Below are 115,343 nucleotides of genomic sequence, written 5' to 3'. Positions count from 1 at the left end.
ATGTAGTGAAGGTCGAGCGGCCCGGTGCGGGGGATGATACCCGTGGTTGGGGCCCACCCTTCATCGAAGGCGCGGATGGCGGCGATCTCTCGGCGGCTTATTTCCATTCCTGCAACCGGGGCAAACGCTCCATCGCGGTCGATTTCGAAACGCCGGAAGGGCAGGAGCTTGTCCGCAAGCTTGCGGCCCACGCGGACGTGGTGATCGAGAACTTCAAGGTCGGCGGCTTGAAGAAATACGGGCTCGATTACGAGAGCCTGAAAGCGGTCAATCCGCGCCTCGTCTATTGCTCGATCACGGGTTTTGGCCAGAACGGGCCTTATGCGACCCGCGCGGGCTACGACTTCATGATCCAGGGCATGGGCGGGATCATGGATCTGACCGGCGACCCGGAAGGCGAGCCGCAGAAGATCGGCGTCGCCTATGTGGACATCTTTACCGGAGTCTATTCCGTGGTCGGCGTGCTGGCGGCTCTCCGCCGCCGCGACGAGACGGGCGAGGGCGCGCATCTCGACATGGCGCTGCTCGACGTACAGACGAGCGTGCTCGCCAATCAGGCCATGAACTATCTGGCCTCCGGCAAATCACCACGCCGCATGGGCAACGCCCATCCCAACATCGTGCCGTATCAGGTCTTCCCCGTTGCCGACGGACACGTGATTGTCGCCGTGGGCAATGACGGGCAATTTGCCCGCTTCGTCTCCGTGCTCGAGCGGCCCGAACTGGCGCAGGACGAGCGCTTCAAGACCAATGCCAGCCGCGTTCGCCACCGTCCCGAGCTGGTGCCCATTCTCACCGAACTGACCCTCAAGACGACGCGCGATGCGTTGCTCTCCGCGCTTGAGGCACAGGGCGTTCCGGCCGGACCGATCAACACGGTGGCGGATGTGTTCGCCGATCAGCACGTCATCGCGCGCGGCATGAAGATCGATCTTCCCACACCGACTGCGAAGGGGGGAGCAATCCCCTCCGTGCGGTCGCCCATCGTGCTCGATGGTCAACCCATGGCGGCGAGCCGCCCTTCGCCCCGTTTGGGCGAGCATACGGATGAGGTTTTGAGCGATCCGTCCTGGATCGCGTGAGGCCAAGAACGCCTATTCGGCGATGCCCTTGTTCAGCAAGCGGCCGATGGATGCAACGATCCGTTCCCGGTCCTGTTCCGAGAACGGGCTGAGATCGTGGATTTCAAAGTTGCTGAGGCCTTCGACCGCGAGCCATGCCAACAGGGAGGCGTCGAGATCGTCTGAAGTCTCCTTCAGCCTCTCCAGCGTTTCCTTGATGATCTGACGAACAGGCTCTAGAAGTCGCGGGTTTTCCGACGAGGCCGCCAACAGCCCATTGGCGATCTCTCTCATGTTTCCGCAGCGCATATTGAGCATCGTCGCCGTGCACAGGCGGGCCTCAAGATTCGGGCCGGGTGCCGTCTGCCCTCGAAGAGCCTCCTTCTCGGCAGATACTTCGTCGATCATGCGCTGAATCATGCCCTGCAGCAGCGCGTCCTTGGAGGGGAAGTTGTAGAGAAGGCCGCCCTTGCTGAGGCCGGCACGTTCGGCGACCGCGTCGAGAGTCAGGCGTCCCGACCCGATCTCGCTGACAAGCTCGGCAGCTGCATCGAGAATCTTTTCTCGGGAATTTTTTCGACCCCGAACGCATCCGAACATGAGCTACTCTTGCACTTTACCGTCCAGACGGTATATAAACGCCGCCGCTGGCTTGGCGTCAAGGACCCATTGAGCTAAGGCCAAGCCTCCACGAACATGTAGCGGTCCGGCCGATCCGGACTGCGGAATATCGGAAAAAGCCCATGAAACGGCGCATCGTAGTCTCTATTGTCTTCTTGCTGGCACTCCTGCTTTGCGCCGGGTTGATTGGGTTTAACTTTTTCCGCGACCAAAAGATCAAGGAATTCTTCGCGGGCATGCAACCGCCGCCGCAGGTGGTTTCCGCTGCCAAGGTTGAGGCGAAGACCTGGAGCCCCGGCATTCGCGCTCTCGGAACGGCCAAGGCCGCCAATGGCGTGGAGCTCGCGGTCGAGGCGGCGGGCATCGTCAAGCAGGTCAACTTCAAGCCGAACCAGCGCATCGAGCAGGATGCGCTTCTGGTGCAGATCGACGACTCCATCGATCGCGCCGACTTGCAGGACGTGGGCGCAGCGGTGAAGCTTGGCGAAGCCAGCTTCGATCGCGCCAAGACCCTGACGGCCCGTGGCTACGGCACGGAAGCCTCCTACGACGAAGTCGTCGCGAGGCTGGCGACGGCTCGCTCGCGGCAATCGCGTATTCAGGCGGTCATCAATCAGAAGGCCTTGAAAGCCCCGTTCTCGGGCGTGATCGGTATTCCGCGCGTCGATGTCGGACAATATGTGCAGCCGGGCACGGTGGTTGCGACCTTCCAGGATCTCCAGTCGATGAAAGTCGACTTCACGATCCCTGAGCAGGTTGCAAGCAACATCAAGCTCGGTCAGCAAGTTCGGCTGGGCGTGACCGAGGGCAACTTCATCTTCTCAGGTCACGTCGTCGGCAAGGATCCGCGCGTCGATCCCAAGACACGGCTGGTGTCGGTTCAGGCCATCGTCGAAGAGAACAAGGATGGCGCGATCCTTCCGGGTCAGTTCCTCCACGTCGAAGCGATTCTGCCGCCCGAGCCCAATGTCATCACCGTGCCGCAGACGGCCGTGATCACCAGCCTCTATGGCGATTACGTCTACACGATCGAGCAGGAAGAGAAGGCCGGCAAGCAGGTTGACGTCGTCAAGCAGGTCTTCGTGAAGACGGGTCGCCGTCGCGGCGGCGTGGTTGAAATTCTGTCCGGCATCACACCCGGCCAGCAGGTCGTCGCCTCTGGTCAGAACAAGCTGCAGGCCGGTGCGACCGTGAAGATCAACAACACTATCGATGTGACGAAGTTCGACGCGACGAAGTTCGCGAACGGCCAATAGGCATAGAGCCATGAGTTTCACAGAGCTGTTCATTCGCCGCCCCGTCCTGTCGATGGTGGTGAGCCTCCTGATCCTGCTGCTTGGTGCGCAGGGTCTGATGAGCCTTCAGGTACGTCAGTACCCGGAGGTCGAGGAAACCACGATCACCATCACGACGGCCTATACCGGCGCCAGCGCCGACCTGATGCAGGGCTTCATCAGCACGCCGATCGCCAAGTCGGTGTCGAGCGCCGAAGGCGTCGACTACGTGACCTCGCAAAGCCGTCTCGGCCTCAGCACGGTTTCCGTGCGCATGCGGCTGAACACCGATCCGAACGCCGCGCTGACCGAAGTCACGGCCAAGGTGCAGCAGGTGCGAGCACAGTTGCCGAAGGACGCCGATGATCCGGTCATCGTCAAGGGCACCGGCCAGACCTTCGCCTTGATGTATCTGACCTTCGCCAGTTCGGAGATGAACCCCGAGCAGGTGTCGGAGTTCCTGACCCGCGTGGTGCAGCCCCGCTTCGCCACTCTCGAGGGCGTGGGCGCCGCCGACATTCTCGGCGGTCGCGATTTCTCCATGCGCGTCTGGATCGACCCCGTTCGCCTCGCGGCTCGCGCGGTCACGGCGGGCGATGTTGTGGCGGCGATCCGCAGCAGCAACTTCCTCGCTGCGCCCGGCAAGACGCAGAACGAGTACGTGGCCTACGCGCTCGAAATGCAGACCACGTTCCAGACGCCGGAAACGTTCGGCACGCTGCCGATCCGCTCCAACGGCGATCAGGTCGTGCGCCTGCGCGACGTCGCGGATGTGGCGCTGGGGCCTAAGAGCACGGACGTCAAGGTCAGCTTCAACGGCAAGGAAGGCACCTTCATCGGCATCACGCCGACGCCGGCTGCCAACCCGTTGACGGTGGCGGCTGCCGTGACGAAAGCCATCGATCAGATCCGGCCGACCCTGCCGAAAGGCATGACGGTGCAGATCGTCTACGACGCGTCGAACTTCATCTCGGCCTCGATTGAAGAAGTGTTCAAGACCATCGGCGAGGCGGCGCTCATCGTCGTCGTCGTGATCCTGCTCTTCCTGGGGTCCTTCCGTTCGGTGCTGATCCCCATCGTGACGATTCCCCTCTCGCTCGTCGGCGTGTGCTTCGTGCTGTTCGCGTTGGGTTATTCGATCAACCTTTTGACGCTTCTCGCGATGGTGCTCGCCATCGGCCTCGTGGTCGATGACGCCATCGTGGTGCTGGAGAATATCCACCGCCACATCGAAGAGGGTCTGAAACCGGTCGATGCGGCCGTTGTCGGCATGAAGGAGATCTTCGTGCCAATCGTCTCGATGACGATCACGCTGGCGGCGGTGTATGCGCCGATCGGATTCACGCAGGGCCTGACCGGCACGCTGTTCCGTGAGTTCGCTTTCACGCTCGCAGGTTCCGTCATCATCTCCGGCATCATCGCCGTGACGCTCTCGCCCATGATGTCGTCGAAGCTTCTGAAGCCCCATGCACATGGTGGCCAGAAAGGTTTCGCGGGCTTCGTGGACCGCGCGTTCACGCGCCTGGAAAACTGGTACTCTCGGAGACTTTCCGGTTCGCTCGACTATCGGCCGGTGACGCTTATCATCGTCATCGCGCTGCTGGGGACGACCGCGTTCATGTTCACCAAGACCTCGTCCGAGTTGGCGCCGGAAGAAGATCAAGGCGCGTATCTTGGTCTCGTCAACGCTCCGCAATACGCCACGGCCGACTATACCCAGACCTTCTCGTCCCAGTTCACGGGCGCTGCCGAGAAGATCCCCGAGATCGACGATTCCTTCCTGATCGTCGGTATTGACGGCGGCGGCGGCGGCTTTGTCGGCTTCAAGCTCAAGGAATGGAGCGAGCGTCAGAAAAAGGGTCCTGTCACCAAGCAGGAAATTCAGAAGCTTTTGAACGAGAATGCCGGTGTGCAGGCTTTCGTCTTCGCGCCGCCATCCCTGCCGGGCGCGGGCGGCGGTCTGCCGATCCAATATGTGCTGCGTACGATCGGCGACCCCGCTCAGGCCTACGAAGTGGCTGAACAGGTCAAGCAGAAGGCTATGAAATCCGGCAAGTTCATCGTCGTCCAGAACTCGGTCTCCTATCAGACGCCGCGCGCGCGCATCGTCGTCGACCGCGACAGGGCGGCAGCCCTCGGGGTTCCGGTCAGCGAGATCGGCAACACGCTCGGTGCTCTCGTGGGTGGCGCTCCGATCTCGAAGTTCGATCGCGATAACCGGAGCTATGACGTCGTCAGCCAGGTGCGCCAGGCGGACCGTCTGAACCCCGAGCGTCTGGGCGAGTACTATGTGCGCGCCGCCGACGGTTCGATGGTGCCGATTTCCGCTCTCGTGAGCATCGCGACCGATGCGGCGCCGGCGGCCATCGAGCAGTTCAACCAGCTGAACGCGGCTACGCTCTCCGCGCTGCCGATGCCGGGTGTCACGACGGCGGATGGCCTGCAGACCCTGCGCGCCATCGCGAAGGACATCATGCCTCAGGGCTTCTATGAGGATTACGCCGGTCAGTCGCGACTGGAGGTTCAGGAGGGGAGCTCGATCGCGCTCGCCTTCGGTCTCGCCATCATCGTGATCTACCTCGTCCTTGCCGCCCAGTTCGAGAGCTTCCGCGACCCGTTCATCATCATGATGTCGGTGCCGCTCTCGATGTTCGGCGCCATGATCTTCCTGAATCTCGGTCTTGCGACACTCAACATCTACACGGAAGTCGGGCTGATCACTCTTGTCGGGTTGATCACCAAGCACGGCATTCTGATGGTGGAATTCGCCAACGAGTTGAAGGAAAAGCGTGGCGTTAAGAAGCGTGAGGCGATTCAGGAAGCGGCTCGCGTCCGTCTTCGTCCCATCCTCATGACCACCGCGGCTATGGTGCTCGGCGTCGCGCCGCTGCTCTATGCCAGCGGCGCAGGTGCCGCGGCCCGGTTCTCCATGGGCATCGTGATTGCCTCCGGCATGTCGATCGGAACGATCTTCACCCTCTTCGTGGTGCCGATGTTCTACACCTACATCTCGCGGGAAACCGAACGGGCCAAGCACGCGGCGGAAGCGCCCACGCCGCACCGGGCTCTCGCAGCCGAGTAAAGAAAAAGGCCGGGCAAAATGCCCGGCCTTTTTAATTCTGATACCGGGAGCGCCGCCTGCCGCCGCTCCCGAAACTCTCGCCAGCTTAGCGGGCGATCTCGCCTTCGACTTCGATGAACGGCGACAGGGCCCTGAAGCCTGCCTGTTCGGCAGCCTTCCTGACGGCTTCCGCGACCTCGGCCGAGTGCACTTCCACGGTCTGGCCGGTCTTGGTGCAAACGAACATGACCTTCATCGCGTTCACTTCCGGCTGGCCGTGAGACACGATGTAGGAGTTCTGCGTAGCAAGCCGGTGAACCAGGCCCGCATCACGCAGGAAGTCCAGCGCGCGGTAGATCGTGACCGGGGCCAGCCGCTTCTTGTCGCTGCTCAGCCGGTCGACGAGATCATAGGCACCCACCGGGCCGCCGCTCTGAACGAGTTCGCGATAAACGCGCTCGCGGATCGGCGTGAGGCGTAAGTTGTTCTCGCGGCACAAATCATCCGCACGGCGGAGGAGGATATCCTCCTCGTCTTTTTTGAGGGCTCGGGCGCTCATGAACCTCGCTCCTGTAATTCCGAAACCTACCCGTTTATATAGGTAAAGCTTGACTTGCACAATGTGGTATCGTTGCAATTTGTGCTTGCACTTGTGCAGATGAATGAGATGGAACGCGCTCACCTATTTGTGAGGCTTCAGCTAGGGTCGGAACCCTTTAGGACCATAGGAAAAAAGGATGAGACGGCGTCCGAGCCGGGAAGACTTTACCTTGCGCAAGCCTCGCAAAGCCCCCTGACCTCGACGGTCACCTTCTTCGGGCTGAAAGCGTGCGTATCGCTCCAGTGGGTCAGGCGTTCGCTGATTTGTGAGTCGGAGAATTCCCTGACCGTCCCGCACTCCTCACAGATCGCGAAGGCGGCCATGTCATGGTCGTGGGAATGTTTGCAGGTCACATAGGCGTTGAGGCTTTCCAGCCTGTGGGCCAGACCTTTCTCAATCAGCTTGTCGAGTGAACGATAGACCGTTGGCGGCGTGACCGCGCCCTTGGCCCGCATCCGGTCCAGCACCTCATAGGCCGAGAGCGGATTCTGGGCTGTCGCCAAAATCCGGTGAACGCGTTTCTGGGTCTCGTTCAACTCGTCCAGGGCATGATTGTGATGCGTCGGGGCCATCGGAAAATTCACCAGCTGTCGCTCGTATATAGTACTTTATACGCGAATTGCGATGAGCGCGTTCAAGGCCTTTGGTGACTGAACATTGCGAGACAGGCAAGCGCTGTACCCATATCGATTGTGAAAAGCGCAAGCGTGGACCGCGCTGCTGCGGGCGTACAATGCCAAAGCTGTTTGAATTGCCGGATTCCGATTATACGATTCAGGCACCTCCCTTACGCGTGAGTCCATGACAACCATTTCCGTTGCCGTCGCAGGCCAAGCCCTCCTCCACGGCGCAATCGATCTTGCTGCGTCGGAAGCGGCGGCCGTTCGCGGAATCCTGCAACAGGCGGATGCGGCCTTCGTCAATCTTGAAGCTACGCTCGAGACCGCAGGGGCCTGGCCGACCAAGACCAAGACGCTGCATCTGACGAATGCCGATGGCATCGCGTCGCTCAAGGCGCTCGGGTTCGACGCGCTGGCCCATGCCAACAACCACGCTTTCGACCTCGGCCCTCCGGGCATCGCGCGAACGCGATCCGTGGTCGAGAGTTCAGGTCTTCTTTTCACCGGTAGCGGGATGAGCAGACAACAGGCCGCAAAGCCTGCGTTCATTCGAACGGCCGCCGGCGTGGTCGCCGTTCTCGCGGTCGATCTCGGACCACAACCAGACATCGTCTATGCGTCAGTGGATCGCGCTGGAATCAATCCGCTTCGCATGCGCCGAAAAGTCTCGGTCCCAAGCGCGGAACATGAGGTTTTGCGCCGGCTCGTCTCGAGGCTCGGAGACGACAAGCGCGAGGCGGCGCGGGCCGCGGTCGGGTATCGTATTGATCGACCCGACCAGGCCCAGCGCCTCGAGGTCTTCGGAACCGAGGTGATCGAGGGTCTCGAGGTGGGGAGCCGCTTCGAGGCTGATCCCGACGATCTCACCGCCTTTGACGCGGCTCTCGCAGACGCCCGTTCCGAGGCCACTATCGTCGCCGTCGCGATCCACAATCACCATTGGGACCCGAACTGGAAGCAGATGCCTGCCTGGGTCATGGACATGTCGCGGCTGTTGATCGACCGCGGGGCCGATCTGATTGTCGGAACGGGTGCCCCCGTGCTCCAGGGGATCGGCTTCCACCGGGGCAAGCCCATTCTGGCGGGCCTTGGCAATCTCATTTTCCACACGCGCCGAAGCGAAACCTATGATCGCCAGGGCGTCGATGTGTGGACCGGCGCGGTCTGCCGTTGCGTGTTCGGTGCGACCGGCGACGGCACCGCGAGGGTGGAAGTCCTGCCGGTCGCGGTCGGTCGGCCGCCACGAAATGCGATGGACGCCGCGCCCGCGCCGATCCCTCTCGAAAAGCCGGCCGCGCAGCGCGTCTTTGACGCCATGACGGCAGATTTGTCCGAGGAGGATCGTGCGCGGGTCGTGCTGATCGAAAAGACGTCCTTTTAGTCCGCGCTTGCGAGGGGTCGTAGGGATTTGATGAGCGACGGCTCGGCCACCGGCAGGATCATCCGTGACGGGCGCGCCGCGTCGACGAACACACTGTTCCGGGCGACTTTACGTGTCCGCCCCATGCCTTCGGGATCGCCCGTATTCGGGTTCACGTCGAATTTCGGGAAGTTGGACGAGGAAATATCCACCCGGATGCGATGCCCCTTGGCGAAAAGGTTCGCGGTCGCAAAAGGCTCGATCGTGATCTTGAAAGCCTCTCCAGGCGCGAGCGGCTCCGGATGCTCCCAGGATTTGCGGTAGCGGCAACGGAAAATGCCGTCGGTCACGATCATCGAATAGCCGGTCGGATAGTCCTCCGACGGCGGATAGACATCGATCAGTTTCGCGGTGAAGTCGGTGTCGAGCGCGTCCGACGAGACCCAGAGCTCAACATTGATCGGGCCGACGACAGCGACGTCACGCTCAAGCGGCGCTGTCTCGAAGGACAACACATCGCGCCGTGCGGACAGCGGCAGACCGGGCTGACGGCAGCCGAAGAATTGCGGAGCTTCGCGCTGATCGAACGCGCCGCCTTCAAAGACCGGCTGACCGCTGGTGAGCGCGCCGCCGATGGTCGGCACCGGATCTGACGGGTCGAAGTCGTAGCTGAGCGGCACCGCGTCCGCCTTGGGCAATTCCTCCGAGAGGCGACCGTCGCGGTGCAGATAGAAGGCTTGATCCCTGGCTTCCGGCAGCGGCCAGCGCGAGGTTTCGATCCAACGACCGCCGTGATCGAGGCGGCCGGCCTCGGTCTTTCGGCCCGTGCCGCCACCCATGAGGAACAGGCGCACCGGCGGCTCGGCCTCGACCTTGTTGTCGATGTCTTTCAGCCAGCGGTCGAACCAGCGGCGGCGGAATTCGAGCCATGTGGGCGTGACATTTCCGGCGATGGTGGCCTGGGGACCGAACTCCGCGTCGCCCGAGCGCGTGGTGTTGCGGTTGCCATGCAGCCACGGACCCATGATGAGGGAAAGCGGACGCTTTCCGCCGCGGGAAAAGCCTTCGTAATTGTCGAAGGTCGTCCGCACATAGGCGTCGTACCAGCTCGACATCAGCGCGATCGGAACCTCGGGGAAGGTATCGTAGGACCCTTCCGCATAGATGCCGACCTTTTTCCAGAAATCGCCGAACGCGCCCTGACGCCATTGCTCGAGGACATAGCTCTCGTATTCCGGCACCCACCGCACGGGCGAGCGCCCTTCCGACCAGGGCATGACCGAAAACCAGGCCTTGATGTCCTCCCCTTCGAGCGCCTCGCGCACGAGCGGATCGGCCATGGCTTCCGGGCTTTCCTTGGCGTTGTTGTAGGCCCAGGTGAGCTGCTTCAACTCGAAAGCGCCGCCTTGGCGAATGCCGGTTCGGTACGCGCTCGAGAAGCCACCGGAATCCATCACCATGCAGGCAAGGCCGGGCGGGTTGAGGCAGGCAAGCGCCGCTTGCGTATGCGCCGCATAGGACAAGCCGGTTGTCCCGATGCGCCCATTGCACCACGGTTGTTCGACGATCCAGGCGCAGGTGTCGTAGCCGTCCGGTCCTTCCGAGAGGTACTTCGTGAACTCTCCCTCCGAATTGTAGCGGCCGCGACAATCCTGATAGATCATCACATAGCCTGCGCGCACGAAATGCGAGGCGACTTCCGTGCGCGTCATGGGCTGGCTCATGCCCGGTTCGATTTCCGAGCGTGAGCGCTGCGTTTTGCCGTACGGCGTCCGTTCCATGATCACCGGCAATGGCCCCTCGACGGGACGCCCGCCGACCGCTGGTCGGTAGACGTCCGTGGCGAGACAAATGCCGTCACGCATCCGAACCATCACGTTGCGATGAACGATGATGTCGTCCGCGATAATCTCGATCTCCGGAGAGGCGGAATGGTCCATGGAGCGAAGCGCCTGGGAGGTCATTGAGCAATTCCTGCGAGCGTTGCCATCAGGTCTTCGCCGCGATTGGCGGTGTAGGTGATGTTCTCCTTGGAAGCCCAGTAGACCTTGGGCCAGAAGAGCGGCACGAAGCCCACATCATCCACGCCGATCTTGGTCGCCTGCTTGAGCAACGCAATGCGCTTCTCCAGGTCGAACTCCGCCAACGCTTCCTTCATCTTGGCGTCGAACGCGGGGTTGGAGTAGCGCGTGCGGTTGAACGAACCCGTGCCGGCATCCTTGTCCGGCGTCATCAGCAGGTTCTTCAGGCTCGTCGCCGAAGTCGGCGTCGTGTTGCCGAGCGAGAAGATGAAGGCGCTGAACGACTGCTTGCCGGCCGCCGAGGCGTAGACGTTGTAAGGCTGCGCCACGACGCCGTTCACCTTCAGGCCGCCTTGCGCGAACATCTGCCCGATGGCCTGCGCGCTCGCCGCGTCACCGGCGAAACGGTCATTCGAGGTGTGGATGGTGATGCCAAACCCTTGAGGGTATCCGGCCTCCGCGAGGAGCTTCTTCGCGCCCGCCACATCCTGCGCCAGGGGCTTCAGTTCCGGATCGGACCCGCCGACGCCAACGGGGACCAGCTGGCCGGCCGCATCGCCCGCGCCGTCAAGCAGACGATCCACGATCAGCCGGCGGTTGATCAGCTTGGAGAGAGCAACGCGAACGCGCTGGTCTTTCAGCGGGTTCGGATTGAGCGCCTTTCCATCCGCGCCCACAATGAAGGGGGTTTCATCGCGGCTGGCATCGAGGGCGAGATAAATGACGCGTGCGGAGGCGATGGAGGCAAGCTTGATGCCCTTGGTCTTTTCCAGCGTCCTCACGTCGTTCGGCGGCACTGCGTCGATGAGATCGACGGAGCCGGACCGCAGGGCTGCCACGCGCGCCGCGTCGTTGGCGATGAACTTGATCGTGACGTTCTCGAAAGCCGGCTTCTTGCCCCAGAACTTGTCGTTGCGAACGAGCGTGACGTGATCGCCCGGCACCCATTCCTTCACCTTGTAAGCGCCCGTTCCGACGGCGGCGGAGCCGTTGTTGAAGGCCTCGATGGTCTTGCCTTCGGCGAGCTTCTTCTGGACGACGTAGACGAGGCCGACCTGCTCGATGAAGTCCGGCGTCGGACCCTTGGTCTTGAATTCGATGGTCAGCGGATCGACCACGGTCATGCTGGCGATGGTGCCGACATTGCCGGTGAAAGGAGCCGGGCTGTTGGGAATGTCCTTCACGCGGGTGAGCGAGTAGATCACGTCTTCCGGCGTCAGCGGGCTGCCGTCCTGGAAGGTAACGCCCGCGCGCAGCTTGATGCGCCAGGTGGTCGGATCGACATTCGTCCACGACTCGGCAAGCGCGGGCTTCACTTGAAGGTTCGGATCCGGCTCGATCAGGCGGTCGAAGATCTGCGCCGCGATGTTCTGGTTGTTGCCGGTGCGCGAGAAATGCGGATCGAGCGCGGAAGGCTCGGTGGAGCTGCCGATGATGAGGTCGGCGGCGTTTGCCGGGGCGAAGCCCAGCAGGGCCGCGACCGATACTGTGAGCGCAAGCCCCTTGAGAGCGGCGGTCGATGTCATGGTATTCTCCTTCTGGATCAGAGCGCGGCTAATTTTGCTTTGGGGCTTGCCGCTTGGGTGTCGTTGAGGTGGCAGGCGCTGATATGGCCCGGTGCGATTTCACGCAGTTTCGGAGCTTGCTGCCGGCACCGCTCGAAGGCGTGCGGACAGCGCGGATGGAAATGGCAGCCGCTCGGCGGATGGAGCGGCGAAGGGATCTCACCCTTGATGGGTGAGAAGTTGCGCCGCCGATGGGCGATGGTCGGCACCTCTTCCAGGAGCGCAATCGTATAGGGATGGTTCGGCTGCGCGAAGAAAGCGTCTGCCGGCGCGCTCTCGACGATGCGCCCGAGATACATGATTGCGACCCGGTCGCTGATATGCTTCACCACACCGAGATCGTGGCTGATGAAGAGATAGGTCAGCCCAAGATCGCGTTTCAGTTCCATGAACAGATTGATGATCTGGGCCTGGATCGACACGTCGAGCGCCGCGACGGATTCATCGCAGACAATGAATTGCGGCTTGACGGCAAGCGCCCGTGCAATGCCGATCCGCTGCCGCTGACCGCCCGAGAACTGATGCGGGTAACGGTTGCGATAGGAAGGATCGAGCCCGACGCGCTCCATCAGGGCCGCCACATAGGCATCCTTCCCCGCACGCGGTACGAGGCCATGCGCGACGGGCGCCTCACCGATGATGTCGATGATCCGCTTGCGCGGATTGAGCGATGACATCGGATCCTGAAAAATCATCTGCGCCGACAGGCGCGCCTTATGGGCCGCGGCCGGATCGAGCTTTCGCCGATCCTGCCCCTGCCACAAAACCTCGCCGTCGCTCTGCGGATTAATGCCCGCGAGCACGCGCCCAAGGGTGGACTTGCCGCATCCGGATTCGCCGACAAGGCCGACGACCTCGCCCGGCATGATCTTGAGATCCACATGATCGACGGCGTGAACTGTCTGCGCCTGGAGATCCACGCCGAACAGACGGGCCAGACGTTCGGCGTAATCAAGCTCGCGCGTGAATCGCTTGGAGACCTGAACGGCTTCGACGAGCGGGGTCATGCGGCCCTCCGCGCTTGGGGATGGAAACAGCGCCAGGCGACGTTGCCGGCGGCATCGAGCGGCGGCTCGATCTCGCAGGCGGCGGTCGCGAAGGTGCAACGTTGGCGGAATGCGCAGCCGGTCGGGCGATGAAGAGGCGAGGGCGCCATGCCGGGGATCGCCTTCAACTCGGAACCACGCGGCATGTTGGCGGGTACTGATTGCATCAACCCGATGGTGTAGGGATGCGTCGGGTTGTCGAGAATGTCGTCGGTCGGCCCGATTTCGACGATGCGGCCCGCGTACATCACGGCAATGCGGTGCGCCAATCCGGCGACGACGCCCAGGTCGTGGCTGATCCACACGAGCGCCATGCCCAGTTCCTTCGTCAGAGTCTGGATCTGGGCCAGGATCTGCGACTGGATCGTCACATCGAGGGCGGTTGTCGGCTCGTCGGCGATGATGAGGTCTGGTCGGTGCAGCAACGCAATGGCAATCGCCACGCGTTGGCGCATGCCGCCGGAGAATTGATGCGGATAGGATGCCAGCCGTTCCTCGGGAAAAGGGATGCCGACCATTCCGAGCGTGTCGCGCGCCCGCGCCCGCGCTTCCTTCCGGCTGACCTTTTCGTGCGCCTGCACCGTCTCGACCATCTGCGTCTCGATGCTGAGCACCGGATTGAGGGTCATCATCGGGTCCTGGAAGATCATGGCGATCTTCCGTCCACGCAAGGAGCGCATTTCGTGCGGAGGCAGGCCCACGATGTCCTGCCCCTGGAACAGGATGCGCCCGCCCGCAATGCGTCCGGGCGGATCGACGAGGCCGAGGATCGAGAAGCCGGTGATGGACTTGCCCGAGCCGGATTCGCCGACGAGGCCCAGAACCTCGCCGCGGCCCACCTCGAAGCTCACGCCGTCGACGGCTTTGACCACGCCCTTCCCGGTGAAGAAATGCGTCTGGAGATTTTCGATCTTGAGGGTCGGTTGTGTCATGGCACGGCCCTTTAGCGCTGCAGCCGCGGGTTCAACACCTCGCGCAGGCGGTCGCCGACGATGTTGATGCTGAAGACGACGGCGACGAGCAGGAGGCCCGGATAAACGCTGATCCAGTATTGTCCGGACATGAGCACGCTGTAACCGTTGGAGATCAAAAGCCCGAGCGAGGGTTCGGTGATCGGCAGGCCGATGCCGAGGAAGCTCAAAGTCGCTTCCGCCGAAATCGCATTCGCCACCTGCAGGGTCGCGATGACGATGAGCGGCGGCAGGCAGTTCGGCAGAAGGTGGCCGAAGAGAATGCGCGTCTTGCTCAAGTCGAGGCAGGTGGCAGCCTCGACATATTCCTTGCTCTTCTCGACAAGCGCCGCGCCACGCACCGCGCGGGCGAAAAGCGCCCATTGCACGAGAACGAGCGCCACCATCACTTTGCCCAGGCCTTGCCCGATCAGCGCGAGCAACATCAGGGCGACGAGGATGGTCGGGAACCCGAGCATCAGATCGACGAGCCGCATGATCAACGTGTCGATCCGGCCGCCGAAATAGGCAGCGATCAAGCCAAGAGTCGTGCCGACCCCGAGTGCAACGATGCCGCTGACGAGACCGACCGCGAGGCTCGTGCGCAGGCCGTAGATCATGGCCGAGAGCATGTCGCGGCCCTGCCCGTCGGTTCCGAGCCAGTAGGTGCCCCCGCTCATGCTCTCCGATCCCGGCGGCAGCTTGGCGTCCATGATGCTGATCTGCATCAGGTCGTAGGGGTTCTGGGGCGCGAACCACGGGCCGAAGGCGGCAATGAGAAACAGCAGGATGCAGGCGATTCCTGCGACCGTCGCTTTCGGGCTCTTGAGGATGCCGTCGAGAGCGCGGGCGACAAGACTATCCTCGCCGAGCTTGCGAAACGTCAGAGCGGTCATGATGCGCTCCCGATGCGAATGCGAGGATCGAGGAGGGAGTAGAGAATATCGACGACGAAATTGATGACGATGAACAAGGTCACGACGACGAGAAGATAAGCCACTACCACTGGGCGATCGAGGCGCATGATCGAGTCGATCAGGAGCTTGCCCATGCCAGGCCACGCGAAGATCGTCTCGGTCACGATCGCGAAGGCGATGATGCCTCCGAATTCCACGCCGACCACCGTGACGATGGGGATCATGATGTTCTTGAGCACATGCACGGAGACGATGCGGCGCTCGGAAAGGCCCTTCGCGCGGGCGAATTTCACGAAGTCGAGCGGCATTGTTTCGCGCACGCCGCTGCGGGTGAGGCGGATGACGAGAGAAATCTTGAACAGGGCGAGATTGAACGCCGGCAGGATGAGATGCGAGAGCCCAGACCATGTGGTGAGGCTGGTGCGGATGCCGAGGAAGGTGCCGAGTTCTCCGCGCCCGGTGGAAGGCAGCCAGCCGAGCCAGACCGAAAAGATCATGATGAGCATCATGCCTTGCCAGAAATTCGGCAGGCTGAAGCCGAGGATCGAACCCGTCATGACGGTCTCATCGAGGGCGGTGTTCGGCCGCAGGCCGGACCAGAGGCCGAGGGGAATGCCGATGACGAGAGACAAAAAGAGCGCGACGAAGGCCAACTCCAGCGTTGCCGGCATCCGGTTCAGGATCAGGTCGATGGAAGGCTGGTTGAACACGAAGGATCGGCCGAGATCGCCATGCAGGGCGTTCCAGAGAAACGTGCCATATTGTTCCGGAAGCGAACGATCGAGGCCGAGAGAGCGGATCGCTTGCTCCCGCTCGGCGAAGGTCGCATCAGGCGCGATCAGAATATCGATGGGATTGCCGATGGCGTAGACGCCGGCAAAGACGATCACGGAGGTGATCAGGAGGATCAGAAGGCTTTGGGACAATCGGCGGATGACGAAGACGGTCATAGGCCAAATTCCTGGTCATGGCGCATCATCGGCGGCGGCTCTCCCCTCGTGTGAAGCTCTAGGTTACGCATCGCTTGCAAAACCGCGCAATAATATGATGAGAGCGGGTAGGGTGATGACATTTTGGAAATCGGCTAAAGAGAGGCGGGGAGACGGATCGCCGCATGAACCTGAAGCAACTTGAAGTCCTGAAGGCCGTCATGGCTGTCGGCTCGACCGTCGGCGCTTCGGCGGTCCTGAAAATATCCCAATCGGCGATCAGCCGGCATCTGGCCGCGCTCGAGGCCGATATCGGTTTCGAGCTTTTCATCCGTGACAAGGGCCGCCTCATCCCGCGTCCAGAGGCGCGCGCGCTCATTCCCGAAATCGAGGAGTTGACGGAGGTTCTGGCGCGGGTCAAGCGCAAGACCGCCGATCTCAAGGCAGGGGCGGGCAGCGACACGTTGTTGCGTGTCGCCTTTCCCCACAGCATGACGACGACGGTGCTGCCCGGCGTGCTCGTGCGGTTTTTCGAGGAACGTCCTCGCGTCGTCGTGGAGGTCCTGCCGGGGCCCTACGGCGCGATCGAGCAGATGGTGCAGGCACGCACGGCCGATCTCGGCTTCGTTCGCCTGCCGACCGAGGACCAGGGTTTCGACATCCGGCCGCTCCTGCGCGGCGGCACGACCTGCGTCATGGCGAAGGATCATCCGCTCGCGGCCAAGGAGGTGATCGATCTGAAGGATCTTGCCTCGATCGATCTGATCTTGCTCGGGCGGCAGCGGACGGCGAGAAACGAACTGGAGGATGAGCTTCGCACATCGCGCGTACCGCATCGATGCCGGGTCGAGGTTCACTCCGTCGAGGCAGCCTGCGCCTGCGCGGCGAGTGGATTGGGCGTGGCCATCGTTCCGGGTTTGATCGGGAGCCTCTTCCGTTCGCTTCCGATTGCGTTTCGCCCCTTTCGCCCGGCGCGCGATTCCGATTTCGGGATCATCACGCTGCCGGGAATGCCGCTATCACGCACGGCCGAGGCTTTCATCGATATTTTCGTAAGCAAGATCCTGGTTGAGGCTGTTGAGACATCGCGTCTCGACGGCGCTTGATGGGAGCGCCGAACCTCAATCAAAGCTTGGTCCGAGCGCGTTGATCGCGCCCGGCCTCGTCAGAGAAGTGTCCCGCTCAAGATCGCGAGCGCGACGGTGAAGTAAATCACCAACCCTGTCACATCGACCAGCGTCGCGACGAATGGCGCCGAGGCGCTCGCCGGGTCGAAGCCGATCCGCTGGAGAATGAAGGGAAGCATCGAACCGGCGAGCGACCCGAACGTGACGATGCCGACGAGGGTGGCAGCCACCGTGAGCGCGATCAGCGCCCAATGTTCGCCATAGTCGAAGAAGCCGAGCCATTGCCACAGGGCAATGCGAACGGCGCCGATGATTCCAAGAACCACGCCAAGCGTGATGCCGGTCGGCAACTCGCGCAATGCGACCCGCCACCATTCGCGCAACCGCACTTCTCTCAGAGCGAGAGCGCGGATGATGAGCGAGGTGGCCTGCGATCCTGAGTTTCCGCCAGAACTCATGATGAGCGGGATGAAGAGCGTGAGAACGATCGCCTTTTCCAACTCGCTCTCGAAATGCTGCATCGCGCTTGCCGTGAGCATCTCACTCAGAAACAGCGCACAGAGCCATCCTGCCCGCTTCCTGACCATCTCGACGAAGCCGATTTGCATGTAGGGTTCAGTGAGCGCCTCCATGCCGCCGAATTTCTGCACGTCCTCCGTGCTTTCGCGGACGATGGCATCAATGACGTCGTCTACGGTCACGATGCCGATCACGCGGCCTCGTTCCACGACAGGGACGGCGAGCAGATCGTATTTGGAGATGAGACGTGCGACGTCCTCCTGGTCCGTCTGCGGCGAAACCGTCACGGGGCGGCGAGGTGAGGCTACGGAAAGCACGGGAGCGCCGGGCTCTCCCGCGATCAACCGGCGCAAAGAGACGGTCTGAACGAGTTTATGCGTGCGCGGATCGAGAACGTAGATCGCGTATACCGTCTCGCGCGTGCGCTCGACCCGGCGGATATGGTCGAGAGTCTGTCCCACCGTCCACGTCTTCGGGGCGCTGACGAATTCTGTCGTCATGATGCTCCCGGCCGTGCCGGGCGGATAGGCCAGCAGACGCTTGACCGCGTGTTTCGTTTCCGGGTCAAGGCGTTCGATAAGCGTCGAGCGGCGGGGCTCTTCCATCCGGCGGAACACACCCGCCACGCGGTCTGCGGACATGCCTGTCAGAAGCGCGGTCGCATGGTCATCCGGCAGCGTTGCGATCAACTCGTCGGCCGATTCGAGTTCGGGCTGGTCCAGAACCTCGACGGCCTGCTCGATCGGAAAGTGCTGAAGGATTTCGGCTGCCGCCTCGGTCGGCATCGCGTTGAGAGCCTCGGCGATGTCGGCGACGTGCTCGTGCGCCAGATCGGCCGCACTCATGACAGGGTCGAGAAGGACCTCTGATGGGGTATTGTCTTGCATAGCTCACCTATTGCGATCCGCCGTGAACGGCAGATCGTGGTGAGCCGATCAAACGATCAGGCGCCCACGATGAGCCGTGACGGCACGGGCAATCGACTGTGACTGTCGCTTGGCATTGCGTTGTGGGTTCCTGTTGGCCGTGCGGATCTGCGAAAGGCAAAGCTGCGCGGTTTACGGGGCAAATGCGCCTCGGACGCCCTTGCGTCAAGAGGCTTTCGCCTCAAGGGCCGTTTTTGCCGCAATTAAAAGGACGTGGCCAGCATTCCGACCACGGCGAGCGCCATCACGACCGTGGAAATCCAGCCAAGGTTGAGGAGCCAGCCGCGGATGGCGAACGGTCCCATGATCTCCGCGCGCGCTGCCATCAACATCATCGTGATCATGACCGGAACGGCGACCACGCCGTTGAGAACCGCGCTCCAGTAAAGGGCCTTGATAGGGTTGATGGCGGTGAAGTTGAGGATCATGCCGACGATGGTCGCAACCGCCACGGTCCCATAAAAGGCCTTGGCCTTCTGCCATCGGCGCGAAAAGCCAATCGGCCAACGGCGCGCCTCGCCGATGGCATAGGCCGCTGATCCCGCAAGGACCGGAACCGCGAGAAGGCCGGTCCCGACGATGCCGATGGTGAAAACCCAGAACGCGAAGCGACCCGCAATCGGTCGCAACGCCTCGGCGGCCTGCGCCGAGGTCTGGATGTCGGTGATCCCCTGGGCGTTCAGATTGGCCGCCGTGGTAATCAGGATCGCGAGTGCGACAAGATTCGAGAATGCCATCCCGACCATCGTGTCGATCCCGATCCGGTGGAGGGCGACTTTCCCCTGTTCCGGCGCATCGATGAGATCGATGCGCCGTGGGTATGATTCAATATCCTCAACCTCCTCAGCGGACTGCCAGAAGAACAGGTAAGGGCTGATCGTGGTGCCAAGGACGGCGACGATGGTGGTGAGATAGTCTGTCGACCACTGGATTCGCGGAACGAACAGGTGCGCGGTGAGGCTGCGCCAATCGACCTCGGTCGCAATCAGAGCTGCGAAATAAAAAAACAGCGCCAGGGTCAACCATTTCAGCACCGCGACATAGCTCGTATATTTCAGGAAAACCTGCATGTAGATGCAAATTCCGGCGAAAAGAACGATGTAGAGCGGCCGCGAACCGGGCAGCAGCAGATTCAGCGCATCCGCCATTGCGCCGAGGTCAGCGCCCAGATTGATCGTGTTCGCCACAAGCAGGAGCACGACGATCATCTGCAGCAACCAATTCGGATAATGCAATCGCAGCACCCCGGCGATGCCGTGGCCTGTCGTGCGACCGATGCGGGCACTGATCATCTGAGCCGCAGTCATCAAGGGATAGCTGAACAGCATCGTCCAGCTCAGTGCATATCCGAACTGGGCTCCGGCCTGACTGTAGGTCGCGATGCCGCTCGGGTCGTCATCGGACGCTCCGGTGATCAATCCGGGTCCAAGGATATTGAGAAGGCGCGGTTTGGTACGCGACACGACGGGTCCCAACTCCTCGGGGTCGCGATCCTCCGGAGAAGTCATGTGCGGATCTCGCCTGCCGTGGAGCGACCGCCCCAGCTGTCATGTCCCTCACCGGGATGCGGCGGCTTGCTCGTCACGGCGTGCCACATCGAAATCCGTTGCGCTATCGGGCCGACACAGGTCGAGTGAGAAGGGCGGAGAATGATCCTCATGTCCTCCGCCGCTGCATGAGCCTTATGAGGCGGCGGGAGATCATTCCTCCTCGTCATCCTCATGCATGTCCGGCATCATGCCGTGGCCATCATGCATCATCGCGCCGGACCGCATGCCCATGCCCATGCCCATCCCGCGCACCAAGAACCGTAGCCGCCGTTTCTGGGCGTCGTCGAACGTTGCGTAGAGCGGTGCGGCCGCATCGGAGAGCTTGCGCAATGCATCCGCGCCTTGGGACATCCGGTCGGCCAGGGCTCGTATCCTGCGTGGCGTATCTTCATCGGCGACGTTGCCTTCCTGCATCATCTTCATGTGGTCGCGATGCAGCTTCGCCAGATTGCGGATCGCTTCCTCGACAGGAGGCCAGAGCTTTTCCTGATCGGGCGATAGCTTCAGGCCGGCATGGAGTGCTGCGATATGAGCGTCGCGGAACGCATCCATGTCCTCCGGCGAGAGGCGGCCCATTGGCCCCATGCCGTCGGGATGCATCGCCCCCCGTTGCGCCATTGCCACTCCGCCTGTCGCGAGAAGAGTGCCGACCAGTAGCGTTCCAGCAATCCAGCGTTTCATGGAAAGTCTCCTTTGAATGTGGAGGTGCGACTTGACGGGCGCTTCGGAAGGCAGGACGCGCTTCCGCGGGAAGTCTAGCGGGCCTTGGTTCGCCGCAAATTGCGGAAGATCAACGCCGCACTATCTCCTGCTTCCTATGCTCTGGTTTCATCCGCGAGACGAACCATGGCCAAGAATGTTTCGAGTGGCGACGCCGTGGAACGACCAAGCGAGCAGGATCACGCCCAACTTCCGACCCGGTTCAGTACATTGGCTGTCGGCTCGATCGGTGTCGTATACGGCGATATCGGTACAAGTCCGCTTTACGCCCTCAGAGAAGCGCTCGCGGCGGCGGCGGCCGGCGGCGCGCTCACTCGCGAAATGGTCTTCGGCGTCGTATCGCTGATCCTCTGGGCGCTGATCGTGATCGTAACGGCAAAGTATGTGCTGCTGATCATGCGCGCCGACAACCACGGCGAGGGCGGCATTCTTTCCCTGATGGCGCTTGCTCAGAGCGCGCTGGGACATAGCGTATTGCTCATTCCGATTTTGGGGGTCGCGGGGGCAGCCCTCTTCTATGGCGATGCGATCATTACGCCGGCGATTTCCGTCCTCTCCGCTGTCGAGGGGCTGGATCTTGTTACGCCTTCCCTGAAGCCGTACATCCTGCCACTGAGCGTCACGATCCTGATCGCGCTTTTCCTCGTCCAAAGCAAAGGGACGGCGCGGGTTGCTTCGTGGTTCGGGCCGATCATGGTCGGCTGGTTCATTGTTCTCGGGCTGGGCGGTCTGTTGCGCATCGCCCAGGACACAACCATCCTGACCGCCGTCAACCCGATCCACGGAATCCGATTTCTGGAAAGTCATGGATCGGCGGGGCTGATCGCGCTTGGGGCGGTGTTCCTGGCTGTGACCGGAGCCGAAGCGCTCTATGCCGATATGGGCCATTTCGGGCGCAAGCCCATTCAAGTGGCATGGGTTGCGCTGGTGCTGCCCTCTCTTGCGCTGAACTACCTTGGGCAGGGAGGCTTGCTCCTGGCGGAACCCGAAAAGCTCGAAAACCCATTCTTCCTGCTCTACCCGGATTGGGCGCTCCTGCCGATGGTCATCCTCGGAACGATTGCGACCGTCATCGCGAGCCAGGCCGTGATTACCGGAGCGTATTCGCTGACGCAGCAGGCGATCCAACTTGGCCTTTTGCCGCGCATGTCCGTTCTTCGGACATCGGAAACCGAAAAAGGGCAGATCTACATTCCGCGGATCAACGTTCTCTTGCTTATTGCCGTTCTCATGCTGGTGGTGGTGTTCAAGAATTCGAGCGGACTGGCATCGGCCTACGGCATCGCCGTGACAGGGACCATGGTCATTACCACCGTTCTCGCCTTCTTCGTGATCTGGCGAGCCTGGGGCTGGTCACCGGTTGTGGCTGTGATCCTGGTCGCGCCCTTTCTGCTTGTCGACAGCATTTTCTTGTTCGCGAACGGCCTCAAGATCATCCAGGGCGGTTGGATACCGCTCGCCGTGGGGGGCGTGCTCATGACGGTCATGCTCACATGGCGGCGCGGCGTACGGTTGCTCGCAGAGAGGGCCAAGCGCGAGGAAGTTCCCACCGCCGAGTTCATCAAGATGATTGAAGGGCGGTCCGCAGAGCGCGTTCAGGGGACCGCCATTTTCCTGACGTCTGACCCGAGCCGGATTCCGAGCGCGCTCCTCCATAATTTGAAGCATAACAAAGTCCTGCACCAGCAAAACGTGCTTCTGAGCGTCGTGATCGAGGACACGCCCCGGGTCGACAAGAGTCGACGCGCCGAAGTCGAGCGGCTGTCCGAGCATTTTTTGCGGGTCACATTGCGTTTCGGCTTCATGGAGGTGCCCAATATTCCACGGGCACTTCCGGCCTGCCGCAAGCAAGGGTTTCAGTTCGATGTGATGAAGACGTCGTTTTTCTTGTCTCGCCGCGCGCTCAAACCCTCTCTGAAATCGGAAATGCCGCGATGGCAGGACCGGCTGTTCATCTGGCTGTCACGCCGGGCGAGCGATGCGTCGGAGCATTTCGGCATACCGACGGGCCGGGCCGTGGAAGTCGGAACGCAGATCACGATCTAGAAACCGCTGTTCGGGCAAGGGCGGAACGCCTCCTCTCACGAGGCTCCAGGAGGCACGAAGAAGCAGAGGATGGTCTTGCTCTCCGTTTCGCAAAGATGAAATTTCTTGTCCGGCGACAGCTTGGCAATTCCCCGCTCGATGACGCGTCCATCCCAGAGTTGCCAGCCGTCCGGGGTTTCGTCGACCGTCTCCCCCTTGTCTTCAGCCAGCTCGCGACAATCCCGGTCGCTGCAACACTCGGCTGGATACCAACTATGCGCCATGGCGAGGGATGCACTCAGAAAGAATGTCACAGTCGAGACGATGGCGAGAATTTTCTGCCGTGCCATAGGGGGCTCCCGCATCGATTGAATAACCATGGCCATAGTAACTTGTTCCGACGGCTCTCATGGCAACTCTTCAGATGCGAACCGTAACCGTTCTCAAGGGCTATCGGTTCCCGATGTCGTCCAATCTATTCTGCGAGACGAGCTTGACCTTGCCACCGTTGTAAGCCCCATCCGAGGTCCAAACGGCTTTTGAAAGGGCCGAGTTGACCCAGACAGAGATCCGCGTGCGGCGGATCGCGACCCCGGGAAGTGAAGAGGTTGATCCGTGCGGCTGATGGGCACAATGATCGCGATGTTACTTGCGCTCTCCATGGCGATCTTTCCGATCCGTGGCGTGAGCGCGGCCGTCGCGATGCCCCCTCAGCATCCGGCGATAACGTCTGTTGGTCATGGCGCTCATCACCAGACCGCTGCCTCTCACGATTGTGAGGGCGGGGCCGACGTCGTCGTCTCCACCGATGCCGGGTCGCCCTCCCGATCCACCTCACATCATGCTCTGCCTGCAAGCTGCTGCGACATGATCTGCCACGCCATTACGGCAGCCGTCGCAATGATCGTCAGCGCATCGACGCCGTTTGTGCGCTTGCCGGCCATTTTTAGCGACGAACAGGTCGCGAGTAATCCTTCGACGCGTCTCGAACGTCCTCCGCGAACCGTCTGATTCAGGCGCGGGCCCTTGAGCCCGCACAAACCGGCGCGTCCGCTGGTCTGACTTCGGCCGCGTCAAAACATCCGCTCAACTGGCGCATGCCGCCTCGCACATCGTGCTCGAAGCAGGTCCGATCCGGCAACGGAAAGACGTGAGCTGCTTACTGCCCTTTTGCGATTCTGGCGCCTCTGAGGCGAAATCGATGAAGAGATCAATGACTTTAGCCGCCTTGGCGCTGGGCCTCGGCGCTTGTGGACCCACTGCCCCGCAATACATCGCGGCTCCGGCAGATCCGACGATAGGCACGCGTGATCCCGCCCCATCGCAGGTGACAGCAGGCCTGGTGACCTTCCAGGTCACGGGGCCGAAGGATTGGCGGGAGATCAACCGGCAGGTCGCGCCGACAACCACCGAACAAAAGAAAGAACAACGGTGATCGACAATTTCAATGAACGAGGGGGCTTCGCTCTCATGTATCGCCTCCGCGCTCTCCGTCGTTTCCGGCCAATCCTGTTTGCGGGCGTATCCTCCTTGCCCCTGGTCCTGGCCGGATGCGCGTCCTTCTCTCCGGATGCGGGATTGTCGATTGCGCAGACCGTCACGCGGGAAGAGATCGGCAAGGATGTCGTGAAAACCACGAGCGATGCCGATGCGGCTTTGGCGCAGATGCGTGTCGAATCGCAGCTGAAGAAGCCGCTCACCCCGGACAGTGCCGTCCAGATCGCGCTCCTGAAAAACAGGGGCCTGCAAGCAGCATTTAACGATCTCGGCGTATCAGAGGCGGCCTATGTCGAGGCGACGTTGCCACCCAGGCCCATCTTCGTTCTGTCGCGTCTCAGCGGCGGCCTTGAATTGGAGATCGAAAGGCAGATCCTGATCGGGCTGTTCGAGCTTGCAACGCTCCCCGCCCGCGCGGCGATCGCCGAGCAACGTTTTCGCGCCGCCCAGTTTCGGACGGCAGAGGCCGTCTTGCGCCTCGCGGCAGAGACGCGACGTCAATATTACCAGGCGATTGCGGTGAACCAGCAGGTCGCGTTCCTTGAGCAGGCTCTCGCGACGGCGGAGGCGACTTCTCAACTCGCCCAGCAGCTCGGTGAATCCGGCGCCCTCAACAAGCTCGAGCAAGCGCGCGAACATGCGTTCTATGTGGAGCTGGGGGCGCAGCTCGCCCGCGCCCGCATTGACCAGAAAGTCGCGCGGGAGCGCCTGACACGCCAGCTCGGGCTGTGGGGCCGGGATATCGATTTCCGCTTGCCGAATGCGCTGCCCCCGCTGCCGGCGAGCCTCGCCAGCGCGAAGGATATCGAACGGCAAGCGCTGGAGCGCCGGGTCGATCTTCAGGCGCTGCGGACCGACCTGAATGCAGTCGCCGGACAATATGGACTAACGAACGCAACGCGATTCATCTCCGACATCGAACTCGCCGGCCTGTCGAAATATGACCGTAAGACATTCATCAACGTCGATGACGGCAAGACAGAGGTCACACGCGACAAGCTCAACCGACGCGGCCTGGAGATCGCCTTTCAGATCCCGATCTACGATTTTGGGGCGACCGGTGTCCGCAATGCGGAGGAAACCTACATGGCGGCCGCGAACCGCGTTGCCGAGCGCGCGGTGAACATCCGCTCGGAGGCGCGTGAAGCTTATTCACGTTATCGCGGCCACTACGACCTGGCGCGCCTTTACCAGAGCCGCGTCGTGCCGCTGCGCCAGACGATTCAGGATGAATCCCTGCTTCAGTACAGCGGCATGCTGGTCGATGTCAGCCAGCTCATCATCGACGCGCGGGCCCGCATCTTAAGCAATGTCGACGCCATCAATGCGCGTCGCGATTTCTGGATCGCGTCGACTGATCTCAAGGCGGCACTCGTGGGCGGGGGCAGCGGGGGTAGTGAAATTGGCGGTGGAACATCCCTGGCGGCAGCCGGTGGCGACTCCAGCGGTGGTCATTAAAGGCGAGGAGAGAAACCATGACCGATCATCTTTCGCGCAGAGGTTTTCTCGGTGCCGGCGGCCTGGCGTTCGCCGGGGCCTCCATGATCAGCGGGCGCACCCAAGCGGCGAGTTTGCCGGAGGCCGCCACAATGACCGAGGCGACCATGCAGCCGCCGCTCTTTCCGAAAAGCGGGCCTGACTATCAGCCCGTCGTCACCTTGAACGGCTGGACGCTGCCGTGGCGCATGAACGGGGACTGGAAGGAATTCCACCTCATCGCCGAGCCCGTCGTGCGCGAGCTCGCGCCCGGCATGAAGGCGCATCTCTGGGGCTATAACGGGCAATCCCCCGGGCCGACCATCGAGGCAGTCGAAGGCGACAAAGTCCGCATCTTCGTCACCAACAAGCTGCCGGAGAACACGGCAGTGCACTGGCACGGGCAAATCCTGCCGAACGGCATGGACGGTGTCGGCGGGTTGACGCAGCCGCATATCCCGCCGGGCAGAACGTTTGTCTACGAGTTCGTTCTGAAGAAGAGCGGCACCTTCATGTACCATCCGCACTCGGACGAGATGGTGCAGATGGCGATGGGCATGATGGGCTTCTTCGTCGTCCACCCACGCAACCCGGCGGAGCGCCGCGTGGACCGCGACTTCGTGTTCCTCCTCAACGCCTTCGATATCGAGGCGGGCTCGTATGTGCCGAAGGTCAATACGATGCTCGACTTCAATCTCTGGTGCTGGAATTCGCGCGTGTTTCCGGGCATCGATCCGTTGGTGGTAGGCCAGAACGACAAGGTCCGCATCCGGTTCGGCAATCTGACCATGACGAACCATCCTGTTCACATGCACGGCTATGACTTCAAGGTGACGGGCACGGATGGCGGCTGGGTGCCTGAGGGCGCGGCTTGGCCCGAGGTTTCGGTCGATGTCGCGGTCGGCCAGATGCGCGCCTTCGAGTTCGTCGCCGATGCGCCGGGCGATTGGGCGATCCATTGCCACAAGTCGCACCACACCATGAACGCCATGGGTCATAGCGTGAAGACCTATATCGGCGTGAACATGAAGCGAACCGCGCCTGCCATCAAGAAAGCGGCCCCGGGCTACATGCCGATGGGCTCGACCGGCATGGGCGAAATGGGCGAAATGGAAATGCCGCTTCCGGACAACACGCTGCCCATGATGACCGGTTACGGTCAGTTCGGTCCCATCGAAATGGGTGGCATGTTCTCGGTCGTGAAGGTGCGGCCGGGCCTTTCGGCCAACGATTACAAGGACCCGGGTTGGTACGGGCATCCGGAAGGAACGGTTGCATACGAGTGGACGGGCGAACCGCTCGCCGATCCTGCCCGTGCAACGTCGCCCGATAGCGGTGTGAAGGCGACAGAATTCCATGCGGTCGATCCCCGTAAACGCCCTCCCGCCAAGAGCAGCGGTCACGGAAATCATTGAGCCATCATCATCAAGCAAGGAGAACAGCGATCATGAAGCGCACTTCGTCCCTTTTCGGGAGCCTGTCCGTGCTCCTTCTCACGACCGGTCTTGCGATTGCCGCCCCGGGGATGGCCGGTCATGGCCACGGCGACGAAGCACCCACCGGCAAGCCCGGGGACCCGAAGAAGACGGCCCGGATTGTCCCGATCACCATGAAGGAAACCGAGGACGGCAAGATGGTGTACTTCCCCGACAAGGTGGAAGTTCGCGCAGGCGAGCAGATCAAGTTCGTCCTGAAAAATGCGGGTAAGACCGACCACGAGTTTGTTCTCGATACCGTCGAGAACAACGCCAAACACAAGATCGCCATGCAGAAGAACCCAGACATGGAGCATGACGATCCGAATTCGCGACGCCTCGCCGTCAGCAAAAACGGAGAGATCGTCTGGCAGTTCACCAAGACCGGCGCGTTCGAATACGCCTGCCTCATTCCCGGCCACTACGAGGCCGGCATGAAGGGCTCGGTGATCGTCAAGTAACGTTGAAATTGGAAAAATCAGGAGATTGAAACATGAAACGACTCGTCCTCACCATTGCCGCTCTCGGCCTGTCGACCGCCGTGCTCGCGCAGGGCGCGCCGCTGGTTTCCGGCGTCGTTCAGAAGATCGACGAAGCACAGGGCAAGATCACGCTCCAGCACGGCCCGATCAAGAACCTCGACATGGACGGCATGACGATGGTGTTCCGGGCGCAGGATACGGCGATGCTCAAGGAGGTGAAGGCCGGCGACAAGATCCAGTTCACCGCGGAGCGCGTGAACGGGCAGATCACCGTCACGTCGATCAAGAAGAACATGTAATCCCCCCAAGGCCGTCCCCCGACTGAGGTATCGATCGCGGGACGGCTTTCCGAACGAAAGGACTCCGCCTTACCGAGGGAAGCCCCCTGTGGACGTGGGACCAAGGGCCTGGGAGCGACAGAAAGGTCCTTATCTTCCGAGGCCAGTCGGTATAGGAACGCGGTAACCGAATATGGATAAGGTAACCGTGGACGAAGTGAAACGTGAGGGTGTTTACGGCACCCCGCCAGCCGAGCTGGTCAGCCCCGCAGAAGATGCGATTCAATTCTCGCCCCTGATTCCCGGCGCGGAAACGCTGGACCTTTGGGGGGAGGCGACGCTGGGCGGGATGGTCGTGCTGGCGCCGCCCGGAACGATTGAGCGGCGTTACACTCTCGCGCTTGCCCTGAAGGCTCTCGCGCCGGGCGCGCGATTGACGGTCCTTGCCCCGAAAGACAAGGGCGGGTCGAGGCTCGGCAAGGAATTGGCGCGTTTCGGCTGCGTCGTGACCGAGACGGCCCGGCGGCACTATCGCATTTGCGTCTGTGAGCGGCCGGCGACGCTGGCGGGACTGGAGGAAGCCTTGGCCGAAGGGCGGATGCGGCTCGTCGAGACGCTCGGCCTCTGGTCGCAGCCGGGTGTGTTCAGTTGGAATCGGATCGATCCCGGCAGCGCTCTTCTCGCGCGCGAACTGCCTGTCCTGTCCGGGCGGGGCGCCGACATCGGGTGTGGCATCGGCTATCTCGCGCTTGGCATCCTGAAGTCGCCGAAGGTCGAACGGCTGACCTTGATCGATATCGATCGTCGGGCGGTCGAGGCAGCGAGGCGCAACCTTGACGATCCGCGCGTGACTGTGCGCTGGGACGATGTGCGCAAGAGCGGCACTCAACTCACCGGACTCGATTTCGTGGTGATGAATCCTCCCTTCCACGACGGGGGCGCTGAAGACCAGGCGCTCGGTCAAAGCTTCATCCGCCGCGCGGCGGAGGCTTTGCGTCCCTCCGGCGTCTGCTGGCTGATCGCCAATCGCCATCTGCCCTATGAGGCCGTGCTGAAATCGCATTTCAAACGCGCTGCGCTCAAGGTCGAAGCGGAAGGATACAAACTCTACGAGGCGCACCGATGAGCAAAGCCCCGACAACCCTTCGCCTGGACCGCCTGCTGGCCAATCTCGGCTATGGCTCGCGGCGTGAGATTCAACAGATGGTGCGCGCCGGTTTCGTGACGCTCGACGGAGCCGAGCTCGAGGATGCGGACCAGCGCATCGCGATCACGCCCGACCTGTCCGCGCGGATGCAGATCGATGGCGCGCCGCTCGATCCACCGCCCGGATTGGTGCTCATGCTGCATAAGCCCCTTGGGGTGACCTGCTCGCACAAGGAGGCGGGTCCCCTGGTTTATGGGCTTTTCCCGTCGCGGTGGCGAAGCCGTGACCCGGCGCTGTCAACCATCGGGCGGCTCGACAAGGAGACATCGGGACTGCTGTTGTTGACCGATGACGGCGCTTTGCTGCATCGGATCATCTCGCCCCGCAACCATGTGACCAAGCGCTATCATGTGATCCTCGATCGCCCGATGCGTGGCGACGAGGCGGAGATTTTTGCTGCCGGAACCTTGATGCTCGATGGCGAAGACAAGCCGCTTCTGCCGGTGCCGATGGAAGTGATCTCGCCGACCGAGGCCTATGTGACCTTGACCGAGGGGCGCTATCATCAGGTCAGGCGCATGTTCGCCGCCGTCGGCAATCACGTCACCGCTCTGCATCGTGACCGGGTCGGGGATCTCGCGCTGCCAAACGATCTTGAACCGGGACAATATCGGGTGCTCAGCGAGGCGGATGTATCGTTGGTCTTGAAGCCCCCACCCGCGCGCTAGCCACGCGACGGCTGAAGCACAGATATAGGACCGCGACATCATCGCGATGCCCGCGTCGCTTGTCCCGCCGCCCGTCACCTCGTGCGGGCGGCGATGCGTGGCCGCATTAGTGGTTGCCGCTGATCACGAGTGCATCTGAATTTCCGTGGATCCGGCAGGGCGCATCGAGGGCATCTTTATGCGCTCTTTATGTCGGGGCTGGACTTTCCCAATCGAGCCTTGATGCCGATCGGACGTAATATTTAAGCGTAACTTCAAGGTGTTGTTATGCTTGACCTCGTCTATCTCCTCCTCGGCCTCGGCTTTTTCGCATTGATGGCGCTCTATGTCGTCGCGGCCGAGCGGCTCTGATCGGAGCCTCCCATGTCACTCGATCTTCTTCTCGGCGGCTTCGTCGCGGCGGGCCTCGCCGTTTACCTCGTCATGGCGCTGCTCAAGCCCGAGCGCTTTTAAGGGGCCTCTCAAATGACCATCAATGGTTGGCTCCAGATAGCTGTTCTTTTCACGGCGGTCGTTCTGGCCGCCGTTCCGCTCGGCGCGTTCATGGCCAAGGTTTACGCCGGAAAGCGCAATGTCCTCACGCCCTTTCTCGCGCCTGTCGAGAAAGGGTTCTACGCGCTTGCGGGTGTCGACCCCGCACGGGAGCAGAGTTGGCGCTCCTATGCGTTGGCGATGCTGATGTTCAACGCGGCCGGTTTCGCCCTGCTTTACGCGATCCTGCGTCTTCAGGGAGTGCTCCCGCTCAACCCGCAAGGATTTTCCGGAGTCGCGCCGGATCTTGCCTTCAACACCGCCGTCTCGTTCGTGACGAACACGAATTGGCAAGCCTATGGCGGCGAGACGACCATGAGCCATTTCTCGCAAATGGCCGGTCTGACCGTGCATAATTTTCTGTCCGCTGCGACGGGTCTCGCCCTCGCGATGGCGCTGGTTCGCGGATTCGCGCGGTCCAAGGCTCCGACGGTCGGCAATTTCTGGGTCGATATGACCCGCTCGACTCTCTACATTCTGCTTCCTCTCGCCCTCGTCACGGCCGTGGTGCTCGTGGCGCTGGGAGTGCCGCAAACGCTCGTGGCCTCTGTCGGTGCGACGACGCTCGAAGGGGCAAAACAAACGATCGCGATCGGCCCTGTCGCGAGCCAGGTCGCCATCAAGCAGCTCGGCACGAATGGCGGCGGCTTCTTCAACGTGAACGCTGCTCATCCATTTGAGAACCCGACGGCGCTGACGAACTTCGTCGAGATCTGGCAGATGCTGGTCATCTCCGTCGCGACCGTTTTCGCGTTCGGTCGGCTCGTCGGCGACAATCGCCAGGGGCGTGCCTTGATCGCCGTCATGGGCATTCTACTTCTGGCCGGCGTCGCAATCACTTACGCAGCTGAAGCTGCGGGCACGCCAATGCTCCATGACGCTGGCCTCAACCTGGCGGACGGGAACATGGAAGGCAAGGAAGTCCGCTTCGGCCTTGCACTTTCCGCTCTTTTTGCCGCCGTCACGACAGGCTTGTCCTGCGGGGCGGTGAACGCGATGCATGCGAGCTTCACGCCGATCGGCGGCCTCGTACCGATGTTTCTGATTCAACTGGGTGAGATCCTGCCGGGTGGCGTCGGATCGGGGCTCTATGGCATCCTCATCATGGCGATCATCGCGGTCTTCGTCGCCGGTCTCATGGTCGGTCGCACGCCGGAATATCTCGGCAAGAAGATTGAGGCCAAAGAGGTCAAGATGGCCATGCTCGCCGTGTTGATCCTGCCGACCGTCATTCTCGGCTTCTCGGCGGTCGCAGCCGTTCTTCCGCAAGCCCTTGCCGGTCTATCCAGCGCCGGTCCGCATGGTCTTTCTGAAATCCTCTATGCCTATTCCTCGGCGACGGGGAACAACGGCTCCGCCTTCGCGGGGCTGAGCGCGAACTCGGTCTGGTACAACACGACACTCGGCTTCGCCATGCTGTTGGGTCGCTTCGCCTATATCGTGCCGATGCTCGCCATCGCAGGCTCGCTCGCCGCCAAGACACGGCTGGAATCCTCGACCGGCACATTCCCGACGCACGGGCCGCTCTTCATCGGCCTTTTGGTCGGGGTGATCCTGATCCTCGGTGGGCTCCAATTCTTCCCGGCTCTCGCTCTCGGCCCCATCGCCGAGCAGGTGCTGATGCTGGCCGGAAAAACATTCTGACAGGTGCTCCGTGAGCAAACACGTCCAACCAGCTATTTCCATGTTCGATGCATCGATTCTGCGGCAGGCCGTCGTCGATGCGTTCAAGAAACTCAATCCCGCGGCGCTGGCCCGCAACCCGGTGATCTTCGTCACGGAGGTCGTGGCGCTTCTCGTCACGGTCCTGTTCGTGCGGGATCTATGGACGGGAGCCTCCGCTTTTTTCACCGGGCAGATCGCGGTGTGGCTCTGGTTCACCGTCCTGTTCGCAAACTTCGCTGAGGCCGTGGCCGAGGGCAGAGGGCGGGCGCAGGCAAACACCTTGCGCCAAGCGCGCACGGATACGATCGCAAAAAAGCTCTACGATCAAGACCGCAAGGAGTTGTTTCAGAAAGTCTCAGCCGTTGAGTTGCAGGTCGGCGACCTTGTGTTGGTCGAAGCCGGTGATCTGATTCCCGGTGACGGCCGGATTGTCGAGGGCATCGCCTCCGTGAATGAAGCTGCGATTACCGGGGAATCCGCTCCCGTCATCCGCGAATCCGGCGGTGACCGGTCGGCGGTGACTGGCGGCACGACAGTCATCTCCGACTGGCTCGTTGTCGAAATCACGGCGGCGGCGGGTTCCTCTTTCCTCGATCGCATGATCTCGCTCGTGGAGGGAGCCGAGCGGCAGAAGACGCCGAACGAGATCGCGCTCAATGTTCTGCTCGCGGGAATGACGATCATCTTCCTGATTACCGTCGTCACCTTGGCGGGTTTGGGGCGCTATTCCGCGGCCGACGTCCCAGTCCCGGTTCTGGTGGCGCTCCTGGTCACTCTGATCCCGACGACCATCGGCGGCCTGCTGTCGGCCATCGGCATCGCCGGGATGGATCGTCTCATCCGCTTCAACGTGCTGGCCATGTCCGGCCGTGCGGTGGAGGCGGCGGGTGATGTGGACACGTTGCTTCTCGACAAGACCGGCACGATCACTTTCGGAAACCGGATGGCGTCCGAAATTCTCCCCGTGCCGGGCGTTTCCGAGCGTCAGGCCGCCGAAGGAGCCCTTCTTGCAAGTCTAGCCGATGAAACGTCGGAGGGTCGTTCCATCGTGACGCTCGTGCAGGAAAAATACGGTCTGCGTGCTCCCGCTGAAGCACCGGTCGGTGCGAGGTTCATCGAGTTTTCCGCCACGACCCGGCTTTCCGGCGTGGATATCGGCGACCGCCGCTTGCGAAAGGGCGCAGTCGATGCGGTGCTGCGTTTCGCCCGGGATGTCAGCGGTGGAACAGTCGCTCACTCCGCTTTCGCCGCGAATGTGGATCGCATCGCCCGCTCGGGAGGAACCCCTCTCGGCCTCGTCGAAAGCGGACAGCTTCTCGGTGTCATTCACCTGAAGGACGTGGTGAAGCCCGATATCAAGGAACGCTTCGCGGAGCTGCGCCGCATGGGCATTCGTACGGTCATGGTGACGGGCGACAATCCGGTGACGGCGGCGGCCATCGCCTCTGAGGCGGGGGTCGATGATTTCATCGCCGAGGCGACGCCGCAGGACAAGCTCGACTATATCCGCGGCGCGCAAACCGAAGGGCGTCTCGTCGCCATGTGTGGCGACGGCACCAACGATGCGCCTGCGCTGGCCCAGGCCGATGTGGGCGTGGCGATGCAGTCGGGCACGCAGGCCGCGCGCGAGGCGGGCAATATGGTCGATCTCGATTCCAATCCGACCAAGCTCATCGAGGTGGTCGGTATCGGCAAGCAGCTTCTCATGACGCGCGGCTCGTTGACCACGTTCTCGATCGCCAACGACGTGGCGAAGTATTTCGCGATCATCCCGGCGCTGTTCATCGCGGCCATTCCGCAACTCGGCATCTTGAATGTGATGGGCTTGTCGACGCCGCAAAGCGCGATCCTTTCGGCGGTGATCTTCAATGCGCTCATCATTGTCGCGTTGATCCCGCTGGCGTTGCGCGGGATTCCCTATCGCCCACGAAGCGCCGCCATGCTGCTGCGCCGCAATCTGTTCATCTATGGCCTCGGCGGTCTCATCGTGCCGTTCATCGGCATCAAGGTCATCGACCTCGCGGTGACCGCGATCGGTTGGGCCTGAAGGAGGCCGATATGTCACATCTTCGACCCGCACTCGTCCTGCTCGTGCTCTTCACCGCCCTGACCGGGCTGGCTTACCCGTATGCCGTCGCGGGAATCGGCCAATATGCCTTTCCGGCCCAAGCCAATGGCAGCCTGATCGTTGTGGATGACAAGATCCTCGGCTCGGACCTGATCGGGCAGAATTTTACCTCGGACGGCCACCTTTGGCCCCGGCCTTCGGCGACGACCGCAGCCGATCCCGCGGACGCATCGAAGACCGTCGATGCGCCCTACAATGCGGCGGCTTCGACCGGATCCAACCTCGGGCCGACCTCGCAAAAGCTTGCCGAGCGCCTGACGGCCTCTGCCGAGGCATGGCGCTCGGCGGGCTTGCCGGGGCCGATTCCGGGCGATGCGATCACCACATCCGGCAGCGGCCTCGATCCTCACATTTCGCCGGCTTATGCCAGGGCGCAGGTTCCGCGTATCGCGGCGGCCCATAATATCCCCGAGGCGTGGGTGAACCGGATCATCGGCAATTTCGTTGAGGGACCGCTTTTCGGGCTCTTCGGCGAGCCGCGTGTGAATGTTCTGCGGGTTAACCATGCGCTCGATCAGATGAGCCCTTAACGGGGACCGCTTGAGCGCCTACCTTGGAGGCATGAAGAGGCCGATCTCATGGGTCTGACCGACAAGCCCCGCGCTTCGCCAGAGGCGCTCCTCGCGCGCGCGAACCGGGAAGGCCGCGGCCGCCTCAAGATCTTTCTTGGGGCGGCTCCCGGCGTTGGTAAGACCTATGGCATGCTGGAGGCCGCGCGGTTGGCCCGGCAGGGCGGCACGGACGTGGTCATCGGGTTGGTCGAAACCCATGGCCGCAAGGAGACCGAGCAACTTCTCGAGGGGTTCGACATCCTGCCTCGGATTTCCGTCCCCTATAGGGGACGAATGGTGCAGGAATTCGACATCGACGCGGCGCTCGAGCGACGCCCGGATTTGATCCTGGTCGACGAGTATGCGCACACGAATGCGCCGGGAAGCCGCCATCCCAAGCGGTGGCAGGATATCGAGGAACTGCTGGCCGCGGGCATCGATGTCTGGACAACGCTGAACATCCAGCACCTGGAGAGCCTCAACGACATCGTGCAACGCATCACGCGGGTTCGTGTGCGTGAGACGATCCCTGATACGAATTTCGACAAAGCCGATGAGATCGTTCTGGTCGATCTGCCCCCCGATGAGCTTTTGAAGCGGCTTGCGGAGGGAAAGGTCTATGTCCAGGACACGGCCGCCAGGGCCGTCGATAATTTTTTCCGCACCAATAACCTTGTCGCGCTCCGCGAACTGGCCCTGCGGCGCGCAGCTGAGCGGATCGACAGCGATCTGCTCGAGCGAATGCAGGGTGAGGGCGTGGAAGGGCCTTGGGCCGCGGGCGAGCGGATCCTGGTTTGTATCGGCCCCGACGAGACTTCGTCGATGGTCGTGCGGCATGCCAAGCGCCTGGCCGATCTGATCGGCGCGCCTCTCCTGGCGGTCACGGTGGAGCGGCCCTTCGCACGGCTCAGCGCCACTGCCCGCAGGCGTGTTGCCGACGCCATGCGGCTCGCGGAGAGCCTTGGCGCGGATGAAGTGAAGACGCTTGTCGGCGCCGATCTGGTCCATGAGCTCCTGCGGTATGCGAAGTTTGAGAACGTGACTCAAATCGTTGTCGGCCGGTCGCGCGGCGGTTGGATCACCGAACTCCTGGGGCGGTCCCTTCCCCATCAACTTCTTCGCGCAGCCGAAGACATCGCAATCAATGTGGTCACGCCCGTCACGCCCCGACGACCTCGGACCGCTCGCTTCGTGCCACGGCTGACACTCTCCCGAGAAAGAGGGCTGGCCTTTCTCTGGTCCGCACTTTCAGTCACGGTCGCGATTCTCGTCGGCCGATTGATGACGGCTGCCGTATCGTTGCCGAATGTCTCGATGATCTTCCTTCTGGCTGTGTTTTTTTCCGCCATTCGTTTCGGCATCTGGCCAGCCGTCTTTGCTTCGCTCCTGTCGTTTCTCAGCTATAATTTTTTTTTCATCGCACCCTTTTACAACTTCACCGTTGCGCAGCCGCACGAACTCCTCGCCCTCTTCATTTTTCTCGGGGTTGCCGTGCTTTCGTCCGCTGTTGCCGGGCAGGCGCGAGAGCAGGCGGCGGCCGCGGTGGATCGTGCACGCGCGACACGACGATTGTTCGAATTCGCCCGCCGCCTTTCGAGCCTCGCCGAACCCCAGATGGTGGCGGAGGGCACGGTGGCGGAGGTTCATCGCGATCTCGGATTGCCCGCCGTCATTCTCTTTCCCCGCGACGACGATCTGGCTGTGATTGCGGCCTGGCCCCCGGAAGACGAGCTCGATACGGCGTCCATGACCGCTGCCCGCTGGGCCTACGAGCGAGACGAGCCGGCGGGATCGGGCACCGGGACGCTTCCCAACGTCTCGTGGTACTTCTTCCCGCTCCGGGCGTCGCATGGCCGGGTCGGTGTGATCGGTCTGGGAAACGAATCCAGAGATGAGGCGCCGCTCGACTCGGAAGCCCGGGCCCTCTTCGAGACCCTCGCGGAGTTGACCGCCACGGCCCTTGAGCGATCGAAGCTCTCACGCGAAATCGCCGTGGCGAAGAGCGCTGCCGAAACGGAAAAAGTCCGCAACACCTTCCTGGCGTCGATCAGTCATGATTTCCGCACCCCGTTGGCCTCGATCCTGGGCGCAGCAACGAGCCTCATCGAGTATCGTTCCAAACTGCCGGAGGCGGCGAGGCTCGATCTCCTGGAGCAAGTCAAGGATGAGGCCGAGCAGCTCGACGGCATGGTGCGCAACCTGCTCGCCATGACGCGCGTGGAAGCGGGCGCATTGGAGCTTCGGCGTGACTGGCTCGATGTGCGAGAAGCGTTGGACAGAGTCGTCGCCGTTGCCAAGAGGCGCGGCGCGACGCAGCGGTTCAGCGTGCAGACTCAAGACCAGATGCCCTACATTTCCGCCGATCAAACGCTTCTTGATCAGGCTCTGACCAATGTGGTGGGCAACGCCATGCGCTATGCCGGACCGGATGCTGTGATCGCTCTCGAGGCCCGCTTCAAGGAGGGCGAAGCCTCCATCGCCATCACCGACGACGGGCCCGGCATAGCCCCTGACGTCCTGCCCCACATGTTCGAAAAGTTCATGCGAGGAAAAAACCCGACGAGTGTGGCTGGCGTTGCCGATGGCGGCGAGGGTGCAGGCCTTGGCCTTGCCATCGCCAAAGGAATCGTCGACGCGCATGGAGGGACTATCGCCGCGACGAGCCCGGTCTCGGGCGGCCATGGCGCCCGTGTGACGATCCGACTGCCGATCGAGGAGTGACAAGCGATATGACTCACGCGACGCGGGTGCTCGTGGTCGATGACGAAGCGGCGATACACCGCTTTTTGACGCCGGCGCTGATAGCCAATGACTACGACGTCATCAAGGCCGCGACCGCGGCGGAGGCTTTGAAGCGCATCGCGGCGGACGCGCCCGACATCGTGGTGCTCGACCTCGGCCTTCCCGACATGAATGGCAAGGATGTCATCAGCCGCGTCCGCGAATGGTCTGATGTCCCGATCATCGTCTTGTCTGCGCGCGACCGTGAAACGGAGAAGATCGAGGCGCTCGATCGCGGGGCGGATGATTTCGTCAATAAGCCCTTCGGCATTGGTGAACTGATGGCTCGATTGAGGGCCGCTTCCCGGCATCGCATGCAAAGGAAGGGCGAAACCCCGAATGTCCATGTGCGTGGGCTCGATGTCGATGTCGCGCGCCGCCGCGTGTCGCGTCATGGCGCTGAGCTTAAGCTGACGCCGAAGGAATTCGACCTGCTCGCCCTCCTTGCCCGCCACGCTGGAAAAGTCGTCACCCACAGGCAGATTCTCTCGGCGGTGTGGGGTGCCGCGCACGAGCACGATACGCAGTATCTCAGGGTCTATGTGGGTCAGGTGCGGCAGAAGGTCGAAGAAGATCCAAGCAATCCGTCGATCGTCCTCACGGAGCCGGGGATCGGCTATCGCTTGGCGGAACCTGAGCAGGGTTGAGGTATTGGCCCGGCCTTAGCGGGCGTTCGTGTTCCGTCGAAAAGCACATCGATGGAGAAAGATGCGAGCCGCGAAGCGCGGCAGTGTCGCGGTGGAGAAGAAGTGATCGGTTCGCGGCGCCGATTTTGTTATGATGAGAATGAGTCAGAGAAGGATCCTAAGCGATGACGGGCCCTGATCATTCCTCGCCTCAACCGAAAAGTGAGCTTGTCCATAGACATTCGGGTGTGGTGCGCGTCACTCATTGGATCAACGTGCTGTGCTTGACTGTTCTGCTGATGAGCGGGTTACAGATCTTCAATGCGCATCCGCGCCTCTATTGGGGGCAGTACGGCGCCGATGCCGATCATGCGGTGCTGTCGATCGAGGCCGAGGAAACCGGCGACAGTGTTGGCGGCATCACGCGCATCGGTTCACTCTCAATCCCGACCACCGGCATCTTGGGCGCATCGAAGGTGGAAGGGGAGCTTTCACCGCGCGCCTTTCCCGCATGGCTCACCCTGCCACGCTATCAGGATCTCGCGGCCGGCCGGCGGTGGCATTTCTTTTTCGCATGGCTCTTCGTGATCAATGGGTTCCTGTATCTGATCTATGGCATCGTTGCGGGGCACTTCCGCCGCGATCTCAAGCCCAATGCCGATCAGCTCACAGCGCGCCATCTGGCTCGGGAAATTGCGGATCACGCGCGTCTGAAATTTGCCAGGGGCGATGAGGCAAGGCGCTACAACGCCTTGCAGAAAATCGCCTATCTGATCGTTATCTTCGCTTTACTGCCGCTCATGCTGGCAACCGGCCTCACCATGTCGCCGGGCGTCAATGCTGCCTTCCCTTGGATGCTTGACCTCTTCGGCGGACGTCAGTCAGCGCGGACCATTCACTTCATCACGGCGTCGCTGATCGTCACGTTTGTCGCCATTCATATCGCCATGGTGCTCGTGTCCGGTGCCTGGAACAACATGCGCTCGATGATCACCGGCTACTATGCCATCAAGCCGGAAAGGCCGCCCGCATGAGCATCCTTCTGTCCCGGCGTCGTTTCCTCGGTCTCTCGGCCGTTGGCACGAGCGCGCTGTTCCTCAATGGGTGTGATCGACTCACGCAGAACGAAGACGTGCAGCGTGTGCTCGAGAAGGCGGAAACCTTGACCGAGACAGCCCAGCGAACCCTCCTGCCGCGGGGGGCTTTGGCGCGTGAGTATACCGAGGCCGATCTCTCTCCTGTGTTCAAGGTCAACGGAACGAGCGCGCCGGACGGCGAGGAATATGCCCGCCTGATGGCTGGGAACTTCGCGGACTGGCGCCTCGTCGTCGATGGCCTGGTGCGGCAGCCGTTGAGTCTGTCCCTGACCGACCTCAAGCGCCTGCCGTCAAGAACGCAGATTACGCGGCACGATTGCGTGGAAGGCTGGAGCGCCATCGGCAAATGGACGGGTGTTCCGCTCGGACTTTTGCTTCAGAGCGCAGGTCTGCTGCCCAATGCCCGTTACATCGTCTTTTATTGCGCCGATGATTTGGGAGCGACGCTCGACGGAACTGGTCGGTACTACGAGAGCCTCGACCTCGTCGACGCCTTTCACCCGCAGACCATCCTTGCTTATGGCATGAACGGCGTCGATCTACCCGTGGGCCACGGAGCGCCTCTGCGACTGCGTGTGGAACGGCAGCTCGGATACAAGCATGCGAAATATCTCATGCGGATCCAGGTGACCGACAGCTTCGCGGCGATCGCAGGCGGAAAAGGCGGATTCTGGGAAGATCTCGGCTACGAGTGGTACGCCGGGATCTAGCTCGGCTTACCCTCGGGGCTTGCCCGTTCAACTCCGTAAAGCGTCCGAAACCGGCAGGCGGTAAGTCAGCACGGCCGGAATGAGGGCGAGCAGGCTGCCGAGCCCGATCAGGCCGACGACGAAGAGCACATCAGTGAGGCCTGCCGAGAAGGCCAGACGCAGCCCCGTCTCTGCCTCGATGGCGCGGGAGACGAGTGCGGCAGCGCCCCAGCCGAAGATGAGGCCGAGGCCGCACCCAGTGGCCAGCAGGATCGCCGCTTCCAGCCAAACCACGGTGAGAATGTACACGGCCGGAGCACCGAGCGCGCGCAGCACCGCGTAGCGCCGCCGCCGCAGTCCGGTGAGGGTCAACAGCAGCAGCAGCACTGCCACGAAAATCAGGCCGTTGCTGATCCACGATGAGGCGACGAGCACATCCCGCACGTCCCCAACGGTCTTGTAGAGGCTGACCAGAACTTCCGCCGGGAAGACCGCCATGGTGCCGCCTTGGCGGTAGGAACTCCGCAGCGCGTAGGCATCAGCGACACGCTTCGGCTTGACCACGATCGCGGGCACGCCGGGAACGGTCTTGGCGTCGAAGGGCGGCCCGAGCTCGGCGTCGTCCTGCGCGTGGCCGTTACCGAGCCCATGTGTCTCCCACACGCTTTCCACCGGTACCAGGATTGCGCGATCCCACGGGGTGCCGAGTCGGGGCAAGCGGCCGACCACCGTATAAGTGACGCCCTCGTGCCGGTGGCGTGTCTCCTCCTCCGCATCCGCTTGGAAGGCATGCGTGGCGCCGCCGGTGGCGTGGGATGGTGCGAAGGTCTCGCCGATCTTGAGAGAGACGTCGGCACCGATGAGTGCCTCGCCCTCCTTTTCGAACAGCCGCCCCTCCGTCGCCGCCACCCGGCCCCAGCGGCCCGCGAAGGCAGGTGTCGTGCCGACCACCGGAAAGCCGCGCACCACGTCGCCGAAAGCGATAGGCGCGACCGCGGCGACGCGCGGGTCCTTTGAGAGCGTATTGAGAAGTGCGCCGTCTGTCAGCGGCAATGCCTCGAGATCGAGATAGACCGTGGTGAGCACGAGCTGCGTCTGGCTTCCGGCGGCGCCGATCACGAGATCGAAATCGTCTGCGGCCCGCGCGGAACTCTGACGCAGCATCCGTTCCTGTGCGCCGATCCCCACGCCCATGGCGACGGCGACAGCAATCAGAAGAGGGATCGCGAAGGCGAGCCAGCGGAGCGCCTTCAAATCCGCGCGCACCATCGGGAACGGATTCATGGGCGCGTCTCCAAGAGATGGCCGGATTCGATGCGATGCACCGTATCGAGACGGCTGATGAGATGCGGGTCGTGGGTCACGACAACCAGGGTCGCCCCGCGTTCACGGGCTGCATCCAGGAGGAGGGTGCCCAGCGTTTCGCCGGTGGCGGCGTCGAGGCTCGCGGTCGGCTCGTCGGCGAGAAGGATGGCTGGATCCTGCAACAGGGCGCGCGCCATGGCGACCCGCTGCTGCTCGCCGCGGGAAAGCACGGCGGCGCGGCGATGCGGATTGGGCAGGCCCATGCGCTCCGACAGTGCAATGGCCCGCTGCGCGAATTCGCGGGTTCGGCCGGCGGCTCCGAAGGTGAGGGGCAACAGGATGTTGTCGAGAATACTGAGTTCCGGAATCAGGTGAAAATCCTGGAACACCAAGCCGATTTCCTGGCGACGCCAGCGGTCGCGGGCGCTTTCCGTCAGGCCGGCGAGATCGAGATTGCCCCAGCGGATCATTCCGTGACTCGGTCTGCCGATCCCGGCCAGGAGGTGGAGCAGTGTCGTCTTGCCGGCGCCGGACGGGCCCGTAAGCGCGATGCGCGCGCCGGAGGGGATATGGAGAGCTGGAACATCGAGCACGCGCAAGGGTGCGCCGCCGTCCTGGCGCACCTCAACGCGAACGTCGCGTAGAACCAGCGGTGCTGCCGCCTTGCGGCATTCAGACCCGGCGATAGGACGCATCCACGATCCTGATCTGGCTGACGAAGCCGCTGTCGGGGTCTGTTGAAGATCCGACCTCGAGCCGTCCGCTGACGGCGATCTTGGCGCCGGCCGAGACGAGCGGCGTCTCAGCCTTGAGATGAATGACCACGATGTCCACGGGCCAATCCGCGTCGGACTGGCAGAAGGGGCAGATGGCGAGCGGTTCGCGGGTTAACACGAAGAATGTGCTCTCCGCCCGCAGAGGCGGGGCCATGTAGCCGGTCAGGGTAACCTCCTGACCTTTCAGCGCGACGATCCTGTCGGAGAATTCGAAGCCCCGTACGCCGAAGCTCTTGTAGAGCGTATCGAACGCGATCCACTCTGCGGCTTTCGCCGGCCTGGAGAGGAGCGCCAACACGGCGCCGATGGAAAATCGGCGCCGCGTCAGCATTGATGGTGCAAGGTTGGCCATAAGCCCGGGCGGTCTTACTGACCAGCGCCGAGGCCGAGGGCCGTCGCCATCACCCGGAACACCCGAGTGTTCTCCATGCGAGCCTTGAACTGCTCGGAGCCCGGTCCCATGGCGGTGAGCACGAGGTCGTCAGCCGTGTGCACGCCCGAGTTGGACTCGAGGGGCAGGTTGCCGGTCCGGCGCGCCGCCAGCGGCTCCTTGCAGTATTCCTCGTTCGCGACGTAGGTCTTACCGTCAGCGGCCTTCACGGTCGGCACATTCTCGCCGTTCATGTAGGGGCGACCCGTCTCGCAGTAATCCGGGTAGGCGGTGAACAGCATGGCGAGGCGGCGGGAGACGTCGACCTTCTCCGGGTATCCTTCCGCGTTCGGCGCAGGATAGTTCGGGAACTTCGAGTCGGCGTAGATGCCGAGCTTGTCGCGCAGCTGATTGCCAGGAGTCTCGTCGTCATAAGTACCGACGATCGATACGCCATGCGCATGGTCGCCGACCACGATGATCAGGGTATCCTCTTTCTTCGCGGCGAAGTCCTTGGCGACCTTGATGGCATTATCGAGCATGATCGTGTCGTAGATCGCGCGCTCGGAGTCCAGCGAGTGGCTGTACTTGTCGATGCGGGCGGATTCGACCATGAGCACGAAGCCGTTCTGGTTCTTCGACAGAACGTCGAGCGCAACCTTCGTCTGCTCGACGAGATCCGGCTGATCGGGGAACTTCGAGACGGTTCCCTTCTTGAGGATCTTGAGGTCGAGCGCGCCGTCGATGTTGCTGGTGTTGAACAGGCCGAGAACCTTGGAGGAACCGGCCTGGGCCGCCGCCTGCATCTCCTGCTTGGTGGAGACGAACTTGTAGCCGTCAGCCTCGAACTTCTTGATATAGTCCTCGTCGTCCGTGCGCTTGGAGCCCGGCGTCGACTTTGCGAGGAAGTTCGGCGAACCGCCGCCCATGATCACGTCCGGCTTCACGTCGTGGAACATCTTGACGATGTCGTTGTAGTCGGCGCGGCGACGGGTGTGAGCCACCATGCCGGCAGGAGTGGCGTCCTCGATTTCGGAATTCGTGACCACACCGACCGCCATGCCGCCGTTGCGGCGCTTGGCCAACTCGCCGATGGTCTCGACCTTCGGATGATCGAGGGTGCTCTTGTTCTTCGCGCAATAGACGCCGAGTGCGTTCACGCAAGACTTGTGACCGGTGGTGTAGGCGCTCATGGCGTTGGCGCTGTCGGTCACGATGGCGTCGGTGCCGGAGGTGGAGACGAGCGCCATGTGCGGCATGTCATCCATGGCGAGTTCGCCGTTATACCGACCTTCCGTGATACCCTTGGAGAGCATGCGGGCGGCGGTGCGGTGCGCGACCGAGAGGCCATCGCCGATGAACAGGACCACGTTCTTGGCCTTGCGCTCGGGCGTGCCGAACACTTCCCACTGAACAGTGGCCTTCTTGTCGCCGAGGCTGGCCTCGACCGTATAAGCGCCGGGCTTCGCGATCTGCGCGCCGCGGATCCAGTAGGCCGAGTGATCGCCCCCATCCTCCTTCTCGACGAACTTCGCGGATTGGCCCAGCACGGACGCCGGATCCTGTCCGTTGATCGTGATCTTCACGGCGCCTTGCGCCGGTGCGCCGGGGAACTCGACCTTGAAGTCGAATTTCGATCCGGCGAGAATCTCGGCCCGGGTGAGAGGGTAAATCGTCTGCGCCTGCGCGCCCGTCGCCACGAGGCCAAGAAGGCACACGCCCAACGCTGTCCACGTCTTCATCAAGTCGGCTCCTGCATTGCTGACGGGCGTGTTCTAGCGCTCATATTCGACGGTTGGATGACAACGAGCTTCGGTTGGGAACCCTTTATGGGGCTAAGCGGTGTTTGGGAGGCGCGGGGTTGGACTGGATTGGGGTGGCTTCGCTCCGACGCTCGCCTCAGCCGACATCCAATCCGAGGTCGAGAATCGGCGCGCTATGGGTAATCCATCCGGTCGAGATGAGATCGACTCCCGTCGCTGCAATCGCAGGGGCTGTCGCGACCGTAATCCGCCCAGAGGCTTCCGTGATGGCCCGATTGCCGACACGCTTGACCGCCTCCGAGAGAGTGTCGAGGCTCATATTGTCGAGGAGGATCGCGTCCGCGCCGATTGCGAGCACCTCGTCGAGTTGCTCAAGCGTATCGACCTCAACCTCGACCTTGACGAGGTGGCCGACCACCGCGCGGGCCCGTTCGATGGCTGCCCGGATACTCCCCGCGATCGCGATGTGGTTGTCCTTGATCAGGACGGCATCGTCCAGGCCGAAGCGGTGGTTCGACCCACCCCCGGCCCGAACGGCGTTCTTCTCTAGCGCGCGCAGACCAGGGGTGGTCTTTCGCGTGCACACGATTCGGGCGTGTCCACGGGGCTGAATGGCATTGACGAGCGTCGCGGTTGCCGTCGCGATGCCGGAAAGCCGGCAAAGCAGATTGAGCGCCACGCGCTCAGCCGACAGGATGCCCCGTGCCGAGCCCTCCAGCCGAATGACCGGCTCGCCTCGCTCGACCCGAGCACCGTCTGGACGCTCGACCACAACGGTGATCGTCGGATCAACCAACATGAATGCCAGGGTGGCGACGTCGGTGCCGGCAATGACGCCGGGCTCACGAGCCACAATGCCCCCCTTTAAGCTTGCTGTTGCCGGGATGACGGCATCGGTCGTGATGTCACCCGCGCGGCCGAAATCCTCGATCAAGGCCGCCCGCACAATCGGCTCGATCAGCAAACGCGGAAGCGGAGCGAGGTTATCTAGTCTGCTGCTCATCGGCTTCATGCCACTCTCCTCGTTGGCGTCACTGTCTCGTCACCGATCTGAGCCGCGATGCGCAACGCGTGATCGAGTGTCATATGTTGTTCTGATGCCGGCAGCATCGCCGGGTAGTCCTGCCGCTGATGGGCACCGCGACTCTCTTGCCGGACGTAGGCCGCTGTCGCGATGAGCAAGCAGACGAGAGCAGCATCGCGCGACCCTGCCGGTTCATTCCCAAGTCCGGCGAGTGTCATTGCCCGCAGCTGATGAACAGCACTCTTCAGGCCGACCGCGTCGCGAAGCACGCCAACCTGCCTGTCCATGAGATTCCGGATCTGCCGGCGGCATAAGGGCTCATCGCCGGAGCGGGGCCCGCGCTGCGAAATCGGAGGAGGCGGCGCGGCCCGCGCCGCTCGCGGTTGAGAAGCGGCATCCTTGACGTCGTCAGCAATCCAGCGCGCAAAGGCAAGCGCCTCGAGCAGCGAGTTGCTGGCGAGCCGGTTGGCGCCATGAAGGCTCGTCGAGGCCACTTCTCCGCAAGCCCAGAGACCCTCGACCGAACTACGCCCGTTGCCGTCTACTTTGATTCCACCCATGTGGTAGTGCGCCGCGGGGCGCACCGGAATCGGATCGCGAACCGGATCGATGTCGGCGGCCCGGCACAGCGCAGCCACTCCCGGAAATTTTTCGTGGATTTTGTCCCCAAGGACGGGCCGCGTATCGAGGAATACACGCTCGCCCGCGGCGAGTTGCGCAAAGATCGTGCATGCCACGACATCCCGCGAGGCCAACTCCGCACCGGGGATATCTCTCATGAAGCGCTCGCCCCGGCCGTTGACGAGCACTGCGCCCTCTCCACGGAGCGCTTCGGTCGCGAGCGGCATCGGATCCAGGCCGGCAGCAATCGCTGTGGGATGGAACTGAACGAACTCCAGATCGCGCAAGACCGCGCCGGCACGGGCCGCAAGCGCCAGGCCTGCGCCCGTGGAGGAGAGGGGATTGGTGGTATGCGCGAATAGGCCTCCGATCCCGCCCGTGGCGAGGATCACGGCCCGGCTTGCCAGCAATAACGGCTCCTCTTTCGACCCCGATTCCGACGGCACGCAGAGCACACCCGCGATGGAACCATTGCTGTCCAGTGCGAGATCAGTGACGCGTTTGTTCTCCAGGATCTCGATGGTGGCTGTGGCTCTCGCAATGCGAATGAGAGTGTCCAAAACGCATCGTCCGGTCCGGTCACCTCCCGCGTGAACGATCCGCCTGCGTGCGTGCGCGGCCTCAAGTCCCAATATGAGGCTGTCCCCCGGCGTTGTTCGATCGAAGGGAACGCCTTGGGCGATCAGCCACTCAATGCAGGCTGGAGCAGCATCTGTCACGCGTGCCACCACATCGGGGTCGCTGAGACCGGCGCCGGCCCGAAGCGTGTCGTCCGCATGAAGCGCAGGCCGGTCATCCAATCCGAGCGCGGCCGCAATGCCGCCCTGTGCCAGCGGCGTCGAGGCTTGCAGACCAAGAGGCGATGCAACAATCAGGGTCACAGGCAGGGGGGCGAGGTGCAGCGCGGTCGCCAGTCCCGCGATCCCACCGCCGACGACTACAATGCGATCGTGCGGGTTGGAGGCTTTCATGCCGGCCTCTTACCGAACGGCGAGCATGCGCTCGACAGCAACCCGCGCTCGTTCGGCGAGGGCCGGGTCAATCGTGACCTCATATTGTCGCTGTTCGAGAGCCCGCCGGATCTTGGGCAGGGTGATCTGTTTCATGTGCGGGCACAAATTACAGGGCCGCACAAACTCGACCTCCGGGTACTGGACCGCAACGTTGTCGCTCATCGAGCACTCGGTTACGAGAGCCACGCGGGCGGGGCGCTTTTCTCCAACGAAGTCGACCATGCCTGCTGTCGAACCGGCGAAGTCCGCTTCAGCCACCACCTCAGGCGGCGCCTCCGGATGGGCCAGCACGACGACTCCCGGATAACTCTCACGCACGGAGCGGATATCGTCGGCCGTAAAGAGCTCATGGACCTCGCAATGGCCTGCCCAGGTGATGATCTCGATGCCCGGCACCTGGGCCGCAGTGTTTTGCGCCAGGAACTCGTCCGGCAACATGATAACCCGCGGAACACCGAGGGATTCGATAACCTTCTTGGCATTTCCAGAGGTGCAGCAGACGTCCGACTCCGCCTTCACTGCAGCCGAGGTGTTGACATAGGTGACCACCGGGACGCCGGGATGGCGGGCGCGCAGTTGGCGCACATCCTCGGCCGTGATCGATTCCGCCAGCGAGCAACCTGCTGCACTATCCGGAATGAGTACGGTTTTGTTCGGATTCAGGAGCTTGGCTGTCTCCGCCATGAAGTGCACGCCGGCTACCACGATAATGTCGGCGTCGGTGGCAGCGGCCTCGCGCGCCAGCGCCAGGCTGTCTCCGACGATGTCCGCGACCGTGTGGAAAATCTCGGGCGTCTGATAGTTGTGGGCGAGGATGACCGCATTGTGGTCGCGCTTGAGGGCGAGGATAGCCTCAATGTCGCCGGCAAGGATCGGCCACTCCATCGGCGGAATATGGTGACTGACGCGAGCATAGAGGTCGGGCAACGGAAGATTGGCGGGCACAAACGGGGCAGCACTGACCATCACGGTCTCCTATGCTCAGATTGAGCATTAGTTGGTCACACGGAAGCAAATTATCAAGCCGGCTGCTTATGCTAAAATTGAGTATAAGCCAACGTCAACCCGTAAATTCATCACAGGTCGGTTCGCCGCGCTCCGGGCAGGCGCAATCCTGGCGCCGGACGTTCGACCAGGACCTCTCGCCGGAACTGCACAAGCCGGGCCGGCCGCCCGCCCGTTTCGGTCGTGGTATCCCCGGTTTCCTCAACGAGCCCCTGCGTTTCCACCAGGCGGCGGAAGTTCTGCTTGTGCAGCCGCACCCCCGACAAGGCTTCCACGGTCCGCTGCAACTCCAACAGGGTGAAGGCGCTTGGCATCAACTCAAAGATGACGGGTCGATATTTGATCTTACCACGCAGGCGGCCGATGGCGGTGGCCAGCATACGCCGGTGATCGAGCGCCATCGGTTGACCGGGGGCAAGCCGCGCCTTGGCGGTGGTCCGCGGCTCGGCGTCGCGCAGCGCCTCGGGAACGAGGCCAGCCTCGAACAGAAGCTCATACCGCTCCAGCACCCGCTCGTCGGTCCAGGTGCCCGATTCTAAACCGAACGTAAGCTCAATCCGCTCCTCTCGGAATTGCCGGAGGGGTCTGCCACCGGCGCGAACCCATGCTTTCAAGGCCGGCGCGATCACATCGAGCGCCTTGGGCCGCCCTTCACGCCAATCCTCCCATGGAAGATAGTCGTACCAACTCCGCCATGCCGCTTGGGCTAGCCCCGCCAGCCTGGCCTCGCGGACGAGCGCGAGGTACGCGATCGACAAGGCATGTCCGGCGCCACGATAATCCGTATCGGCGCGATCGCGGTCGCCGAAGGTGTAGAGCTGTTCGACATAACCCAGCTTCAGTTCCGTTTGCTGGTCGACCCAGGCCCTCAGCCCCATTTCGAGTGTTCGATGCTGCGATTGCAAGGGTCCGGAAGGCAGGCCGTCAAGTTGTTGTGGCACTGCGCGGACGGTCAGCACCCGTGGCTCGTCCGGGGTGGCGGCCATGATGACGGCGCTGAGGTCAACCGACAGAGCAGCTTTATCGCGCATAAGGGATTGAATGGACGGCATGGATACTCGAAGAGGGCACGGATCGAAGCGATCCACAAAGGATGGATCCTATTGCCCCCTCCGTCGAGAGGAACTTTCGAGGGGATGCCGATTCCAGTATCTTAGTTGTTCTTCATCCTGTCCCACCGCCTGACAGACAGGCCCCAAGGAGGCCGGCCACAGCTACAGCGGTGGCTTCCCTGTCGCCAAATCCCAGATCGTATCAACGAGCACGCGCGCGCCCGCTGTGATGTGCTCGGGCTCAGCCCATTCCTCGGGACTGTGCGAGATACCCTCGTGACACGGAATGAAGATCATTCCAGTCGGACACCAATAGTGGAGTTGGCGAGCATCGTGCCCCGCTGCCGAGTAAATATCCATACTTGGAACGTCGATGCGTTGGGCCGCTCTTGTGATTGCAGCGCGAATCTCGGTCGCGAAGGTGAGCGAACGCGCATGAGCAATCTGTGTCAGTGCGACCTCGCATGGACCCTTCTCAGCTTCCGTGATTCTGCGGATCTCGCTATCCACCTGATCGACGATTTCGTCTTGCGGATGACGCAGGTCGATAGAGAAGAACGCCTCGGCGGGCACGACCGAGGGAGCATTGGGCGACACATTGAGGAGGCCGACCGTCAGCATCGTATCCGCAGGCTCCAAGGCCGCGCGATCGATTGCGGATATCATTCGGATCGCCGCCATCAGCGCGTCCTTCCGCTCGGCCCGCAGGGCAGTGCCGGCATGAGCGGCTTCGCCGGTCACGCGCACGCGATAGCGCCGGGTCCCCTGAATTCCTGAGACCACGCCAATTGGAATACCGGCTTTCTCCAGGACAGGCCCTTGCTCGATATGCGCCTCCAGGAACGCCGCGACAGGAAATCCGAGGGCGCGATGTGGGATGTCGATATCCCGCGAAAGAACGGCCTCGGCCGCCTCTTGAATGGTAACGCCCTTGGCGTCCTGGATCTTGAACAGTTCCTTTGCCGAACGCGTGCCGGTGAATGCCTCGGAGCCGGTCATGCCGGGGGCGAAACGGGAGCCCTCTTCGTTGGTCCAGGCCACAACTTCGATCGAGCGAAGTGGTCTTTCACCTTGGGTGATGATCGCTTGGACTGCCTCCAGCGCCGCGACGACGCCAAACACCCCGTCGAACTTCCCTCCGGTTGGTTGTGAGTCGATGTGGGACCCGACCAGGATCGGCGCCAAACTCGGATCGCGCCCTTCATATCTCAAGAAAAGATTGGCCACCGCGTCGGTGAACGGTCGAAGCCCCAGTTCTCGTCCCCACGCGACGATTTGCGCGCGCGCGTCAGCTTCAACACCGGACAGGGCAGGGCGATCCACGCCGCCGTCTTCGCGCGCGCCAAAACGCGCGAGGGCCATATGGCGGTCCCAGAGTCTAGAACCATCGACAAAGTCTGAAGGTCTCCTGTTCGTCTGGGGCATCGTTTGTCTCAGTTCGTACGCATGATCTGCGATGGGTTGGCCCGCGGGTCGCGCGGGCTCCAGCGGCCTGCTTCAACCTGCGCGATGAATTCAGCAACCGCGCGATTAAACAGCTCGGGCTCTTCCAGATTCAGGGTGTGACCGGCTTTCGGAAAGACCGCCAGACCACAACGTGAAATCGTTTGCTTCAGGAACACTCCCGGCTGGATGCAATGGTCGTCCTCGTCCCCGACCACGACCAGAACCGGGGCCGCAAGCGCTTCCAACTCCGACCTGAGATCGTAGAGAGACGGCCTGCGCATCTGGACGCCTCGCATCGTGTTGGCCGCACCTATGCTGGAATGCTTGCCAAGCCGGTCCGCGAAAAGCTGCCACCCACGCGGGTCCTTGTTCTGAAACTGGACGCGTGAAGCGCCCTCCGCGTAGATCGGTGCAAAGTTTCCCGCGCCGCGCGCCTCGAAGTTGTTCGCGACCTGCTCGGACACGCCCCGGAAGTATTCTTCGTGGACCTTCTCCGCTCCATAGCCCGTGCCGGCGACGACAGCGGAAAGAATACGGTGGGGGTGGCGCATAGCGGCGTGCAAGCAGGCAAAGCCGCCCATCGAAAGGCCCACGATATGGGCTTTTTCGATACCTTCGGCGTTCATCACGTCGACGATGTCGTCGGCCGCACGGGCCTGAGAGTATTGTTCGATGTTCTCAGGGATATCGGACGGTGGATATCCACGGGCGGCATACGTCACACATTGGTGCCGTCGGGAGAAGTAGCTGATCTGGGGTTCCCAGCTCCAATGGCTCCCACCGAATTCGTGCACGAAGATGATTGCCGATCCGGTTCCCGCCGACTCGTAGAAGAGCCTTACGCCGTCGTTGGTAGTGGCGAACGCCATTTTTCGCTCCTCATATTACTGAACAACCCCAGACGAGGCGTCGTTGAGCGACGGCCATGCCAAGATGCGGGGTGCCAAGACGCAGGGTGCCCCACGTCAAGCTGTTTTCGCCGAACACCTTTGAACCTCCGGCCTTCGCCATGACGGGCTCACGGATGTTGTCCCGGAAACCTCCCGGCCGACCGGATGTCGTCGAAATTCGATCGATGGTAGATATACAATACATATGTTTCTGTATGCATCAAGTCGACATCTGCATATGTGAACCGCGAGTTCTTCCGGCTGAATTGCGCCCTGGTCTCGATTCAATCGGACCCTGCGCGTTATGGCCCTCGCCCTCGATGTCAGGCAGAAACGCTCAGGGCATCAGCGACTTTCGCTAATGCGTCGGTCTCGGCTCGTTCCATATCTGGATGCGTCCGTCGTGGAGGTCGCGCAGTCCGCCCGTTCCAGTTTCTGGCCTCGCTTTGAACATCTCCTGGAACACCAATAAGCACAAGAATTAGATTTTTGCGCACCAAAACATTTTTCCTGTATACAGCACAGGGAATCGCAGCTAGCCTCCGTCAAACAAACGTAAAGTCAGCGACAAAGGTAAACTGATGATGGGAGCCGCGCACCAGTTTGTTGCCGCAACAGGGGTAAAGCTTTTGCCCGAACGCGAGCTTGCGATCGACATACGCGGCCTGTCCAAGACCTTCTCCCTCCCTGCCGGGGGCAACTGGACCGCCCTTCAAGGAATTGACCTGCAGGTTGAGCGCGGCAAATTCCTGTCGCTCGTCGGGCCCAGTGGCTGCGGCAAGTCGACAATGCTGCGTCTGATCAGCGGGCTCCTGTCGCCGACCTCCGGAACGGTCAACGTCTTCGGTCAAAGCCCTGAGCAATTCCGCAGCAAAAATCGCATGGGCTTCGTGTTTCAGGATGCGACGCTGCTGCCTTGGCGCACAGTCTTGGGGAACGTGTTGTTCCCCATGGAAATCTTGGGTGTTTACACGCGCAAGGAGCGGCTCGAACGAGCGGAAGCCTATCTGGAGCTCGTGCGTCTGCATGAGTTTCGCAAGTCCTATCCGGCTCAACTGTCAGGCGGCATGCGGCAGCGGGTTTCGATCGCGCGCGCATTGGCCGATTCTCCGGCGATCCTGCTGATGGACGAGCCCTTTGGCGCTCTCGACGAGATCACGCGTCAGGATATGCAGGAAGAGCTTCTGCGAATCTGGGCTGAGACGGGCATAACGACGATTTTCGTCACGCACTCCCTCTCGGAAGCTTTGTTTCTCTCCGACGAGGTGGCGGTGATGCAGGCGCGCCCTGGGCGTATCACCGGTTCTGTCGTGGCGGATCTGCCGCGGCCCCGCGAACCTTCATTGCGGCTCAAGCCGAACTTCGTCGAACAGCTCATGCGTCTTGAGGCAATGCTTCGGGATCCAGATCAGCAAAAGTCTTGAGGCAGCCGTGAACACTCCTTCGCATCTTCACAACCGATTCCTCACGCGGGCAGCCTTATCCCTCCAGGAAAACTGGCCATCAATCGCGCTGTTCGCACTCGGGTTGCTCATATGGCAATATGCGGTCGCCTTTCTGCAGATCCCGCAATATCTGTTGCCGACGCCGTCCGAGATTTTTCTGCGCATCTGGAAAGAGAGATGGCTGCTCTGGAGCAATCTCTCGATCACGATGATCGCAGCGATCGCAGGGTTCTTCCTCGGCTTCCTGATCGCGGTCGGGCTTGGCACCCTCTTCGTCTTCTCCAGAACGGCAGCACGCGCGTTGATGCCGTGGACGATCATCATCAGAACGATCCCGATATTGGCCATCGCACCCTTGATGACCATATGGCTCGGCTTCGGCATTGCGCCTAAGATCGCGGTCGCCGCGCTGGCATGCTTCTTCCCCATCCTCATCAACTTCTATCGTGGCCTCGGGTCGATCAGCCGCGAGATTGGCGAGCTTCTCTCGCTCGTGAATGCGAGCCGGGTGCAAGGGTTGATTCACGTCCGCATCTTCGCGGCCATGCCCTTCACCTTCGCGGCGCTCAAGATCAGTTCCGGCCTTGCCGTCGTGGGCGCGATTGTCGCCGAATTCACCGGCGCCAATCTCGGGATCGGCACGCTCATCGTGACGGCAGGGTATCAGCAGGACGCCGTCATGTTGTTCGCCGGGATCATCGTGTCCTGCATCGCCTCAGTGTTGTTCTACTACGTCGTCGTCGCCGCGGAGAAGCTCTGTTTGTACTGGCCCGAAGCACGCATGGGCTGAACATCGGGAACCAAAAGAGGGGAAAAGAAATGCGTAACATCGCTACTGTCAAATACACGAAGAAAATCGGAAGCACTGTCGCCTCGGCATTGGCTCTGGCTCTCGCGTTCGCGACGCCGGCGCTTGCCAACGACAAAGTCGTCATGCGCCTTCCATGGATCGCGAACGTGCAGGCGGCGGCCTACATCATCGCTTTCGAGAAGGGCTTCTATCGCGATGCGGGGCTTGATGTCGAAATCCGCCCAGGCAGCGTGCAGGTCAACCCGAACCAGCTGGTGGCGTCCGGAGACGAGCATTTCGGCGCGAACGACTCGCCGAACATCATCACGGGCGTCAGCCGCGGGATGCCGCTCGTCGCAGTGGCCGCTTGTTGGCAGAAGCATCCGGGCGGCCTTTACATGCTTGAATCCAGCGGCATCAAGGCACCGAAAGATCTGATCGGGAAGCGCCTTGCTTACGACGAGGGTGGCCCGTGGACGCTGATCAAGGCGATGCTGTCCAAGTCTGGCGTGAAGCTCGACCAGATCAACACCGTCAATGCAAGCGGCAACGAAGTGCTGATGAAAGGCACCGTCGACGCACGCTCAGGGTTCGTGATCAACGGTCCGGTTGCGATCGAGCTGGCCGGTATGAAAACCACCGCCATGCCTGCTTCCGACTACGGCATTTCGGCAGCGGCCGAGGTCATCTTCACGAACAAGAAGATGATTGCGGAGAAACCGGATGTGGTTCGGCGTTTCGTGGAAGCCACGGTCAAGGGCTACAAATATGCCTATAGCAACCGTGAGGAAACGCTGAAGATTGTTCTTGCAAACAATCCTCAGCTCGCGGCCGAGCAGCAGCGCCGCCAGCTCGATCTGCAGGCCGGTCTCATCTTCACGGAACGGGCGGCCAAGCAGGGTCTGTGCAGCTTCGATCGACAGGATGTCGCCAGCACGGTCGACGTTCTGCGTGAGTTCGGTGGGCTCACCGGCCAGGTCGATGTCGACGCCATGATCAACACGAGCTTCGTGCCGGCGCCCTAAAGCCTTTTCTGCATAAGAGCTTCAACAGCGCTTTCCGGTTCAACCGGATCGGAAAGCGCCCGCCAGATCCGGCCACTCATGCCCCGGGGCGAGACCTTGAGGCATCCCTTTCGGCTGCCCTCCAACAATCCGGAAACAGGACCTACACCGTGAAGTCCTTCGAGCTTCGAAACGCCCACTTCGATCGGCTGGTGAACACGCCTGATCTGCGCTGGTTGGGTCAGAACACCAATCACGCCCGCCCGCACCCCGCCGTTATCGAAGCAATGCTGCACAGCATTCGCGATGAGGAGTTTCATATCTATGCCCCGCCCGCCGGGTTCGAGGAACTCCGGGCTGGGATTATCGCAGATCTGGGCCTTGAGGGATTCTCGGCGCTGGTTTCCGACGGGGCCGTGGCTTCGCTTTACCACGCTTGCCACACCCTGCTCGGTCCAGGCGACGAGTTCATCACCACCGATCCGACCTGGAACTGGCCGATGGCCTTCGCTCGCTCTGTCGGCGCTTCTGTGAAGCAGATTCCGATCTACGGGGAAGAGCATTCCTACCGGCTCGCTCCTGAGCGGCTTGCGGCTGCGATTACCCCTAAGACGAAGGTCGTCTATCTTGTCGATCCCAACAATCCTTTGGGGACAGCCTGCACCGCCTCGGAAATCGACGCTATTGTCGAAGTTGTCCGCGCAGCCGGCGCTTATCTCATTCACGACTGCACCTATCGCCACTTCGCCTATGATCATACGCTCGCCGCGACCCGATACCCTGAGCGGACGCTGACCATCTACAGCTTCTCGAAGTGGTTGGGTCTTGCCGGTCTGCGGGTCGGTGCAATCGTGGCCAATCCCGACATCATCGAGCAGTTGACAGCCGCTCCACCAAACAATTTGGGATCGAGCATTCTCTCCCAGCGAGCCGCAATCGCGGGTCTCGGCATCAAGAATGAATGGTTCCCAGGCGTTCTTGCGCAGCAGCGCCTGAATCAACGGCTCATCAAGGAAGCGATCAGCGGAATTCCTGGCCTCGCGTTACCGGTATACCCGTCGAACGGAAATTTCGTCGTCCTTGAGACCCATGGGGCCGGTATCACACCGGAGGCTCTCGTGGCCGGGTATCAGAAGCGAAAAATCATGATCCGACAGGGCGCCTATCACACGCCCACCTTCGGGGATCGCTTCGTGAAGGTCAGCACGAGTGTCCCGACCGAATGGATCGAGGAATTTACGGCGCTCCTCCCGGAGATGGTGGAGAGCGCACGCGGTCTTAACGAAACCACAAAGCTTTTTTGAACGACGCCACAGCGTTGCGTTCACACAGGAGAATGTCCAATGGATCTCGGTCTTGCCGGAAAGAAGGTTTTGATCACGGGAGCATCGCAGGGAATCGGGGAGGGGCTTGTGAATGCCTTCGCCGACGAAGGTTGCGACGTGCATATCGTCGCGCGCTCGTCCGACAAGCTCGAAGCCATCAAGGCGGAGCTGGCAGCCTCTTGCCCCGTCAAGATCACCGTGCAGGCGCTGGATCTTTGCGAGCCCGACGCCATCGAGCGTGTGGTGGCCGAGGCAGGACCGGTGGATGTGCTGGTGAACAATGCCGGCGTTATTCCCAGCGGCGATCTGTGGGATGTCGATGAGGACAAGTGGCGCCAGGGTTGGGAACTCAAGGTGTTCGGCTACATCAACCTGACACGCGCCATCTATCCAAACATGAAAGCCCGCGGCGGCGGTGTCATCATCAACAATATCGGCAATGGCGGCGAAGTCTTTGATCCCAACTACATCGCCGGGACGACAGGCAATGCGAGTCTGATGGCCTTCACGCGAGCGCTCGGCGGACACAGCCTCGACGACAACATCAGGGTCGTCGGCGTCAATCCCGGTCCGGTCGACACCGACCGTATCTACAATATGTTGAAGAAGCGCGCGAAGACCTGGTACGGCGACGAAGGAAAATACACGGACCTTCTCGAGCGTTACCCACTTAAACGGCCTGCCCATATCCATGAGATAACGGACCTGATCGTTTTTCTGGCGTCCTATCGGTCCGGGTATACCTCCGGCGCCATTTTCACCGTCGATGGTGGGATCGCGTCGCGCCGCTCGGTCATCTGAGATCAAGTTGGAAGTGGCGTGATCCCGACCTACAATCGAGCGAAAAGGAAACACCATGTCTGACGCCACAACGCCCCAGCGGAAGATGCATGTGAAAGTCGCGCCCGGCGACGTTCCGCGCTATGCGATCATTCCCGGAGATCCCGGCCGCGTTCCACTGATCGGCGAAGACTGGGCAAGCTACGAAGAGATCTCGTTCAACCGCGAGTTCCGCGTCGCTCGCGGTACGGTCGGCACCACGCAGCTTGCCGCCTGTTCGACCGGCATCGGTGGTCCCTCCACCGATATTGCGGTTCAGGAGCTATCGGCGTGCGGCGTCGACACGTTCATTCGTGTCGGCACCTGCGCGGCCTTGCAGGAGGACATTGCCTGCGGGACGCTCGTCATATCGAGTGCTGCCGTTCGCCTGTCCGGCGCGGCTGACGCCTATGTCGGACGAGAGTATCCGGCCGCTGCCGACATTGCCGTCACCTACGCGCTGATCGAAGCGGCGGAAGAACTTGGAGCGACCTACACATTGGGTGTGACGGCCAGCGTCGATTCCTTCTTCGCAGGTCAGGACAATCCCACGCCCCAAGCCTATCGCCCATCGCATATCACGCACATCGTTGATGACCTCCGTCAGCAACGCGTCGCCAATATCGAGATGGAAGCGGCCACTCTCTTCGTGCTCGGCTCGCTGTTCGCCCTGCGGACCGGCTGCATCTGCGCGGTTGGATCGAACCGGATCACGCGCAAGCGCGAGCCCTCGGAAGAGGCGATCAGGCTTGCCTGCCGCGTGGCGTCCCGAGCGATCGAGCTCCTTGCTGCCCGCGACGCGCGCGCTGTAGCGCTAGGGAAAGCGCGTTGGTATCCGGGTCTGTAACGATCCCACTATCTCAGCGAGTCCAGGATGATGGCGATATCGCGCCGCAGGAAATCGAGATGCGCCCGCGACGCTGCCGCCGCTGCTTCCGGCTCCATCGCAAGGATGGCATCGACAATGAGCTGGTGTTCCTTGATCGAGACCGCGATGCGACCGGGATGATAGGTGACGATCCGTCGGTATGGCTCCAGACGACGTCGGAAAAGCGAGGCCTGCTCACCGATGAAACGGTTCCTGGCCGCCTTGTAGAGAGCCTCGTGGAAGTCACCGTTGGCGGCATAGAAGCGATCGGGATCGTTGGAGGAGGCCGCTTCGATGCAGGCCGCGTGCGCGGCGGTCAGATTCTGGCCGTCGGTAGCCGTCAGACGCGTGGCGGCAAGATAAGCGCAGGAAGCTTCGAGTTCGGCCATCGCTTCAAAGAACTCGATGAGTTCGGAGGTCGTGAGTTGCGCCACCGTCGCAACGCGGCGCGCGCGTATCGAGACCAGCCCGGCGCTCGCCAGTTCGCGCAGCGCTTCGCGAACGGGTGTCCGCGACACGCCATAAAGGGTCGCGAGGGCGTTCTCGTCCAAACGCGCGCCGGCTTTAAGGTCTCCTGTCAGAATCTTATCCTCAAGGTCCTTCTTGATACGGCTGCTGGCCGGACCAGGAGGGCTTGCTTCAGTCGTGGATTCCGGCTTTTGCTTCATTCTTGACATGAATTGATTTCCGCCGAAACATGCGATGCTGCATACAGGACTCTCTCTTCAGTATGCGAAATTGCCTCTGGCGGTCAACTGGAGGCAAAGATATGTTATTATTCCTTGAAACGCCCGGTGAGTGTCTTCAATGCGGAGTTTGCCGATGACGTCGTCTGTCAATCATAGCGGTCACCCCAGAAATCCTGGAATTGACCTTGATCTGAGCTGGCTCGACGACATGCGTTACGTCAATCGGAGCGCCCTCGAAAGGCGCGCGCAAACGCTCGCGCGTCGGCGCAGCATCAAGGGCGAATATCAGGCTGCCTGGCTGTTGCGCTCCATCGCGTGCATGGACCTGACGACGCTGTCGAGCCATGACACGGATGAACGCGTGCGACGCCTCTGCGCCAAGGCAAAGCAGCCGCTACGGCCCGATATGGTCGCTCAGCTCGGGCTTGGCGATACCGTCATCCGTCCCGCGGCCGTATGCGTTTATCATCCTTTTGTCGCGACGGCGGTCGAGGCCCTTCAAGGCACCGGCATTCAAGTCGCCGCTGTTTCGACGGCATTCCCGCATGGACTCGCGCCCTTCGCGACGCGTTTGCAGGAGATCAAGGAATCTGTTGCCGATGGGGCAACCGAGATCGACGTCGTCATCACCCGAGGCCATGTCCTGAGCGGGCAATGGTCGGCTCTGTACGATGAGGTCAAAGCGTTTCGGGCCGCCTGCGGCGAGGCTCACCTCAAGGTCATCCTCGGGACCGGTGAATTGTCCACCTTGCGTAACGTGATGCGCGCCTCCCTCGTCTCCATGATGGCAGGTGCCGACTTCGTGAAAACCTCGACCGGCAAAGAGACCGTCAACGCGACGCTTCCCGTCGGCCTCGCGATGACTCGGGCCATTCGCACGTATCACGAGCGCACAGGCTGGCTCGTCGGGTTCAAGCCCGCGGGCGGAATTTCCTCCGCCAAGCAGTCCCTCGACTGGCTTTCTCTCATGCGCGAGGAACTCGGATTGACCTGGCTCGATCCGACGCTGTTCCGGTTCGGCGCAAGCAGTCTTCTCACCGATATTGAGCGGCAGCTCGATCATTATCTGACTGGCCGATATTCGGCCAACCACCGCCACGCAATCGCATAATAACGACGGGGAATACCGTGAATATTCTGGAGAAGTACGCCACCATGGAATATGGACCGTCCCCAGAGGCCCGCAACGAGGCCGATGCTTGGCTGGCGCAACGAAACTTTGACGAAGCGCTTTTCATCGACGGTTCCTGGCGGGCGCCCGCATCGGGCGAGAAATTTGAGATCATCGAGCCTGCCACGGGCCGCATGATCGCCAGCATCGCCTGCGCCGGTGCAGATGACGTCGCCGCTGCCGTCGCGGCCGCGCAACGAGCGCAGGCGGCCTGGGGTGCCACATCGGGCTTCGAGCGGGCCCGCGTGTTGTATGCACTGGGGCGCATGCTTCAGCGCAACGCGCGCCTCTTCTCCGTTTTGGAATCGATCAACAACGGCAAGCCGATCCGCGAAAGCCGCGACATCGATGTTCCCCTCGCGGTGCGGCATTTCCTGTACCACGCGGGCTGGGCCCAGACGATGGATCGGGAGTTTCCCGGCTACAAGCCCGTAGGCGTCGTCGGGCAGATCATTCCCTGGAACTTCCCTCTGCTGATGCTGGCCTGGAAGATCGCGCCAGCTCTGGCTGCCGGTTGCACGGTCGTTCTGAAGCCGGCAGAATTTACGCCGCTGACGGCCATTCTGTTTGCTGAAATGTGCGAGCGCTGCGGCGTGCCGAAGGGCGTCGTGAACATTCTGCCCGGGGGCCCGGAGGCGGGCGCTGCGATTGTCCGGCATCCGGATGTCGCAAAGATTGCCTTCACGGGATCGTCCGAGGTCGGCAAGCTGATCCGGAAAGAGACCGCAGGGTCCGGCAAAAAGTTGTCATTGGAGCTCGGCGGAAAATCGCCATTCATCGTTCTTGAAGATGCGGATCTCGACAGTGCCGTCGAGGGCCTTGTCGATGGCATATGGTTCAACCAGGGACAGGTGTGCTGCGCCGGATCCCGGCTTCTGATGCATGAGAGCATCGCGGCGAAGTTCATCGCGAAGACGAAGGCGCGCATGGCGCAGATGCGCGTCGGCAGTCCGCTCGACAAAAACACCGACATCGGTGCGATCGTCGCGCCTGTGCAGATTGAGCGCATCCGTGAGCTGGTCGCGGAAGGGGAGAAGCAAGGAGCGGTGTGCTGGCAGCCGGATTGCGCGCTCCCGTCCTCCGGTCTCTTCTACCCGCCGACGCTCGTCACCAACGTTTCGCCGGCCAACATCCTCGTGCAAGAGGAAATCTTTGGCCCTGTACTCGTCGCGATGACTTTCCGCAGCATCGACGAGGCAATCGAGCTTGCCAACAACAGCCGCTATGGTCTCGCTGCGTCCGTGTGGAGCGAGAACATGAACGCGGCGCTCCACGTCGCGCCGCAGTTGAAAGCGGGCGTGGTCTGGCTCAACGGCACCAACATGTTCGACGCAAGCTGCGGCTTCGGCGGATATCGCGAGAGCGGATTTGGCCGCGAAGGTGGCCGCGAGGGATTGCAGGAATATCTCGTCCCTCAATCGTCCCCCACACCGCTGTATCGTCCGCTGCCGGAGCTTGAGGCCGTGGAGGGCGACGAGGGCGAAAACCTTGGCATCATCGACCGCACCCATAAGCTGTACATTGGCGGAAAGCAGGTTCGGCCGGACGGCAATTATTCGATGCGCGTTGCCGACAGCGGGGGACGGCTCGCGGGGGAGGCCGGCCTCGGAAACCGCAAGGACATCCGCGATGCGGTTTCAGCCGCGCGGGCCTGCCACAGCTGGGCCGAGACGACCGCCTATAACCGTTCGCAGGTGCTCTACTTCCTGGCGGAGAACCTGTCGGCGCGCGCGTCGGAATTCGCCAATCGCCTGCAACAGCTGACGGGAATGGGGGCCGAGGCCGCGAAGAATGAAGTCGAGCTCTCGATCCGATGCATCTTCGCTTATGCGGGATGGGCGGACAAGTTCGAAGGCCGCGTCCACTCTCCGCCCATGCGCGGCGTGGCGATTGCCATGAACGAGCCGGTCGGCACGATCGGGATCGTCGCACCGGACGACACCCCGCTGTTGGGCCTCGTTTCGATGATCGCGCCCGCGCTTGCCATGGGCAATCGCGTGATAGCGGTTCCTTCTGCCCGGTATCCGCTGGTCGCCACCGATCTGTTCCAGGTCCTCGACATATCGGATCTCCCGGCCGGATCGATCAACATCGTTACCGGACGGAGTGCCGAGCTCGCCCTGGTCCTGGCCCGTCACGACGACGTCGACGGCCTCTGGTGCGTCGCCGACAGCGAGGTCTGCCGAGCCGTCGAGGCGGAATCGGCCGGCAACGTCAAGCGCGTGTGGACCAATGCCGGGCTTGCCGTCGACTGGCAGGTGGAGGGAGCTCGTGAGGACGTCTGGTTGCGTCGCTCGACCGAGGTGAAAAACGTCTGGATTCCCTATGGCGAGTGACCGGCGCGTCTTATGACTGACCGCTCCGGATTGAGCTGATGAAGCCGTTCAGGTGAAGAGCGAACGACCCACGATGAATCGTCGCGTGGTCGAAGCCGATACCTGTTCGGCCATCATCTCTTCGACATTGCGAAGGTTTGTGACGACCCAACTTTCCGGCCAGCGGTGTTCCAATTCAGGACGGCTCGGGGCTTAGAGGAAAAACCTTGGCGGCGTACTTGAACCTGCCAGACGAGCCGCGCTTGCGATACTCGCCATAGTCGTTGTTCGTCGTGGTGGCACCAGTGTGGTGGACTGATTTGTATGGCTGTTCAGGACGCTAAGGCGGTCCTCAGCCTAAACCTCAGCGATCCTTGTGGATCAAAGGGTTAATTGGCGGAGAGGGGGAGACCCTCCCCCAATTGCTTGGAAAGCCCTTTATTCCCCGGAGGTCCAGCAAAACCAACCGGTTGGTCGCGATACATTTACGATACTTTTCAATGTACCCGAGGCTCTACATGGCCGGCAAGAGGATGTCGGCAGGAAGACAACCGTCGCCGTTCGGGCGCCGGGTTCGACTTCAGCCGAAGCTCGTCCAACCTTTTCTTTGCGATGGGTTTCCCGCGTTCGGCTATTCCTCAACCAATTGCGCAAGCGAAACGCCGAGCGCCTGAGCAATATGCCATAGGACATTCAGGGTCGGGTTCTTCCTGCCATTCTCAAGGTGGCTGATATACGCTTGGTCGACCCCGAGGTCGTCCGTCATCGCCTCCAGTCGGGCCACCAAGTCCCACTGCGATAGCTTTGCAGCTTGCCGGTATTTTCTGACGTTTGCGCCAACGATCTGCTGGATTTCCATCCGCAGACCGAAGCCGAGGTTGTCAAATTGACATATGGAGTTTAATCCATAAATCACATGTTGTTGGGACCGTGACTGTTCTCCTGGCCCGCTTTCCAACCCAACGGGCTAATCGTGGCAAGCAGTCAAAAGGCACACCTTACTCACCGAACTAGTCATTCGTCCCAGTAGTTCATTTAGGAGACCACGGCTCGCTACAGGGCTAGCCGCGAATCCGCCAGGAGATTTCAGAATGCCCTCTGGTCCAACAGATCTTGAGTGCCTCGCTTTATGTCTGGGGGAGCCGATTGAAACGCTGCGCTCCAGGATGCAGGCGATAGCTGGCCGGATCGCATCCGAGCTTTATCCCCCAGGTCGGGTTGTTGACGGTCAGGATCTCGAAAAGATGCGGGAGACCATCGCGAATGATGTGCTCGCTTCATGCGGACGAACGAAACACGGTTCACGCCGATCGGCCACCGCTCTTGCAAATGTCTTCTATTCCCAGGCGCGAGACGTGATCTGGCCTCCGACCCGGGCCAGGCAAATCCCCCGGGGGTTCATAGCCATTGCAAAGCAGAAATACGCGGAGGCGTCAGCCGCCGATGAGCGCGAGGTGGCTGAATTGGCCGCGGCCCTTCAGAGGCGTTTAGATCGGGTATGCAGATGATGATGCGAAGGATGATCCGAGAGCGCTTCCTGTCGCTCCATCAGGATTTGGATTTTTACGCCACAGGGGGGCAGCCTACCCAGGATGAACTGCGACTGGCTCCGATAGCCGAAATGTGGCGCCCTGGAACCTATCCCGGAACCGGTCAGCCTTGCATCCGGGCTCGGTATATCTTTGGGCACCCAAGGCTTGGCACTGCCCCAGACTACTGCAGTTCGCCCCTCTACTACGTCGATGTCAATTGTGGCTGGGGCAGAACTCAGGGGCTGTTAATCAGACTCGGTCGGCGGGACCCAGTGTATGCTGCACTCCCTGTGCCTGTCATGGAATATAGCGATGTTGATCGTGCGGCCGATCTGTCTTGTTATCGAGGGCCGCCGGCTGAGATTGAGCCCAAGGGGCCTATGGGACAGGACCCTGCTTGGCACGCTCTCTGGGACTGGTTCGAAAAGTCCACCGAAGATCCGCATGGATCCATGTTGGTTTATATCGCCAGGCGATGGAACGAAGATATTTCTACCGTTTACATGAACACGGATTCTTGGATGAAAACGAAGCTGCGTCAGGTTGAGCGCGAGTCTGCTGATGCTGACGCTGACGACCACAATGCAGGATCAAACTTCAATTGACCGATATGTCGATGGCCAACCGAACGCTTGTCAGGACACACGCCAACCTAAGCCCCTCAGGACGTTGCAAACGGTAACGTAGTCAGACACTGGCAGGGAATAACGCATCCACGTCAGCGGAAAGGCGAGGAATTGCAAGATACGGAGCGGGATATGTCCGATAACTAAAACTTATCGGACATTGAAATTCCGCAACATCCGTCGGTCTCGCTCAAGACGCCAATTTGACTATCCGCGGGTGATCCATCGTCTCAGACGCTCAGGGGCTGTGGGGTGCCTTCTGGCGCGTTTCCGAGGCATTTCTGTTAAGCAGGATCAGTAAAGACCGTTTGCAACGGTCTGAAACAGATGCTTCTGGATCAGTCGGCCGATAGATCCTGCCGTTTCATTCAGGATTCTCGGCGCCCCTGTATGACGTTTTCCCGCCACCTGGATTGGTGTGACTCCGGAAAGACTATTCTGTCGGGTGAGGCATCCACCCCTAGTCCGTGGGAGGTTTTCGCCTCACGTACGACTGGTGAAGATTTCACCGCCAATAGGGCTCAACCGGTCCGCCTCGGTGAAGTTTCGAGCTAGAAACTTTGGGGGCGTTCTGACCTTTCCACCTCGCTTCCATCAATCAAGAATTGGCCGCTATCCGGCTCCGGCGATATTTCGCGAATGAACCTGGAGTGTCGCTATCTCCGCGCTTTGTGCTTGCCTTTTTTTTTGGGGCCATACATTTTCTCCCACTTCCTCTCGATTTCGGGAGTGATCACACCAGTACCGTGGAGCGCCTCTTCTAAAGCCTGTGTCTGCTTCTGATACAATTGGTAAGCGATCTCTACGCTCTCCTTCAGTTCGGCTATCTCAACGTCCTGCTTGTCGAGCTCGGCGAGTAGTGCGTCTCTGTGGGCGCGAAGGCTAACGTTCTGGCTCGTCAAAGTTGCGACCTTGATGGTCAACAATTCAGCTTGATCTGCCAATGCCGCAATACGCGCCTTCTGCCCCTCCCGGAAGCGGCGGCCGCGCTCCGTGCTGGTGCTGTCCTTGCCTTTCCCCATGAGACGAATCCTCTTGCCGTTGCAAACGGTAAAGTACCCTTTAAGCTAGCAAGGTAGAACGTGCTTCAACTGGGAATGAACCAAGGAATGCCAAGACATAGGGCGGCGAATATGTCCGATAACGATAACTTATCAGACATTGAAATTCCGCAACATGCGTCCGTCTCGCTCAAGACGCCAATTTGACCATCCGTGGATGATCCTTCGTCTCAGACGCTCAGGGGCTGTAGGGTGCCTTCTGGTGCGTTTGCGACGCATATCTATTAATCAGGATAAGCAAAGACCGTTTGAAACGGCCCGAACCAGTCGGTTGCTAGATCCGCCGTTTCATTCAGGGTTTTTGGCGCCTCTGCATGCCGTTTTCCCGCCACGTGGTTGAAGTGACTCCGGAAAGGCTTGAGAGCGCGATTCCATGCGGGTCGGTGACGCGCCGGGCGCTCGTACCCTCACTTCCAGTGTGTGTACCCGTAGCATAGTCGTGAGCGACAATTGTCTCGTTGCCGGCGAAAATCTCGAGCAATGTGATCGAAGTACGGCTCATTCTCCAACTCGGCCGGTGGAATCCGATGGGCCGCATAGCAGAATGGATTCATGGCTGTGCGATCCTCCGCACGAAGGACGGAGAGGAAATTATGCCGCCACTCAGCTCAACCGCGGCGATTCCAGCAAAGTTGATCAATATTTACCTAGTTGCCGATTTCATAGCGTAATAACGTGAGGGCGCGATCGGCCGATTAGAGGCAGGGAATGTATTAACTGCCCGTATCGTCCAAAGTCGCGCAAATCCTAGGTGCGGCTAAGCTCATGACCTTGGCTACGGTCAGCCTCGCAGAAATTCTGTGAATGGTTTCGGGTTTGACTGCAGTTATTCCGATTTTCGGTAGTCTTTTTTCTGCAGTTTCCCTAGGTTTGACAGCGGTAAGCGGCACAATTTTGGGTCCATATGAACCACGTCGTTCTGATAACCACCTGCACAGGCCGTAAGCGTTTTCGGCCAAGTGGGGAGGCGCACTTTCGGCATGTGCCCCGGAGTAACGTCGATGCGGCGGCCCGGCACTGGCTTAACCGGCTTGCAGGCATAATGTGCACGGCCCGAGCAGATAAGCTATACAGCGGTCGCGGGTTTGCCGAAGCGCGGCGGGCCGCGGAGGTGTTGAACGCGCCGCTGAAGATTATCTCCGCTGGACTCGGATTGGTCGATAGCGAGGCGCATGTGCCGGCCTACGAGGCTACGGTTGCGCCCGGATCTCTAGATACAATTTCCTCCCATCTCAACGTGACGTCGGAGCGTTGGTGGGCGGCGCTGAAAAGCTGCCAGCAGTTCAAGTGGCCGACAGGCGCTCAGCTGTTATTGATCGCAGCCTCGGGGCCGTATTTGAAGATGATTGAGCAGGATCTGCGCGGGCTTTCAGTCGATCGTCTGCGTTTGTTCACCCGCGCAGATATCCGGGCGCTTCCCGCCTCGCTGAGGTCGGCTGTGATGCCCTATGACGATCGCTTGGATGCCAGCGATGGGCGGCCTGGGACTATTGCTGACTTTGCGCAGCGAGCCATGGCGCACTTCGCAGAGCATGTTTTGCCCTGCGCACCTGCGGGAGATCTCAAGGAGCACACCGGATTGGTTCTGTCGCGCCTCAGTCCACTCACGGCCCCTCCGAAGCGGATTGGTCGCAAGGCAACTGATGAGGAAATTATGGCTGCCATTGCTGCTCACTTTGAAGCTGTTGGTGGCCAAAGCTCGCAGATGCTGCGGAAATTGCGGAATGAGCTTGGGCTCGCCTGTGAGCAGTCTCGCTTTCGTGATCTGTTCAAGGGTGTTGTGCAGAGGCAGAGAGGGGAGGGTATGGGATGCCTCCCTCTATAAGCCCTGTCGTCGTTCGGGCGCTCCGTGCCGTCCAAGGGGATGGGGTGCCGGTTTACTCGTTCTTTCTGCACGGATCTGACATCACAAAGGTGGCGGACATCAGTCGCATTGCTAGGGATGATGCGGAGGGGCTGCGTGGGTTTCAGCGTAAGGAAATCCGGGAGCATGTGAACTCGATTCTCGAGTTCCTCAACAGCGGTCCTGTGTTGTTCCCCAATGCGATCATTCTGGCCCTTTCGCAGGAAATTGAGTTCCGGCAATCGCGGGGGCCTGCCCCTGGAGGGCTGATTGAGGCAGCGCAGAGCGGCACCCTGACGATCCCCGTTCACCCGGAGGGCCAGCGCGCCGCATGGATTGTTGACGGGCAGCAGCGCTCATTAGCTCTGGCTAAAGCCAAAAATTCGAGATTTCCGGTTCCGGTCGTCGGATTCGTCTCCCCCGATATTGGCACGCAGCGCGAGCAGTTCATCCTGGTCAACAAGGCTAAGCCGTTGCCGACCCGGTTGATTAACGAACTCCTCCCCGAGATTGGTAGTGTCCTGCCGCGGGACTTGGCTCCTCGGCGACAGCCGTCCGAGTTGTGTAATCTGCTCAACCGGGACCCGTCATCGCCGTTCTATCATCTGATCCGCCGGGAGTCGGACAGCGAGCGCGATAAGGCCGTTGTCATCGATACGGCGCTCGTGGAGGCGATCAAACGGAATCTGCGCCCCCCGCTTGGGGCTCTGAGCCAGTTTAGTGGTTCGCGTAGCGCTGACACGGATGGCATGTACCGCAGCCTGGTCATGTATTGGGCAGCCGTCCGAGACACATTCCCACATGCCTGGGGACGGAAACCAACCGAGAGTCGCCTGATGCATTCGGCCGGTATTCGCGCCATGGGGGCACTTATGGATCCCATCATGCTACGAGCTGAAACCTCGACGACCGTTGAGGAGGAGGTGCGTCGTTCGCTGAGTCGGATTGCCCCATACTGTCATTGGACCGAAGGAAGCTGGGAGGAGCTTGGTTGGCGCTGGAACGAGATTCAGAGCACCACACCACATATTTCGAGGCTGTCTGATTACCTCGTTCGCCTCGACCGTGATCTCGCAAGGCCCCACCGATGAAGTTTATCTTTGCCGACTCTCTCGACATGGTCGATCCACACTACGACATGCTGGCCGATCGCCACGCGCCTACCCGAAAACCGTACTGGGATGACCTCTACCCGCACGAGATCCTCGGGTATGCTCCCTATGACGGCATCCTCGTGTCGCGCGGGATCGTTGGCGACCACAGGGTTGCCGGAAAATACAGCGCCTCGCAGGCGATGCGGTTCCAAATCGAAGGGGCTCGCAAATTTCTCCGTCTTGACAGTGAACGGTATCGACATCTTGCCATTTACGGCGACTGCGGGGCTTTCACCTATGTGAACGAGGAAGTTCCTCCGTACAGCCCTGAGGAAATGATCGACTTCTACGACCACGGTGGCTTCACGCACGGGTGTTCGGTCGATCACATTATCTTCGACTATGTGGACGGCCTGCAGGGCCTGGATGGTCAGACCCCCGAGAGACAACGGCGGTTCGAGATTACGCTCGACAATGCGAGCAAGTTCTTTTCCTTGGCGCATCGCATCAACAACCGGTTCACGCCTCTTGGTGTGGTGCAAGGCTGGTCTCCCGGCAGCATGGCCGTCGCTGCAGAGCGGTTGGTCCGCTTGGGCTATACCTATCTCGCCATTGGCGGCATGGTGCCCCTGAAATCCAACCAAATCCAAAACTGCCTGCGGGCGATCCGCGCTGCTATTCCGTCGGATACGAGAATTCATGTCCTCGGCTTTGCAAAGGCCGACGATATTGAGTCATTCCTTGAGTTCAACATCACGAGCTTCGATACGACATCTCCCCTGATCAGGGCGTTCAAGGACGACCGGCAGAACTACTACCTGCCTGCAGACAAGGGGCGGCTCAAGTATTACACTGCCATTCGGGTGCCGCAGTCGATTGAGAACACGCGCCTCCAGCGTCTCGTCAAACGAGGAGCTTTTCGTGCGGAGGACTTGACGCAGTTGGAGAAGACATCCCTGTCGGCGTTACGGGCTTTTGACCGCCATGAATGCGACGTCGAGGAGACCACGCAAGCCGTCATGGCCTACAACGCGATCTTGCTGACTGAACGCCCCTACGCGGACGTGGCTGACTTGCCGAAGGTAAAGGCCCTCGCGGACAGGTACCGTATGACGCTTTCCGACCGCGCTTGGCGCCACTGTTCCTGTGCCATTTGTCAGAGCGCCTCCATCGAGGTGATGCTCTTTCGCGCCAGCAATCGGAACAAACGCCGTGGGATCCACAACCTGGGCGTCTACAAACATCTTATCGACAATCTCGATATCAAAGAGGCCGTCTGAATGCGCCATCTTACTTTTAATGCGATCCGGGCGGATCAGAGCAAAACGCATACTGTGGTATCGATTGCCGCGACCGCAAAGGATATTCTCACTTTTGCAGCAATCGAGCGTATCGGCCGAGATGAAGAAGGTAACCTTAGTGGCTTTCAGCGTCCGCAGATTGCCACTCATATTCGCGAGATACGGGATTATTTAGAAAAGCCCGACGCCATCTTGCCAAACCCTATCGTTGTCGCCTTCACGAAAGGAGTGAAGGTGACTGATGTCAACGGGGCAACATGTCGAATTAAGATCGATCTGTCAGAGGGGCCGCTTGGCCTCGTCGTCGACGGACAGCAGCGCCTGACTGCCTTGTCTCAACTTGAGAATAAAGATTTCAAGGTGTTTGTTTCAATTGTGATCTGCCGGGATGAAGCGGAGCTTCGTCGGCAGTTCGTCTTGATCAACAACACCCGCCCGCTGCCCAAATCCCTGATCTATGAACTTCTCCCAGGGGTGGAGAATTTGCCTACCCGCCTCGAGGGACGTTCCATTGCGGCGGAGCTCACCGACCGGCTCAATCATGGATCCTACTCTCTAAAAGGCAAAATTCATCAGCACACCAATCCATCAGGTTTCATCAGCGATACGGCTATTCAAAAAGTAATCATGAACTCTTTGAACGACGGCATCCTGCGTGACCTCTTGAGAGTGGAAGGGGGGCGTGATGCAGGTTTGAAGATCATCAGCGAGTTCTATGAAGCCGTGAAAGCTACCTTCCCTGAGGACTGGTGGGATCACACTCCAAGAACATCCCGCCTGGTTCATGGAGCCGGAATCGGATCTCTCGGGTATGTTATGGAAGTCCTTGCGGCATTAGACGGCGCACGGACATGGCGGCAATTTGCCAAGGGCATGGAGTGTCTGCAAGGGCGTACGGCTTGGACCCGCGGTCACTGGGACTTCGGTGGAGGTGACGTGCGCCACTGGAAAGCCATTCAGAATGTCAGCCGCGATGTCACCACCCTTGCACAGTATCTATTGAGAATCGTCCGTGCAGATATAAGGGCGCGCCGATCGAAAGGTTCTGATCCAGCTCCCTTGCTTGAAGCCATGACTGGGTAACAATCGATGGCTTACAGCGTCAAAGAGATCTTCAAGAGGTCACAGGGCGAGGGCGCACAGGCTGGTAGAGCGCGCAGCGAGTGCAGCTTTTTCGGCCCATCCAAAGCGGAGAACCGGCTATGACAAACGGCGCTCTCGTCTTGTTTTCGGGCGGGCAAGACTCGACGACGTGCTTAGCCTGGGCCCTGGATAGGTTCGAGTCTGTCGAGACAGTAGGTTTCGATTACGGTCAGCGGCACATTGTCGAACTTGAGTGCCGCGAAACAATCCGCCAGTGCCTCGCCCGTGAGTTTCCCCAATGGGCAAGGCGACTCGGTGACGACCACACGATTCGGATTGATGCTCTCAACGAGATCTCAAACACGAGCCTGACCCGAGATGTTGAGATCGCCATGGGGAATGATGGCCTGCCCAATACCTTTGTGCCAGGGCGGAACCTTATTTTTCTCACATTCGCGGCAGCCCTCGCATATCGCCGTGGCTTGAAGCACATTGTCTGCGGCATGTGCGAAACGGATTACTCCGGCTATCCCGATTGTCGGGATGACACCATCAAAGCGATGCAGTTGACGCTCAACCTCGGGATGGATCGCCGCTTCGTCCTGAATACGCCTCTCATGTGGATTAACAAGGCCGAGACCTGGGATCTCGCACGAGAACTCGGGGGCGACGCTTTGGTCGAAATCGTGCGAACCGAGACACACACTTGTTACCGCGGTGAACGGGGCAACCTGCATGACTGGGGTTACGGATGTGGTGAATGTCCAGCCTGTGAATTGCGCGCAGCAGGTTACGAGCAATGGAGCGCAGCATCTTCCCATGAAGGAGTGTCCCGATGAATTTGGAAACTCGGCAAAGAGTTGAAGGCTATGCGTTTTTGTTGGCATTCGCTGCGTGCATTCCGGCAGCGAATTGGTTCATTGGCCACGTCGGGACGGTGTGTCCTCCGAATAGTCCGTGCCTGTTGCCGGTCGCCCCAGGAATTTTGGCACCAAGCGGCGTTCTGATGGTCGGACTTGCTTTGGTGCTGAGGGACCTCGTGCAGCGCCGGCTTGGGAAGGCGTGGGCCTTGGGAGCAGTGTTAGTCGGTGCAGTACTTTCGGCGCTGCTGGCTCCGCCAGCCCTCGTCGTCGCCTCCGGCCTTGCGTTCTTGGTCTCAGAGTTCGCGGACTTTGCCGTATATACGCCACTGCAGCGCCGGGGCCTGGTGTTGGCGGTGGTCGCTAGCAGTGCAATGGGCCTTGTGGTCGACAGTATCCTGTTCCTGTGGCTAGCCTTCGGCAACCTGTCTTTCTTGATCGGTCAGGTTCTCGGCAAGAGTTGGATGGTGCTTCTCGCTTTGCCGGTGATTTGGCTGCTCCGCGAGCGGGACGCCCGAATTGGCCTTCAGCCTGCTTGAGTCTCCATTTAGTAGTCGGCCGAGACAAGTTCCATCTGCAGGCCACCTAACTGACACGGCTCTTCAGCCCACTTTCTGTTCTGCCTTCGGTTTCCAGGATGATGATGCCCCGGTAACTTCAAAATCCGCCGAGGGGAGCCGCCCAGACAGAACTGATGTTCGGGAGAGGGTTGACCGCCTCGCGTGCTCGCTGCGCAGCACGTGCCAGAGTGTCTCGACCGGAAAAATTTCGTCCGTCGTGCATCGCTGGTGGAGCGTGGGTGTGCCGCATGAGCCCGAGGCTGCTACCCGCCTCCAGCGCGATCACCAGTGCAAACAATTGCAAGAGGTGTTTCATCGGGCAGGTTACCTGACCGGCTCAGGATCCGATGTAAGGACCGGGAAGAGAGGTGAGAAATGGACGCCTTCAGGGTAGCGGATTCGGGTTCAACACATAGTCTTCGATGGCTCGAATGAGACTGCTCGCCCCCTTTCCGGGCGCATACACTAACGGCTTCGAGCCTCGCCGTGCTTTGATGAAGTTCGTAGCGGCATGCTTGGCGGAAGCCCACGCAATAACGAAGAGGTCGGCGCGAGCGACCAGAGCGGCCAGCGCCGCAGTTGCGTCATGGTCGTGGTTGAGTTCAACCTTGATGTCGGGTTCGATGGATGCGAGTACCGATTGAGCGTTACGACCCGCAGTTTCGGTCAATGTGTAGACACCGATTGTTAGATTGGAGAGCTTTTCGGCAATCGGTGCGGTAGCCTTTGGAGCGACGGCGGGAGCATCCGGTTTCCAACCAATCAGCGAGGCGAGTCGCGAGCACGCCAACTGCTGGCCGGCACTCAGCCTATCCATGAGGCCGAGGGCGGCCGTTACCACGGCGGCTGTCGCGTCGGTAAGAGCGGCCGCGTCTACCGGCGTGAAGCTATTGGCGACATCGGCCAACTCGAACACGTCGTAGGCGGTATTCCGGTTGAGCGCTTCCGCCGCGATCACCGCAACAGCCTCCATCGCGTCGCGGTACTCCGCGGGACTCACCCCACAGCGTAGAGCGCTCTCCAGGAGAACGACTGCGGACTTGATCGTCGTTTCCCCACGGCGAGTGCTGAGTGCGATCCGCATCAGCAGCGACAGATATACCGGGCAGAGACCCGTCCGAGGCCACCATGGATCAGCTGCTGCCCACTCGACAAGATAAGGGAGCGACTGATTGAGGCGATCGCCAGCCAACCCGTCAGGGACCTCGTCGATATTTCGTGCGAGGGTCGTGAACATATAGGGGTCAATATCGAGATTCAGCAGGCGCCACTCAGAGGCAGCCCGGCGGGCGTAGGATGCCGCGTCGAAATCTAGATCATCGAGGCGGCTCAACCAGCCCAGCCAATCCTCTGGTGGACGCTTCGGCCCGAGGCGTCCTTCGATCTCGGACCACACGGCTCGAAATATAGGCCGAGACATCAGTTCTTGCCTTTTGGCCTCGCTTAACAGCCCAATAGCGGTCACGGCCTCCGCATCAATCTGTATGTTCACGTTTCCTTCGCCGGCTGCGACGGCGAACAGCGCCGTTCGGGCGCGAGCTAAGGCGTCCAAGTGGCCGCTGCGGTCTGTCGAACGGCTCCCGGCCTCTTCTCGCCCTTTAGAGGCTTGGGCGACGTCATCGGCATCCACCTTCTCTGGCGCGTCGTAGGGCGCCAGTAAGACCATCATCTTCTCGACGGATGGCGACGGGGTTCGTCCGACGAATTTAAGCAACGAGCGGCCAAGTGACTCCACGCCCTCGTCCAGCGCTTCGCCGCCTTCAGCCGTGCGGCTAGCGAAGTGAGTCCAGTATAGCGCTTCCAGCAGCAGTTCCGCAGTCGCTGGTGAAGGCCCGCTCGCACACAGAAGCTCGAAATCGGGGTGAGTGTGGATCCCGCTCCAGTCGCCAGATGCTGCACGGATTTGGAACTCGAGTTGCAGAAGGTTCTGCGCGTCGAGCCGAAGTTCGTCGCGGAGCGTGCCATTTACCGCCCACGCCGCATCCAAGTCGCCTGCATTGAGGGCATCCTGCAAGCGCGCCAGCAAAACGGACGTAGGTTCGGGCCGCGCCGTAACGAGGTCCGGCGCACGCGAAATCGCGTCTTGCAAGGACAGGAGTGCCTTCACTACCCCCGTCGCACGGCGAAAGTTCCCGGGCCTCAGCAACGCCACCGCATGAAGGTAGGCATCGGAAATAAATCGCTCAAGGGGATCGTTTGTATCGAGACCGCTGGGAACTCCCTCGAAGTCGGTGAAGGTCGCACCGGCGAACGCGACCAGCAGCGGCTGAAGCCGGCGCCAGGCCGCGGCGCTATCAGCGAGTGCGTAGAACGCCACCGTCCCATCGGCACGCACAGCTGGCACGATCGCACCTGGAAAACGCTCGTCCTCGAGCGTGTGGGCGAGCTTCAGCGCCGCTGAGTTCAGCTCCGCCCACCGCGCCAGGCGCGCGAGTGTCGAGGTATCCAGAGCTACTGCCATCTGAGAGCCCCTTTCCACCGTTGGTCGATCGCAAGGCGGCGGCGGGCGGCTGCGGCCGGATCGACTCGCAAGAGCATGTGCTCGTCATTCGACGTGAGACCATAGTGCGTCAGGTTCATGGAACCGCCGAACACGTAATCATCACCGACGATAGTCTTTTCGTGAGCGGCCTCGCCAAGCGCGATCCCGAGGTGTCCGCGCGCGGAGCGCTGGATCTCCTCTAACCGCTTTAGAAACGGGTTATTGTGGTCCACGTCCCGCATCACGATGGCCACACGCGCGCCGCGGGTAACAAGCGCCTCAATCACTCCGGACAATCGGATCTTAGCCGACGGCCAGTCGGGGCGGACGCCGGCGAACGCTCGAGCGCGATTGTCCACCACCTCGATGTCGCTGACCCATGCCGACAGCAGCCACAGTTGGGAGCCGGGGCTTACCAGTTCGGCCAAAAACAGCGACTGCAGGACGTCCTGCATCGGGCGACTCTGCCAGGGGACCGAGAGGTCGCGGCTCAAGGTCATCAAACTTGCTCCCTAAGCACGACGTGAGCCGTCAGCCGTTCGGCTTCTTTCGAAACGCGCTCAAGAACCGGGTAAAGTTGGAGATGGCCGACGTGGACCGGAGTTGCCTGTAGCTCGACGATAGCGCTCCTTAAGAGATTGCGCTTCATAAGAGGAGCATAGAGTCGGGCTGCGCCGCTCTCGGATAGTTCGCGACTGAATACTTCCTTCCAGTCGGCTTGCTCCACCGCGATCGCGGCGCCGTGTTGGTCCAGCAGGACGGCTCGGGCGAGTTGGGGGACCGGCATCATAGGCTTTCTAAACGGGCTCCAGCCTGCGAGCGCATCACGGCGAAGAGAATCGGCGTTCGGCCATAGCAACCCTGCTAGCACCGCCGTGCGATCGTTCCGGCCAGCCGATAGCTCAAAAAGACCAGCGGCCACGCCGAGCCGCGCGATGTCATCCTCGAACGCAGAGAGCACCGCAACCTCCCGTATGTCCAATTCAATGCCCAGCGACGCTTCGGTCGCCTCCCACAGCCCGAGCAATGCCCTGACCGTGTCGTCATGCACTCGCCCAGCACCGGGGGCGAATACTCGAGCGTTGAGCGAGACCACGAATGTCCGGGTGACCTCGACTCCGCGCGCGTCCAGGAGGTCCAGCAGTGCCTCGCGCTTGCGTGCTCGGCTTTCGTGGCTGACCTCATCCCTCACCGCTTCCACGCTGCGGGCAACTTCGGCGTCTGACAGCATCAACTCGTAGGTTTGGCGCAGCGCCGCTGATGCGGACTCCAGGTCGCTGGGCTCGAGCGCGGCTTCCAGCGCCCGGAACAGCGAGCGCGGTTCGCGCGCGTACTGCTCCGACAGGGCTTGGAGGACGCCTGCGCCGCCCACGGTCGACTCCGTAATCCACAGCGTCGCCTCGTCGAGAGCATTGGGATGGCGCGAAATATCAGCAACCAAAGCCTCGGTTGCCATGTGGCGAGGCGCGCTGGCGGTTGCCGCCGCAATCAGGGCGTCCGCAAGCGTCGCTTCCAGAGTCCGGCGCAAGAACGTTCCGCGCTCGCTCCCCTGGTTCGAAAGAGAAGTCTTCAATGACGCTGAAAGGCAGGCTCGCACGGCGGGATCCGCGAGGCGTGCCCGAAGCGCGGCCTTCAGCCGCTCGAGGCGATTCCGCAGGTTCCCGTTTTGATGGTCGCCGTCTTGCCCATCGGAGTCGCCGTCGCCCTCGCGATCTGCTTGCAGATGATGAACCCCCAGCAGCGCATCCATAACCTCTTCGAACTGGGCAGCATGTAATCCGGCGGTGAGCGCATCGGCCGAGTCCTCGAGGCTCTGCCCGGATGCCGTGGCGAGCCTGACGGCACTCAGGAGGAAAATCTGGCGCACCCACGAGCGCTGGAAGACATTCATGTCACGAGGCAAATCGGCATGATCTTCGACGAGACGCTTGTAGAACAGCGCACGTAGTGCTCGCTGTAGCCCAGGCTCGAACGCGAGGTCCGCCAACTCATGCTCGGGCTTAAAGCTCACCCTGAGGGCGAGTCCGTCGGTTTCGAACTCGTATCCGACGGCGGCAGGGTCGCCAGACACGCCCACAAAGGTCACGTCCACGATCTGCTCGACACCGCGCGCTCGTTTGAGCTGCGCCCGCGCGCCTGTTGCAAAACGCCGGACGCTCACGCTCGCGCGAAACTGGTGCAGAAACAGCCGCAGGTCGCGCACGAGGCCGCGCCAAGCGGTTCGCGCTGGCGGTTGGATCGACACCGGTTCGCCGTGCTCGGCAAAGCCGCTGGCCCACTGCAGGGATGCATTCGATGTGGGGCCGATGGTCCCTGGGTTGGCCTTCTCGAGCCTCACCCGCCACGGACGATAGACAGGCAAGTTCACCCAGCCCGCCTCCGCGCCACCCTCGAACTGCCCGACGTACTCGTGGCTCTCAGCGTAGGCGCTGATGGGCAGGACATACTCGGTCACGCCGGTGGGAACTGGGAACCAATGCGCGAGTCCGCCGTACGCGTCGCCGAAGCGCCGGGTAACGCGCCCGGGGGCTAGCTGGGCGAGCGCCTGCTGGATCGGCAGGCTCTCGCGAGTCTCTTGGTCTCGACGAGTGGCCGCCGGTAACACGGCTTCCACCTCGGGGAGATTCAGATCCGAGAAGAGCGTCCTTGGCGCGGCTTCGGGCAGCGGATGATCGAAGACATATCGATCATGTGTCCGCCCTTCCGAGGGCCAGGCGAGTTGCCAGTCGCGATAGATCCGCCGCAGCAACGTCGGGGCGACCTCCATCAGGATCGAGCGGGGCGGTTCCCAAAGCAAGCGTTCGACGGTCTGCTCGTCCACGTTCAAGGCGGATTTCAGGTGGGCACGGAAGCTCGCAAGAGCCTCTTCGTCTCCACGAACGAGCGACGCCACTTGCTCCTGCAAGTGCTTGCGCCACTTGCTGTCGTCATACCTGAGATCCGAGGGGACCGACGCAGTCCTCCATACGTATCCCTGCCACACACCGTTTGGTCTAGGACGATCTGCGATCCAGTCGAGCAGAGCGAACGCAGCCTGCATTCGCAGCACGTACTGGTTCTGGATTGGAAGCGACTGCGTCGTAAGCAACGGATCGAACAGATGCTCGAATGCCTGGAAGAGTTGGCGATCGCGGCCATAGTCCGAAAGGACTGTCACGGTCAGCGGCCGCATGCGTCGATCGCGCCCCGCGCGGCCGCGGCGCTGGAGGAAGGATGCGAAGCTCCGCGGCGCCTTGTGCTGCAGCACGGCGCCGACGGCGGGGTCGTTGAAGCCGACCTCGAGCGCCGATGTGGCGACGATCACGTTTGCTTCGCGATTCACCCCAGGATCGCGCCCCGTCGTTCTCGCGACGACGAGCGGTTCGGCGAGTGGGTGGCCGATATCTTCGGGCAGGCGCCAGCATTGACCGGCGCTGTCGCGCGCGCGCGGATCGCCGTCCTGTCGTTCGCCGTCGCGAAGGGCGGCAAGCGTTCCTTCTGTTGGATCGAACCGTCCGAAGGCGTTGTATCCTTCCGCATCCCGAAGGTTGTCGAACAAGCGGTGGGTGACATCGAGGTCGTCGGTGAATACGAAAAGCTTCCTGCCGAAACGTCCGTCCGACAGCCCATCGGGCGGGTCCAGCACCCGCGCGAGGAGCATGGATGCCTGAATAGAGGTGGAGAGAAGCGCTGCCCGCGATGCGGGATCTCCCCGGAGCGCGATCTGGTACTCCCGCCCCTCGTAGGTCATGTCGTCTTCGGCTGGCGTCACCTCATTGACCCGATGCGCCGGAAGGCCGGTCAAGTCGGCGAAGAAGTTCTGCGCTTGCTCAAGTGTGGCGGAGAGGCCGACCCAACGAACCGGCCCCCCGACGAGCGAGCGCCACCGGCGCAGCGTCAGGGCGGCCTGGGCGCCCGACACGCCGCTGTATGTGTGAGCTTCGTCCAGGAGTAGGAATTCCGGTCGCCGCGTGGAGGAGGCCCTCACCCCGAACAAGTGTCGGCCTCGTTGGTCCGACAGCGTTCGGTTGAGCATCTCGGTCGTCGTGAAGAGGATGTCCGGTGGGTTGTCACGAATGCTGTCGCGCGTGAGGGGGAGGCTCTGCTCGTCGAAAGTGGCACCACATTGGCTCGAGCAGACGAGCCGCTCGCGTCCTCGCTGGATGTCCTGCACCAACCAGTGCATCTCGCCGTCACAATCGCACCGGATGAAGGGGCACACGAAGGCCCTTGGCGTCCCGGTCGAAGGCTCCTGCCTCCAAGATTTTGGAAGCTTGTCGACCGCCGCCTTCATCGGCGTGTCGCCGAAATAGGCGCCGACTCGCAGCGGCCGGCGCCCTGGTCTGTTCAGAGCCGGCTTCGCCCGGCGGACATTCCGATAAGCTTCGGTTAGTTGGTCCTTCAGGAGTTCGTTACGCGGGTAGATGGTGATTGCCTTGGTCCAAAACTCGCCTGGTTTCGCCAGTTCGGCCAATCTCACTAGCACTGGCAGATAAAAGGCCAGCGTCTTTCCCGATCCAGTTCCCGCGGTAACGATCACGCCTTCGTCTTGCTCAAGGGAGGCGAGGAGGCGACCAACAGCTTCTTCTTGGAAGCGCGCGATCTGCGAGGGGACTATGGCCCGCCAGACCTCACGCTGCGTCGGGGTGAGCCCTACCTGTGCGGCAGCAACGGCTGCGGAGTCCCGGTCGCGTTTGGGATATCGCCGCGGGCGGAGGTCGATGCGGAAGTCTGCCACGAGGGGGGGCGCGCCCCGCCAGGCCTCGTTCCGAAAGATCTGCCGCGTCCGGACCAACAGGCGCATCGTTTCAGCGAACCTCGAGCGGTACCGCTCGCCGCACCCGGGGACCTCGAAGGCGTAGAGCAGCACGGCCTCAATAAGGTCCTCGATTATCGCCTCGGCCTTTCGCCCATCGGCGACCCGCCCAGCGATGGCGATCAACTCTTCACGGCTCAGCGAACCGTCGACGTCACCCCACCTGAGGGACAAGAGTTCGACGTCCTCAACGGCGTTGAGGACGGCATCATGTGCGCTTTCAATTGTCATCTGATGCGTATCCCGAACGCTTCCGCGAGTCTGTGCTCCTCCAGCCAGGTGAGCACGCTTGGCGTGAGTTTCGATAGACCCGCGCCACGCGGGGTAGCTGCTTCGCGGAACAGGACAAGCACATCTTGCGGTATGTCCCTGGCGTCGAGATCACGCCAAGCCTCGTTGCATTGCGTAGTGAGGACTTCCATGACATCGAATTCGGCGGCCTTTGAAGGTGTGCGCGCGGCGCTCGCCAAGGCCCGATCCCTCAGCCCGCGGAAGTGTTCGACCTTCGGCCGGAGGGCAGGCACGCGGTTCAATGCGTCGAGCAAGTCGCTGCTCACCGCTGGCAACCGCTGCCGGACGTATCTGCCCCAGGCTTGATTGGCGGCCTCCTGGAGGCTTGAGGCGATCTTTCCCAGGGGCACCAACATCTTCGGCTGAATGTCCTTCGCCCCTAAAATTGCGGCTGGATCGGCGGTGACCGCATCGAGCAATTGGCTCAGGAAGTGCCGGACGCCGGCCACGGCTTGGACCTCGGCCTCAATTTCTATCCCACGATCACGCAGTTGCCGCGCGCTTCCCGCGCATAACCTGAGCTCTGCGAGGACATTCTCGAACTGCGTCGCGCGAGAGCGGATCGCCTCCGCCTGGTGGGCGATGGCACCGAGGGCGTTGATCTCACCGACCTCCACCGAGAGTTGCTCAGAGCGCTCAAGCAGCGTCACGGGAGGTCCCTCCTGGCTCGAGTTCAGAAAGGTCCTGGACCAGTGCTCCAAGGACTGCGTTCAGCCTCGTCGTTTCCCGTTCCACTTCAACGCTTGCGCTATCCGCGCGGCGCGCCCGGACCTCGGCTTCGGCCATTGCCAAAAAGTCGGCCCAGCGTCGAATGAGGTTCTGAGTCGCCTCGATCGCATTGCGATGCGCTCTGGCGAAGCTGGGCAACTCGCCTTCAGGAGGGTCGGCGTCACGGATGCGGCGTGCCGCCTCCAATGCGGCGACAAAGTGCACGTTCGCGAACTCGTCGCGGGCCGCTTCGAGGGGTGCGCGGGGGCCCGGCAATCCACCGAGCGCTGCCGCATCTAGGGCGCGTCGAACGCCTTCGAGGACGCTTTGCCGAGTGGGTTCGAAGCCGAGGCCCTGTTCGACCTCGTCCAACCAGCGGGTCCGCTCGTCGCGCTCCATTAGCAAGGCAGCGTGCAGCTTGCCCTGCACGGCCTCGTAGAGGTCGCCGACGACCTTGTAAGGATCGGGCAGCGCTTCCGGGTGGCGATCGAGCTTCCAATTCCGGCGTCGAAGAAGGCGAGCGGCTGCCAGCGGGACCACTGGGTTGATGAACCGTCCCGCCCGGCCCCCCTTTGTGACCGAGATGTGGGCGCGCAGCAGGTCTTGGAGTGCACTGCGCTTCTGGCGAAGTGAGGCGTAGACGCTCCTCAACTCGGTCGTTGTCGACGGACTCTCTTGGGGAACGTCCTTAAACAGTGACTCCAACAATCCCTCGTCGGTCTGAGCCTGGGTGGGGATGAGCGCCCCACCGAGCGCGGATCCGACGAGCAGCAACTCGACTACGCCGGCGATGGGGTCCCACTTCTTGGTATTCCCCCGCAGTCCCTGCACTTGTCGTACGACGTCCGCGGCGCAAACCTCCACGAGTTCCGAAAGTGCTGCGAGCCCAGCAATGCCGCCTCCCGCACTCCAACCCGATTTCTCGATCTTCAGGAGGGTCTCAAGCGCAAATGCCGCCTTAGTGAAGCCCTGATCGTCTTGTTGGAACGGCAATTCGAGACGGATAGGCGGTACTGCACCGCCCGTAGTCACCTGCCGAGCGAAAGCGATGCTGGCGTTGCGGAAAGGGCGCGCCGTGGTGGCCGTGGCACCGGCGAACGACGTCGGGACCAGACCCAGAGTATCCCAATCGATGGCGCGCTCGATAATCGGAAAGAGCGCCTGCCGGAGCCTCTGGGCAAGCGACTGATCCATGTCCCCTCCCTCAACCCACACTGCGAGTTGAACCGACACCGGGTCTCTAGGGGTGGGTTGCGGCGGCAAGGGATCGGGCCCCGGAGGTGGCGGCGGGGGGCGCACATCGAGGCCGGCGAGCGGCTCAAGTCCGAAGGCAGGCATCACGCCTTCGGGGGGATTCTCGAGCCGACCGTCCGACCAGAGCTGGAACAGCGATAGGTATCGATCGAAGCGAGGCCCAGCCTTATCCATCAGTCGCGCCCGCTCGTCAGGGCGGAAGTTGGAGCCGCCCATGCGGTTCAAGAGCGCTGCCGTAGGGAACTCGCCGGCCGCGAGTGCTGATGCCTCGTCGACGAGCACTGGACGAAGGACGTACTTCTGGAATGTGCGCGGGTTGAAGCGGGTGGCCGCCTCGGGATTCGTCCGCAGCGCCATGGTGTTCAGGGCGCTCTCGGTGAACGGATATAAGGAGTATCCCTCTTCGGTGGCCCCGAATGCGTCAGCGCAGGGTCCCCGCGCAGGGCATGTGCCGCATGCGTTGGGTACACCCGCCTCCCCGGTGTCGACGAACGCCTGCTCCAGGCGCTCGCGGCCGATGCGCGCCGCGTTCAAGTAACGCCCCGCGAAGGCCTTGACTTGGGCGGAGCTCCTTCCATGTCGATGATGCCGTCCATGCGGGTGCGCACGGTGTCGGGAAGTTCGCGGAAACGGCCCGTGGTGCATGCGAGTGCCCATCGCACGTTGCAGAGGGTGTCGCCGCCCTGGACGAGCAGAGCAGCCAGCATCGACGCGTCATAACCCTGGAGACGAGCGAACTCCTCGAACAGGATGACGAGTTCCTTGTCCCGCGTCTTCAGGTAAGACCGGATCTCGCCCATCAGGTTGCCGAGCTGGTCTCCACTGAAGTTGAGTGCACGCGCGATGGCCCTGTCCAGGCTACGATTGATAACGTCCAGGGTTGCCGGGATGTAACGATCGGAGTCGTAGAGGAAGATTTCGATCGCCTCACGGGCCTGCATCGAGCAGTTGAGCAGCGCGATGCCGTCCAGCGGCAGGTTGGAGCGCTCGAACAGCACCCGCTCCTCGAGGCGCTTCCCCTCGCGACTGGAGAAGAGGCGATCCACCAGCTCCGGAACTACCTCGCCTAGCTTCAGGAATTTCTCCTTCCGGAGGTACGGGTCGCGGAACATATTGGGCAGAGCGGCCAGGAGCGCGTCCTCGAGTTCAGGATCGATGCCCGAGTCAGGTCGCCGGACGTCCTCTTCGATCGCTTGCGCCAGGCTGTCGAGCAGCGTTCCCCTTTGAACCTCGGGCGTCGACAGCGCGGGCCCGGCCTTCTTAAGTTCGGTGTGGTAGCGATCGCGCCGGTCCGCAGGCAGTCGGTCGATCAGCTTTTCGAGGATGGCGCGAAGGTTCGTCTCGAGGCGGCGCACTGCCAGGATCTCAAACCCGGGCCGCCCCTGAACGCGCTGACGGATGCGGTGGATGAGGTGCGACTTGCCCGTGCCCGCCGGTCCGAGCACAGCCAACTGATAGTGGCCTCGGGTTGGGTCGAGCAAGCGCTCGACGAGTTCATTGGTGGAGACGCTCCGAGCTGCCTCCCCCTCGCCCTCCTTGAATGTCAAGGGCGCCTCGTTGTCCACGGCCCAGAACACGGAGTCGGGTACGAAGTCGGCGTCGATGTTGATCACATCGTGAACGCGCTCTGGCTTCCAGCAAAGTTCCTTCATGTCGAACCCTTAGCCCCGGCGGATATGAGATACGCGGCCGTCGTCGAGCAAACCTTCGACGAAGAGCACACGGCCATCGTCGAGGCGCCGCAGGTCAATGACACCGCGTTGCTTGAGCCGGTGGAGCGCTAGCGTAGTCGAGGCAGACACGTTGCCCGACTCACGCCGCAGTTCGGGACGCAACAGATCTTCGACCTGTGTCCGAACGCTCCCGCCCTCGAACACCGGACAGCAGTCGGCGAGTTCGGCGAGGAACGACGACAGGAGCTTCTCGGTCCCATGCGGCAGCAGCTTGTCGAGACGGTGTTCGATAGCACAGGTGGGATCCGGAATGACCAACTCCTCCCCAAGGTTGGTCCGCGTCACGAAGCCGAGCGCACGAGCCCAGTAGACCGCCTGCTGAAACCGGCTGTCGTTCGTCATACCGAAATCAGCGGTGACTTCCGGCCGAAACTGTTGCTTTCGAAGCATCACCGAAGCCGACCCAGTCCACTTCAGCGGCGCACGAGGATCCTGGCATAGCATCCAGGCGATCGCGCCAGCGACCGCACCTTCCGGGGTTGTGGCCGACGCGACGTGGTCGACGAGTCGAGCGGCAAGCTCTGCCCGAAACGCGTCACCTTTGTCGCCCATCGGTGGGGACATCAGCCGGATGATGTCTCCGTCGACGACGAAAAGGCCAAGATCGCTCCCCACGGCCAAGCAGTCGGTGAACGCATTGTCCTCGCCCGCCTCTTCGCTCCTTGCGAGGCTAGTGGGGCCGACGAGAGAAGTTAGGCGGGTGCGCTCTTGGCCTTCCTCTCCTTCCTCGGCGAGATGGCAGTAGAGTGCCGACAGCCGGTTCGGAGTTGCACCGACCAAAGTAATTGCTCGTATCAATGTAGCCTCGCCAAGAAGCTGTCCAGATCCAACACGAGTCCGGAGAATCGCTCGAGGGCGAACTCTCCCGGCCGTTCCATATCTTGCATGTTGTCAGGGACAATTAACAACCGGGTGGCGGAGCCCGGCGCGTTACTCGATAACAAAACGGTCCGCCCGGGCGCCACCAAGACGACGCGCGGACCGGTCGGCAGGCGCGGTGGAACCGCCCCGTTCGATGCGGCGACGAACACGGGCACTTTGCGCAGCCCTTCCATGGCCCGCTCGAATATATCCGGTGGGTCCCCAACCAAAACCAGAGCCCGCAGCCCGCCGCGCCAGAAAGAGGTGAAGGCGTTGGCCCACCGACGGCGAGCGGCCAAGCCGTTGTCGGAGTTGCGATAGGTGAGGACGACGTCACCGCCACCAGAGGTCATCGCACCCAAGGCGCCTCGCAGTATCGGCGCACTCCAGCAGGGAGCGGGTTCGCGCCGGAGAACAGAAGGCTTCTTGACGGACGCATCAGACCGGCAGAGGCCGCATGCGGTGCAGATCGGCTCCAGAGACGTTCGACCGTACAAGTCCACCAATAGGCTGGTTGGACACCGCCGGCTGCGTAGGTGCTCGAGCATCAGACCAAGGTTGCGCTGCCGGCCTGCCCAAATGCTCTGGCGCACCGGTTCGACGCGCCTGCGCCACACGTCCTCGAGGAGGTGGCCGGTCTCGAGGATCTCCACCGTTTCGAACACGCCGGTCGCGTGGTCCTCCTCCTGGTCCTCCGGACGTGCGGTTTCGGCGACGCCGTTCTGCGCGCCTACTAGGCGAAGGATGCCGACTCTAGCGAGCAGCGTGAGCACGCGGGCGTTCCATTGGAGGCTCTGCTCCCCCACGAGATCGATGTCCTCCGTCGAATGACCCGGTGCGACGTCGAGCCTCAGTCGGAACATCATCCCCCCGAGATGAGTAGCGTCAGGGTGCTCGAACATCGCCTTCCATCGGGTGAGACCGCGCTCCACCGAAATCACCGTCTCTTGATTGAGACGGCGCGCAACCTCGAAGTCTCGGTGCGACGGGATGACCATCGACACCGACGCGCACCCGTCGCGCCCACCCCTTCCCACTTCCTGGTAGAATCGGTCGAACGTCTCAGGCACGCACGCGTGGACCACGGTTCGGACGTGAGGGTAGTCGATGCCAAGCCCGAACGCCGAGGTAGCGACGACGAGGTCGAGGTCGCCGTCCCGCCAACGATCAAGCGTTCGCTTCCGCAGTGCATCGGGCGTCTGGCCGTGGAACGTCGCCAAACGACGGAAGCCGAGATCAAGCAGGCGCTTGCCCCACGCTTTCGCCTCGGCGACCTCGGTAACATACAGGATCGCGGGGCGCGGCAGGCGGCACAACGCCTCCACCACGCGCGCAGTGCGCTCGTCGGCCGTCGACGGCGAGGCCGTCCAGTACTCGGGTTCAGGTCTGACTTGCCCTGCGGATAGCAAGCGGAACTCGCCCGGATTCGAAAAGAGCACCCGCAAGGTGTCTAGCGTCTCGGGAGTGAGGGTCGCGGAGAGCAGTATCGTCCGCGGCCCCCGGTCATGGGGAGCTGCCTCGAGAAGTTCGCGACGTAACCCGCTCAGACTTTGGAAATCCGTCCGGAACCCGGTTCCCCACGCATCGACGAGGTGGGCTTCGTCAACCACGATAGCTTTGAGACGTCCGGCCCGGGCGGCGTCGATGAGTGCAGGGCGCAAGCTGCGGCATGCAGCCTCGGGAGCGGCGAATACCAACCCCCGATTTTCTTTTCCGACACGGGCGCGGATCTCCGCCCTGCATTCTTCGTCGGATCCGCCGACGTAAGCCAACGGCTCGCCGTCGGTCTCTCGGCAGGCATTCTCGTGATCGTAGGCGAGCGCCACCGTTGGGACAACGACAAGCGTGACCCCCTCGGCCGCGGCCAGTGGCGAGTCTGACGCGAAACCGACTTCGTCGATCGCCTGGAAGACCAGGCTCTTCCCTTCACCGGTCGGCAGATCGATCGCGGTGGTGGCCCCGGGGGGTGTGAGCAAGGCGGAGCGAATCGCCGCCCGCTGTCCCACCGAACGATAGCGGGTGCGGCCGAGACGCTCCATGCACGGGTCGGCGCTCGGACCAACGTCCTCGGAGCCGAATCGCACCCGTTCGGCTGCGGCTGCAACGAGGGCAGGGTCATGGACCACCTGGTTGGCCCACCCGGGAAGCCAGGGCAGCGCACGCAATTGACCGTCTTCGACCTGCAAACCCGCAATAGCCGCGCACGCCGCCAATCCGGCCGGCGCCGGTAATCGTGGTTTCGGACCGCCGCCTCGACGCCGCTCCTCGCCGAGGAGAACGTGACGCACGAGCACCGCGACGTCGAGCGGCGATGCCGTTCCATCTGCGAGCGCGCGCCGCAGTCTCTCCAGCCCGACATCGGCGATAACCACGCTGTCGGGCGCGACTCGGCCGGCCATGACCGCCGAAACCGCGCGAAATGCTTCAACGCCGTGCAGACTCAACGGCGCGCTCCCTGCGGAACATAGCCGGCCAGGATGAACGCACCGACAGAGTCTAAACGCACACTTGGCGTCTCGACGGATCGAACCACGGCCAAGTCCAACTCGCGCTCGCGGCACGCGGACTGGTCGCCGCGCGCCGCGCGGGATTCCAGACGCCCGCGTCGGCGCTCGGCGTCGTGCTTGGCCGCAAGGGCGGCAGCCTTACAGCGCGCCGCAAACTCTTCGCTTTCTTCGAGCACCTGACGCCCGAAATTGCGTATTCGCGAGCAGAGGTCGGCGAACTCAGAAGGGCTGACCACAGACGCCAACCAATCCGGTCTGCTCCCCAGGTTGAAATCCCGGCCTCCATCGCTCACTCCGGGCCGGAAGGGCATTTGCAGTGCTTGCAAAATCTCAGGCGCCCGCACTTCGGTGAGGTCGGCGCCTACATGCTGCACGAGGGTCCACGGGCGCAAGAAGCTAACAGTTCTCCGACGGAGGCCCTCCACATCTTCCATTTTCAAAAGGTCGGCATTCACGAAATAGCCCGGTGAAACTACCCAACAGAGGCGAAAGTAGAGCCCCTCATCTCCGACCCCACCGGCACCCCGGTGAAACCGCCAGGTTGCGAACGCACTCCCGCGGTCGTCCCACAGGAGCAGACGCTCGAGCGCGTCCACGAGTGGCGCGCCCGGGCGCAGCAGTCCGACATCCGGTCTGGCCAGCGCCACCCGGCGCTTCCAGGTCAGAGGGCGTTTGAGCGCTGCCTCGAACACAGAACGCCAAGGCCGTTCGGGCAGCAGGGTGTTGTGCGCCCAGGCCAATCTGAACTCGTCCTTGGTGCGCGAAATCCGGAAGTTGAGAAGGTTGCCTAATAGGTGTTCAAGCCGATCGGCGAGTTCGCTTTCATCCTCCTCGGCCTCTTCCATTGCCGCAACTAGCGCCCTCGATGGTTCTCGGGACATCGCGAGTTGGTCGAGCGCGTATTGTTCGTCCAGTCGCTGCCGCTCGGTCGCCATCAGTTCTTTGAGCGAGGAGATGTACCCGTCCAGGTTATTGGCGCCGCTTCGCAACAGATGCCGACGGATGCCTCGCTCGACGCCCTCGATAACGAACTGTAGGTCGCTGACGGGGCGGTCGAAGATCTCGATGCCTGACCGAAGAAGATCGAGCCACACGCTCCAAGGGGTGTTCTCGTCGCCGTCCGGGATGACGACGATGTGCTTGAGAGGCCCCTTCGATCGCCCAAAGCGATCAAGGCGGCCGATCCGCTGCTCGAGTCGGCCGATCGAAAGGGGAAGATCGGTGTGCAGCACAGCGTCCGCAAAGTGGAGATTCAGACCTTCTTCTCCCCGTACATCGAGTATCGCAACGAGGGCGCGCGGGTCACACTCGAAGCGGACCACATCGTCGCCCTCTTTGGCTCGAGCCAAGGTAATGACGGCTTCCGCCGCCAGCCGCGCGTGCAATGCGGTCGCAATCGCTGCCGCGGACGACCCGTTGGTGGCGAAAACTACCAGCTTGGGTGATGTAATAGACTGGCGGAGAAACTTCAGATGCCGCTCAGCGATGAGCGCGATTTGCTCTGCGCGCCTCTCGATGGCGTCTGGCTCAGCACAGGAACGGAGCGCGACGAGGAACTCAGACTCGCTGGCGAACAAGGGCTCAAGTTGCGGTAGCGTGGCGAGTGCACCGACGCCTTGTCCAGCAGTCTCGACGAGCAAGGCGAAGCGCCGCGCTAGCACATCCTCTAGGCCCGGATCGGCATCGAGCGCGAGCAGTGCCGCACCGCGCCAGTCCTCAAGCAAAGCAACCACTTTCTGGAGCGCCGGATCATCGTCGGCTTCCTCGCGCACGGTAGCCGGGCCGCGCGGTTGGAATTCCCATCCATCCAGGTCAGACCGCCGCGACCTTACAATGCGATGATGGATGCGGTAGGTATCGGCTATGTGCTCTCTGAGTTCCCCGCAAAGTCGACTTCGTTGGTCGGGAATGTCGAGCTTTTCAAGTAGTTCGTTGGCCAATTCCTGCACCGTCGCGTCGTCAGGAAACGCGTGCTTTGCTCCAGTGGCCCGTTGCCTGAGCAAGAACGTGCTGGCGTCCGCTCTGAGGCCTAGGAGGAGCCTTCCGTACTCCTGGCTTTTCGCGACGTGGTGCCTGAAGCCCTCCAGCGTTTCGGGTTTCCAGCGGTCCGGGTCGAGCCAACGCAGGAGCGCGAGAAATGCTTCTTCGTGCCCGATCAAAGGCGTGGCCGAGAGGAGCAGTGTTCTTCGGCACTTTTGGCTGAGGCGCGACAGCGCGTCAAAGGTCGGCGATCCGGGTACAATTCGGTGCGCCTCGTCGATCACCAGAAGATCCGGCGCGCTCTTGCAGTTCGACAACTCGTCGTGCGCCACCAACCGAACTTCCCCGCCCACCTCAATGCCAAATTTGTCGTGCAGTTCACGCTCCCACTGCTTCAGCAGGGGCTGTGTTACGGCTACGACTGCCCGCCTGCCGGGTTCGTCCAGTAGCACCTGACGAATGATTGCTGCAGCCTCGATCGTCTTGCCCAAGCCCACTTCGTCGGCAAGCAAGTATCGCTGCAGTGGATCGCAGAGAACCCGCCGTATGGCTTCCACCTGATGTGGCACGAGTTCGACCGATGCAGATGCGAGGCCCGTCAGTCCGTTCGAAGCTGAGCGCAGCGCAATCAGCGACTCCAAAGCCGACCACCGAGCATCGTGCCAGCGCTGCGTCTCGCCCGCCCCGATGGCTAATACCTCAGCGGGGTCGCCAAGGACGGCGAAACAGCGCGCGCGCAAAGCGCTTTCGGGAACATCCCTGTCATGGCCGTTCGGGCAGCGCACTTCGTACGTGACCGATCCATCGTCTTCGAGGAAGTAGCCGCGGATCCGCCCCATGAGCCATTGACCGCTCTCGGACGGACTGAAATAAACCCGTGTTTCGCGAGCCAAGTAGGTCCGCCTGACAACCGACGCCTCAAAGCCGACAACTTCGCGGTTCGAGGCCGAATGGAAGAACTCGACATCCAACCGGGCGCCATCTCGTGCGATGAATTTTCCTAGTCTTCGGACGTCATCGACTTCGACAAACCATCCTTCTCTCAAGAACGCATACTCTGCGTCGGCCACCCCATCCCCCATTTTGGGAGCAACTATCGCCTGCTGGTGCGGCCTGCGCAAGAGCACATTGGGATCGTTGTCTCTTCCAAAGAGTCCCGCCAGTTCGATGTGCTCGGCAATAACCAGGCGCTCAATCTCGAATCACTAGGAGAGCAAGGGCATTCATATCCTTTGAGCGCTCCGGAGTCTGAAAGAGAGGCTCTCCACGAATCCATATCTTACGCTTAGCAGGCCGGAAACTGGTCCATTTGAATTGATGATTCCGTGGGGAATTTTCCGAAAACCTATTGGTCCAGGTCGTGGCATTGTTCTCCATCAGTCTGGAGCGGACTGCCTGCTTGGCTGATTAGCTGGCTACACAGCTCAAAACGTAATGGGAAATCTAGATTCGAATGGCTCAACCGGGGCGGCAGCTACGCTTCATCAAACTGCACGCTCTTGCTGGTCCAATATCATCATCGCATCGATATGACTGTTGTTCCTGACACCAGCATCACGGCAACAGTAAAAACCAGTCCGACGAATGCCGAGATCGCCAGTCTATCAAGCAATTTTAATTCCGAGTACCACAGTATAAAATTTTCTAGCATGGTGTCCCTTAGCTGTTATATTGTAAGCAATGAACTTGCCTCGACTATCAAAGTCTTTCCGCTGCGAACACTATGAGATTCTTTGCGCCCTTGGGTGCGCGCTCCCATGCAGCCAGGCCAGACTTTGAGTTCCAATCCAAAGAGGAGTTCATTGTCAGTTCATTGTGGCGCCGGATTTTAGTCTGTACGACCGTACCGTCTTCAAGGATATACAGGACGAAGGCGCATCTTAAGAGAGTAAATTCCTGTTTGAAAGTCTTCTCATCCCGTGGCTAGTACGCAGCGGTCGGGCGCCGGCGAGTCGGGTCGCCAACCGCTCCGCATCGCAGGACCTAGGCTCACGCGGATCGGCGCACAGATTCGGGTCGAGGGCCTTGGGGATTTTGGTCTGGAAAACGAAGCCCGCAGGGGGGCGGGTGAGGCGGCCCGGCGGGTGTACAATCCCGTGTACACGCGCGCCGCGGGCATTGAAAAACCTGGGATTGCCGGCAGGTCAGAAAATGGCGGAGGGAACGGGAGCAGTTTGCCCGCTGCTCTCCCAGTGGAATCAATCCTTCTTCCGGCGCCCGCGCTGGCGCCGCGCCTTCGCCAGCGCCTCAAAATCCAGCTCCTTGAACACGGACCAGTCGATCTCCTTCGATAGCGGCAGGCGGGCGAGGCGTCGGCACTCTTCGGCGCTGATCTCGCGGCTGCCGTAGCCTTCGTGCTCATCTCCGAGTTCGTGCCCGGCTTGGAGGCGGCGCGCCCGCGGATCGACCTACTTATTGCGCATATGGTCGATCAGGTCGTGACGCAGGGAATGGAACACCTCTCGCTGCTTGCCGGCTGCTCCGGCTTTCCTCAGGAGGTCGTTCATGTTGCCCGACGTCTGTTTTTCGGGGTCGGAGTATTCCTGGACGATGTCGAACAGAAATCCGTCCTTGGCCCTGGCCCATTCGATGAACCCGATTTGGTTCAGGAAGTCATGCAGGACGAAGAAGGTCATACTGTCCTGCGTCTTGTACGGCACCCTCGTCCACGCGTTGTCGCGGAACACGATCCCGTCGGTCTGGGCGACGAACACACCGTGCTTTTCGCGGATATCGGAGCCGCGAAGATAGCACAGGAGGCCGAGCCGGCGCCCGCTCAGGTGGCCGAGGAGCGGCAACAGGGCCTCGTCGAGGAGTCCGGAGGCAACGCCGAACCGAACGCCTCGCCCTTGATCTGATCGCTGAGGCCCTCGCGGGGGATGGACGGGCGGTAGCCGAGGGGCCAGCGGATCTTCACGTCCGAGAAGGGGTAACGGTAGTCGTGCTCGGTGCAGCCGTGCCGAAACATGGTGCGGATGTTCTGGACATAGCCATCCTCAGCGGTCTTCCGGCTCAGGGGCTGGAGATGTCGGTCCTGATTCTTCTCCAAAATTTCCTGGACCGACATCTCGCCGAGATCGGTGCGTTTCGTAACGTTCGCCGGCCAGAACTGGAGCTCGTTGACGAATTTCTGCAGGTCGCTCTGCTTATAGGTGTCGACCGGCTTGTCGCCGACGATTTCGAGGAAGACGCGCTTGCGCAGCCCCAGGTACTTGATGTCCTTGTGGTCCGCGCCGTCGGACCCGATCCGCATGGCGATGTACTCGTCGGCGACCTGACTGAACAGCGGCTTGGTCGAGACCGGCTGCGCCGGAACGGCCAGGGGGGCACTTCGGGGCAGGGAAGCCGGAACACCGCCGAGGTCGTGATGGTAGCGGGCACGTAGCATGTCTGCGTTGTCGGCGATCAGCGGGGCGGCGGCGGAGTCCTTGCGAAGCTCCCGTTCAAGCGTGACGACGCCCTTCAGCGCGGCGAGGTCGGCAACTCGGCGCGGGCCGGGCAGGGGTTCGGGCTCATCGAGCAGAAGAGCGGCGGCCCTGATGAAGCCCCGCATCTCGGCGAGCACCTCGTCGAGGCTGTCACCCTGGAACAACGGCGTGATTCCGCCGAGCATCTGTCCGTCAATCTGCATCATCCTGGCCTGTGCATGCGCGAATGCCTGCCGGGCCAGAACAGCGAGCTGGTCGGCGCGCTGCTGCGCCGCCCGCTTCGAGATCGGCCCGAGGCCTATCCGAAAAGGGGGGATTCGCCGGTTTTGCGCAAGGGCGGTCGGGATGCGGATTTGGAACAAATAGGCGGTGCCGCTGCGGATCAGGTAGCGGCCCGGCGACGATACTTTCGACTGTACCAGCATGTGTACATTCCGATCAGGGACCGGGCCGGAACGCTGGATTTTCAGGGAAATGCGCCGTTTGAAAATTGGCGGAGGGGCTCAGGAAGCATGGCGGAGAGGGGGAGATTCGAACTCCCGATACGGTTGCCCGTATGCCGCATTTCGAGTGCGGTGCATTCAACCACTCTGCCACCTCTCCGGAGGGCCAAGTCTTGTTGCCAAGTTCGGCTGGTTGAGGCGGGGTGGATATCACGCACGTTCGGGCTCTTCAAGCACCCCCGTGCATGTTTTTGCAGGGTTTTTGGTTGACAAGATGGGGGGCGTTCCCTAGAGAGGCCGTCTGTACGCGTGGGCTCTTGTGTCCGCGTGTTTCGCTGCGGTGGCCGTCGGCCATCGTGAAATGAAGCCGGAAACTGCCAAAAAGCCGACCCTGCGGGTTTCCCGCGGAGAGTTGGGTTTGAACACGAGGATGAAGATGTTCGCAGTGATCAAGACCGGCGGCAAGCAATATCGCGTCGCCGCCGAAGACGTTATCACCATCGCCAAGCTCGAAGGAGAGCCGGGCGCCGCCGTCACGTTCGACCAGGTTCTCATGGTCACGAACGACAACGGCACCCAGGTCGGCGCACCCCTCGTCGAGGGCGTCACCGTGGCTGGTGAGGTGGTTGAACACACCCGCGGCGAGAAGGTTATCGCCTTCAAGAAGCGCCGCCGTCAGAATTCGCGTCGCAAGCGCGGGCATCGCCAGGACTATACGGTCGTGCGGATCACCGAGATCCTGGCCGCTGGCGCGAAGCCCAAGAAGGCTGCGGCAAAGAAGACAACCAAGGCTGCGGCTGAAGACGCTGCGCCGGCCGCCGCTGAATAAGCGAACGGTAACGACAGGAACACGGGAGTAGACCCATGGCTCACAAAAAAGCAGGCGGCTCGTCTCGCAACGGTCGTGATTCCGACGGCCGTCGTCTGGGCGTCAAGAAGTTCGGCGATCAACAGGTCGTGTCGGGCAACATTATCATTCGTCAGCGCGGCACGAAGTGGCATGCGGGCGCCAACGTTGGCATGGGCAAGGATCATACCCTCTTTGCCACGACCAATGGACGCGTCCGATTCCTTACGAAACAAGGCCGAGCCTTCGTATCGGTCGTCCCGGCCCAAGAGGCCGCAGAGTAAACGGCGAGAGCAAAGCGAAGGAGCTCCCGCCGGTGTCACACCGAACCCGGCGGATCCAAGAAGCTCCTGACAGGCCCTTAAACGGCCGAGCTCCAGATCCAAAAGATGCCAGGGGAGGTGGGACACCACCTCCCCTTCGCGTTTTCGGGCCTTGAAAGATGGCCCAATCTGGATCGGAGCAAGACCATGTTTCCCGACCTCACCCGTGACGATGTTTTCCGCTTGGAAACGCGCCGCCTTTGGCTGCGTTGGCCCCGTCTTGCCGACGCCCAAGCCATCGTACGCCTTGCCGGTGAGAAAGCTGTCGCGGAAATGACGGCTCTCATTCCGCATCCATACCCACCGGAGGACGCGGAGCGGTTCATCTTCCAGGCCCGGCTGTCCAATGCGGACGGCAACGGCCTGCAGCTCGCCATCACCCCCAAGGGCCGGCCGAACAGCCTGATCGGGATGGTCGGCATCGGCCCCAGCCTTGAGGATGGGCAGCCACATCTCGGCTATTGGCTGGGTCAGCCCTCCTGGGGGCAGGGCTATGCCACCGAAGCGGCGCGGGCGCTGATCGATGCGTTCTTCGCCTATGGCGAGAAGGATGAGCTGACGGCTTCCGCCCGGGTCATCAATCCGGTCTCCCGGCGCGTGTTGGAAAAGTGCGGCTTCGCCTATCAGGGCTCCGGCCTTGTGGAGCTGCGGGAGCGTGGCGGGTTTTACCCGGCCGACCATTTCCGCCTCGATCGGCGGGCGTGGAACAGCCTGAAGAGCTGGGGGCACACCGGGCTCGTGCGCGAGCCCGCCTCAGGCGAGTCTTCAGCCGAATTGTCTCTCGCTTCCTGAGTATTAAGCGCTCCCGAGAAATTCGGGGGCGCTTTCCTGTTCAACGCGTTGCTCCCGCACGCCTTGTCCCGTAAAGGATGCGGGTTATGAAATTTCTCGATCAAGCCAAGATTTACATTCGCTCGGGCGACGGCGGCGCAGGCTGCATCTCCTTTCGCCGCGAAAAATTCATCGAATTCGGCGGCCCGGACGGCGGTGACGGCGGGCGCGGCGGTGACGTGTGGGCGGAATGCGTCGAAGGGCTCAACACCCTCATCGATTACCGCTATCAGCAGCATTTCAAGGCCCAGAAGGGCGAGCACGGCATGGGCAAGAACCGCGCCGGGGCCAAGGGCCGCGACGTGGTGCTCAAAGTGCCGGAAGGCACGCAGATCCTGGACGAGGATGGCGAAACCGTCATCGCGGACCTGACCAAGGTCGGCCAGAAGATCCTGCTAGGGCGGGGCGGCAATGGCGGCTTCGGCAATGCCTATTTCACCACCTCGACCAACCGCGCGCCGCGCCGGGCCAATCCAGGCCAGGAGGGGCAGGAGCGTTGGATCATCCTGCGGCTCAAACTGATCGCCGATGCGGGCCTGATCGGGTTGCCGAACGCGGGCAAGTCGACCTTCCTCGCGACGGTGACGGCGGCGAAGCCGAAGATCGCCGATTACCCTTTCACCACGCTTCATCCGGGGCTCGGGGTCGTGCGGGCCTATTCGCGTGAATTCGTGCTGGCCGACATTCCCGGCCTCATCGAAGGCGCGTCCGAAGGCGTCGGCCTCGGCGACCGTTTCTTGAGCCATGTGGAGCGCTGCCGCGTGTTGCTGCACCTCGTCGAGGGCACGAGCGAGCATGCGGGCAAGGCCTACAAGACCGTCCGCCACGAGATCGAGGCCTACGGCCACGGCCTCGCAGACAAGCCGGAAATCGTCGCCCTGTCGAAGGTCGATGCGCTCGACGAGGAGACGCTCAAGGAGCAGCTCGCGCGCCTGAAGCGGGCATCGAAGCGGACGCCTTACGTGGTTTCGGCGGCGTCCGGCCAGGGCGTGCAGGAGGTCCTGCAGGCGCTGCTCTCGGTCATTGATGCGGCCAAGGTGGAAGCGCAGACCGTCGACACGCAGGAAGAATGGCATCCGTGAGCCCCAAGCTGCATCAGTTCCGCCGGGTTGTTCTTAAAGTCGGCTCGGCTCTGCTTGTGGACCGCGCCCGGGGCCGGTTGAACCATGCCTGGCTCGCGGCTTTGGCCGAGGATATTGCCGATCTCCATGCGCGCGGCGCGGATGTGCTCGTCGTCTCCTCGGGCGCTATCGCCATGGGGCGGACGGTGCTCGGTCTCCCGTCCGGGCCGTTGAAGCTGGAAGAGAGCCAGGCCGCTGCGGCCGTCGGGCAGATCGCGCTGGCGCGAACCTGGTCCGAGGTGCTGGCCCATCACGGCATCACCGCGGGCCAAATTCTGGTGACGCTTTCCGACACGGAGGAGCGGCGGCGCTATCTCAACGCCCGCGCGACGACGCTGAAGCTCCTCGACATGCGCGCCGTGCCGGTGATCAACGAAAACGACACGGTTGCGACCTCGGAAATTCGCTACGGCGATAATGACCGTCTTGCAGCGCGAGTCGCGACCATGATCGGCGCGGATCTGCTGGTGCTGTTCTCCGACATCGATGGGCTTTACACCGCACCGCCTGCGTCCGATCCAAATGCGCAGCACATCCCAGTGGTCGAGCGCATCACCGCAGAAATCGATGCGATGGCGGGAGGCCCGGCCTCCGAACTCTCGCGCGGCGGCATGCGCACCAAGATTGAGGCGGGCAAGATCGCGACGGCCGGCGGCACGCACATGATCATCGCCGATGGCCGCACGAAAAACCCGCTCAAGCGCGTGGCCGATGGCGGCCGCTGCACGTGGTTCCTGACGCCTTCCAATCCCGCAACCGCGCGCAAGACCTGGATCGCCGGAGCGCTTGAGCCGCGCGGCACGCTCTATGTCGATGACGGTGCAGCCCGCGCGCTGAAAGCGGGCGCGAGCCTTCTGCCGGTCGGTGTGCGCAAGGTCGAGGGAACGTTCGCCCGTGGCGATGCTGTTGCGATCCGCGACGCGGGCCGGATTCTGGGGCGAGGCCTCGTGGCTTATGACGCGGATGATGCCGCGCGCATCATCGGGCGCCCGAGCAGCGAGATCGAAGCAATCCTCGGCTATCCCGGCCGCGCGGAGATGATCCACCGGGATGACATGGCGCTGGCCGATTGACGGGTTCGGCCATTGCGTGATCAATCGGCGGTCGCGCAAAGGTCGATCAGGATTTTGGCATCCCTTGGCGCCGCGCATTTCACGTCGTTGTCGAAATAGACATAAACATCGCGCCCCTCGCGCCGGAACGCGGCGATGGCATGGCTCCACTTGCGCAGTGTCGGCGCGCCATAGCGCCCGGTATAGCGCCCCTGGGCCCCGTGTCCCCGGACATAGACGAAATCTGCCGTCGCCACCCACGGTGCGGGCGCATCGACGTGGTCCGAGATGCAGAAGGCCACGTTATGGTCACTCAACAGGTTGAAGGTCTCGTCCTCGAACCAGCTTTTATGCCGGAATTCGAACACACAGCGGCGGTCCTTCGGGAGAAGACCAAGGCATTGCACCACCCGATCCCTGTTCTCGGGCTTGGCGACAAAGCTCGGCGGCAATTGGAAGAGGGCGGGGCCGAAGGCGTGTTTCAAACCCTCCATGCGCCCGAAAACCCGCGCGATGCTCTCCTCCACGTCCTTAAGGCGCTTGATGTGGGTGATGAACCGGGAAACCTTCCAGGCGAAGACGAAGCCCTCCGGCGCGGTGTCGTGCCATGCCTTGACGGCTTTTTCCGTCGGAAGATGATAAAAGGAATTGTTGATCTCCATCGTATTGAAATGTTCGACGTAAAAGGACAGGAAGTCCTTGGGCGACATATCGGCGGGATAGAAAGGGCCTCTCCAGTCCTCGTAATGCCAGCCGGATGTGCCCACGCGAAGCGCGGCGGTGAGAGCGTGTCTGTCCTGGTCGAAAGACAGGGTGCGGCGCGGCTCGGGGGCCGTCCTTCGTGCGATGGTTTTTGTTTTAGGGGCGGATGCTCCGTGAGGCTTGGACATGGATGACACTCATCGCGGGACCTCTCCCGCCGACCGATTCAACGTCGCGCAAGCGGTTTCGGGTGAGCCGTCCGATGTCCCGGCTCTGATGCGCGATATCGGCGGCCGGGCACGTTTGGCGGCGCGCCGCCTCGCGATTGCCACAGCGGAGGAGAAGAACGAGGCGCTTCGCGCCATGGCCGCGCGCATTCGCGACGCGTCGGCTGCGATTCTGTCCGCCAATGCCGAGGATGTGGCCGAGGCGAAGGCCAAGGGGCAGACGTCCGCCTTCCTTGACCGCCTTACGCTCAACCCGGAACGCGTGGAGAGCATTGCTGCTGCGGTCGAAAGTATTGCCGCCTTACCCGATCCGGTCGGGCGGGTTCTGGCCACGTTCGAGCGTCCGAACGGCCTGCGCATCGAGCGCGTAGCGACCCCACTCGGTGTCATCGGCGTGATTTTCGAGAGCCGCCCAAATGTGACCGCGGATGCGGGCGCGCTTTGCCTGAAGGCCGGCAACGCGGCGATCCTGCGGACAGGTTCGGAGAGCTTCCGCACATCACTCGCTATCGCAGAAGCGATGGGGCAGGGCCTGAGCGATGCCGGGCTGCCCGCCGACGCGATCCGCCTCGTGCCGACCCGCGACCGGGCGGCGGTGGGCGCCATGCTAAGTGGGCTTGAGGGCAATATCGACGTCATTGTGCCGCGCGGCGGCAAGAGCCTTGTCGCGCGCGTGCAGGATGAGGCGAGGGTGCCTGTCTTCGCGCATCTGGAGGGCATCTGCCACGTCTTCGTTCATGCCAAAGCGGATCTGGAGATGGCCAAACGCATTGCGCTGAACGCCAAGATGCGCCGCACCGGCGTCTGCGGCTCGGCCGAGACGCTTCTGGTTGACCGAGCCTGCGCCGCCACGCATCTGAAGCCGCTTGTCGCGATGCTGCTCGACGCGGGCTGCGCCGTCAGGGGCGATGAGGCCGCGCAAGCCGCCGATCCGCACGTGACGCCTGCGACGGAGGAGGATTGGCGCACCGAATATCTCGATGCCATCATCTCCGTTCGGGTCGTGGACGGCCTCGATGCGGCCATCGCCCATATCGAGACCTACGGCTCCCACCACACCGATTCGATCGTCACGGGTGATGCGGCCGCCGCCGAGCGGTTCATGGCCGAGGTCGATTCCGCCATCGTGCTGCATAACGCCTCAACCCAGTTCGCCGATGGCGGCGAGTTCGGTTTCGGGGCGGAAATCGGCATCGCCACGGGGCGGATGCATGCGCGCGGGCCGGTGGGCGTGGAGCAACTGACCTCGTTCAAATATCGCATTCGTGGTTCGGGTCAGACGCGCCCGTGAGTCCTGCTCCCGCAAGTCATGTAAGGTCGCGGTTTCGTCTGCGACCCTCGGGTCTCGCCCGTCTGCCGCGCGTCGCGCCGGGCATGCGGATCGGCCTCTATGGCGGTTCCTTCAACCCGGCGCATGACGGCCATCGTCATGTCAGCCTCATGGCGCTCAAGCGGCTCGGGCTCGACCGGATCTGGTGGGTCATCACGCCCGGAAATCCCCTGAAGGATCCTGGTGAACTCGCCGCAACGGCGACACGGGTCGCGGAGGCAAAGAGAATTGCCTCCCATCCCTGCATCGACGTCACCACCTTCGAGGAGGCCATCGGCGCGCGCTATACGGTCGATACCCTCAGCTATCTCAAGCGCCGCTATCCGGGCGTGCGATTCGTCTGGATCATGGGGGCGGACAATCTCGCGAGCTTCCACCGCTGGCGCGGCTGGCGTCACATTGCCCGCCTGATGCCCATGGCCGTCATCGACCGGCCTGGATGGACCTTGAAGGCGACCCGCTCCCGCAGCGCCACAGCTTTGGCGTCGAGCCGCCTCAACGAGGGCGAGGCACGCGCGCTGGCGGGGCTGAAACCCCCGGCCTGGGTCTTCCTGCACGGGCCGCGCTCGCACCTGTCGTCGACCGAACTTCGCAGGGCGCGACGAACTTCTCCGGTGGAAGGGCGTTGAAATAACGTGCCGTAAGGCATTATTGTATAAACATGGCGCGATCAGCAGCGCTGGATGAAAGGGTCTGAACCTGAACCGACTATCTCCGATTGGAGCGGACGCTAATCCGCTTCCCCCTCTCTCCGGAGCGAACGCTCCGCAGGACGAGGATATCCTGGCCATTGCCATGGCTTGCATCGAGGACATGAAGGCCGAGAACACGGTCGTGATTGACCTGGCCGGAAAAACCTCTCTCGCCGACACCATGATCGTCACATCGGGCCGTTCCAACCGCCATGTGGGCGCCATTGCCGACCGCGTCATTCAGGACCTTAAGGATAAGGGGTTCGGAAATGCGCGCGTCGAGGGCCTGCCGGCGTGCGACTGGGTGCTGATCGATGCCGGCGACGTGCTGGTTCACGTCTTCCGGCCTGAGGTGCGCGGCTTCTACAACCTCGAGAAGATGTGGGGCGCCGATCGTCCGCACGATAAAGCGAGCCAGTAAGGGCTGATTGCATTGCGACTGAGCTTGCTGGCCGTGGGCCGTCTCAAGAGCGGCCCCGAGCGGGAGCTGGTCGAACGCTACAGGCAGCGGATCGAGGGCATGGGCCGGAGCCTTGGCTTTGCCGGGCTCGACATCGTTGAACTGCCCGAGAGCCGGGCGCGCCGGGAGGAAGATCGCCGGGCGGAGGAGGCGGCCGCTCTTCTCGAGAAAGCCGGATCGTCGGTGCTCATCGTTTTCGACGAGCGCGGCAAAAGCCCGACCAGCGAGGCTTTCGCGGATCGGGTGCGGCAATGGCGCGATGAGGGCCGCGCTGGCATGGCTTGCATCATCGGCGGGCCGGATGGGCTCGATCCGAAGATTCGCCACGGGGCGGAACTGGTGGTCTCCTTCGGTGCGCTCACCATGCCGCATCAAATCGTTCGGGCGCTCGTGGCCGAGCAGCTCTACAGGGCCCTGACAATGATCGCCGGTCACCCTTATCATCGCGCCGGACACGGCGATTCGTGACCCGATGGCCCTCGACTTCTCAATGACCCGCAAGGTTCTCGGACTTGCCACATGGGTGGCCGCTCTCGCCCTGGGCCCGGCACAGGCCCAGCAGATCCTTGCGCCCGCGACGCAGCCGATGGCTGAGACCGCCGAGCAGAAAGCCCAGAGGGAGAACGATCTTAAGGTTCTCGAGGAGGCGATGGCGGGCAGTGCCGAGGCGCGCAAGCGGCTTGAGGCTGAAATCGCCGACATCAGGACCGACCGTGCCAAGCTCAACGCAGCTCTGATCGAGACGGCGGAGCGGACGCGCGGGACCGAAGACCGGATTCGCAACCTGGAGCAGCGGCTGCAAACCCTGACCGCGAGCGAAGCGGCGATCCGCCGATCCCTGGAAGGCCGGCGCGGAATCATTATTGAGGTTTTTGCCGCCCTTCAGCGCATGGGTCGCCGTCCGCCGCCCGCCGTGCTGGTGCGACCGGAGGATATGCTCGAGGCGGTGCGGGCCTCGATCCTGCTGGGCGCGGTGCTGCCGGAACTGCGGGCGGAGGCTGAGACGCTGGCGTCGGACCTTGCCGAATTGGTCCGCCTCAAGGACGCCATCGCCACGGACCGCTCGACCCTCGGCACGGAGCTATCGGCGTTGACCTCCGAACAGGACCGACTCACGGCCCTCATGAGCGCGCGCCAAAGCCGCATCGTCGAGGTTGAGCGCAACATGGGGGTGGAGCGGGAAAAAGCCGCCGAACTTGCCCGTCAGGCCGGTACTCTCAAAGAGTTGATCGACCGCATGGAGAAGGAAAGCGCGGCCGCGCAGCGGGCCGCCGAAGAGGCCCGCAAGGCGGCCGAGGCCCAAGAGCGGGACGCCAAGGAAAAGTTCGCCCAGGCCGCCTTCCGCGACCCGGCGCGGCTGGCCCCCAAAATCCCATTTTCCGAGGCGCGGGGCCTGCTTCCGAAGCCTGTCAGTGGTGAAACTGCCCTCACTTTCGGCGTTCCCGACGGCTATGGCGGAACGACGCGCGGCATTTCTATCACGACCCGTCCGAAGGCATCTGTCGTATCACCTGCGGATGGCTGGGTGGCCTTCGCGGGCCCCTTCCGATCGTACGGTCGACTCTTGATCATCAATGCCGGCGGGGGGTATTATGTTCTTCTGGCCGGTATGGACCAAATCAATGTCGATGTCGGGCAATTCGTGCTCGCTGGCGAACCTGTCGCACTCATGGGGGAGACGCCCCTCATGTCGCTGGCGGGCGGTGCCATAGAAAAGAACAATCCCGTCCTCTATGTAGAGTTCAGGAAAGACGGCGGTTCGATCGATCCGAGTCCATGGTGGGCGAAATCGCAAGGCGAAAAGGTTCGCGGGTAATGCGCAAACTGTCCCTATTAATTCTTGGCGTGGCCATTGGCGCAGGCTCTGCGACGATGGTGTCGCAGACGAGCTTGCTGTCGAGCACGAGCGCGGTTGCCGCGTCGGCCGACACGTATCGTCAATTGAGCCTCTTCGGCGACGTGTTCGAAAAGATTCGCACGGACTATGTCGAGAAGCCCGATGAGTCGAAGCTCGTCGAATCGGCCATCAACGGCATGTTGACCTCGCTCGATCCGCATTCGAGCTACATGGACGCCAAGAGCTTCCGGGATATGCAGGTGCAGACCCGCGGCGAGTTCGGCGGCCTCGGCATCGAGGTCACGATGGAGGACGGTCTGGTCAAGGTCGTCACGCCCATCGACGACACGCCCGCTTCGCGCGCCGGTATCCTGGCCAATGACGTCATCACGCAGATCGATGGCGACAACGTTCAGGGCCTCAACCTGAACCAGGCCGTCGACAAGATGCGCGGTCCGGTCAACTCCTCGGTCACGCTCAAGATCCAGCGCAAGGAAGCGAAGGATGCGCTTGAGGTGAAGCTGACCCGCGAGACCATCAAGGTTCGCCCTGTCCGCGCTCGCGTCGAGGGCGATATCGGCGTGCTGCGCATCACCCAGTTCAACGAGCAAACCTATGAAGGCCTGAAGGCTGGAATCGACAAGCTCACCAACGATATCGGCGCGGACAAGCTTTCGGGCTTCGTCATCGACCTGCGCAACAACCCGGGTGGTCTGCTCGATCAGGCGATCATGGTCTCCGACGCCTTCCTCGAGCGGGGCGAAATCGTCTCGACCCGCAGCCGGAATGCCGAGGATACCCAGCGCTTCAACGCGAAGTCGGGCGATCTGACCAAGGGCAAGCCACTGGTCGTGCTGGTCAATGGCGGCTCGGCCTCGGCCTCCGAGATCGTGGCGGGCGCCTTGCAGGATCATAAGCGTGCGACGGTGCTCGGCACCCGGTCCTTCGGCAAGGGCTCCGTGCAGACCATCATCCCGCTCGGCGGCAACGGTGCCGTGCGTCTGACGACGGCGCGCTACTACACACCGTCCGGCCGCTCGATCCAGGCCAAGGGTATTGAGCCGGATGTCGAGGTTCTGCAGGACGTTCCTGACGACCTGAAGGGCAAGGACGAGACCAAGGGCGAAGCCGGTCTGAAGGGCCACCTTCAGAATGGTGGCGACAAGGAAGAGCGTGGCGGTTCCTCGGCCTATGTCCCGCTGGATACTTCCAAGGACAAGCAGCTCATCGCCGCCTATGACTTCCTGCACGGCGTGCGCAAGGGAGCGTCCAACACGACGACCGCGCCGAATTAAGGCGGTTGCCGGACAGCCTTGACGGGCGATCTTGAGAATTTTGGCCTGACGGCTTCCCTGCCGTCAGGCCATTTTGATTCAAGCGCCCGCAAACCGTGCGGAAAGGCTTGTCTCAGACCGGGCGAAGCTGCACTCTTGTGAGTGCGTCGGAGCCATCGCGCCGGCAATGCCCGGGACGAATTGTCAAAAAAATTGAGGTCCCGCACCAGAGAGGTCTATGTCGGATGAGGAGCGCCAAGGGAGTGCCGAACCAAAAGGATATGCCCTATCGCTCCTGCGTCGGCGTGATGCTCCTCAACAGGGACGGGCTGGTGTTCGTCGGTCGCCGCCGCTCCGAGGCCGGCGCGGAGCATGTGGCGGACGGCTACGCCTGGCAGATGCCGCAGGGTGGTATCGATCCGGGCGAAGACCCGTATCAGGCGGCGATTCGCGAATTGTATGAAGAGACGAGCGTCAGCTCGATCCACCTGCTCGCCGAAGCGCCCGATTGGTATGCCTACGACCTGCCCTCCATGGTCGCGGGCCGAGCCTGGCGCGGGCGTTATCGCGGCCAGATCCAGAAATGGTTCGCCTTCCGGTTCGAGGGCGAGGAAAGCGAAATCAACATCCTCCAACCCGGCGGCGGACACCACAGGCCGGAATTCGACGAATGGCGCTGGGAAGAGATGCATCGCCTTCCGGAGCTGATCATTCCCTTCAAGCGCCCCGTTTACGAGAACGTGGTCGCAGCTTTTCGTGGGTTGGCTCCGCACCCAGGATAGGGTCGGCAAGCCAGCATCTCGATATTTGATCCCGGCATTTTATGTGAGGTCTTTTCTTCCGGTCGAGTTGCTGCATCCAGCACGCCGAAAGGGCCGCAGCCGTCCGGTGAAAAACGACACAAAAGGGATTTGCGACTTCTACGTCACCGATGGACGATGGTGCCCCTGGCCGGGATCGAACCAGCACTCCTTGCGGAACTCGATTTTGAGTCGAGCGCGTCTACCAATTCCGCCACAGGGGCAACGCGGGTGCCGAGTACCACGCACCGGGAAGTTCGGTCAATGGAGGAGATGTGAACGGGCGCGGCATGCGTGCCTCTCGCCAGCGGCGGCCGCTTGTGCTCAAAAGGGCGGGCCGGACGGCTTCAATCCTTCTCGATCCTTCGGGTTTCCATGCTGAGACGCCTCTACGACTGGACCCTTTCCCTCGCGGGCCGGCCCTCGGCTCCCTACGCGCTGGCTGCGGTGTCTTTTGCGGAAAGCTCGTTCTTCCCGGTTCCGCCGGATGTGATGCTCGTTCCGATGATGCTGGCCCGGCCCGACAAGGCCTGGACCTACGCGCTCATCTGCACGATCTCCTCCGTGGTGGGCGGCGTGCTCGGCTACATGATCGGCCTGCTGCTTTATGATTCGGTCGGGGCCTGGCTGTTTCAGTTCTACGGCCTCACCCAGGGCGCGGAGGCGTTCCGGCATTCCTACGCCGAATACGGCCACTGGATCATTCTGCTCAAGGGCCTGACCCCGATCCCGTATAAGCTCGTCACCATCACGTCCGGGTTTGCGGGTTACAGCCTCGGCTGGTTCATCCTGCTGTCGATCGTGACGCGCGGCGCGCGTTTCTTCATGGTCGGGTTGCTGATGAGCAAGTTCGGGCCGGCGATCAAGGGCCTCATCGACCGTCATTTCAACCTCGTCGCGGCGATCTGCGTGATCGTGTTCATCGGCGGGTTCGTGGCCTTCCGGTACCTTGTCTGAGAGAGATGTCGATGCGGTTGAAACTTGACGTTCGGCAGGCGGCGCTCGCTATCGCGCTCGGGGCGGCGGCGACCATCGGCGGCGCTCTCGTGTTCCAGCATGTCTGGGGCTACCAGCCCTGCAAGCTCTGCCTTATGCAGCGCGACCCTTACTATCTCGGCATTCCCCTTGCTCTCGTAACGGCCCTTCTTCCGGCGCGGTGGGGGCGGATCGGACTCTGGCTTCTGGCTCTGGTCTTTATCGTCAGCGCCGGCATGGGCGCGTATCACGCGGGCGTCGAATGGGGCCTCTGGCTGGGCCCGAGCGATTGCGGCGGCCCCTCGGGCGCAGGCGCTGGCAATGTAGGCGATTTTCTCAATCAACTCGAAAAGACCCGGGTCGTCAGCTGCACGCAAGCCGCATGGCGCTTCCTCGGCCTGTCGCTCGCCGGTTGGAATGTGCTGATTTCGCTGGCGCTCGCCGCTCTGGCGGTGTTCGCCGCCCGCAAGAGCCGGGGCTGAGGCCGTCGAGGCGCTACGGCTCGAGTTCGCTGTCCCAATAGAGATAATCGAGCCAGCTCTCGTGCAGATAGTTGGGCGGAAACAGACGTCCGTTGGAATGGAGATCGTTGAGGGTCGGAGCGAAGGGGCTCTGTCGCGGCCACATTTCAACATCCCGGGGCATGCGGTCGCCTTTGCGGAGGTTGCAGGGCGCGCAGGCGGCAACCACGTTCTCCCAGGTCGTTTGCCCGCCCTTGGAGCGGGGAATGACGTGGTCGAAGGTCAAATCCTCGTGTGTGCCGCAATATTGGCAGGTGAAACGGTCGCGAAGGAAGACGTTGAAGCGGGTGAAAGCCGGATGCCGTGTGGGCTTGACGTAGGTCTTGAGCGAAATGACCGAAGGAAGACGGATTTCAGAAGTCGGACTTCGAACGACTTTGTCGTATTCGGAGACAATGTTGACCCGGTCTAGAAACACCGCCTTGATCGCATCCTGCCAACACCAGATCGACAAGGGATAGTAACTCAAAGGCCGATAATCGGCATTGAGGACGAGGGCCGGGCAGGCCTCCGGTCGCACAACAGGCTGGACGTGTATCGTCACCTCACCTCCTCGAAGAGAGAAAGTCTTCATCCCGTTTGTATAAGACTATGAAACTGTGACGCTGTTGTGAAGCTCAGCCGCGGGTCGTTTATGACGCACCACGCAGAAATCATGGGGAAAATCTCAAGATGACGGTCGGCATGCGAGGGTGAATACTCAGCGACGTCCTTAGACGAACGTCGATGCAGAGAGCTGGAGGACGTATGAGCACCCTGCAGCAGAGCCTGGCTTCGATCGACGCCGCCATCGCGGCCTACGGCGCCGTCGCTCTTTTCTTCATCGTCTATTTCGAGGCTTTTGGCGCGCCGTTGCCCGGCGAGAGCGCCCTCATCGGAGCCGCCCTGCTGGCCTCGCGGGGCGATCTCGCTATCGAGCATGTCTTCCTGGCGGCGTGGTTCGGCGCGGTACTGGGCGACAGCACGGGCTATGTCATTGGCCGTTACGGCGGACGCCGCCTGCTGCAACGCTATGGAGCGCTGGTGAAACTGACGCCCGAACGCTTGACCCGCCTTGAGGTCATGGCGCGCGACAAGGGGTTCTTCATGGTGATGATCGCGAGGTTCGTGGTCCTGCTCCGGCAGCTCAATGGCCTTATCGCCGGATCGGTTGGGATGCCGTGGTTGCGTTTCGTGTCCGCGAACGCCCTCGGCGCAGCCCTATGGGCAGGGCTTTGGAGCTTCGGCCCCTATTTCTTCACCGACGTGTTCCGGCGGTTTGTCTAGAGCATCGTCCGCCGCGGGCGACCCTACGCGCGACAGCGCGAGCACAAGCGCATGCGGCGGGGCATAAGCTAACGCTTGACGTTGGCTCAGGACATTTCGTCCGCAGGTTAGCGGGTCGGAACCGGCTTCTCGCCCCGATAATCGTAGAAGCCGCGCTTGGCTTTCCGTCCGAGCCAGCCGGCTTCCACGTATTTCACGAGCAGCGGGCAGGGGCGGTATTTCGAATCCGCCAGGCCCTCGTGAAGCACCTGCATGATGGACAGGCAGGTATCGAGCCCGATGAAGTCCGCGAGCTGGAGCGGTCCCATGGGGTGGTTCGCGCCAAGGCGCATGGCGGTGTCGATGGCATCGACCGAGCCCACGCCCTCATAGAGGGTGTAGATCGCCTCGTTGATCATCGGCAGCAGGATGCGGTTGACGATGAATGCCGGGAAATCCTCGGAGACCGTCGCGGTCTTGCCGAGCTTGCCGATGAATTCTTTCGAGGATTCGTAAGTCGAGTCCTCTGTGGCGATGCCGCGGATCAGCTCGACAAGCTGCATCACGGGCACGGGATTCATGAAGTGAATGCCGATGAAGCGCTCCGGCCGATCCGTGGCCGCGGCGAGGCGCGTAATGGAGATTGAGGACGTATTGGTCGCGATCATCGTTTCGGGGCGAAGCGACGGGCTCAGGGCGGTGAAGATCTTGCGCTTCACCTCCTCGTTCTCGGTCGCGGCTTCGATGACGATGTCGCATGGCCTCAGGTCGTCATAGGACAGCGCCGGAACGATGCGGGCGAGGGCCGCCTGACGATCGGTGTCCCTGATCGCCTCTTTGGCGACCTGGCGAGACATGTTGCCGTTGATGGTGGCGAGCCCGGCCTTGATCCTCTCCTCCGACAGGTCGTGGAGACGGACGTCAAAGCCGGCAAGCGAGCACACATGAGCGATGCCGCTGCCCATCTGACCAGCGCCGATAACGCCAACGGTTTTGATCTCGATACTCATCTCGCGTGCTGCCCCGGACCTCCTTGCCATCTAAAGAGCGGGGCAGGAGGCCCGTCCCGCTCTTGATTATTCCTGACCCTAATGACCGGCTTTGGTCAACTCCTCCTGCAGCTCGGGCAGGATTGTGAACAGATCACCGACGAGGCCGTAATCCGCGACCTGGAAGATCGGGGCTTCCTCATCCTTGTTGATGGCGACGATGACCTTGGAATCCTTCATGCCGGCGAGGTGCTGGATCGCGCCGGAGATGCCGACAGCGATGTAGAGGTCCGGGGCCACGACCTTGCCGGTCTGGCCGACCTGCCAGTCGTTCGGCGCGTAGCCCGCGTCGACCGCCGCGCGCGACGCGCCCATGGCCGCGCCGAGCTTGTCGGCGATCGGCTCGATATACTTGGTGAAGTTCTCCGCCGAGCCGAGCGAGCGGCCGCCCGAGATGATGATCTTCGCCGAGGTCAACTCCGGGCGGTCGGTGTGGGCGATCTCTTCGCCCTTGAAACGCGACACTTGCGGATCGGCGGCCGGGTTCACGGTCTCGATGGGGGCGGAGCCGCCCTCGCTGGCTGCCGGGAACGCGGCGGTGCGCACGGTGATGACCTTCTTCGGGTCGGTCGCCTGCACGGTCTGGATTGCGTTGCCGGCATAGATCGGCCGCTCGAACGTGTCGGGCGAGACGACCTTGGTGATGTCGGAGACCTGCATCACGTCGAGCAGAGCGGCCACCCGCGGCAGCACGTTCTTGCCCGTAGTGGTCGCCGGCGCGAGGATGGCGTCATACGGCCCGGCAAGCGATACGATCAGCGCGGCGAGCGGCTCGGCGAGCTGGTGCTCGTAAGCGACATTGTCCGCAAGAAGCACCTTCTCGACGCCGGCAAGCCTCGATGCGGCGTCCGCGGCAGCCTTGGCATTGTTGCCTGCCACCAGCACATGGACCGAGCCGCCAAGGGCAGCGGCGGCGGAAAGCGCCTTGTGGGTCGCGTCCTTCAAATGAGCGTTGTCGTGCTCGGCGATCAGCAATGTGGTCATTGTTCTGTTCTCCCGCAGGAAGCATTTTCAGGCGAGGTGGGAACCGGTCGCCGTTCGAAAATGCGAGAATTCGAAATCAAAGCACGCCGGCTTCGGTCTTGAGCTTGTTCACCAGTTCGGCCACCGAGCCGACCTTCACGCCTGCCTTGCGGCCGCCGGGCTCGGCCGTCTTCACCACCTTCAGGCGCGGTGCCACATCGACGCCGAGCGTCTCCGGGGTCGTCTCGTCGAGCGGCTTCTTCTTCGCCTTCATGATGTTGGGAAGCGACGCATAGCGTGGTTCGTTCAGGCGCAGGTCCGTGGTGACAATGGCCGGAAGCGTCAGGCTCACCGTCTGCAGGCCGCCATCGACCTCGCGGGTCACGTCGATGGTGTTCGTGTCCAGCGCGACCTTGAAGGCGAAGGTGCCCTGTGGCCAGCCCAACAATGCGGCCAGCATCTGTCCGGTCTGGTTGGCGTCGTCGTCGATCGCCTGCTTGCCCATGATGACGAGCTGCGGGCTCTCCTGCTCGACCAGCTTCTTCAGGATCTTTGCCACGGCGAGCGGCTCGACCGTCGCATCGGTCTTCACCAGGATGCCGCGGTCCGCGCCCATCGCAAGTGCCGTGCGGATCGTCTCCGCGGCCTGGGCCGGCCCAATGGAAACGGCGACGATCTCGGTCGCCTTGCCCTGCTCCTTCAGCCGAACCGCTTCCTCGATGGCGATCTCATCGAAGGGGTTCATCGACATCTTCACGTTTGCCAGCTCAACGCCCGATCCGTCAGGCTTCACCCGGATCTTGACGTTATAGTCAACGACACGCTTCACAGGCACCAGGAGCTTCATACGACTGTCCCTATCGAAAAGTCAGATCCGGACGCAGCCGGTGGCGCTATCCGGACGGGTAGGAATAAGATGGAACGGACCCTAGCGAGAGCTTCTTGATTGTCAACGCGGCGCTTGCAGTTCTTGCGCGTCAACGCGCGCCTGCACGGGATCGGCATGCCGGCGCATGATGGGGATGAGAAGAGCGCCTGCAACGAAGCCTCCCAGATGCGCGAACCAACCCACGCCCTCATCGCCGCCGAAAAACGCGGCGATGAATTGCAAGGCAAACCAGAAACCGATGGCTCCATAGGCTGGCACGCGCAAAGGAATCCCTTGCAAGAAAAGGCCCCAGATGCGCACACGGGGGTAGAGAATGAGATACGCCGCCACGACTCCGGCTACACCGCCCGATGCCCCGATCAACGGGCGATCCGAGGCAGGTAGGGCGAGAGCATGGGCCAGGCTGGCGACACTTCCGCATATCAGGAAAAACAAGAGAAAACGGAGATGCCCCATGGCATCTTCCACATTGTCGCCGAAGACCCAGAGAAACAGCATGTTGCCGAGAAGGTGAATGAGCGACATGTGCAGGAAGATGTTGGTCGCGAGTGTCAGCGGCGCGGGCCCGAACGGGTAGCCTTCGGGAAGAATTTCTGTCCCGAATAAGACGGATGGGATCAGGCCGAAGCCGGCCACCATCGCATCCGGCCCGAGAGGTCCGTAGAACGTGAAGAGATAAACGACGGTGCAGACCACGAGCAGCGACCGCGTCATGATCGGCGTCTTCATGTTCCGTAGCGGGATGCCGTCATGAAGCGGAAGAAACATCGGTTCCTAGCGGTTCTGCCCCGGCACCCAAAGAACGTCGAGAGCGCCCTTGTCGTTGATGTAACGCGAGGCGACGAAGAGAAAATCCGATAACCGGTTCAGGTATTTCAGCGCTTCCGGTGAAACCTTCTCGTCGGGCTTTTGCATCAATTCAACGACGCAACGCTCAGCGCGGCGGCAAACGGTCCGTGCGAGATGAAGCACAGCGGCGGCGGGTGTTCCGCCGGGCAGAACGAACGAGCGGAGCGGCGCGAGATGCGCGTTCAGCTGGTCGATCTCATGCTCGATGCGCTCCACCTGGGCCTGGGTGATGCGCAGCGGTTCATAGGGGAGGGGTTTTCCGGTCTCGACGGTGGCCAGATCAGAGCCCAGATCGAACAGGTCGTTCTGGATGCGGCCCAACATCGGGTCGATCTCATGCCCCGCGGTGTGGAGCCGGACCATGCCAAGACAGGCGTTGGTTTCGTCCACCGTCCCGAAGGCTTCGATGCGCAGATCGTGTTTGGGACGCCGCCCCCCTGCGGCGAGGGCTGTCGTGCCCTTGTCGCCCGTGCGGGTGTAGATGCGATTGAGGACGACCATTGATGGCCCAAGCGGTTGGAGTTCGACTAGAACGAATACCCGACCCGCGCGCCGATGTTCGTCAAGCCCCGATTTTCCGCGCAGGCGCCGGCGTTTGAGAGATGCTCGACGGTGGCCACCACGCTCCAATTGGCCGCGAGGCGCACGCCCACCGAGCCGGATTCACGAAACAGGGGCGAACAGCCCAACGCCTGAAGATCGGGAGGCGTATAGACGGGGTTCCGGTTGCCGTTGTGGATCGCGCCGCCGATGCTGCCTTCGACGAAGAGGCTGGGCGTTACATCGATGGTCCAGGAAAGGCCGGCATAGGCGAAGCTGGTTCGGCCGTCGAAGTTCAGGCTGCCTCCGATATGAGGCCGCGGGACGAAATAGCTGGTGAAGAGGTCGGATGGCGTAAAGGGCTTCGCGAAAAGGATTTCGCCGGTCAGGTTGGCGGAGCCGTCGCGCCCTTCAGCGCCCCAGGGATCCTGCGCGGAGAACCCGAATCGAAACTCAGAAAGCAGGCTGGGCTGCGCCGAGGCAGTCGAGCCGGGTTGCCGCTTGACCTCGGATGCGTTGGCAACCCCCGTTGCTCCCATGGAGGCGACCAGAAGGCTCATGCCTATAACTGTGCCGACACGCATCAAGAGTTCCATCACCTGGTTAAGATTGGGTCGCCGAATATACCTAATAGTCTCTTATAGAGAACGATGGCGAGAATGTGTCAATAAGGTGCAGCTAGGCCGCTCTCCACCAGATTACGCCCATGATGATGATAATTGCCAGAAATTGGAGCAAAATGCGAAGGCGCATGAGCTGCTGCGACCGGTTGGCGCTCCCGCCACGTAACATGTTGATAAGGCCGAGAAGGAGAACAAAAGCGACCGCCATGACGGCCACAGGCACAAGTAGATCGACAAAACTGGTCATCTTGATTCCATCGGAATATTTTGGCGGACCGTGGCGCGATCCGGACGACGACGCAAGGGATTTGGTTCGCGCCGAATCAATTCTTGCGCAACAGCCGATCGAAATAATCGAGTTCCTCCTGCGGCCGCGTCGGATCGCCCAGTTTGCGACGCAATTCGTCCAAGATCTGCCGGGCTCGTGCCGCAGCGTCAGGGCCCGGGACGACGGCGGAGCCATCGGACATTCCCCTCTCGCGCGGTGGCCGTCCGAGCGGGTCGTAGTCCCGCTGTGTCGCCTGCTCGTTTCCTTGAGAGCCGCCAGGCTGATCGTCGCCCTGGCCCTGCTGCATTTGCTGCATCTGCTGGGCCATTCCCTGCATGCCGCGGCGTAAGGCTTCCAAGGCGCGGCCCTGCGCATCGACGGCGGGGCCGTCCTGGCCTTCCCCGAGGGCGCCCTCGGCTTCCTTCATGGCTTGCTCGGCGTCGTTGAGGCCCTGTTCGCCCTGCATTCCGAGACCCTGCATCCGCCGTTGCAGATCCTCCAAGGCTTCGCGGAGAGCCTGCTGCCGTTGATTCAACGCGCGGCCGTCCTGATCCTGCTGGCCATCCTGGCCGTTATCGGCCTGATTCTGATCCTGCTCGTCACCCTCACGGCCGCGCTGGCCAGGCTGGCGTTGCCCCGGCCTTTGACCCTGCCGCATGCGGTTCCGGTCGCCCTGCTGCATGCGCTTGTTCTGGCCTTGCCGGAACGTGTCGTCGCGCAGGTTTTGCTGGTCGCGCGCCATGTTTTCCAGATCCCGCATAGCCTGGTTCATTTCGCGCCCGAGCGGATCGGTCATGCGGCTGTTCGGTTGTGCGGTTTGAAGATTTTCCAGGATATTGCGCAATTGATCCAGGAGCCGCTGCGCCTCAGCCATGTCGCCGCGGCGCATGGCGTCTTCCATCTGACGCAGCATGCGATTGAGATCATCCTGCGAGATCACGCGCTCGGGGCCGCGTTGATTGGGGTCGCGCGATTGCGGATTTTGCTGCATCCGTTGGGCAAATTCGCGCAGGAATTTGTCCATTGCCTGCCGCAGCTCATCGGTCAGGCGCTTGATCTCTTCGTTCGGCGCGCCGCGATCCATGGCCTCCTTGAGGCGATCCTGGGCGGCGCGCAGTTCGCGCTCGGCGTCCGAGAGGCCGCCGTCCTCGATCTGGAGCGCCATGTTCCAAAGCCAGTCGGCCACGTCGAGCAGATCCTGGTCGGTCCGCGCGCGGCGCAGGCGGCTGGCACCTACGCGCAGGCCCATGAACACGCCCCATTGCGGCGTAAAGCTGTCGGGTGCGATCAGCAACGCATCGAGGGCGGTCTGGACCCGTTTGCGGTCATCGGGGACCAGCACCAGTTTGCGCCGCTGTTCGACCAGGGCCTTGGCGAGCGGATTGGTAAAGGGACGCTGGGGCAAGGTGAAGGTGATTGCCTCGCTCACGCCCTCTTGGCCGGCATCGTCCTTGGCCCGAAGCGTGATCGTGACCTTGGCGCCGGCCCAGGGATGACCCGTGAGATCGACGGGAGAACGCGTTTCCGGGGCCTTCTCGTCATGGCTGGGAAGCGGCAGGTCGAGATGGGGCGCGGTGACGAGAGAGCGCCCTTTGCCGCCCTCGGCTCTTTCGACCACGCCTTCGAGGGACACGATGCCGTAATCGTCCTTGCCCTTGTAGGTGAGGGTGAAGGTGCCGCGGGCATTCACCTCGGGGGGGCCTGTGAAGGTGATTTCAGGCGGGTTGTCCGGAATGGCGTCGATGGCCAGCCTAGCGCTTTGGGAGCGTCCGGTGCCGACCGTCAGTTCGGCGCTGCCATCGAGCGTGAACCGCTGCTCCTGTAGCCCCGGTCGCGGGTTGCCGCTGGCGGGCAGCGCGGTCAATCCCTGCGTCGCGGTGATTTCGGCGCTTCCCTCACCGGCAGCGCGGACGACCACGGTTGAATGAACCGGCGCACGCAGACGCTGCTCCTTGGCGAGGTCGATCATGATAGGCGGTACGCGCGTGTAGCGCGGGGGGTCGATCCAGCCATCGATGCGAAAGGTTGGCGGCGCGGCCTTGGGCGCTCGCCAGTCGAAAGCCGCGCCGAGGCGCGAACCGATTTCGGGGCCCGCCACGAAAGCGCTGGCCACCGCAGCGACCAGACCGGCTGCACGAAAGGCGTAGCGGTCGCGTCTGGGCATGTCGGGGCGGGGCGGGGAGACTCGCATCCGGGCGATTGCGTCTTCCGCACGCCTCTGGTGAAGCGCCCAGAGCGCCCGCGTTCCGGCGTCGTTCGAGCCGAGGGCCAGGGTATCATCCAGCGCGCGCGCCGGTGCACCGGTCAAACCCGTATCCCTGTCGAGGCGATCGAGGGCATTGGCACGGGTCGGCGCCCGCAAGCGGAGGAATGGCCAGAAAGACCCGGCGAGCGCCAGGGCGAAGAGGCCGAGGCCCGCCATACGCCAGACGGGCGGCAGATCGAGCCATAGGCCAAGCCAGGACGCGGTCAGGAACAGAAGCACAACTGCAATCGGCAGCCATAGCAGAGGCCAGGATCGCTCCCACCACAGGGATCGACGTGCCCGCGCGACAAAGCGCTCGAACCGGGTGCCGAGCGAACTTCGCGCCGGAAAGTGGTTGGGGCCGTCGCTCATGCCATCATCTCCCGCGCACAAGTCCTCCGTCTTCGTTCCCCGATTGAAGGTAGCATGGCTCGTCCCTATGACCAGCCGTCAAATGGGCACGGCGCAGGGAGGAGGCCGTCGAAGGCCCCAATCGCGATCAATTCCTCGTCATGTCGAGAAGAGCGAGGCCATTGGGCGGCTCGCGGAGGCAACGGGCCTCAGTCGGCGAGGGACTGGCTCGACGCGTTTCGCGTTGCCGGCAAGATTAGCAAGCCTTCATCCGTCGTTCGGCTTCGCAATCTCCGGAGGAATATCCGTGTTTTTCTTTTTCCGGGCTTCCCTGCTCCGGGTATATTTGTCGGGGTGGTTTCTTTTAAATAATACTTTATTTGATTGGCAAAATGGTAAGAAATATCACTTTGTTGCGATTTTAAAAGAATAAACGTGCGTTGACTTGTTGTGAAGCGAGTAATTTTAACGCAAATCGGTCGTTGTTACTGAACGATCACTGCGCGGACAAAAACGCATTTTCTTTCAGCGGATTGCGCATCGGGATGAGCATGAAATAAAGTTATTGATATGGCATATATGCAACGCTATATAGGCTCATCCTTTCAAAGGAAATAAAGATTCTTAATATAGGGGCATCGCCGTGACGGCATCGAATTCAACAACCACGACTTTTCCGATTGAAGAGAGCGTACTTGCGTTTGCAGACAACCATGCGCCGACCGACCTGAAGCTTGGCGGTGAAACCGATGGGATCTCGGTCGTTGAAGGCGAGACGATCGTTGGCGATCTGACGGCGTGGGACGAGGACGGGGACACGGAGTTCGAGTGGTCGTTCGACGGCGACGCCGAGGACGGCGGCGATGCTGGCGGCTGGTTCGTCATCGAGAACGGCCAGATCAAGCTTGCGCCCGGCAAGGCGCTCGAGTTTGACGGCCCCGATGCTGTCAAGACGTACAAGATCTACGTCAAGGCGTCGGACGGCAATCCCGACGGCGTGAGCGAGCCGAAGATGTTCACGATCACGGTCACCAACGATCCGTCCGACGATCCGGTCGAGCCTGTGAACCATGCTCCGACGGATCTTGCTCTGTCGAACACCACCATCAACGAGAGCGAGGATCCTGTGACCGTCGGCACGCTCAGCGCCGC

Annotated in this window: 100 protein-coding genes, 2 tRNA genes and 1 pseudogene (1 of these 103 running past the window's edge); 54 read left to right on the top strand and 49 right to left on the bottom strand. The window is 61.9% G+C overall.

What is annotated here, in order from left to right; genetic code table 11:
• Positions 1-1,082, top strand: partial view of a CaiB/BaiF CoA transferase family protein gene (locus I2H38_RS17570; RefSeq protein ID WP_196273175.1) — the 3' portion only. It extends 94 nt beyond the left edge of the window; the window shows 1,082 of its 1,176 coding nt (coding positions 95-1,176); its start codon lies beyond the left edge, outside the window; it ends in the stop codon at positions 1,080-1,082.
• A gap of 12 nt (positions 1,083-1,094) precedes the next feature.
• Here the strand turns inward: I2H38_RS17570 and I2H38_RS17565 are convergent, their stop codons facing one another.
• On the bottom strand, positions 1,095-1,661 hold the full coding sequence (locus I2H38_RS17565; protein WP_196273174.1) for a TetR/AcrR family transcriptional regulator: 567 nt from the start codon (positions 1,659-1,661) through the stop codon (positions 1,095-1,097).
• 143 nt (positions 1,662-1,804) lie between these two features.
• On the opposite strand from I2H38_RS17565, the gene I2H38_RS17560 reads away from it, so the two are divergent.
• Entirely contained in the window at positions 1,805-2,938 is a 1,134-nt protein-coding gene (locus I2H38_RS17560; RefSeq protein WP_196273173.1) for an efflux RND transporter periplasmic adaptor subunit, read from the top strand.
• Positions 2,939-2,948: 10 nt separating this feature from the next.
• The gene (locus tag I2H38_RS17555; protein WP_196273172.1) at positions 2,949-6,038 is read left to right on the top strand and encodes an efflux RND transporter permease subunit; all 3,090 of its coding nucleotides are present in this window, start codon (positions 2,949-2,951) and stop codon (positions 6,036-6,038) included.
• An 85-nt stretch (positions 6,039-6,123) separates the two neighbouring features.
• Here I2H38_RS17555 and I2H38_RS17550 read toward each other — a convergent pair whose 3' ends face one another.
• Together I2H38_RS17550 and I2H38_RS17545 are read right to left on the bottom strand one after the other, a co-directional pair.
• Positions 6,124-6,576, bottom strand: a complete 453-nt coding sequence (locus tag I2H38_RS17550; RefSeq protein WP_196273171.1) for a Fur family transcriptional regulator — start codon at positions 6,574-6,576, stop codon at positions 6,124-6,126.
• 206 nt (positions 6,577-6,782) lie between these two features.
• Positions 6,783-7,190, bottom strand: coding sequence for a Fur family transcriptional regulator (locus I2H38_RS17545; protein WP_196273170.1), 408 nt, complete (start codon positions 7,188-7,190; stop codon positions 6,783-6,785).
• 229 nt (positions 7,191-7,419) lie between these two features.
• On the opposite strand from I2H38_RS17545, the gene I2H38_RS17540 reads away from it, so the two are divergent.
• Positions 7,420-8,619 (top strand): CapA family protein, encoded by a 1,200-nt coding sequence (locus tag I2H38_RS17540; RefSeq protein WP_196273169.1) that lies wholly within the window; start codon positions 7,420-7,422, stop codon positions 8,617-8,619.
• Here I2H38_RS17540 and I2H38_RS17535 read toward each other — a convergent pair.
• The 6 genes from I2H38_RS17535 to I2H38_RS17510 are packed head-to-tail and all read right to left on the bottom strand — an operon-like array spanning position 8,616 to position 16,047.
• The gene (locus tag I2H38_RS17535) at positions 8,616-10,562 is read right to left on the bottom strand and encodes a CocE/NonD family hydrolase (protein WP_229426773.1); all 1,947 of its coding nucleotides are present in this window, start codon (positions 10,560-10,562) and stop codon (positions 8,616-8,618) included. The genes I2H38_RS17540 and I2H38_RS17535 overlap by 4 nt on opposite strands.
• Positions 10,559-12,145, bottom strand: coding sequence for an ABC transporter substrate-binding protein (locus tag I2H38_RS17530; RefSeq protein ID WP_196273168.1), 1,587 nt, complete (start codon positions 12,143-12,145; stop codon positions 10,559-10,561). The genes I2H38_RS17535 and I2H38_RS17530 overlap by 4 nt, the downstream gene beginning before the upstream one ends.
• Before the next feature lie 17 nt (positions 12,146-12,162).
• A complete protein-coding gene (locus tag I2H38_RS17525) occupies positions 12,163-13,191 on the bottom strand; it encodes an ABC transporter ATP-binding protein (protein ID WP_196273167.1) in 1,029 nt (342 codons plus the stop codon).
• Positions 13,188-14,162, bottom strand: coding sequence for an ABC transporter ATP-binding protein (locus I2H38_RS17520; protein WP_196273166.1), 975 nt, complete (start codon positions 14,160-14,162; stop codon positions 13,188-13,190). Before I2H38_RS17520 ends, I2H38_RS17525 begins: the two co-directional genes overlap by 4 nt.
• An 11-nt stretch (positions 14,163-14,173) precedes the next feature.
• A complete protein-coding gene (locus I2H38_RS17515; protein ID WP_196273165.1) occupies positions 14,174-15,076 on the bottom strand; it encodes an ABC transporter permease in 903 nt (300 codons plus the stop codon).
• Positions 15,073-16,047 (bottom strand): ABC transporter permease, encoded by a 975-nt coding sequence (locus tag I2H38_RS17510; protein ID WP_196273164.1) that lies wholly within the window; start codon positions 16,045-16,047, stop codon positions 15,073-15,075. Before I2H38_RS17510 ends, I2H38_RS17515 begins: the two co-directional genes overlap by 4 nt.
• 164 nt (positions 16,048-16,211) lie before the next feature.
• Here I2H38_RS17510 and I2H38_RS17505 point away from each other — a divergent pair, with 164 nt between their 5' ends.
• On the top strand, positions 16,212-17,132 hold the full coding sequence (locus tag I2H38_RS17505; RefSeq protein ID WP_196273163.1) for a LysR family transcriptional regulator: 921 nt from the start codon (positions 16,212-16,214) through the stop codon (positions 17,130-17,132).
• 59 nt (positions 17,133-17,191) lie between these two features.
• Here the strand turns inward: I2H38_RS17505 and mgtE are convergent, their stop codons facing one another.
• The 3 genes from mgtE to I2H38_RS17490 all read right to left on the bottom strand — a co-directional run bounded on the left by mgtE (position 17,192) and on the right by I2H38_RS17490 (position 20,829).
• The gene (mgtE, locus tag I2H38_RS17500; protein ID WP_196273162.1) at positions 17,192-18,559 is read right to left on the bottom strand and encodes a magnesium transporter; all 1,368 of its coding nucleotides are present in this window, start codon (positions 18,557-18,559) and stop codon (positions 17,192-17,194) included.
• 242 nt (positions 18,560-18,801) lie between these two features.
• Positions 18,802-20,106 (bottom strand): NRAMP family divalent metal transporter, encoded by a 1,305-nt coding sequence (locus I2H38_RS17495; RefSeq protein WP_196273161.1) that lies wholly within the window; start codon positions 20,104-20,106, stop codon positions 18,802-18,804.
• Between the two features lie 192 nt (positions 20,107-20,298).
• A complete protein-coding gene (locus I2H38_RS17490; RefSeq protein ID WP_196273160.1) occupies positions 20,299-20,829 on the bottom strand; it encodes a Spy/CpxP family protein refolding chaperone in 531 nt (176 codons plus the stop codon).
• A 165-nt stretch (positions 20,830-20,994) separates the two neighbouring features.
• On the opposite strand from I2H38_RS17490, the gene I2H38_RS17485 reads away from it, so the two are divergent.
• Positions 20,995-22,914, top strand: coding sequence for a potassium transporter Kup (locus I2H38_RS17485; protein WP_196273159.1), 1,920 nt, complete (start codon positions 20,995-20,997; stop codon positions 22,912-22,914).
• Positions 22,915-22,949: 35 nt separating this feature from the next.
• Here the strand turns inward: I2H38_RS17485 and I2H38_RS17480 are convergent, their stop codons facing one another.
• Positions 22,950-23,243 carry a hypothetical protein gene (locus I2H38_RS17480; protein ID WP_196273158.1) on the bottom strand — a complete coding sequence of 98 codons (294 nt, stop codon included), beginning with the start codon at positions 23,241-23,243 and terminating at the stop codon, positions 22,950-22,952.
• A gap of 283 nt (positions 23,244-23,526) precedes the next feature.
• Here I2H38_RS17480 and I2H38_RS17475 point away from each other — a divergent pair, with 283 nt between their 5' ends.
• The 16 genes from I2H38_RS17475 to I2H38_RS17400 all read left to right on the top strand — a co-directional run bounded on the left by I2H38_RS17475 (position 23,527) and on the right by I2H38_RS17400 (position 40,065).
• On the top strand, positions 23,527-23,904 hold the full coding sequence (locus I2H38_RS17475; protein ID WP_196273157.1) for a hypothetical protein: 378 nt from the start codon (positions 23,527-23,529) through the stop codon (positions 23,902-23,904).
• Positions 23,905-24,106: 202 nt separating this feature from the next.
• A complete protein-coding gene (locus I2H38_RS17470) occupies positions 24,107-24,328 on the top strand; it encodes a hypothetical protein (RefSeq protein WP_196273156.1) in 222 nt (73 codons plus the stop codon).
• The gene (locus tag I2H38_RS17465) at positions 24,325-25,848 is read left to right on the top strand and encodes a TolC family protein (protein WP_324617425.1); all 1,524 of its coding nucleotides are present in this window, start codon (positions 24,325-24,327) and stop codon (positions 25,846-25,848) included. Before I2H38_RS17470 ends, I2H38_RS17465 begins: the two co-directional genes overlap by 4 nt.
• A 17-nt stretch (positions 25,849-25,865) precedes the next feature.
• Positions 25,866-27,281, top strand: a complete 1,416-nt coding sequence (locus I2H38_RS17460) for a multicopper oxidase family protein (RefSeq protein WP_196273155.1) — start codon at positions 25,866-25,868, stop codon at positions 27,279-27,281.
• Positions 27,282-27,313: 32 nt separating this feature from the next.
• A complete protein-coding gene (locus I2H38_RS17455; protein WP_196273154.1) occupies positions 27,314-27,802 on the top strand; it encodes a cupredoxin domain-containing protein in 489 nt (162 codons plus the stop codon).
• A 32-nt stretch (positions 27,803-27,834) separates the two neighbouring features.
• Complete coding sequence (locus I2H38_RS17450; RefSeq protein WP_196273153.1) at positions 27,835-28,122, top strand: copper-binding protein; 288 nt, start codon at positions 27,835-27,837, stop codon at positions 28,120-28,122.
• 187 nt (positions 28,123-28,309) lie between these two features.
• Positions 28,310-29,227 (top strand): class I SAM-dependent methyltransferase, encoded by a 918-nt coding sequence (locus I2H38_RS17445; RefSeq protein WP_407664101.1) that lies wholly within the window; start codon positions 28,310-28,312, stop codon positions 29,225-29,227.
• On the top strand, positions 29,224-29,976 hold the full coding sequence (locus I2H38_RS17440; RefSeq protein WP_196273151.1) for a pseudouridine synthase: 753 nt from the start codon (positions 29,224-29,226) through the stop codon (positions 29,974-29,976). The genes I2H38_RS17445 and I2H38_RS17440 overlap by 4 nt, the downstream gene beginning before the upstream one ends.
• 363 nt (positions 29,977-30,339) lie before the next feature.
• Positions 30,340-30,429 (top strand): K(+)-transporting ATPase subunit F, encoded by a 90-nt coding sequence (kdpF, locus tag I2H38_RS17435; RefSeq protein ID WP_196273150.1) that lies wholly within the window; start codon positions 30,340-30,342, stop codon positions 30,427-30,429.
• A gap of 12 nt (positions 30,430-30,441) precedes the next feature.
• Complete coding sequence (gene kdpA / locus I2H38_RS17430) at positions 30,442-32,151, top strand: potassium-transporting ATPase subunit KdpA (protein WP_196273149.1); 1,710 nt, start codon at positions 30,442-30,444, stop codon at positions 32,149-32,151.
• A 40-nt stretch (positions 32,152-32,191) separates the two neighbouring features.
• Positions 32,192-34,219: a potassium-transporting ATPase subunit KdpB gene (gene kdpB / locus I2H38_RS17425; RefSeq protein ID WP_196273148.1), complete on the top strand. Its 2,028-nt coding sequence runs from the start codon at positions 32,192-32,194 to the stop codon at positions 34,217-34,219.
• Between the two features lie 11 nt (positions 34,220-34,230).
• Positions 34,231-34,830, top strand: coding sequence for a potassium-transporting ATPase subunit KdpC (gene kdpC, locus I2H38_RS17420; protein ID WP_196273147.1), 600 nt, complete (start codon positions 34,231-34,233; stop codon positions 34,828-34,830).
• Positions 34,831-34,878: 48 nt separating this feature from the next.
• On the top strand, positions 34,879-37,572 hold the full coding sequence (locus I2H38_RS17415; protein WP_196273146.1) for a sensor histidine kinase: 2,694 nt from the start codon (positions 34,879-34,881) through the stop codon (positions 37,570-37,572).
• An 8-nt stretch (positions 37,573-37,580) separates the two neighbouring features.
• Positions 37,581-38,279: a response regulator gene (locus I2H38_RS17410; RefSeq protein WP_196273145.1), complete on the top strand. Its 699-nt coding sequence runs from the start codon at positions 37,581-37,583 to the stop codon at positions 38,277-38,279.
• 164 nt (positions 38,280-38,443) lie between these two features.
• On the top strand, positions 38,444-39,292 hold the full coding sequence (locus tag I2H38_RS17405; protein ID WP_196273144.1) for a cytochrome b/b6 domain-containing protein: 849 nt from the start codon (positions 38,444-38,446) through the stop codon (positions 39,290-39,292).
• Positions 39,289-40,065, top strand: a complete 777-nt coding sequence (locus tag I2H38_RS17400) for a molybdopterin-binding protein (protein WP_196273143.1) — start codon at positions 39,289-39,291, stop codon at positions 40,063-40,065. Before I2H38_RS17405 ends, I2H38_RS17400 begins: the two co-directional genes overlap by 4 nt.
• 27 nt (positions 40,066-40,092) lie before the next feature.
• Here I2H38_RS17400 and I2H38_RS17395 read toward each other — a convergent pair whose 3' ends face one another.
• The 10 genes from I2H38_RS17395 to I2H38_RS17350 all read right to left on the bottom strand — a co-directional run bounded on the left by I2H38_RS17395 (position 40,093) and on the right by I2H38_RS17350 (position 51,288).
• Positions 40,093-41,328, bottom strand: coding sequence for an FtsX-like permease family protein (locus I2H38_RS17395; RefSeq protein ID WP_229426772.1), 1,236 nt, complete (start codon positions 41,326-41,328; stop codon positions 40,093-40,095).
• Positions 41,325-42,044: an ABC transporter ATP-binding protein gene (locus I2H38_RS17390; protein ID WP_196273142.1), complete on the bottom strand. Its 720-nt coding sequence runs from the start codon at positions 42,042-42,044 to the stop codon at positions 41,325-41,327. The genes I2H38_RS17395 and I2H38_RS17390 overlap by 4 nt, the downstream gene beginning before the upstream one ends.
• Positions 42,022-42,456: a hypothetical protein gene (locus I2H38_RS17385; protein WP_229426771.1), complete on the bottom strand. Its 435-nt coding sequence runs from the start codon at positions 42,454-42,456 to the stop codon at positions 42,022-42,024. Before I2H38_RS17385 ends, I2H38_RS17390 begins: the two co-directional genes overlap by 23 nt.
• 35 nt (positions 42,457-42,491) lie before the next feature.
• A complete protein-coding gene (locus I2H38_RS17380) occupies positions 42,492-44,237 on the bottom strand; it encodes an alkaline phosphatase (RefSeq protein ID WP_196273140.1) in 1,746 nt (581 codons plus the stop codon).
• 157 nt (positions 44,238-44,394) lie between these two features.
• Complete coding sequence (gene nadC / locus I2H38_RS17375) at positions 44,395-45,270, bottom strand: carboxylating nicotinate-nucleotide diphosphorylase (RefSeq protein WP_196273139.1); 876 nt, start codon at positions 45,268-45,270, stop codon at positions 44,395-44,397.
• Positions 45,267-46,874, bottom strand: a complete 1,608-nt coding sequence (locus I2H38_RS17370; protein WP_196273138.1) for an L-aspartate oxidase — start codon at positions 46,872-46,874, stop codon at positions 45,267-45,269. The genes nadC and I2H38_RS17370 overlap by 4 nt, the downstream gene beginning before the upstream one ends.
• A gap of 9 nt (positions 46,875-46,883) precedes the next feature.
• Complete coding sequence (gene nadA, locus I2H38_RS17365; RefSeq protein WP_196273137.1) at positions 46,884-47,882, bottom strand: quinolinate synthase NadA; 999 nt, start codon at positions 47,880-47,882, stop codon at positions 46,884-46,886.
• A 110-nt stretch (positions 47,883-47,992) separates the two neighbouring features.
• A complete protein-coding gene (locus I2H38_RS17360) occupies positions 47,993-48,973 on the bottom strand; it encodes an NUDIX hydrolase (RefSeq protein ID WP_196273227.1) in 981 nt (326 codons plus the stop codon).
• Between the two features lie 162 nt (positions 48,974-49,135).
• Positions 49,136-50,398 carry a M20 family metallo-hydrolase gene (locus tag I2H38_RS17355; protein ID WP_196273136.1) on the bottom strand — a complete coding sequence of 421 codons (1,263 nt, stop codon included), beginning with the start codon at positions 50,396-50,398 and terminating at the stop codon, positions 49,136-49,138.
• Positions 50,399-50,406: 8 nt separating this feature from the next.
• Positions 50,407-51,288, bottom strand: a complete 882-nt coding sequence (locus I2H38_RS17350) for an alpha/beta fold hydrolase (protein WP_196273135.1) — start codon at positions 51,286-51,288, stop codon at positions 50,407-50,409.
• 602 nt (positions 51,289-51,890) lie between these two features.
• On the opposite strand from I2H38_RS17350, the gene I2H38_RS17345 reads away from it, so the two are divergent.
• The 6 genes from I2H38_RS17345 (at position 51,891) to I2H38_RS17320 (ending at position 57,539) form a co-directional block, all read left to right on the top strand.
• Positions 51,891-52,733, top strand: coding sequence for an ABC transporter ATP-binding protein (locus tag I2H38_RS17345; protein WP_210324851.1), 843 nt, complete (start codon positions 51,891-51,893; stop codon positions 52,731-52,733).
• Between the two features lie 7 nt (positions 52,734-52,740).
• On the top strand, positions 52,741-53,544 hold the full coding sequence (locus I2H38_RS17340; RefSeq protein WP_196273134.1) for an ABC transporter permease: 804 nt from the start codon (positions 52,741-52,743) through the stop codon (positions 53,542-53,544).
• Between the two features lie 29 nt (positions 53,545-53,573).
• The gene (locus tag I2H38_RS17335) at positions 53,574-54,569 is read left to right on the top strand and encodes an ABC transporter substrate-binding protein (RefSeq protein WP_196273133.1); all 996 of its coding nucleotides are present in this window, start codon (positions 53,574-53,576) and stop codon (positions 54,567-54,569) included.
• Between the two features lie 149 nt (positions 54,570-54,718).
• Positions 54,719-55,852 carry a pyridoxal phosphate-dependent aminotransferase gene (locus tag I2H38_RS17330; RefSeq protein ID WP_196273132.1) on the top strand — a complete coding sequence of 378 codons (1,134 nt, stop codon included), beginning with the start codon at positions 54,719-54,721 and terminating at the stop codon, positions 55,850-55,852.
• Positions 55,853-55,891: 39 nt separating this feature from the next.
• Entirely contained in the window at positions 55,892-56,674 is a 783-nt protein-coding gene (locus I2H38_RS17325) for an SDR family oxidoreductase (protein ID WP_196273131.1), read from the top strand.
• A gap of 55 nt (positions 56,675-56,729) precedes the next feature.
• Positions 56,730-57,539: a nucleoside phosphorylase gene (locus I2H38_RS17320; RefSeq protein ID WP_196273130.1), complete on the top strand. Its 810-nt coding sequence runs from the start codon at positions 56,730-56,732 to the stop codon at positions 57,537-57,539.
• 8 nt (positions 57,540-57,547) lie between these two features.
• Here the strand turns inward: I2H38_RS17320 and I2H38_RS17315 are convergent, their stop codons facing one another.
• Positions 57,548-58,237: a GntR family transcriptional regulator gene (locus I2H38_RS17315; protein ID WP_196273129.1), complete on the bottom strand. Its 690-nt coding sequence runs from the start codon at positions 58,235-58,237 to the stop codon at positions 57,548-57,550.
• A 145-nt stretch (positions 58,238-58,382) separates the two neighbouring features.
• Between I2H38_RS17315 and deoC the strand changes: the two genes are divergently transcribed.
• Together deoC and I2H38_RS17305 are read left to right on the top strand one after the other, a co-directional pair.
• Complete coding sequence (gene deoC, locus I2H38_RS17310) at positions 58,383-59,360, top strand: deoxyribose-phosphate aldolase (protein ID WP_229426769.1); 978 nt, start codon at positions 58,383-58,385, stop codon at positions 59,358-59,360.
• A 17-nt stretch (positions 59,361-59,377) separates the two neighbouring features.
• Positions 59,378-61,756, top strand: coding sequence for an aldehyde dehydrogenase family protein (locus tag I2H38_RS17305; protein WP_196273127.1), 2,379 nt, complete (start codon positions 59,378-59,380; stop codon positions 61,754-61,756).
• 610 nt (positions 61,757-62,366) lie between these two features.
• Here the strand turns inward: I2H38_RS17305 and I2H38_RS17300 are convergent.
• Complete coding sequence (locus I2H38_RS17300; protein ID WP_196273126.1) at positions 62,367-62,594, bottom strand: helix-turn-helix domain-containing protein; 228 nt, start codon at positions 62,592-62,594, stop codon at positions 62,367-62,369.
• Positions 62,595-63,566: 972 nt separating this feature from the next.
• On the opposite strand from I2H38_RS17300, the gene I2H38_RS17295 reads away from it, so the two are divergent.
• On the top strand, positions 63,567-63,872 hold the full coding sequence (locus I2H38_RS17295) for a hypothetical protein (protein ID WP_196273125.1): 306 nt from the start codon (positions 63,567-63,569) through the stop codon (positions 63,870-63,872).
• A gap of 677 nt (positions 63,873-64,549) precedes the next feature.
• Here the strand turns inward: I2H38_RS17295 and I2H38_RS17290 are convergent.
• Positions 64,550-64,915 (bottom strand): hypothetical protein, encoded by a 366-nt coding sequence (locus I2H38_RS17290; RefSeq protein WP_196273124.1) that lies wholly within the window; start codon positions 64,913-64,915, stop codon positions 64,550-64,552.
• A gap of 1,153 nt (positions 64,916-66,068) precedes the next feature.
• Between I2H38_RS17290 and I2H38_RS17285 the strand changes: the two genes are divergently transcribed.
• From I2H38_RS17285 to I2H38_RS17260, 7 genes and pseudogenes are all read left to right on the top strand, one after another.
• Positions 66,069-66,779 carry a hypothetical protein gene (locus tag I2H38_RS17285; RefSeq protein ID WP_196273123.1) on the top strand — a complete coding sequence of 237 codons (711 nt, stop codon included), beginning with the start codon at positions 66,069-66,071 and terminating at the stop codon, positions 66,777-66,779.
• Positions 66,764-67,888 carry a DGQHR domain-containing protein DpdB gene (gene dbpB / locus I2H38_RS17280; RefSeq protein WP_196273122.1) on the top strand — a complete coding sequence of 375 codons (1,125 nt, stop codon included), beginning with the start codon at positions 66,764-66,766 and terminating at the stop codon, positions 67,886-67,888. The genes I2H38_RS17285 and dbpB (I2H38_RS17280) overlap by 16 nt, the downstream gene beginning before the upstream one ends.
• Before the next feature lie 26 nt (positions 67,889-67,914).
• A complete protein-coding gene (dpdA, locus tag I2H38_RS17275; protein WP_229426768.1) occupies positions 67,915-69,171 on the top strand; it encodes a tRNA-guanine transglycosylase DpdA in 1,257 nt (418 codons plus the stop codon).
• Positions 69,172-70,275 carry a DGQHR domain-containing protein DpdB gene (gene dbpB / locus I2H38_RS17270; RefSeq protein WP_196273120.1) on the top strand — a complete coding sequence of 368 codons (1,104 nt, stop codon included), beginning with the start codon at positions 69,172-69,174 and terminating at the stop codon, positions 70,273-70,275. It abuts the gene before it with no gap.
• A 6-nt stretch (positions 70,276-70,281) separates the two neighbouring features.
• Positions 70,282-70,371 (top strand): annotated as a pseudogene (locus I2H38_RS21530) (7-carboxy-7-deazaguanine synthase); the annotation flags it as partial.
• Positions 70,372-70,394: 23 nt separating this feature from the next.
• Positions 70,395-71,114, top strand: a complete 720-nt coding sequence (gene queC, locus I2H38_RS17265) for a 7-cyano-7-deazaguanine synthase QueC (protein WP_196273119.1) — start codon at positions 70,395-70,397, stop codon at positions 71,112-71,114.
• Positions 71,115-71,281: 167 nt separating this feature from the next.
• Positions 71,282-71,674, top strand: coding sequence for a VUT family protein (locus I2H38_RS17260; protein ID WP_229426767.1), 393 nt, complete (start codon positions 71,282-71,284; stop codon positions 71,672-71,674).
• 406 nt (positions 71,675-72,080) lie between these two features.
• Here the strand turns inward: I2H38_RS17260 and dpdD are convergent, their stop codons facing one another.
• From dpdD to I2H38_RS17200, 12 genes are all read right to left on the bottom strand, one after another.
• Positions 72,081-74,156, bottom strand: a complete 2,076-nt coding sequence (gene dpdD, locus I2H38_RS17255; RefSeq protein WP_196273117.1) for a protein DpdD — start codon at positions 74,154-74,156, stop codon at positions 72,081-72,083.
• Complete coding sequence (gene dpdK, locus I2H38_RS17250) at positions 74,147-74,677, bottom strand: phospholipase D-like domain-containing protein DpdK (protein WP_196273116.1); 531 nt, start codon at positions 74,675-74,677, stop codon at positions 74,147-74,149. Before dpdK ends, dpdD begins: the two co-directional genes overlap by 10 nt.
• On the bottom strand, positions 74,677-79,203 hold the full coding sequence (gene dpdJ, locus I2H38_RS17245; RefSeq protein WP_196273115.1) for a protein DpdJ: 4,527 nt from the start codon (positions 79,201-79,203) through the stop codon (positions 74,677-74,679). The genes dpdK and dpdJ overlap by 1 nt, the downstream gene beginning before the upstream one ends.
• Positions 79,200-79,913 carry a hypothetical protein gene (locus I2H38_RS17240; RefSeq protein WP_196273114.1) on the bottom strand — a complete coding sequence of 238 codons (714 nt, stop codon included), beginning with the start codon at positions 79,911-79,913 and terminating at the stop codon, positions 79,200-79,202. Before I2H38_RS17240 ends, dpdJ begins: the two co-directional genes overlap by 4 nt.
• Positions 79,900-81,759, bottom strand: a complete 1,860-nt coding sequence (locus I2H38_RS17235; RefSeq protein ID WP_196273113.1) for a hypothetical protein — start codon at positions 81,757-81,759, stop codon at positions 79,900-79,902. Before I2H38_RS17235 ends, I2H38_RS17240 begins: the two co-directional genes overlap by 14 nt.
• Positions 81,756-82,838, bottom strand: a complete 1,083-nt coding sequence (locus I2H38_RS17230) for an ATP-binding protein (RefSeq protein ID WP_196273112.1) — start codon at positions 82,836-82,838, stop codon at positions 81,756-81,758. The genes I2H38_RS17235 and I2H38_RS17230 overlap by 4 nt, the downstream gene beginning before the upstream one ends.
• Before the next feature lie 48 nt (positions 82,839-82,886).
• Positions 82,887-83,738 (bottom strand): protein DpdG, encoded by an 852-nt coding sequence (gene dpdG, locus I2H38_RS17225; protein WP_196273111.1) that lies wholly within the window; start codon positions 83,736-83,738, stop codon positions 82,887-82,889.
• Positions 83,739-83,752: 14 nt separating this feature from the next.
• Complete coding sequence (dpdF, locus tag I2H38_RS17220; RefSeq protein ID WP_196273110.1) at positions 83,753-86,263, bottom strand: protein DpdF; 2,511 nt, start codon at positions 86,261-86,263, stop codon at positions 83,753-83,755.
• The gene (gene dpdE, locus I2H38_RS17215) at positions 86,260-89,376 is read right to left on the bottom strand and encodes a protein DpdE (RefSeq protein ID WP_196273109.1); all 3,117 of its coding nucleotides are present in this window, start codon (positions 89,374-89,376) and stop codon (positions 86,260-86,262) included. The genes dpdF and dpdE overlap by 4 nt, the downstream gene beginning before the upstream one ends.
• A gap of 1,338 nt (positions 89,377-90,714) precedes the next feature.
• Positions 90,715-91,104 carry a site-specific integrase gene (locus I2H38_RS17210; protein WP_196273108.1) on the bottom strand — a complete coding sequence of 130 codons (390 nt, stop codon included), beginning with the start codon at positions 91,102-91,104 and terminating at the stop codon, positions 90,715-90,717.
• Entirely contained in the window at positions 91,083-92,159 is a 1,077-nt protein-coding gene (locus I2H38_RS17205; RefSeq protein ID WP_196273107.1) for a hypothetical protein, read from the bottom strand. The genes I2H38_RS17210 and I2H38_RS17205 overlap by 22 nt, the downstream gene beginning before the upstream one ends.
• A gap of 88 nt (positions 92,160-92,247) precedes the next feature.
• A tRNA-Ser gene (locus tag I2H38_RS17200) sits at positions 92,248-92,337 on the bottom strand.
• Positions 92,338-92,613: 276 nt separating this feature from the next.
• Between I2H38_RS17200 and rplU the strand changes: the two genes are divergently transcribed.
• From rplU to proB, 5 genes are all read left to right on the top strand, one after another.
• Positions 92,614-93,006 carry a 50S ribosomal protein L21 gene (gene rplU, locus I2H38_RS17195; protein WP_196273106.1) on the top strand — a complete coding sequence of 131 codons (393 nt, stop codon included), beginning with the start codon at positions 92,614-92,616 and terminating at the stop codon, positions 93,004-93,006.
• 35 nt (positions 93,007-93,041) lie between these two features.
• Entirely contained in the window at positions 93,042-93,308 is a 267-nt protein-coding gene (gene rpmA / locus I2H38_RS17190; RefSeq protein ID WP_196273105.1) for a 50S ribosomal protein L27, read from the top strand.
• A 186-nt stretch (positions 93,309-93,494) separates the two neighbouring features.
• Positions 93,495-94,139 (top strand): GNAT family N-acetyltransferase, encoded by a 645-nt coding sequence (locus tag I2H38_RS17185; RefSeq protein WP_196273104.1) that lies wholly within the window; start codon positions 93,495-93,497, stop codon positions 94,137-94,139.
• A gap of 86 nt (positions 94,140-94,225) precedes the next feature.
• Positions 94,226-95,260 (top strand): GTPase ObgE, encoded by a 1,035-nt coding sequence (obgE, locus tag I2H38_RS17180; RefSeq protein WP_196273103.1) that lies wholly within the window; start codon positions 94,226-94,228, stop codon positions 95,258-95,260.
• Complete coding sequence (gene proB / locus I2H38_RS17175) at positions 95,248-96,372, top strand: glutamate 5-kinase (RefSeq protein WP_196273102.1); 1,125 nt, start codon at positions 95,248-95,250, stop codon at positions 96,370-96,372. The genes obgE and proB overlap by 13 nt, the downstream gene beginning before the upstream one ends.
• A gap of 20 nt (positions 96,373-96,392) precedes the next feature.
• Here proB and I2H38_RS17170 read toward each other — a convergent pair whose 3' ends face one another.
• Complete coding sequence (locus I2H38_RS17170; RefSeq protein ID WP_196273101.1) at positions 96,393-97,241, bottom strand: DUF72 domain-containing protein; 849 nt, start codon at positions 97,239-97,241, stop codon at positions 96,393-96,395.
• Between I2H38_RS17170 and I2H38_RS17165 the strand changes: the two genes are divergently transcribed.
• The 7 genes from I2H38_RS17165 (at position 97,240) to I2H38_RS17135 (ending at position 103,655) form a co-directional block, all read left to right on the top strand.
• Positions 97,240-98,571: a glutamate-5-semialdehyde dehydrogenase gene (locus I2H38_RS17165; protein WP_196273100.1), complete on the top strand. Its 1,332-nt coding sequence runs from the start codon at positions 97,240-97,242 to the stop codon at positions 98,569-98,571. The two genes, I2H38_RS17170 and I2H38_RS17165, sit on opposite strands and share 2 nt — an antisense overlap.
• Complete coding sequence (locus I2H38_RS17160) at positions 98,568-99,239, top strand: nicotinate-nucleotide adenylyltransferase (RefSeq protein ID WP_407664100.1); 672 nt, start codon at positions 98,568-98,570, stop codon at positions 99,237-99,239. Before I2H38_RS17165 ends, I2H38_RS17160 begins: the two co-directional genes overlap by 4 nt.
• An 88-nt stretch (positions 99,240-99,327) precedes the next feature.
• Positions 99,328-99,723, top strand: a complete 396-nt coding sequence (rsfS, locus tag I2H38_RS17155) for a ribosome silencing factor (RefSeq protein WP_407664103.1) — start codon at positions 99,328-99,330, stop codon at positions 99,721-99,723.
• Positions 99,724-99,735: 12 nt separating this feature from the next.
• A complete protein-coding gene (gene rlmH, locus I2H38_RS17150) occupies positions 99,736-100,230 on the top strand; it encodes a 23S rRNA (pseudouridine(1915)-N(3))-methyltransferase RlmH (protein ID WP_196273098.1) in 495 nt (164 codons plus the stop codon).
• Between the two features lie 22 nt (positions 100,231-100,252).
• The gene (locus I2H38_RS17145; protein WP_196273097.1) at positions 100,253-101,578 is read left to right on the top strand and encodes a murein hydrolase activator EnvC family protein; all 1,326 of its coding nucleotides are present in this window, start codon (positions 100,253-100,255) and stop codon (positions 101,576-101,578) included.
• On the top strand, positions 101,578-102,894 hold the full coding sequence (locus I2H38_RS17140; protein WP_196273096.1) for a S41 family peptidase: 1,317 nt from the start codon (positions 101,578-101,580) through the stop codon (positions 102,892-102,894). The genes I2H38_RS17145 and I2H38_RS17140 overlap by 1 nt, the downstream gene beginning before the upstream one ends.
• A 224-nt stretch (positions 102,895-103,118) precedes the next feature.
• On the top strand, positions 103,119-103,655 hold the full coding sequence (locus tag I2H38_RS17135) for an RNA pyrophosphohydrolase (RefSeq protein ID WP_210324850.1): 537 nt from the start codon (positions 103,119-103,121) through the stop codon (positions 103,653-103,655).
• A gap of 157 nt (positions 103,656-103,812) precedes the next feature.
• Here the strand turns inward: I2H38_RS17135 and I2H38_RS17130 are convergent.
• Positions 103,813-103,897 (bottom strand) — tRNA-Leu (locus I2H38_RS17130).
• Positions 103,898-104,048: 151 nt separating this feature from the next.
• Between I2H38_RS17130 and I2H38_RS17125 the strand changes: the two genes are divergently transcribed.
• Together I2H38_RS17125 and I2H38_RS17120 are read left to right on the top strand one after the other, a co-directional pair.
• On the top strand, positions 104,049-104,630 hold the full coding sequence (locus I2H38_RS17125) for a YqaA family protein (protein WP_196273094.1): 582 nt from the start codon (positions 104,049-104,051) through the stop codon (positions 104,628-104,630).
• 11 nt (positions 104,631-104,641) lie between these two features.
• Positions 104,642-105,130 carry a disulfide bond formation protein B gene (locus I2H38_RS17120; protein WP_196273093.1) on the top strand — a complete coding sequence of 163 codons (489 nt, stop codon included), beginning with the start codon at positions 104,642-104,644 and terminating at the stop codon, positions 105,128-105,130.
• Between the two features lie 13 nt (positions 105,131-105,143).
• Here the strand turns inward: I2H38_RS17120 and I2H38_RS17115 are convergent, their stop codons facing one another.
• On the bottom strand, positions 105,144-105,713 hold the full coding sequence (locus tag I2H38_RS17115) for an HNH endonuclease (RefSeq protein WP_196273092.1): 570 nt from the start codon (positions 105,711-105,713) through the stop codon (positions 105,144-105,146).
• 224 nt (positions 105,714-105,937) lie between these two features.
• Here I2H38_RS17115 and I2H38_RS17110 point away from each other — a divergent pair, with 224 nt between their 5' ends.
• Positions 105,938-106,435 (top strand): DedA family protein, encoded by a 498-nt coding sequence (locus I2H38_RS17110; RefSeq protein WP_196273224.1) that lies wholly within the window; start codon positions 105,938-105,940, stop codon positions 106,433-106,435.
• A 107-nt stretch (positions 106,436-106,542) separates the two neighbouring features.
• Here I2H38_RS17110 and I2H38_RS17105 read toward each other — a convergent pair whose 3' ends face one another.
• The 8 genes from I2H38_RS17105 to I2H38_RS17070 all read right to left on the bottom strand — a co-directional run bounded on the left by I2H38_RS17105 (position 106,543) and on the right by I2H38_RS17070 (position 114,212).
• The gene (locus I2H38_RS17105; protein WP_196273091.1) at positions 106,543-107,424 is read right to left on the bottom strand and encodes a 3-hydroxybutyryl-CoA dehydrogenase; all 882 of its coding nucleotides are present in this window, start codon (positions 107,422-107,424) and stop codon (positions 106,543-106,545) included.
• Between the two features lie 78 nt (positions 107,425-107,502).
• Positions 107,503-108,447, bottom strand: coding sequence for an electron transfer flavoprotein subunit alpha/FixB family protein (locus I2H38_RS17100; RefSeq protein WP_196273090.1), 945 nt, complete (start codon positions 108,445-108,447; stop codon positions 107,503-107,505).
• A gap of 76 nt (positions 108,448-108,523) precedes the next feature.
• Complete coding sequence (locus I2H38_RS17095) at positions 108,524-109,273, bottom strand: electron transfer flavoprotein subunit beta/FixA family protein (RefSeq protein WP_196273089.1); 750 nt, start codon at positions 109,271-109,273, stop codon at positions 108,524-108,526.
• A gap of 102 nt (positions 109,274-109,375) precedes the next feature.
• Positions 109,376-110,083: a rhomboid family intramembrane serine protease gene (locus I2H38_RS17090; RefSeq protein ID WP_196273088.1), complete on the bottom strand. Its 708-nt coding sequence runs from the start codon at positions 110,081-110,083 to the stop codon at positions 109,376-109,378.
• A 6-nt stretch (positions 110,084-110,089) separates the two neighbouring features.
• Complete coding sequence (locus tag I2H38_RS17085; protein ID WP_196273087.1) at positions 110,090-110,665, bottom strand: cob(I)yrinic acid a,c-diamide adenosyltransferase; 576 nt, start codon at positions 110,663-110,665, stop codon at positions 110,090-110,092.
• A gap of 26 nt (positions 110,666-110,691) precedes the next feature.
• Positions 110,692-111,288 (bottom strand): acyloxyacyl hydrolase, encoded by a 597-nt coding sequence (locus I2H38_RS17080; protein WP_196273086.1) that lies wholly within the window; start codon positions 111,286-111,288, stop codon positions 110,692-110,694.
• Between the two features lie 94 nt (positions 111,289-111,382).
• Complete coding sequence (locus I2H38_RS17075) at positions 111,383-111,574, bottom strand: twin transmembrane helix small protein (protein ID WP_196273085.1); 192 nt, start codon at positions 111,572-111,574, stop codon at positions 111,383-111,385.
• 76 nt (positions 111,575-111,650) lie between these two features.
• On the bottom strand, positions 111,651-114,212 hold the full coding sequence (locus I2H38_RS17070; RefSeq protein WP_196273084.1) for a TIGR02302 family protein: 2,562 nt from the start codon (positions 114,210-114,212) through the stop codon (positions 111,651-111,653).
• 622 nt (positions 114,213-114,834) lie between these two features.
• On the opposite strand from I2H38_RS17070, the gene I2H38_RS17065 reads away from it, so the two are divergent.
• Positions 114,835-115,343: cadherin repeat domain-containing protein (locus I2H38_RS17065; protein WP_196273083.1), on the top strand; the 509-nt coding region annotated here is incomplete at its 3' end.

It is taken from the genome of Microvirga alba, from assembly GCF_015694465.1.
GTDB classification, from domain to species: domain Bacteria; phylum Pseudomonadota; class Alphaproteobacteria; order Rhizobiales; family Beijerinckiaceae; genus Microvirga; species Microvirga alba.
The sequence above is the reverse complement of the archived record's forward strand: the minus strand, read 5'-3'. Positions and strand labels throughout refer to the sequence as shown.

Coding starts and splice junctions, on each gene's coding strand:
- I2H38_RS17565 (WP_196273174.1), bottom strand. CDS start 1,661: ATGTTCGGATGCGTTCGGGGTCGAAAAAATTCCCGAGAAAAGATTCTC.
- I2H38_RS17560 (WP_196273173.1), top strand. CDS start 1,805: ATGAAACGGCGCATCGTAGTCTCTATTGTCTTCTTGCTGGCACTCCTG.
- I2H38_RS17555 (WP_196273172.1), top strand. CDS start 2,949: ATGAGTTTCACAGAGCTGTTCATTCGCCGCCCCGTCCTGTCGATGGTG.
- I2H38_RS17550 (WP_196273171.1), bottom strand. CDS start 6,576: ATGAGCGCCCGAGCCCTCAAAAAAGACGAGGAGGATATCCTCCTCCGC.
- I2H38_RS17545 (WP_196273170.1), bottom strand. CDS start 7,190: ATGGCCCCGACGCATCACAATCATGCCCTGGACGAGTTGAACGAGACC.
- I2H38_RS17540 (WP_196273169.1), top strand. CDS start 7,420: ATGACAACCATTTCCGTTGCCGTCGCAGGCCAAGCCCTCCTCCACGGC.
- I2H38_RS17535 (WP_229426773.1), bottom strand. CDS start 10,562: ATGACCTCCCAGGCGCTTCGCTCCATGGACCATTCCGCCTCTCCGGAG.
- I2H38_RS17530 (WP_196273168.1), bottom strand. CDS start 12,145: ATGACATCGACCGCCGCTCTCAAGGGGCTTGCGCTCACAGTATCGGTC.
- I2H38_RS17525 (WP_196273167.1), bottom strand. CDS start 13,191: ATGACCCCGCTCGTCGAAGCCGTTCAGGTCTCCAAGCGATTCACGCGC.
- I2H38_RS17520 (WP_196273166.1), bottom strand. CDS start 14,162: ATGACACAACCGACCCTCAAGATCGAAAATCTCCAGACGCATTTCTTC.
- I2H38_RS17515 (WP_196273165.1), bottom strand. CDS start 15,076: ATGACCGCTCTGACGTTTCGCAAGCTCGGCGAGGATAGTCTTGTCGCC.
- I2H38_RS17510 (WP_196273164.1), bottom strand. CDS start 16,047: ATGACCGTCTTCGTCATCCGCCGATTGTCCCAAAGCCTTCTGATCCTC.
- I2H38_RS17505 (WP_196273163.1), top strand. CDS start 16,212: ATGAACCTGAAGCAACTTGAAGTCCTGAAGGCCGTCATGGCTGTCGGC.
- mgtE (WP_196273162.1), bottom strand. CDS start 18,559: ATGCAAGACAATACCCCATCAGAGGTCCTTCTCGACCCTGTCATGAGT.
- I2H38_RS17495 (WP_196273161.1), bottom strand. CDS start 20,106: ATGACTTCTCCGGAGGATCGCGACCCCGAGGAGTTGGGACCCGTCGTG.
- I2H38_RS17490 (WP_196273160.1), bottom strand. CDS start 20,829: ATGAAACGCTGGATTGCTGGAACGCTACTGGTCGGCACTCTTCTCGCG.
- I2H38_RS17485 (WP_196273159.1), top strand. CDS start 20,995: ATGGCCAAGAATGTTTCGAGTGGCGACGCCGTGGAACGACCAAGCGAG.
- I2H38_RS17480 (WP_196273158.1), bottom strand. CDS start 23,243: ATGGCACGGCAGAAAATTCTCGCCATCGTCTCGACTGTGACATTCTTT.
- I2H38_RS17475 (WP_196273157.1), top strand. CDS start 23,527: ATGATCGCGATGTTACTTGCGCTCTCCATGGCGATCTTTCCGATCCGT.
- I2H38_RS17470 (WP_196273156.1), top strand. CDS start 24,107: ATGACTTTAGCCGCCTTGGCGCTGGGCCTCGGCGCTTGTGGACCCACT.
- I2H38_RS17460 (WP_196273155.1), top strand. CDS start 25,866: ATGACCGATCATCTTTCGCGCAGAGGTTTTCTCGGTGCCGGCGGCCTG.
- I2H38_RS17455 (WP_196273154.1), top strand. CDS start 27,314: ATGAAGCGCACTTCGTCCCTTTTCGGGAGCCTGTCCGTGCTCCTTCTC.
- I2H38_RS17450 (WP_196273153.1), top strand. CDS start 27,835: ATGAAACGACTCGTCCTCACCATTGCCGCTCTCGGCCTGTCGACCGCC.
- I2H38_RS17440 (WP_196273151.1), top strand. CDS start 29,224: ATGAGCAAAGCCCCGACAACCCTTCGCCTGGACCGCCTGCTGGCCAAT.
- kdpF (WP_196273150.1), top strand. CDS start 30,340: ATGTCACTCGATCTTCTTCTCGGCGGCTTCGTCGCGGCGGGCCTCGCC.
- kdpA (WP_196273149.1), top strand. CDS start 30,442: ATGACCATCAATGGTTGGCTCCAGATAGCTGTTCTTTTCACGGCGGTC.
- kdpB (WP_196273148.1), top strand. CDS start 32,192: ATGTTCGATGCATCGATTCTGCGGCAGGCCGTCGTCGATGCGTTCAAG.
- kdpC (WP_196273147.1), top strand. CDS start 34,231: ATGTCACATCTTCGACCCGCACTCGTCCTGCTCGTGCTCTTCACCGCC.
- I2H38_RS17415 (WP_196273146.1), top strand. CDS start 34,879: ATGGGTCTGACCGACAAGCCCCGCGCTTCGCCAGAGGCGCTCCTCGCG.
- I2H38_RS17410 (WP_196273145.1), top strand. CDS start 37,581: ATGACTCACGCGACGCGGGTGCTCGTGGTCGATGACGAAGCGGCGATA.
- I2H38_RS17405 (WP_196273144.1), top strand. CDS start 38,444: ATGACGGGCCCTGATCATTCCTCGCCTCAACCGAAAAGTGAGCTTGTC.
- I2H38_RS17400 (WP_196273143.1), top strand. CDS start 39,289: ATGAGCATCCTTCTGTCCCGGCGTCGTTTCCTCGGTCTCTCGGCCGTT.
- I2H38_RS17395 (WP_229426772.1), bottom strand. CDS start 41,328: ATGAATCCGTTCCCGATGGTGCGCGCGGATTTGAAGGCGCTCCGCTGG.
- I2H38_RS17390 (WP_196273142.1), bottom strand. CDS start 42,044: ATGCGTCCTATCGCCGGGTCTGAATGCCGCAAGGCGGCAGCACCGCTG.
- I2H38_RS17385 (WP_229426771.1), bottom strand. CDS start 42,456: ATGCTGACGCGGCGCCGATTTTCCATCGGCGCCGTGTTGGCGCTCCTC.
- I2H38_RS17380 (WP_196273140.1), bottom strand. CDS start 44,237: ATGAAGACGTGGACAGCGTTGGGCGTGTGCCTTCTTGGCCTCGTGGCG.
- nadC (WP_196273139.1), bottom strand. CDS start 45,270: ATGAAGCCGATGAGCAGCAGACTAGATAACCTCGCTCCGCTTCCGCGT.
- I2H38_RS17370 (WP_196273138.1), bottom strand. CDS start 46,874: ATGAAAGCCTCCAACCCGCACGATCGCATTGTAGTCGTCGGCGGTGGG.
- nadA (WP_196273137.1), bottom strand. CDS start 47,882: ATGGTCAGTGCTGCCCCGTTTGTGCCCGCCAATCTTCCGTTGCCCGAC.
- I2H38_RS17360 (WP_196273227.1), bottom strand. CDS start 48,973: ATGCCGTCCATTCAATCCCTTATGCGCGATAAAGCTGCTCTGTCGGTT.
- I2H38_RS17355 (WP_196273136.1), bottom strand. CDS start 50,398: ATGCCCCAGACGAACAGGAGACCTTCAGACTTTGTCGATGGTTCTAGA.
- I2H38_RS17350 (WP_196273135.1), bottom strand. CDS start 51,288: ATGGCGTTCGCCACTACCAACGACGGCGTAAGGCTCTTCTACGAGTCG.
- I2H38_RS17345 (WP_210324851.1), top strand. CDS start 51,891: ATGATGGGAGCCGCGCACCAGTTTGTTGCCGCAACAGGGGTAAAGCTT.
- I2H38_RS17335 (WP_196273133.1), top strand. CDS start 53,574: ATGCGTAACATCGCTACTGTCAAATACACGAAGAAAATCGGAAGCACT.
- I2H38_RS17325 (WP_196273131.1), top strand. CDS start 55,892: ATGGATCTCGGTCTTGCCGGAAAGAAGGTTTTGATCACGGGAGCATCG.
- I2H38_RS17320 (WP_196273130.1), top strand. CDS start 56,730: ATGTCTGACGCCACAACGCCCCAGCGGAAGATGCATGTGAAAGTCGCG.
- I2H38_RS17315 (WP_196273129.1), bottom strand. CDS start 58,237: ATGTCAAGAATGAAGCAAAAGCCGGAATCCACGACTGAAGCAAGCCCT.
- deoC (WP_229426769.1), top strand. CDS start 58,383: ATGACGTCGTCTGTCAATCATAGCGGTCACCCCAGAAATCCTGGAATT.
- I2H38_RS17300 (WP_196273126.1), bottom strand. CDS start 62,594: ATGGAAATCCAGCAGATCGTTGGCGCAAACGTCAGAAAATACCGGCAA.
- I2H38_RS17295 (WP_196273125.1), top strand. CDS start 63,567: ATGGAATATAGCGATGTTGATCGTGCGGCCGATCTGTCTTGTTATCGA.
- I2H38_RS17290 (WP_196273124.1), bottom strand. CDS start 64,915: ATGGGGAAAGGCAAGGACAGCACCAGCACGGAGCGCGGCCGCCGCTTC.
- dbpB (WP_196273122.1), top strand. CDS start 66,764: ATGCCTCCCTCTATAAGCCCTGTCGTCGTTCGGGCGCTCCGTGCCGTC.
- dpdA (WP_229426768.1), top strand. CDS start 67,915: ATGGTCGATCCACACTACGACATGCTGGCCGATCGCCACGCGCCTACC.
- dbpB (WP_196273120.1), top strand. CDS start 69,172: ATGCGCCATCTTACTTTTAATGCGATCCGGGCGGATCAGAGCAAAACG.
- queC (WP_196273119.1), top strand. CDS start 70,395: ATGACAAACGGCGCTCTCGTCTTGTTTTCGGGCGGGCAAGACTCGACG.
- I2H38_RS17260 (WP_229426767.1), top strand. CDS start 71,282: ATGGTCGGACTTGCTTTGGTGCTGAGGGACCTCGTGCAGCGCCGGCTT.
- dpdD (WP_196273117.1), bottom strand. CDS start 74,156: ATGGCAGTAGCTCTGGATACCTCGACACTCGCGCGCCTGGCGCGGTGG.
- dpdK (WP_196273116.1), bottom strand. CDS start 74,677: ATGACCTTGAGCCGCGACCTCTCGGTCCCCTGGCAGAGTCGCCCGATG.
- dpdJ (WP_196273115.1), bottom strand. CDS start 79,203: ATGACAATTGAAAGCGCACATGATGCCGTCCTCAACGCCGTTGAGGAC.
- I2H38_RS17205 (WP_196273107.1), bottom strand. CDS start 92,159: ATGCTGGTACAGTCGAAAGTATCGTCGCCGGGCCGCTACCTGATCCGC.
- rplU (WP_196273106.1), top strand. CDS start 92,614: ATGTTCGCAGTGATCAAGACCGGCGGCAAGCAATATCGCGTCGCCGCC.
- rpmA (WP_196273105.1), top strand. CDS start 93,042: ATGGCTCACAAAAAAGCAGGCGGCTCGTCTCGCAACGGTCGTGATTCC.
- I2H38_RS17185 (WP_196273104.1), top strand. CDS start 93,495: ATGTTTCCCGACCTCACCCGTGACGATGTTTTCCGCTTGGAAACGCGC.
- obgE (WP_196273103.1), top strand. CDS start 94,226: ATGAAATTTCTCGATCAAGCCAAGATTTACATTCGCTCGGGCGACGGC.
- proB (WP_196273102.1), top strand. CDS start 95,248: ATGGCATCCGTGAGCCCCAAGCTGCATCAGTTCCGCCGGGTTGTTCTT.
- I2H38_RS17165 (WP_196273100.1), top strand. CDS start 97,240: ATGGATGACACTCATCGCGGGACCTCTCCCGCCGACCGATTCAACGTC.
- I2H38_RS17170 (WP_196273101.1), bottom strand. CDS start 97,241: ATGTCCAAGCCTCACGGAGCATCCGCCCCTAAAACAAAAACCATCGCA.
- I2H38_RS17145 (WP_196273097.1), top strand. CDS start 100,253: ATGACCCGCAAGGTTCTCGGACTTGCCACATGGGTGGCCGCTCTCGCC.
- I2H38_RS17140 (WP_196273096.1), top strand. CDS start 101,578: ATGCGCAAACTGTCCCTATTAATTCTTGGCGTGGCCATTGGCGCAGGC.
- I2H38_RS17135 (WP_210324850.1), top strand. CDS start 103,119: ATGAGGAGCGCCAAGGGAGTGCCGAACCAAAAGGATATGCCCTATCGC.
- I2H38_RS17125 (WP_196273094.1), top strand. CDS start 104,049: ATGCTGAGACGCCTCTACGACTGGACCCTTTCCCTCGCGGGCCGGCCC.
- I2H38_RS17120 (WP_196273093.1), top strand. CDS start 104,642: ATGCGGTTGAAACTTGACGTTCGGCAGGCGGCGCTCGCTATCGCGCTC.
- I2H38_RS17105 (WP_196273091.1), bottom strand. CDS start 107,424: ATGAGTATCGAGATCAAAACCGTTGGCGTTATCGGCGCTGGTCAGATG.
- I2H38_RS17100 (WP_196273090.1), bottom strand. CDS start 108,447: ATGACCACATTGCTGATCGCCGAGCACGACAACGCTCATTTGAAGGAC.
- I2H38_RS17095 (WP_196273089.1), bottom strand. CDS start 109,273: ATGAAGCTCCTGGTGCCTGTGAAGCGTGTCGTTGACTATAACGTCAAG.
- I2H38_RS17090 (WP_196273088.1), bottom strand. CDS start 110,083: ATGTTTCTTCCGCTTCATGACGGCATCCCGCTACGGAACATGAAGACG.
- I2H38_RS17085 (WP_196273087.1), bottom strand. CDS start 110,665: ATGGTCGTCCTCAATCGCATCTACACCCGCACGGGCGACAAGGGCACG.
- I2H38_RS17080 (WP_196273086.1), bottom strand. CDS start 111,288: ATGCGTGTCGGCACAGTTATAGGCATGAGCCTTCTGGTCGCCTCCATG.
- I2H38_RS17075 (WP_196273085.1), bottom strand. CDS start 111,574: ATGACCAGTTTTGTCGATCTACTTGTGCCTGTGGCCGTCATGGCGGTC.
- I2H38_RS17070 (WP_196273084.1), bottom strand. CDS start 114,212: ATGAGCGACGGCCCCAACCACTTTCCGGCGCGAAGTTCGCTCGGCACC.